100 protein-coding genes, 1 tRNA gene, 1 pseudogene and 1 other annotated feature (2 of these 103 cut by a window edge) are annotated in these 115,343 nt (G+C 58.6%); of the genes and pseudogenes, 39 read left to right on the top strand and 63 right to left on the bottom strand.

Going from position 1 to position 115,343, the window contains the following annotated elements; translation table 11 throughout:
* Positions 1–683 carry the 3' portion of an alpha-1,2-fucosyltransferase gene (locus HD598_RS00750; protein ID WP_183663028.1) on the top strand. Its footprint begins 139 nt before the window's first position, so only the last 683 of its 822 coding nucleotides appear in the window; its start codon lies off the left edge, out of view; the stop codon is at positions 681–683.
* A gap of 6 nt (positions 684–689) precedes the next feature.
* Here the strand turns inward: HD598_RS00750 and HD598_RS00745 are convergent, their stop codons facing one another.
* The 4 genes from HD598_RS00745 to HD598_RS00730 form a co-directional block, all read right to left on the bottom strand.
* Positions 690–1,754, bottom strand: coding sequence for a glycosyltransferase family 1 protein (locus HD598_RS00745; protein ID WP_183663024.1), 1,065 nt, complete (start codon positions 1,752–1,754; stop codon positions 690–692).
* A gap of 238 nt (positions 1,755–1,992) precedes the next feature.
* Positions 1,993–3,378, bottom strand: coding sequence for an MFS transporter (locus tag HD598_RS00740; RefSeq protein WP_183663021.1), 1,386 nt, complete (start codon positions 3,376–3,378; stop codon positions 1,993–1,995).
* 107 nt (positions 3,379–3,485) lie between these two features.
* The gene (locus tag HD598_RS00735; RefSeq protein ID WP_260170588.1) at positions 3,486–4,562 is read right to left on the bottom strand and encodes an acyltransferase family protein; all 1,077 of its coding nucleotides are present in this window, start codon (positions 4,560–4,562) and stop codon (positions 3,486–3,488) included.
* Positions 4,563–4,597: 35 nt separating this feature from the next.
* A complete protein-coding gene (locus tag HD598_RS00730; protein WP_183663015.1) occupies positions 4,598–6,028 on the bottom strand; it encodes an NAD(P)H-quinone dehydrogenase in 1,431 nt (476 codons plus the stop codon).
* An 88-nt stretch (positions 6,029–6,116) separates the two neighbouring features.
* Here HD598_RS00730 and HD598_RS00725 point away from each other — a divergent pair, with 88 nt between their 5' ends.
* From HD598_RS00725 to HD598_RS00690, 8 genes are all read left to right on the top strand, one after another.
* Positions 6,117–6,953 (top strand): purine-nucleoside phosphorylase, encoded by an 837-nt coding sequence (locus HD598_RS00725; protein ID WP_183663012.1) that lies wholly within the window; start codon positions 6,117–6,119, stop codon positions 6,951–6,953.
* Positions 6,954–6,989: 36 nt separating this feature from the next.
* Positions 6,990–8,723: a phospho-sugar mutase gene (locus HD598_RS00720; RefSeq protein ID WP_183663009.1), complete on the top strand. Its 1,734-nt coding sequence runs from the start codon at positions 6,990–6,992 to the stop codon at positions 8,721–8,723.
* A gap of 33 nt (positions 8,724–8,756) precedes the next feature.
* Positions 8,757–9,458: a deoxyribose-phosphate aldolase gene (gene deoC / locus HD598_RS00715; protein WP_183663006.1), complete on the top strand. Its 702-nt coding sequence runs from the start codon at positions 8,757–8,759 to the stop codon at positions 9,456–9,458.
* Between the two features lie 41 nt (positions 9,459–9,499).
* Positions 9,500–9,808 (top strand): hypothetical protein, encoded by a 309-nt coding sequence (locus HD598_RS00710; RefSeq protein ID WP_183663003.1) that lies wholly within the window; start codon positions 9,500–9,502, stop codon positions 9,806–9,808.
* An 81-nt stretch (positions 9,809–9,889) separates the two neighbouring features.
* Positions 9,890–10,249 carry a YtxH domain-containing protein gene (locus tag HD598_RS00705; RefSeq protein WP_183663000.1) on the top strand — a complete coding sequence of 120 codons (360 nt, stop codon included), beginning with the start codon at positions 9,890–9,892 and terminating at the stop codon, positions 10,247–10,249.
* A 115-nt stretch (positions 10,250–10,364) separates the two neighbouring features.
* Complete coding sequence (gene rfbA, locus HD598_RS00700; protein ID WP_183662997.1) at positions 10,365–11,249, top strand: glucose-1-phosphate thymidylyltransferase RfbA; 885 nt, start codon at positions 10,365–10,367, stop codon at positions 11,247–11,249.
* Positions 11,242–12,114: a nucleotidyltransferase family protein gene (locus tag HD598_RS00695; RefSeq protein ID WP_183662995.1), complete on the top strand. Its 873-nt coding sequence runs from the start codon at positions 11,242–11,244 to the stop codon at positions 12,112–12,114. The genes rfbA and HD598_RS00695 overlap by 8 nt, the downstream gene beginning before the upstream one ends.
* A 1-nt stretch (position 12,115) precedes the next feature.
* Positions 12,116–12,403: a PqqD family protein gene (locus tag HD598_RS00690; protein ID WP_183662993.1), complete on the top strand. Its 288-nt coding sequence runs from the start codon at positions 12,116–12,118 to the stop codon at positions 12,401–12,403.
* 3 nt (positions 12,404–12,406) lie between these two features.
* On the opposite strand, the gene HD598_RS13675 is transcribed toward HD598_RS00690, so the two are convergent.
* The 10 genes from HD598_RS13675 to HD598_RS00640 all read right to left on the bottom strand — a co-directional run bounded on the left by HD598_RS13675 (position 12,407) and on the right by HD598_RS00640 (position 23,808).
* Positions 12,407–13,543: a glycosyltransferase gene (locus tag HD598_RS13675; protein WP_311538902.1), complete on the bottom strand. Its 1,137-nt coding sequence runs from the start codon at positions 13,541–13,543 to the stop codon at positions 12,407–12,409.
* A gap of 16 nt (positions 13,544–13,559) precedes the next feature.
* Positions 13,560–14,483 carry a glycosyltransferase family 2 protein gene (locus HD598_RS00680; protein WP_311539044.1) on the bottom strand — a complete coding sequence of 308 codons (924 nt, stop codon included), beginning with the start codon at positions 14,481–14,483 and terminating at the stop codon, positions 13,560–13,562.
* A 24-nt stretch (positions 14,484–14,507) separates the two neighbouring features.
* Positions 14,508–15,560, bottom strand: a complete 1,053-nt coding sequence (locus HD598_RS13670) for a glycosyltransferase family 4 protein (RefSeq protein WP_183662981.1) — start codon at positions 15,558–15,560, stop codon at positions 14,508–14,510.
* Positions 15,557–16,504 carry an O-antigen ligase family protein gene (locus HD598_RS00670; protein ID WP_183662978.1) on the bottom strand — a complete coding sequence of 316 codons (948 nt, stop codon included), beginning with the start codon at positions 16,502–16,504 and terminating at the stop codon, positions 15,557–15,559. Before HD598_RS00670 ends, HD598_RS13670 begins: the two co-directional genes overlap by 4 nt.
* Positions 16,505–16,754: 250 nt before the next feature.
* Positions 16,755–17,822 (bottom strand): glycosyltransferase family 4 protein, encoded by a 1,068-nt coding sequence (locus tag HD598_RS00665; RefSeq protein WP_260170450.1) that lies wholly within the window; start codon positions 17,820–17,822, stop codon positions 16,755–16,757.
* Positions 17,819–20,062 (bottom strand): N-acetylneuraminate synthase family protein, encoded by a 2,244-nt coding sequence (locus HD598_RS00660; RefSeq protein ID WP_183662972.1) that lies wholly within the window; start codon positions 20,060–20,062, stop codon positions 17,819–17,821. Before HD598_RS00660 ends, HD598_RS00665 begins: the two co-directional genes overlap by 4 nt.
* Positions 20,063–20,068: 6 nt before the next feature.
* Positions 20,069–20,773, bottom strand: a complete 705-nt coding sequence (locus HD598_RS00655) for an acylneuraminate cytidylyltransferase family protein (RefSeq protein WP_183662969.1) — start codon at positions 20,771–20,773, stop codon at positions 20,069–20,071.
* Positions 20,770–21,825 carry an RNA-binding protein gene (locus HD598_RS00650; RefSeq protein WP_183662965.1) on the bottom strand — a complete coding sequence of 352 codons (1,056 nt, stop codon included), beginning with the start codon at positions 21,823–21,825 and terminating at the stop codon, positions 20,770–20,772. The genes HD598_RS00655 and HD598_RS00650 overlap by 4 nt, the downstream gene beginning before the upstream one ends.
* The gene (locus HD598_RS00645) at positions 21,822–22,853 is read right to left on the bottom strand and encodes a CgeB family protein (protein ID WP_183662962.1); all 1,032 of its coding nucleotides are present in this window, start codon (positions 22,851–22,853) and stop codon (positions 21,822–21,824) included. Before HD598_RS00645 ends, HD598_RS00650 begins: the two co-directional genes overlap by 4 nt.
* Positions 22,843–23,808, bottom strand: a complete 966-nt coding sequence (locus HD598_RS00640) for a glycosyltransferase family 2 protein (protein WP_183662959.1) — start codon at positions 23,806–23,808, stop codon at positions 22,843–22,845. Before HD598_RS00640 ends, HD598_RS00645 begins: the two co-directional genes overlap by 11 nt.
* A gap of 284 nt (positions 23,809–24,092) precedes the next feature.
* On the opposite strand from HD598_RS00640, the gene HD598_RS00635 reads away from it, so the two are divergent.
* Together HD598_RS00635 and HD598_RS00630 are read left to right on the top strand one after the other, a co-directional pair.
* The gene (locus tag HD598_RS00635) at positions 24,093–25,592 is read left to right on the top strand and encodes a tyrosine-protein kinase domain-containing protein (protein WP_183662956.1); all 1,500 of its coding nucleotides are present in this window, start codon (positions 24,093–24,095) and stop codon (positions 25,590–25,592) included.
* A gap of 235 nt (positions 25,593–25,827) precedes the next feature.
* Entirely contained in the window at positions 25,828–26,982 is a 1,155-nt protein-coding gene (locus HD598_RS00630) for a hypothetical protein (protein WP_183662952.1), read from the top strand.
* An 85-nt stretch (positions 26,983–27,067) separates the two neighbouring features.
* Here the strand turns inward: HD598_RS00630 and mfd are convergent, their stop codons facing one another.
* Positions 27,068–30,706: a transcription-repair coupling factor gene (gene mfd / locus HD598_RS00625; protein ID WP_183662950.1), complete on the bottom strand. Its 3,639-nt coding sequence runs from the start codon at positions 30,704–30,706 to the stop codon at positions 27,068–27,070.
* Positions 30,707–30,758: 52 nt separating this feature from the next.
* On the opposite strand from mfd, the gene HD598_RS00620 reads away from it, so the two are divergent.
* From HD598_RS00620 to HD598_RS00610, 3 genes are all read left to right on the top strand, one after another.
* A complete protein-coding gene (locus HD598_RS00620) occupies positions 30,759–31,253 on the top strand; it encodes a DUF2505 domain-containing protein (RefSeq protein ID WP_071893951.1) in 495 nt (164 codons plus the stop codon).
* A gap of 173 nt (positions 31,254–31,426) precedes the next feature.
* Positions 31,427–32,776 carry a Na+/H+ antiporter NhaA gene (nhaA, locus tag HD598_RS00615; protein ID WP_183662947.1) on the top strand — a complete coding sequence of 450 codons (1,350 nt, stop codon included), beginning with the start codon at positions 31,427–31,429 and terminating at the stop codon, positions 32,774–32,776.
* Between the two features lie 33 nt (positions 32,777–32,809).
* On the top strand, positions 32,810–34,048 hold the full coding sequence (locus HD598_RS00610) for a PqqD family protein (RefSeq protein WP_183662944.1): 1,239 nt from the start codon (positions 32,810–32,812) through the stop codon (positions 34,046–34,048).
* 3 nt (positions 34,049–34,051) lie between these two features.
* Here the strand turns inward: HD598_RS00610 and lepB are convergent, their stop codons facing one another.
* The 5 genes from lepB to HD598_RS00585 are packed head-to-tail and all read right to left on the bottom strand — an operon-like array spanning position 34,052 to position 37,858.
* The gene (gene lepB, locus HD598_RS00605) at positions 34,052–34,801 is read right to left on the bottom strand and encodes a signal peptidase I (protein WP_183662941.1); all 750 of its coding nucleotides are present in this window, start codon (positions 34,799–34,801) and stop codon (positions 34,052–34,054) included.
* Between the two features lie 34 nt (positions 34,802–34,835).
* Positions 34,836–35,288, bottom strand: coding sequence for a Fe-S cluster assembly sulfur transfer protein SufU (sufU, locus tag HD598_RS00600; RefSeq protein WP_183662938.1), 453 nt, complete (start codon positions 35,286–35,288; stop codon positions 34,836–34,838).
* Between the two features lie 27 nt (positions 35,289–35,315).
* Positions 35,316–36,605, bottom strand: a complete 1,290-nt coding sequence (locus HD598_RS00595) for an aminotransferase class V-fold PLP-dependent enzyme (RefSeq protein ID WP_311538901.1) — start codon at positions 36,603–36,605, stop codon at positions 35,316–35,318.
* A gap of 26 nt (positions 36,606–36,631) precedes the next feature.
* Positions 36,632–37,234 carry an aminoacyl-tRNA hydrolase gene (gene pth / locus HD598_RS00590; protein ID WP_183662935.1) on the bottom strand — a complete coding sequence of 201 codons (603 nt, stop codon included), beginning with the start codon at positions 37,232–37,234 and terminating at the stop codon, positions 36,632–36,634.
* Between the two features lie 15 nt (positions 37,235–37,249).
* Positions 37,250–37,858, bottom strand: a complete 609-nt coding sequence (locus HD598_RS00585; RefSeq protein ID WP_183662931.1) for a 50S ribosomal protein L25/general stress protein Ctc — start codon at positions 37,856–37,858, stop codon at positions 37,250–37,252.
* Between the two features lie 281 nt (positions 37,859–38,139).
* Between HD598_RS00585 and HD598_RS13665 the strand changes: the two genes are divergently transcribed.
* Entirely contained in the window at positions 38,140–39,807 is a 1,668-nt protein-coding gene (locus tag HD598_RS13665) for a tyrosine-protein kinase domain-containing protein (protein WP_183662928.1), read from the top strand.
* 73 nt (positions 39,808–39,880) lie between these two features.
* Here HD598_RS13665 and HD598_RS00575 read toward each other — a convergent pair whose 3' ends face one another.
* The 12 genes from HD598_RS00575 to HD598_RS00520 form a co-directional block, all read right to left on the bottom strand.
* Positions 39,881–40,513 (bottom strand): arsenate-mycothiol transferase ArsC, encoded by a 633-nt coding sequence (locus HD598_RS00575; protein WP_183662926.1) that lies wholly within the window; start codon positions 40,511–40,513, stop codon positions 39,881–39,883.
* The gene (locus tag HD598_RS00570) at positions 40,510–41,565 is read right to left on the bottom strand and encodes a MauE/DoxX family redox-associated membrane protein (protein WP_183662923.1); all 1,056 of its coding nucleotides are present in this window, start codon (positions 41,563–41,565) and stop codon (positions 40,510–40,512) included. The genes HD598_RS00575 and HD598_RS00570 overlap by 4 nt, the downstream gene beginning before the upstream one ends.
* Before the next feature lie 50 nt (positions 41,566–41,615).
* Positions 41,616–42,077 carry a VanZ family protein gene (locus HD598_RS00565; protein ID WP_183662922.1) on the bottom strand — a complete coding sequence of 154 codons (462 nt, stop codon included), beginning with the start codon at positions 42,075–42,077 and terminating at the stop codon, positions 41,616–41,618.
* A 29-nt stretch (positions 42,078–42,106) separates the two neighbouring features.
* Complete coding sequence (locus HD598_RS00560) at positions 42,107–43,087, bottom strand: ribose-phosphate diphosphokinase (RefSeq protein WP_183662920.1); 981 nt, start codon at positions 43,085–43,087, stop codon at positions 42,107–42,109.
* 3 nt (positions 43,088–43,090) lie between these two features.
* On the bottom strand, positions 43,091–44,563 hold the full coding sequence (gene glmU, locus HD598_RS00555) for a bifunctional UDP-N-acetylglucosamine diphosphorylase/glucosamine-1-phosphate N-acetyltransferase GlmU (protein WP_183662918.1): 1,473 nt from the start codon (positions 44,561–44,563) through the stop codon (positions 43,091–43,093).
* 76 nt (positions 44,564–44,639) lie between these two features.
* Positions 44,640–44,714: transfer RNA gene (locus HD598_RS00550), tRNA-Gln, on the bottom strand.
* A gap of 169 nt (positions 44,715–44,883) precedes the next feature.
* Complete coding sequence (locus tag HD598_RS00545) at positions 44,884–46,287, bottom strand: sugar transferase (RefSeq protein WP_183662916.1); 1,404 nt, start codon at positions 46,285–46,287, stop codon at positions 44,884–44,886.
* 208 nt (positions 46,288–46,495) lie between these two features.
* Positions 46,496–48,313: an ABC-F family ATP-binding cassette domain-containing protein gene (locus HD598_RS00540; protein ID WP_183662914.1), complete on the bottom strand. Its 1,818-nt coding sequence runs from the start codon at positions 48,311–48,313 to the stop codon at positions 46,496–46,498.
* Between the two features lie 27 nt (positions 48,314–48,340).
* Positions 48,341–49,354, bottom strand: coding sequence for a 4-(cytidine 5'-diphospho)-2-C-methyl-D-erythritol kinase (locus tag HD598_RS00535; protein WP_311538900.1), 1,014 nt, complete (start codon positions 49,352–49,354; stop codon positions 48,341–48,343).
* Positions 49,351–50,238: a 16S rRNA (adenine(1518)-N(6)/adenine(1519)-N(6))-dimethyltransferase RsmA gene (gene rsmA / locus HD598_RS00530; protein WP_311538899.1), complete on the bottom strand. Its 888-nt coding sequence runs from the start codon at positions 50,236–50,238 to the stop codon at positions 49,351–49,353. The genes HD598_RS00535 and rsmA overlap by 4 nt, the downstream gene beginning before the upstream one ends.
* A gap of 136 nt (positions 50,239–50,374) precedes the next feature.
* A complete protein-coding gene (locus tag HD598_RS13660; protein ID WP_183662909.1) occupies positions 50,375–51,436 on the bottom strand; it encodes a resuscitation-promoting factor in 1,062 nt (353 codons plus the stop codon).
* A gap of 252 nt (positions 51,437–51,688) precedes the next feature.
* A complete protein-coding gene (locus HD598_RS00520; RefSeq protein ID WP_183662906.1) occupies positions 51,689–52,690 on the bottom strand; it encodes a TatD family hydrolase in 1,002 nt (333 codons plus the stop codon).
* Positions 52,691–52,775: 85 nt separating this feature from the next.
* On the opposite strand from HD598_RS00520, the gene HD598_RS00515 reads away from it, so the two are divergent.
* From HD598_RS00515 to HD598_RS00500, 4 genes are read left to right on the top strand one after another with little or no spacing between them, the layout of a single operon-like run.
* Entirely contained in the window at positions 52,776–53,768 is a 993-nt protein-coding gene (locus HD598_RS00515) for an AAA family ATPase (protein WP_311538898.1), read from the top strand.
* A gap of 5 nt (positions 53,769–53,773) precedes the next feature.
* Positions 53,774–55,117, top strand: a complete 1,344-nt coding sequence (locus tag HD598_RS13655; RefSeq protein ID WP_183662900.1) for a DUF58 domain-containing protein — start codon at positions 53,774–53,776, stop codon at positions 55,115–55,117.
* Positions 55,114–57,651, top strand: coding sequence for a DUF3488 and transglutaminase-like domain-containing protein (locus tag HD598_RS00505; protein WP_183662897.1), 2,538 nt, complete (start codon positions 55,114–55,116; stop codon positions 57,649–57,651). The genes HD598_RS13655 and HD598_RS00505 overlap by 4 nt, the downstream gene beginning before the upstream one ends.
* A 52-nt stretch (positions 57,652–57,703) precedes the next feature.
* Positions 57,704–58,117 carry a VOC family protein gene (locus HD598_RS00500; protein ID WP_183662895.1) on the top strand — a complete coding sequence of 138 codons (414 nt, stop codon included), beginning with the start codon at positions 57,704–57,706 and terminating at the stop codon, positions 58,115–58,117.
* A gap of 332 nt (positions 58,118–58,449) precedes the next feature.
* On the opposite strand, the gene HD598_RS00495 is transcribed toward HD598_RS00500, so the two are convergent.
* The 3 genes from HD598_RS00495 to rsmI all read right to left on the bottom strand — a co-directional run bounded on the left by HD598_RS00495 (position 58,450) and on the right by rsmI (position 62,645).
* Positions 58,450–59,925 (bottom strand): HNH endonuclease signature motif containing protein, encoded by a 1,476-nt coding sequence (locus HD598_RS00495; protein WP_183662893.1) that lies wholly within the window; start codon positions 59,923–59,925, stop codon positions 58,450–58,452.
* Positions 59,926–60,171: 246 nt separating this feature from the next.
* Complete coding sequence (locus HD598_RS00490; protein WP_183662891.1) at positions 60,172–61,659, bottom strand: NAD-dependent succinate-semialdehyde dehydrogenase; 1,488 nt, start codon at positions 61,657–61,659, stop codon at positions 60,172–60,174.
* A gap of 122 nt (positions 61,660–61,781) precedes the next feature.
* Positions 61,782–62,645, bottom strand: a complete 864-nt coding sequence (rsmI, locus tag HD598_RS00485; RefSeq protein WP_183662890.1) for a 16S rRNA (cytidine(1402)-2'-O)-methyltransferase — start codon at positions 62,643–62,645, stop codon at positions 61,782–61,784.
* A 136-nt stretch (positions 62,646–62,781) separates the two neighbouring features.
* Between rsmI and HD598_RS00480 the strand changes: the two genes are divergently transcribed.
* The 3 genes from HD598_RS00480 to HD598_RS00470 all read left to right on the top strand — a co-directional run bounded on the left by HD598_RS00480 (position 62,782) and on the right by HD598_RS00470 (position 67,107).
* Positions 62,782–63,462, top strand: coding sequence for an HNH endonuclease family protein (locus HD598_RS00480; protein ID WP_183662888.1), 681 nt, complete (start codon positions 62,782–62,784; stop codon positions 63,460–63,462).
* Positions 63,463–63,559: 97 nt separating this feature from the next.
* Positions 63,560–65,191, top strand: a complete 1,632-nt coding sequence (locus HD598_RS00475) for a dolichyl-phosphate-mannose--protein mannosyltransferase (RefSeq protein ID WP_311538897.1) — start codon at positions 63,560–63,562, stop codon at positions 65,189–65,191.
* Positions 65,192–65,223: 32 nt separating this feature from the next.
* Entirely contained in the window at positions 65,224–67,107 is a 1,884-nt protein-coding gene (locus tag HD598_RS00470) for an AMP-dependent synthetase/ligase (protein ID WP_183662886.1), read from the top strand.
* On the opposite strand, the gene HD598_RS00465 is transcribed toward HD598_RS00470, so the two are convergent.
* The 4 genes from HD598_RS00465 to HD598_RS00450 form a co-directional block, all read right to left on the bottom strand.
* Positions 67,097–68,119, bottom strand: a complete 1,023-nt coding sequence (locus HD598_RS00465) for a TIGR01906 family membrane protein (RefSeq protein ID WP_183662883.1) — start codon at positions 68,117–68,119, stop codon at positions 67,097–67,099. The genes HD598_RS00470 and HD598_RS00465 overlap by 11 nt on opposite strands.
* Before the next feature lie 110 nt (positions 68,120–68,229).
* Positions 68,230–69,717, bottom strand: a complete 1,488-nt coding sequence (gene ahcY / locus HD598_RS00460) for an adenosylhomocysteinase (protein WP_183662880.1) — start codon at positions 69,715–69,717, stop codon at positions 68,230–68,232.
* Between the two features lie 4 nt (positions 69,718–69,721).
* Positions 69,722–69,919, bottom strand: a complete 198-nt coding sequence (locus tag HD598_RS00455; protein ID WP_071893977.1) for a hypothetical protein — start codon at positions 69,917–69,919, stop codon at positions 69,722–69,724.
* Positions 69,920–70,044: 125 nt separating this feature from the next.
* A complete protein-coding gene (locus HD598_RS00450) occupies positions 70,045–70,407 on the bottom strand; it encodes a DUF3499 domain-containing protein (protein ID WP_409366193.1) in 363 nt (120 codons plus the stop codon).
* A gap of 59 nt (positions 70,408–70,466) precedes the next feature.
* Here HD598_RS00450 and HD598_RS00445 point away from each other — a divergent pair, with 59 nt between their 5' ends.
* A complete protein-coding gene (locus HD598_RS00445) occupies positions 70,467–70,958 on the top strand; it encodes a metallopeptidase family protein (RefSeq protein WP_071893979.1) in 492 nt (163 codons plus the stop codon).
* Positions 70,959–70,981: 23 nt separating this feature from the next.
* On the opposite strand, the gene HD598_RS00440 is transcribed toward HD598_RS00445, so the two are convergent.
* The 3 genes from HD598_RS00440 to HD598_RS13345 are packed head-to-tail and all read right to left on the bottom strand — an operon-like array spanning position 70,982 to position 76,734.
* Positions 70,982–72,619, bottom strand: a complete 1,638-nt coding sequence (locus HD598_RS00440) for a DUF5719 family protein (RefSeq protein WP_183662878.1) — start codon at positions 72,617–72,619, stop codon at positions 70,982–70,984.
* Positions 72,620–72,658: 39 nt separating this feature from the next.
* Entirely contained in the window at positions 72,659–76,117 is a 3,459-nt protein-coding gene (locus tag HD598_RS00435) for a glycosyltransferase family 2 protein (RefSeq protein WP_311539043.1), read from the bottom strand.
* Positions 76,117–76,734, bottom strand: a complete 618-nt coding sequence (locus tag HD598_RS13345) for a WhiB family transcriptional regulator (RefSeq protein WP_260170449.1) — start codon at positions 76,732–76,734, stop codon at positions 76,117–76,119. Before HD598_RS13345 ends, HD598_RS00435 begins: the two co-directional genes overlap by 1 nt.
* 422 nt (positions 76,735–77,156) lie before the next feature.
* Here HD598_RS13345 and HD598_RS00425 point away from each other — a divergent pair, with 422 nt between their 5' ends.
* On the top strand, positions 77,157–77,915 hold the full coding sequence (locus HD598_RS00425; RefSeq protein ID WP_183662873.1) for a TIGR03089 family protein: 759 nt from the start codon (positions 77,157–77,159) through the stop codon (positions 77,913–77,915).
* Between the two features lie 168 nt (positions 77,916–78,083).
* Here the strand turns inward: HD598_RS00425 and HD598_RS00420 are convergent, their stop codons facing one another.
* Positions 78,084–78,659 (bottom strand): GtrA family protein, encoded by a 576-nt coding sequence (locus HD598_RS00420; protein WP_183666422.1) that lies wholly within the window; start codon positions 78,657–78,659, stop codon positions 78,084–78,086.
* Positions 78,660–78,786: 127 nt separating this feature from the next.
* Here HD598_RS00420 and HD598_RS00415 point away from each other — a divergent pair, with 127 nt between their 5' ends.
* From HD598_RS00415 to manA, 4 genes are all read left to right on the top strand, one after another.
* On the top strand, positions 78,787–79,935 hold the full coding sequence (locus HD598_RS00415; RefSeq protein WP_183662871.1) for a 5-(carboxyamino)imidazole ribonucleotide synthase: 1,149 nt from the start codon (positions 78,787–78,789) through the stop codon (positions 79,933–79,935).
* Between the two features lie 154 nt (positions 79,936–80,089).
* Positions 80,090–80,635, top strand: a complete 546-nt coding sequence (gene purE / locus HD598_RS00410; protein ID WP_183666420.1) for a 5-(carboxyamino)imidazole ribonucleotide mutase — start codon at positions 80,090–80,092, stop codon at positions 80,633–80,635.
* Positions 80,632–82,371, top strand: coding sequence for an LCP family protein (locus HD598_RS00405; RefSeq protein ID WP_311538896.1), 1,740 nt, complete (start codon positions 80,632–80,634; stop codon positions 82,369–82,371). Before purE ends, HD598_RS00405 begins: the two co-directional genes overlap by 4 nt.
* Positions 82,372–82,373: 2 nt before the next feature.
* Positions 82,374–83,702 carry a mannose-6-phosphate isomerase, class I gene (gene manA, locus HD598_RS00400; RefSeq protein WP_183662869.1) on the top strand — a complete coding sequence of 443 codons (1,329 nt, stop codon included), beginning with the start codon at positions 82,374–82,376 and terminating at the stop codon, positions 83,700–83,702.
* A gap of 158 nt (positions 83,703–83,860) precedes the next feature.
* Here the strand turns inward: manA and glpX are convergent, their stop codons facing one another.
* Complete coding sequence (glpX, locus tag HD598_RS00395) at positions 83,861–84,898, bottom strand: class II fructose-bisphosphatase (RefSeq protein ID WP_071893987.1); 1,038 nt, start codon at positions 84,896–84,898, stop codon at positions 83,861–83,863.
* Between the two features lie 225 nt (positions 84,899–85,123).
* On the opposite strand from glpX, the gene HD598_RS00390 reads away from it, so the two are divergent.
* From HD598_RS00390 to HD598_RS00380, 3 genes are all read left to right on the top strand, one after another.
* Positions 85,124–85,825, top strand: a complete 702-nt coding sequence (locus HD598_RS00390) for a DUF4245 domain-containing protein (protein ID WP_183662866.1) — start codon at positions 85,124–85,126, stop codon at positions 85,823–85,825.
* Entirely contained in the window at positions 85,822–86,445 is a 624-nt protein-coding gene (locus tag HD598_RS00385; protein ID WP_071893988.1) for a carbonic anhydrase, read from the top strand. The genes HD598_RS00390 and HD598_RS00385 overlap by 4 nt, the downstream gene beginning before the upstream one ends.
* A gap of 90 nt (positions 86,446–86,535) precedes the next feature.
* Positions 86,536–87,954, top strand: a complete 1,419-nt coding sequence (locus tag HD598_RS00380) for a class II fumarate hydratase (RefSeq protein WP_183662864.1) — start codon at positions 86,536–86,538, stop codon at positions 87,952–87,954.
* Between the two features lie 67 nt (positions 87,955–88,021).
* Here the strand turns inward: HD598_RS00380 and HD598_RS00375 are convergent, their stop codons facing one another.
* The 4 genes from HD598_RS00375 to HD598_RS00360 all read right to left on the bottom strand — a co-directional run bounded on the left by HD598_RS00375 (position 88,022) and on the right by HD598_RS00360 (position 91,637).
* Positions 88,022–88,501, bottom strand: coding sequence for an NUDIX hydrolase (locus tag HD598_RS00375; RefSeq protein WP_183662862.1), 480 nt, complete (start codon positions 88,499–88,501; stop codon positions 88,022–88,024).
* A 41-nt stretch (positions 88,502–88,542) separates the two neighbouring features.
* Positions 88,543–89,064, bottom strand: coding sequence for a prepilin peptidase (locus HD598_RS00370; protein WP_311538895.1), 522 nt, complete (start codon positions 89,062–89,064; stop codon positions 88,543–88,545).
* Positions 89,065–89,200: 136 nt separating this feature from the next.
* Entirely contained in the window at positions 89,201–90,574 is a 1,374-nt protein-coding gene (locus HD598_RS00365) for a PhoH family protein (protein ID WP_084637082.1), read from the bottom strand.
* A 301-nt stretch (positions 90,575–90,875) separates the two neighbouring features.
* Positions 90,876–91,637, bottom strand: a complete 762-nt coding sequence (locus HD598_RS00360) for an isoprenyl transferase (protein ID WP_183662856.1) — start codon at positions 91,635–91,637, stop codon at positions 90,876–90,878.
* A 155-nt stretch (positions 91,638–91,792) separates the two neighbouring features.
* Between HD598_RS00360 and trhA the strand changes: the two genes are divergently transcribed.
* Positions 91,793–92,497 (top strand): PAQR family membrane homeostasis protein TrhA, encoded by a 705-nt coding sequence (gene trhA, locus HD598_RS00355; protein ID WP_071893992.1) that lies wholly within the window; start codon positions 91,793–91,795, stop codon positions 92,495–92,497.
* Between the two features lie 6 nt (positions 92,498–92,503).
* Here the strand turns inward: trhA and HD598_RS00350 are convergent, their stop codons facing one another.
* The 4 genes from HD598_RS00350 to mca all read right to left on the bottom strand — a co-directional run bounded on the left by HD598_RS00350 (position 92,504) and on the right by mca (position 96,560).
* A complete protein-coding gene (locus HD598_RS00350) occupies positions 92,504–92,770 on the bottom strand; it encodes a hypothetical protein (RefSeq protein WP_183662853.1) in 267 nt (88 codons plus the stop codon).
* Complete coding sequence (locus HD598_RS00345) at positions 92,767–94,950, bottom strand: thioredoxin domain-containing protein (protein ID WP_183662850.1); 2,184 nt, start codon at positions 94,948–94,950, stop codon at positions 92,767–92,769. The genes HD598_RS00350 and HD598_RS00345 overlap by 4 nt, the downstream gene beginning before the upstream one ends.
* A 250-nt stretch (positions 94,951–95,200) precedes the next feature.
* Positions 95,201–95,587: a hypothetical protein gene (locus HD598_RS00340; protein WP_183662847.1), complete on the bottom strand. Its 387-nt coding sequence runs from the start codon at positions 95,585–95,587 to the stop codon at positions 95,201–95,203.
* A gap of 58 nt (positions 95,588–95,645) precedes the next feature.
* Positions 95,646–96,560, bottom strand: coding sequence for a mycothiol conjugate amidase Mca (gene mca, locus HD598_RS00335; RefSeq protein WP_311538894.1), 915 nt, complete (start codon positions 96,558–96,560; stop codon positions 95,646–95,648).
* 114 nt (positions 96,561–96,674) lie between these two features.
* On the opposite strand from mca, the gene HD598_RS00330 reads away from it, so the two are divergent.
* Both HD598_RS00330 and greA read left to right on the top strand, forming a co-directional pair.
* On the top strand, positions 96,675–97,094 hold the full coding sequence (locus HD598_RS00330; RefSeq protein ID WP_183662842.1) for a DUF4307 domain-containing protein: 420 nt from the start codon (positions 96,675–96,677) through the stop codon (positions 97,092–97,094).
* A 325-nt stretch (positions 97,095–97,419) separates the two neighbouring features.
* Positions 97,420–97,917, top strand: coding sequence for a transcription elongation factor GreA (greA, locus tag HD598_RS00325; RefSeq protein WP_183662840.1), 498 nt, complete (start codon positions 97,420–97,422; stop codon positions 97,915–97,917).
* Positions 97,918–98,033: 116 nt separating this feature from the next.
* On the opposite strand, the gene ilvA is transcribed toward greA, so the two are convergent.
* The 4 genes from ilvA to HD598_RS00305 form a co-directional block, all read right to left on the bottom strand.
* On the bottom strand, positions 98,034–99,368 hold the full coding sequence (gene ilvA, locus HD598_RS00320; protein ID WP_183662838.1) for a threonine ammonia-lyase: 1,335 nt from the start codon (positions 99,366–99,368) through the stop codon (positions 98,034–98,036).
* A gap of 54 nt (positions 99,369–99,422) precedes the next feature.
* Positions 99,423–100,343: an aldose 1-epimerase family protein gene (locus HD598_RS00315; protein WP_183662836.1), complete on the bottom strand. Its 921-nt coding sequence runs from the start codon at positions 100,341–100,343 to the stop codon at positions 99,423–99,425.
* 102 nt (positions 100,344–100,445) lie between these two features.
* On the bottom strand, positions 100,446–100,880 hold the full coding sequence (locus tag HD598_RS00310) for a hypothetical protein (protein ID WP_157103231.1): 435 nt from the start codon (positions 100,878–100,880) through the stop codon (positions 100,446–100,448).
* Positions 100,881–101,006: 126 nt separating this feature from the next.
* Positions 101,007–101,825 (bottom strand): Bax inhibitor-1/YccA family protein, encoded by an 819-nt coding sequence (locus HD598_RS00305; protein WP_071893999.1) that lies wholly within the window; start codon positions 101,823–101,825, stop codon positions 101,007–101,009.
* A 195-nt stretch (positions 101,826–102,020) separates the two neighbouring features.
* Here HD598_RS00305 and HD598_RS00300 point away from each other — a divergent pair, with 195 nt between their 5' ends.
* The gene (locus HD598_RS00300; protein WP_183662834.1) at positions 102,021–102,968 is read left to right on the top strand and encodes a cation diffusion facilitator family transporter; all 948 of its coding nucleotides are present in this window, start codon (positions 102,021–102,023) and stop codon (positions 102,966–102,968) included.
* Between the two features lie 26 nt (positions 102,969–102,994).
* On the opposite strand, the gene HD598_RS00295 is transcribed toward HD598_RS00300, so the two are convergent.
* Positions 102,995–103,492, bottom strand: a complete 498-nt coding sequence (locus tag HD598_RS00295; protein ID WP_183662831.1) for a glutathione peroxidase — start codon at positions 103,490–103,492, stop codon at positions 102,995–102,997.
* 86 nt (positions 103,493–103,578) lie between these two features.
* Complete coding sequence (locus HD598_RS13340; RefSeq protein ID WP_260170448.1) at positions 103,579–104,031, bottom strand: hypothetical protein; 453 nt, start codon at positions 104,029–104,031, stop codon at positions 103,579–103,581.
* 127 nt (positions 104,032–104,158) lie between these two features.
* Between HD598_RS13340 and HD598_RS00285 the strand changes: the two genes are divergently transcribed.
* The 4 genes and pseudogenes from HD598_RS00285 to HD598_RS00270 all read left to right on the top strand — a co-directional run.
* Complete coding sequence (locus HD598_RS00285) at positions 104,159–104,491, top strand: transposase (RefSeq protein ID WP_183662826.1); 333 nt, start codon at positions 104,159–104,161, stop codon at positions 104,489–104,491.
* Positions 104,446–104,577, top strand: a sequence feature (AL1L pseudoknot). (Overlaps the previous gene by 46 nt.)
* Positions 104,491–105,141: an IS3 family transposase gene (locus HD598_RS00280; protein ID WP_311539042.1), complete on the top strand. Its 651-nt coding sequence runs from the start codon at positions 104,491–104,493 to the stop codon at positions 105,139–105,141. It overlaps the preceding feature by 87 nt. The genes HD598_RS00285 and HD598_RS00280 overlap by 1 nt, the downstream gene beginning before the upstream one ends.
* A 26-nt stretch (positions 105,142–105,167) precedes the next feature.
* The gene (locus HD598_RS00275; RefSeq protein WP_183662820.1) at positions 105,168–106,565 is read left to right on the top strand and encodes an IS30 family transposase; all 1,398 of its coding nucleotides are present in this window, start codon (positions 105,168–105,170) and stop codon (positions 106,563–106,565) included.
* A gap of 4 nt (positions 106,566–106,569) precedes the next feature.
* Positions 106,570–106,881, top strand: a pseudogene (locus tag HD598_RS00270) (transposase); the annotation flags it as partial.
* A 353-nt stretch (positions 106,882–107,234) separates the two neighbouring features.
* On the opposite strand, the gene HD598_RS00265 reads toward HD598_RS00270, so the two are convergent.
* From HD598_RS00265 to HD598_RS00245, 5 genes are all read right to left on the bottom strand, one after another.
* A protein-coding gene (locus HD598_RS00265) for an IS3 family transposase (RefSeq protein WP_183662812.1) occupies positions 107,235–108,523 on the bottom strand; the annotation gives its coding sequence in 2 pieces (ribosomal slippage) (positions 107,235–108,250 and positions 108,250–108,523; 1,290 coding nt in all).
* Positions 108,524–109,035: 512 nt separating this feature from the next.
* Positions 109,036–113,445, bottom strand: coding sequence for a glycosyltransferase (locus tag HD598_RS00260; RefSeq protein WP_183662809.1), 4,410 nt, complete (start codon positions 113,443–113,445; stop codon positions 109,036–109,038).
* An 11-nt stretch (positions 113,446–113,456) separates the two neighbouring features.
* Entirely contained in the window at positions 113,457–113,930 is a 474-nt protein-coding gene (locus HD598_RS00255; RefSeq protein WP_183662806.1) for a hypothetical protein, read from the bottom strand.
* A 310-nt stretch (positions 113,931–114,240) separates the two neighbouring features.
* The gene (locus HD598_RS00250; RefSeq protein WP_260170577.1) at positions 114,241–115,068 is read right to left on the bottom strand and encodes an ABC transporter permease; all 828 of its coding nucleotides are present in this window, start codon (positions 115,066–115,068) and stop codon (positions 114,241–114,243) included.
* A 52-nt stretch (positions 115,069–115,120) separates the two neighbouring features.
* On the bottom strand, positions 115,121–115,343 hold the end of the coding sequence (locus HD598_RS00245; RefSeq protein WP_183662801.1) for a glycosyltransferase family 4 protein. 1,496 nt of this gene lie beyond the right edge of the window; 223 of the gene's 1,719 nt are visible here — the last part of the coding sequence; the start codon falls outside the window, past its right edge — the gene reads right to left on this strand; the stop codon is at positions 115,121–115,123.

Raw genomic sequence — 115,343 nt, 5'->3', positions numbered from 1 at the left:
ACGGTAAAAGAACACCATTTCTTTATCGCGAGAATATGGAAGATTGGCTCATAGAATTTCCAGCTTTGCGAGATCTTACAATCGCGCGCGATAAGGTCGCCTTCTGGATGCCGCGATTTAGTGAATGGCCCATCTCCTACGGGGAGGATTTCTCTGACGCCGATCTAGCAGCATTTCTTGAGAAACGTCTTCTAGCCTCCTCTGTATTCTCGAGACGAGTCGCCGAAGCAAGAAAAATTGTCGACTCCGGCGAGCTCATCATCAATGTTCGCCGAGGAGACTACTACTCTCCGGAATTTGAGGGTATCTACGGAATGGATATTCGCTCATACATCCGTGATGCGCTCCCCAAGTTCGAGAACTACACGAGTATCCGAGTGATTTCCGACGATTTGAACTGGTGCAAAGATAACCTTGACGTCATTCCAGAGAACATCCCCAAGCACTTTGGCGGCGTAGTCCCTGGTCCGTTCGGCGACTTAGCAACACTAGCGGTAGCTCGGAATCTGATACTTCCAAACTCTACTTTCTCTTATTGGGGAGGCTTCCTCAGCGATCACTTGAGCCAGAGAATGAATAGAGTGGTTGTACCCCAAATTCATGAACGCTATGACGACGGTGACAAAATCTGGCCATTACCTGACCGATGGGTGCGCGTAGCAACGGAGCGAAGCTCGCGATAGGTCAAACTAACGAATGTCTAAATTCTCGGAAATGCGCTCTAGTTCTAAGACCTCGTTCGCCAATCTGTCCGAATGAAGTCCGAAGTGTCTGTCGACTGCAGAAAGCCTGTGCCGCCAATCTAGATTTTCAATCGCAAACTTCCTAATTTCGATAGAAGTTTCCACCTGCCAATCCTGCACCCATTCACGGACAGAACGGAGCCCATTTCCACGATCCCGAGGGTCTAGCGGGATTCGGCCGATGGGTGGAACCAGAGACCGTGCAGTTTCTGTATTGGGGAGAACTCCTGCAACAGCCGCCCCGTGTGCCAGAGAGTCCATCCAGCGACCCGTTACGTATTCTTTTGTGGGATGCGTATACGTTGTCGTGTCGTAGATATTCGAAAAAGCCAACACAGATTTTGATTCGGATAACGCAGAGTGAAGATTTTGGTTCGATTCATCCTCGTTCGAGCCAAAACTGGGGCGGCCGGCAAACAAAACTCCCAGTTTAGAAGCATCGGCCTGTGTAAGCTCATCATCCTCGTATGCAATGGGCTGCCGCCCGATACGAAGAAGGTCGATGTTCTTGCTACACAGCGGATAGTCAGAAGTGATTGCTTTCGTATCTGCCCCCCACGGAAGAACCCCAACTCTGCTCCCGAAAAACTTCTGCCAGTCAGCGACGTCGTTAGAATCAGTAACCCAAATCCAATCGATTCGGCGAGTACCGCGGAGTACTTTTGGAATTCGCTCATTCCAAAAGCTGTCAATTACCCACACGGCAACATGGTCATATTTCCCCAACCAAAGTGGATTTTCCAGCAACGCATAGAGCTGGCCGGGTACCCCGACGATAAGAAGGGCGTTCTTGCCACGTTCTCGCGAAATACTCCTAGGCATACCTGATCTCACCCAAAAATGCCGAGGAAGGGATTGCCTACCCGGCACGACGGTCAGATCCGAAGAAAAAATGTCTGCGGCCAATTTCGCCAACTGGGTGATCGGTCCCCAACCCCTCATTCCATAACCCACTGAAATTACATCCAAGGTACTTTGCAAACCGACCTCCGAGTGAACAAGACGAGCCACAGTGGCCGAATCCAAATTCGGTGACCCCTCATGGCATCGCACGGGAAAATATGGATTAGAAGAATCCCCATGCACAATCTAATGCTGCAACAGTCACAGTTTCATATTCGCGTTGAAAGCGAAAACTGGAGCGTCAGGACACCGTCATCCCTTGACTGGACAAGACGCCAAATAGCCCAAAATAGCGGCGGCTCCGACATACTTCGGAGCCGCCGCTATTTGAAAAATCACTCAGTGTTTAAGCCAAGTTATCCTCAAACTCTTTGTCGCGCGTCTCGCGCGTCATGAGCAAAGCAATAAGCGTCGCGACACCCGCCGCGGCGAGGTAGACGCCCACCCATACCGTGTTTCCTCCGCCAGCTTGCCACAGCGCAATAGCCACGAATGAAGCCGGTGCGGCGCCAATAACCGAGGAAAGGTTGTAGGCGATCGCAGAACCCGTGTATCGGACGTTCGTCGGGAACAATTCCGGCAAGATCGCTGCCATGGGGCCAAAGGTGGATCCCATGAGAGACATACCGATGATCAGACCCACCATCGCTGGAGTCTTGCCTGGGCCGAACATCGTGGTCCAAGACAAACCAAAGACGATGATAAGAGCGGTAACAACTAGCAGGAACTTTCGGCGACCAAACTTCTCAGACAACGGTCCGGAGATCAACGTAAAGATTGCGAAGAAGACCACGCCGATGATCAGCATCGTCAGGAACTCTGGACGCGAGATACCTAGTCCAGGAACGAATCCTTCGGGGTTGAAGGCCTTTCCAGCCTTTGCGGCTGCCGCGGCAGCCTGCTCCGTCGTCGCCGGAGCAGTTCCGTAGGTCAGCGTGAAGGACGTCATCAGATAGAAGAGAACGTAGGTTGCGAACATAATGAAGGTTCCCGCGACCACAGCACGCCAATGGAAGCGGAAGGTGTCCTTGACTGGGGACTTAGAGACCTTGTCCTGGGCCAACACCTTCTGGAAGGAAGCGGACTCCACCAGACGAAGACGGACCCAGAGTCCGATAGCGACCATGACAATGGAGAACCAGAACGGCACGCGCCAGCCCCACGCCAAGAACTCCTCTGCCGTCAGGTTGTTCTGCAAGAGCACGAAGATCGTGTTAGCAATGATGAAGCCCAACGGGGCACCAAGCTGAGGGAACGTTCCGTAGATAGCGCGCTTGTTGGCTGGAGCATTCTCGGTAGCCACCAAAGCCGCTCCGGACCACTCGCCACCCAGCGCCAGGCCCTGTGCGAAGCGGAGAATCACAAGGAACAGCGGAGCCAAAATGACCCAGGATCCTTGAGCTGCAGGCAAGAAGCCGATGAGGAACGTTGCAAGGCCCATAGTCAATAGGGAAGCTACTAGGGTTCCTTTACGGCCCAGCTTGTCACCGTAGTGCCCGAAGAGAATGGAGCCGAGCGGACGAGCAATGAAGGCCACGCCGAAGATCGCGAATGCGCTCAGAATGGCATTGATGTTCGTTGCGTTCGGGAAGAAGAGCGTTGGGAAGACCAACACCGATGCCGTTGCATAGGCATAAAAATCATAAAACTCAATTGTGGTGCCGATCAGTGAAGCAAAAAGTACGCGACCTCGCGTATTCGTCTTCGCCGGCACAGCGTCCGTGACTGCCACTGTAGATACCTTTCTCACGCGCGAATATGCGCAAGCAGGAATACTACGCCCGAACACTCAGCCAGCGGCAGTCATCATTAGGGTTGTTCACTATTTGAGACACTGTCTCAAATAGACGAAGTCCGTCTATTGCGGTTCCTTAGCTTGTCCGGCAGGTCTTTGAATCTCAACGCAGGCCGTTCTACCAGAACCCAGGATAGCCACGCCATAGCTAACGTAATAAGCAGCGTCAACAGAATATTGGAGACCAGTCCTAAATTGGCTGAGCCTCCCAGAACCAGTAGTTGCTGAACCGGGAAGGCATAAATGTAAACCCCATAGGAAAGATCATTCTTAGTTGTGAGGTTCTTCCACGACAGCGACCCCGCTGCGAGCAATAAATACCCTAGGGGAATATGACCATAAAAACTGTTCCATCCAATCTGAAAGAGTGCAAGGTACATCAGCATCGCTGCAAGTATCCACGAGAAGCGGATGGGCAATACCTTGCGAAGCGCATAGAACGCCGCCCCTGCCAAAAAGTACGAACCCAGTCGAACGACAGCCAGGTAAGAATTCGTAGAAACCTCGAGTGGGCCTCGAAAGAGCGCCCAAACAACTACGGACAACACGAACATTAGCGGAAGGCCCCATGACGACTTTCGGCGAATCCAACCAACAGAAAGAACTATGCCTATCGCAAGGTAAGCGCGAAACTCATACCACAACGTCCAGAGCGAGCCGTTCCATGCATTTGGATACGGTACCGACTCCAGTGTCCCCTCGATCCCCCACTGTCTTATGTTCAAAAACCAGTTGCTGACAACGTAATTAACGGATGACTCCACATTCAAAGCCGTATTTCCCATCCAGGAGGCAAGTGGAGAGAAAACGAACCCAATTAGAAGCAGAACCATCCAGTAACCTGGCATTATTCGAATAATTCGCTTCCAAATGAAGGAAACGAATCCCGAATTCATTCGGCTCGCAACAATAAGATACCCAGAGATGATGAAGAAACCTTCAACTGCTATCACACCGAGGAATTCCAAACCGGGAGTAACCAAGGAACCGGTAAGGGGCCATGCATGCGCCACGATCACCGACGCGGCAAGAACTAGCCTGACCAAGTTCAATATGTTATTTCGATCAGAAAGCGCTTCGCCTAAGCTTTTCCGCAAATGAGGTTGCTTTGATGTGGACATAAAAGCCAAGGCGGGCTCCTCAAAGGATCGAAACACTAGAGGTGCACGTGCAGCCTCCGCGCAGCCTCGGATACAGATCCGGACAGCGATGGGTAAACGGTGAAGGTTTCGGCGAGGTCATCCACGTGCAGTCGCTTGTGAACGGCGAGGCTAATCGGGAAGATCAGCTCGGAGGCACGCGGGGCAACAACTACGCCACCAATGACGGTACCGGAACCCTTGCGGGAAAAGATCTTGACGAAGCCTTCTGTTACGTTCATCATCTTGGCGCGCGCGTTCGTCGCTAGATCCAGTCGCAGGACATCGGCCTGGTAAAGCCCCTCGGTCACTTGCTTTTCCGTGACGCCTACGGTCGCGATTTCAGGCGAGGTGAAGATGTTGGAAGAAACCTCGTTGAGCTTGAGAGGGCGCACGCCGTCGCCCAGCCAGTGCGCCATAGCGATGCGCCCCTGCATAGCTGCAACAGAAGCCAGTGCGAAGACACCGGTGCAGTCGCCGGACGCGTAAACATTGGTGGCGGTCGTTCGGGAAACGCCGTCTACCTGAATGTATCCACCGTCATTGATCTGGACGCCGGCCGCTTCAAGTCCCAGGCCTTCGGTGTTTGGGATACCGCCCACGGCGAGCAAGCAGTGGCTCGCTTCCAAGGTGCGCCCGTCTCCGAGCCTCACCAGCACGCCATTCTCGGTGCGCTCTACGGCCTCAGCGCGGGACTTGCTCACAACGTTGACTCCATTGCGGCGGAAGACTTCCTCCAGCACCGCGGCAGCGTCTGGGTCCTCCCCCGGCAAGACGCGGTCGCGCGAAGAAACCAGTGTGACCTTGGTCCCCAAAAGGTTGTACGCGGAAGCGAACTCGGCACCGGTAACACCGGAACCAACAACTACGAGGTGCTCGGGCACCTCTGTCATGTTGTAGACCTGAGTCCAGTTGAAGATTCGTTCGCCGTCCGGCTTGGCGGTGGGCAATTCTCGTGGATGAGCACCCACGGCCAACAAGATGGCGTCTGCGGCGAGGGTCTTGGTCGCACCATCGGCAAGAGTGACCTGAACTTCGGAAGAGCTAAGAAGCTTTCCGTGACCGTCATAGATCGTGACGCCATTGCGCTCGAGTGACGCCCGAATGTCTGCAGACTGAGACGCAGCCAAATCCAGCAAACGCGTATTTACAACGTCAAGATCCGCCCACGCCACGGCGTCATTTGTGCCGGTTTCAACGTTGCCAATCTGAACACCAAGGTCTTTAGCCCCATTCACGCGGCGCATTGCGTCTGCGGTGGCAATGAGCGTCTTGGAGGGAACCACGTCGGTGAGTACCGCTGCGCCGCCCATGCCGCGCGCTTCCACGAGGCTTACTTGAGCGCCGAGGTGAGCCGCTACGAGGGCTGCTTCATACCCGCCAGGGCCGCCACCAATGACGACGAGATGCTTTTTGCTGATGTCCAGTTGGTTCGTCACGCTCCCCATTGTTCACTAAAGATTCCCCATCTCGCTATTTGAACGCGGGCTGGCATGAAAACAAGCTCGGAGATTCTCGCGAGGCACGCTGGGCGGAATGCGCAAAGTCCGTTCTGCCTGTAGGTTTTTGTATGTGAATCAGGAACCTTTTGACCTTGCTCGAGACGCCGCCGTTTCGATCGCCAACATCACCGGCGTCAGCTCGCATGACATCTCGCTCACCCTCGGCTCCGGCTGGGGCGGTGCCGCCGATCTAATTGGCGAAACCACCCACGAGTTCGCCGCCGCCGAAATTCCGGGCTTCTTCGCCCCAGCTGTGCACGGCCACGGCGGAACCATTCGGTCCATCCTCACGGAGTCTGGCAAGCGAGTCCTGGTCATCGGCGCACGTACCCACTTCTACGAAGGTAAAGGCGTTCGCGCGGTAGCCCACGGCGTCCGCGTTGCAGCTGCAGCAGGATGCAAAGTAGCGGTACTCACCAATGGGTGCGGAGGCCTCAACCCTGTGTGGAACCCCGGCACCCCGGTGCTGATCAAGGATCACATTAACCTCACTGCCTCCTCGCCGCTAGAAGGCGCAACTTTCGTTGACCTGACCGATCTTTATTCCGCACGTATTCGCGATATCGCCAAGACCGTAGATCCATCTCTTGACGAGGGCATTTACGCCCAGTTCACGGGGCCTCACTATGAGACTCCTGCTGAGGTTCAATACGCAAAGGTGATCGGTGCGGACCTTGTGGGCATGTCCACCGCGCTGGAAGCCATTGCCGCTCGCCACGCTGGCATGGAGGTTTTCGGTGTGTCGCTCGTGACAAATCTTGCCGCCGGCATCAGCGACCAGCCGCTGAGCCACGAAGAAGTGCTTGAGGCTGGACAGGCTGCAGGCCCCCGCATTTCGAAGCTGCTTGCGCAGATCGTCGGACAGCTCTAAACCCGCTCGAACGCACAACAGGAAAGACGCCAGGAAATGAATTCCGGAAACTCCCGCGATGCGCTCCTTGAGCGAGCGCGGCACTGGGCTGCTGAAGATCCAGACCCGCAGACCCAGGATGAACTCACTACCCTCATCGAGAGCCTGAAGGACCCCGAGTCTTCCCTCGAGGAACTCGAAGACCGTTTCGGCGGGACGCTCGAATTCGGAACGGCCGGGCTTCGCGCCGCACTCGGCGCTGGTCCCATGCGGATGAACCGGGTCGTCGTCAGGCGCACCGCGGCAGGACTCGCTGAATTCCTCGCGACCAAAGCTGCCGGCGCGTATGTACCCCGCGTCGTCGTAGGCTACGACGCTCGCCACAATTCCTACGAATTCGCACTTGAATCTGCTTCGGTCTTCACCGCCCGCGGGTTCGAAGTGCTCCTGATGCCCTCCGCATTACCGACCCCCGTGCTGGCCTTCAGCGTCCGACACTTCGACGCTGACTGCGGCGTCATGGTAACCGCGTCCCACAATCCCGCACAGGACAACGGGTACAAGGTCTACCTCGGCGGCCGCGTTGTTGCGGATAGCGGCCAGGGCGCCCAAATCGTGACCCCGCTGGATCAGAAAATTGCCGCTGCGATTGACTATTCGGTACCGCTTTCCGAAATCCCGTTGGCCCAGTCCGGATGGACTGTGCGTCCGGACGCGGGAGAGGACGACGACGTCGCCGCGGCTTACGAAACCGCCGTTGCGGACGCTGTTGCTGAGCTCGTGACGGATGAGGCGACGGACAAGTCCTTGCCAATAGTTCTCACTCCCCTGCACGGAGTGGGTGGGCGCACCATGGAGAATGTGCTGCGCGCTGCGGGCTTTACAAACATTCACGTGGTTGCAGAACAGGCACAACCGGATCCCGACTTCCCCACCGTTTCTTTCCCCAACCCGGAAGAAGCCGGAGCCATCGACATGGCACTGGCACTCGCAGAGTCGGTGGACGCGGCCCTGGTCATCGCGAATGATCCGGACGCAGACCGTTGTGCCATTGCTATTAACGGCGTCCCAGGATGGCGAATGCTTCGTGGCGACGAACTAGGTTCAATTTTCGGCGAATACATTGCCCAAACAGCTGGCACAAAGTCCCAAGCGGTCTTTGCCAACTCGATTGTGTCCTCACGTCGCTTAGCCGCGATTGCTGCCGCGCACGAAATTGCCCACGAAGAAACCCTCACGGGATTCAAATGGATCTCTCGCGTACCCGATCTCACCTTCGGATATGAGGAAGCCTTGGGGTACTGCGTTGCACCGGACGTAGTCCGGGACAAGGATGGTATTTCCGCCGGTCTTCTGATCGCCGAAATCGCTGCGCAGCGTCACGCACTAGGGCAGAACCTCCAGCAGGATCTCGATGACCTTGATCTGAAGTATGGCTTGTGCTCCACAGATCAGTTGTCAGTTCGAGTAAGCTCCCTCGATTTGCTGGGCGCCATGATGGGGCGCTTGCGTAGCAACCCTCCCGAGTCCCTCGGAGGATCACCCGTAGAGTCGGTTATTGATTTATCGGCTGAAGGTGGCGCGCTACCATCCACCGACGGAATGAAGTATTCGACCGCAGACGGCACACGCGTCATCGTGCGGCCATCTGGAACTGAACCCAAGCTCAAGTGCTACCTCGAAGTTCACCTTGAAGCCGATGGTTCTGGAACCTTGGACGAGCAACGTCATACGGCGCTGGAGCGTCTCTCCGCCGTTCGCGAGGACGTCAGCGAATCACTCGGCCTTTAGCCCTCTTCCCCCATTCAAGTACAGGATTAGAACATGACAACTTCTCAAGCATCACAACTCTCAGCTTCTGAGCTTGCGCAAATGATCGACCACACTTTGCTCAAGCAAAACGCTTCTCGCGAAGATATCTTGATGGTCTGCGACGAAGCCCGCGAATACAAATTCAAGTCCGTGTGCGTGAATCCGCTCTGGGTGTCTACTGTTCGCGAAGCACTTGCAGGAACCGGGGTACTCACTTGCTCGGTCATCGGGTTCCCTTTCGGCGCGACTCCGACGGCCGTCAAGGTTTTTGAGACGAAGCAGGCTATCGCCGATGGCGCCAATGAAATTGACATGGTCATCGATATCGCCGCAGCCCTTCGCGGGGATCGCGAAGCACTTGTTGCCGATATTTCTGCCATCGCAAACGCAGCTCACGAAGGCGACGCCATCCTCAAGGTGATCTTTGAGACCGCCATGCTGACGGAAGAAGCCAAGGTCCTCGCGTGTGAAGCCTCGGTCGAAGCAGGCGCGGACTTCGTGAAGACCAGCACTGGTTTTGGTGGCGGTGGCGCAACTGTCGAAGACGTTGCGCTGATGCGCAAAACGGTTGGGCCGGACATGGGAGTGAAAGCTTCGGGTGGTGTTCGTTCGCTCGAAGATGCCCTCGCCATGATCGAAGCCGGCGCAACAAGGCTCGGTGCTAGTTCCGGAATTGCTATTGTTAGAGGAGAATTGGGCGAAAGCTCGTACTAGCCGTCTCTCGGCTTCATTTCGTCGTACCTTCAGGAGGAACAGTGTATTCACAGGGCAAAAACAAGGCCTACTCGGGCCAGGGCAACTTCGCGGGCAATTTCCTGACCCTGATTGTTTGCTTGGTGATCTTCGCAGCGGCTATCTTCATGACCTCATTCTGGAACCTGGCCACAGCTTGGTGGCCAACTTTCTTGGTTCTCGGATTGTCCGTGATTGCGTTTGCAGTCCCCCAGCACATTCTGGGCCGCTCCGATGCGCACCCCGACAAGACCGCGAACGAGAACGCCGCGCTTGCTTCCGTAGACGCCGAGTACCGCGATGCTATCGCTTCGGAGCAGGTCAAGCACTAATTAGCTCCACAGGCTAGCTCAACGTAGTATTTACACTGTAAGTTACGCAGTACACCACTGATTCGTACAACTGGAGGAAGCATGCGACTCTTTACGTTCATTGCAGGTGCAGTAGCTGGATACGTCTTTGGCACGCGGCAGGGCCGCGAGTCCTACGAGAGCATGAAGTCTAAGGCTAAGCAGATGTGGGAGGACCCGCAGACGCAGCAGAAGATTCACGAGCTCGGCGAGAAGGTCAAGGACAAGGCACCGGAAGTTAGCGCGGCCGTATCCTCGGCAGCTTCTAAGGTCACTGAGCAGGTCAAGAACAAGGTTGGCTCGCAGAGCTCGGAATCCAAGGACATTCCTGTCGAGGATGACGTCATCTCTGATCCAGCCAAGGATGACCAGATTGGTTCGGATTGGGCGTCTGAAGGCGGAACTCCTCGTCCAGTGCAGTAAGTACGTGAGTTTCTCTATGACTTTCTAAGTCATTAAAAGGACTGGCGGTCGTAACCATTAGGTGACGACCGCCAGTCCTTTTCGCGTTTAATTACACTCGAATTAGGATGAAGTCATGAAGGGCATTATTCTCGCTGGCGGTTCCGGCACTCGGTTGCATCCAATTACTCAGGGCATTTCGAAGCAGTTAGTCCCTGTGTATGACAAGCCCATGATCTACTACCCGCTCTCCACCTTGTTGTTGGCCGGGATTCGCGAGATTCTCATCATCACTACCCCTCACGACGCCGAGCAATTTCAGCGGCTTCTAGGTGACGGATCTCAGTTTGGCGTTTCCCTTTCCTATGTCCAGCAGCCCTCCCCCGACGGTCTGGCGCAAGCGTTCATCTTGGGTGCAGAATTCATCGGCGAGGACAAGGTAGCACTCGTCTTGGGCGACAACGTGTTCTACGGCCCAGGAATGGGTACCCAGCTCAAGCAAAACGTCCACATCGACGGCGCCGCGATCTTTGGCTATTGGGTCAAGAACCCGAAGGCGTACGGCGTTGTGGAGTTTGATGAGGCCGGCAAGGCTATCTCTCTCGAAGAGAAACCTGCCGAGCCGAAGAGCAACTACGCCGTTCCGGGACTCTATTTCTACGACAATGACGTCGTTGAGATTGCCAAATCCCTCAAGCCATCTCCCCGCGGAGAACTGGAAATTACCGACGTAAACCGTGCTTATCTAGAGCGCGGCAAACTGAACGTCACTGTGTTCCCGCGTGGCACAGCATGGCTGGACACTGGAACCATCGATGATCTCAACGACGCATCCAACTTCATCCGCACTATCGAGCACCGCCAAGGATTGAAGATTGGCGCACCCGAAGAGGTGGCTTGGCGCCAAGGATTCCTCGGTAACGAAGAACTCAAGGAACGAGCTCAAGCTCTAATTAAGAGCGGCTATGGCACCTACTTGTTGGAACTGCTCGAGAGCGAGAACAGCATTCACCTTGGCTGAGAGACAAAAAGACATCGTCCCGCTCCCCCTCGAAGTTCGAGTGCGGATGACTCACGCCCTCATCGCTGTCATCTGCCGCGAAAACGGAATCGACGTTTTGCACATCAAGGGCTACTCGGCTCCTGATGGTTTCTACCGCCCGAATAGAACCAGTTCAGATGCGGACATTCTCGTGCGTCCTACCCAGGCAAAATTGTTGGTCTCATTACTCACTGCAAATGGGTGGAAAACCGTCACGACTTTTGAGTCAGGTTCCATCTTTCAGCACGCGACGGCGCTGTGGCACACAGTCTGGGGATACGTTGATGTCCATCGTTCTTTCCCCGGGATAAACCTTGACCCAGAGCTAGCCTTCACTGATTTATGGAACCGCCGCTCCCTAAAGTTCATAAGTAACCAGAGCTGTAATGTGCCGGATCAAATCGATCACGCCCTCCTCATTGCCATTCATGCGGCTCGTGACCCGTCCCGAGGCACTTCGGATGTCGAGTATCTCAAGCGAAGGCTTGGCGATAATTGGCCACAGGTTGCCGAACGGGCAGTCCAGATGAGCGCTCAAACGCCCTTTGCTGTAGCCTCGCAAGACGAAATCCCAACGAGCATCGAATCCTCGAACGATTTTCGATTGTGGCAAGCATTATCAAAAGGCGAAGATCGACTTGCTCTACTTGAGGGGCGTATCTCCGCCGCCAACGGTCTGTTTCCCAAAGCGAAAATTCTCGCAAGCGCACTTGTCGCGAATCGGGACCATTTGAGAATGCGCCTCGAGAGACAGCCTCGCTGGACGGATTATGTGGTCGAGTTCAAGACTCGAGTGGTCGAGTCCTTTCACGCTTGGAACAAACATCGCAAGAATAGGTACTGAGATGAGCTACCTCAACTACAAGATTTCTGACGCTACTTGCTTTGATTGGTTTGTTAACGAGAATCACGAAGAAGCCGTGGTTTGCTCACAGCCTGGCAATTCGGAGGCCGTCCTCATCCAAACTAGCGCGAGCATTTGGGGAACACTTTCAGATTCATACCAAGCTCTGGACAGTATCGTTGCAGCTGTTGCGAGCAACTATGAGTTGTCAGCCACCGAAGTATTCAATGAGGTGAAGTCAACCCTCGAAACACTAGCGAGCCACGGCCTACTTGACGTGAGCCACTAGCTTCTAAGTGGCCGCTGCAAAGCCCGTAAATTTCTCTATTTGTTCCTTGATCTCACGGTGAAAACGGGCTTCTGAGAACTTGTCTGCATGATTCTGGATCAACTCCGCGTTCCATTCCATATCCCGCGCTCTTTGCACTGTTTTCGCAATTAGATCAGCCCGCGCGCTTTCGAAGAATAGCCCGGTTTTACCCTCAATTACCGTATCCAAGTATCCTCCCCCACGAAGAGCAAGGGTAGGAAGGCCCCAGGCCGCCGCTTCAAGTGGAGTGATACCGAAATCTTCATAGCTGGCCGCTATCAGGGCACCCGCTCCCGCATACGCGGCCCGTAGCTGGCCGTCCGACAAGCCGCTCACGATTCGAATTCTCTCACCTTCTAGCCTTTGCAACTCCGCCTTTTCCGGACCATCGCCCACCACAAGGAGTGGCAAATCTAGCTGCCTCGCCGCTAGCATCACTTGATCCACGTTTTTGTATTTCATCAGCCGTGCAACGACTAGTAAATATGGCTCGGTTGAGAGTTCGTCCAGTTCCGGGAATGATTCTCGGTCTCCAGAAATATCGAGGCTGTGAGGCGGGAAGACTATAGGCGCTTCCACTCCATAAACTCTACGAATTCTGTCTTGAACAACCGTCGAGTTCGCAATGTAGTTTTTTGCGCGGCGGGCGGCTTTCTGGTCCCATCGCTTAAGTGCAGGCGTCAGTAGACCAAGAGCTATTTGCTTTACCGATAGACCTCCCTTATTACCAAGGTAGTCATCGGTCAAGTACAACCAGCGCGCTGGAGTGTGGCAGTAAACAACTTGTGTGCCGCTTGTTTTGAATCCGTGAGCCCAGCCTGAGGAGGACGTAAGGACGATGTCGGCATCAATTTTCATGCCTGAGGCAACCGGTGCCAGGAATGGAAGTGCAGTTCTGTGGTCTTTGCGAAAATGCGACACTCGGTTCAACGGAGAGACAACAATTTCTGCACCACGAAAGTCTGGAAAAGTATCTTCGGGACTGTACAAGGTTGTATAGATCCGTGCTTCTGGGAACGCCCTATACATCGATAAGACTACCCTTTCAGCCCCTCCCCGTTGAGTGAGATAATCGTGTGCAATCGCAATTTTGAGTCTCTTATCCGACGTTGAATCCACTAAATATCTCCTACGCTCAGAATGTCGATGTAGCTCGATTTGGAGATCGAATGCCGGACAGCCCCGCACCTTCTACTAACAGGGCAACAAGCTTCCGTCCAATCTTTTTCGGCACAAGAGGAAGTAACCGATCAGTTAAACTAGCGGCTCCACCGATCACCTTTTCAGTACCGACTCGACCCACAATTTCGACGGCTGAATTCCATAGGCTTCTGCTTTGCCCTGATGCCAAGACGTGTTCACCGTGCCGTTTCAAGAAGATTTCACGTGCAGCGCCTGAATGCAGAGCACGGAGTGCGCGCGATCTCGTTGTAGTTGCGCCAGCGTGATGAATGGTTAGGAGAGTAGGAGCGATTAGTATTGGGAATCCAGCTTCATGAATTCGATAGCCGTAATCAACGTCTTCCCAACCATATTTTCTGTAGTTGAGGTCGTACGGTCCTACTATGTTCCATATTTCCCTCGGCATAGAAACGTTCGCCGCCCAATATCGCCAGGTAGAGGAAGAATCAGTCTTAAGCGCAGCTTCAATAAAATTGCGATCAGCATCCTCCCCATAAACTCGAGCAAAAGGCGTTTCTGGGTACACGTTCGTTGTGAGTCCGACGACACCACAAACATCTCCATTGTGTGCTTTGACGTGCTCATTAATGAAATTCAGGTTCGGTTCTAGATCGTCATCGCAGCGGATAAGAATAGTTCCGCTAGCTTCTCGATGCCCGGCGTTAAGGGCCGCCGATCTCCCCTGGTTCTCAGGAAATTCGATAACTTTGCCCGCAGGAAGAATATCCCTAACAGTAGAAGACCTCAGGTATTCGGCCGATCCATCAATATCACCGTCAATCACAAAAATGACTTCAAAGTCATCACGGTCTTGTCGAGAGAACGCGCGAACCAGTCGCGGCAATCGAGACCGACCTCCACGAGTTGGAACAATCACAGACGCTGCGATTCCCAAAGAAAATCACTTTCCTTCAATGGTGCGTAAAAGCTTCTTGACAGATTCCCGTCCAGCTTTTGGTGAGTACAGCAAGTCCCATCGTTCAAAGGCTGACTGAACAACAGCTACTTTTTTCGATTCAGGACAACGGATGACGTTCAATATGGTTTCTGCGAGAGATTCTGTGTCACCTGCTTCTGCGATCCATGGGTATTCGGAGCCAACGATTTCGGGCAACGCTCCCGCATCGCTAACCACCAGCGGCACTCGTGCGGACATTGCTTCAGTCGCTACTAAGCCAAATGGCTCTGCCCAGACTGAAGGAACTACCGCTATATCGATCTTGGCGAAGAATTGTTCTGGTCTAACCCAGCCTAAGAGATCCACGGGCACTTCAGAATCCTCAATCGCTTCGACGATTCGCCGTTGGTCATCAATGTCAACGAACTTTGGCCCTCCTGCCAAAACCAGACGCAAAGTCACGTCCGACTTTCGAGCGGCGAGGTTCAACGCATCAATCAATATTGGCAAACCCTTGTCCGAGGAAAACCGACCAATAAATCCGATGCGAACATCGTGTCCAGAAAAATCAGTTGCTTCGTCTAATACCCTAATCTCGTCGCTCCAGTTCGAAAACAGAACCGCATTCGAGATCTCCCTTTTCATATGCGCTGACGGCACAAGAACTACGGATGCAGAGCGTCTAGCAAAGGCCCAAGCAGCTTTCAATTTACCTGTCGGTAATTGGTGCAAATGAACAATTCGATGCTTCATCCCACCAGTAGCAGCTGCAGGGAGCAGCCCATTGCACCACAATAGCGACTGCGTTCCAGTTTTTTTACGCCACTTTCTCAGTCCAAACAAGTATCTCTGGCGAGATTTGGCAGGAATTTCGACTGTTTCAAAACCACGCTTACGAGCCTCAAGTAGCAAGGACTCAGGGGCAGACGGTGCCACAATAACAATGCTCTTACCTAAGGCACGCGCGGCCTCGGCGATTGCAAGCAACATGACTTCGCCCCCGCCAATATCACCATTGTTAGCAGCGATAAAAAGTCTCTCTTGGCTGACGCTCACCACTTTGGTTCCGTCTGAACTCTTGACCCCCGGGAACGCTCAAGAGTCTGAGCGGCAAACGCACATCCCAGAACGATGGCAGCAGGGACTGTGATGAAAACTTCTCCGAGACGAGTAGCGCACGTGAGGAGGACAATTATTGCTGCTTCAATCGCTACAACGTATTGAGGGGGGCGCGTTCCCCTCAACGGATTCAAGCCCACCCAGATAAATACCGCAAGGACCGCGGCCAGAAAAACCCAGCCGCCTTCGACGATTAGCCCCCAGTACGCGTTATGAAAGAAGAAGTATCGATCTTCCAGCTGGACTACAGCTGTGCCAAGTCCGTTACCGTACCAGGGGATCCCATTAACCATTTCGAGTGCGGCCTCATCGATTCGGGCTCGTAGCGAGTCTGTTCCGGTCCTGTCCTCAAAAATCCACGCCTGTGCATAGTTTGTCTCAAGGTAATTCAGAAGATTAATAAGCCCCAGCGCAAGAAGACCTCTCCAAACCAGACCAAGCTTGCGGGCGAAGAGAAGCCACAGCAGTGCACATGCAATAGCACCGAGCGACGTACGCGAACCAGTCAATAGTGTGGCACCGATCGCGAAAACAACAAGTAGCCGTCGCGGCCACGTACCTTTCACGAAGGCCAAGAGCAAAATGGGTATGAGCGCGTAAAAAAGCCCGGCAACGTTCTTATCGCCCAAGTATCCAGTCAAGAACCCTTCGTATAAGTCTGGCGCTATACCCAGGTAGTACAAAGGAATATTAACAACAAGCGCGATGAGGAGCCCGAAAAGCCCGCTTCTAACGTCAACTCTTCCCGTGCCCACTGTCCAGACGAATATGCCCAGCAATACGATACGAACTAGACGCCGGCTCCAGTCAACATCGTTCGCTTCGGATTCTATAAAGAGATATAGAACAAGCAGGGAAAGTCCAAGGAAATATCCCGTCATCCGAACGTTTTGTATTCGGGGAGCCCGAAACACAGAAAGCGCGATAAGTATGATCATGGCGACTTCTGGAGCAGGAATGTTTAGGGGGCTAGGAAGCGACACTGCCTCCGCCATAAAGAAGGCAAATAGCAAAGCATCAATAAACCAGCTACTTCGGCGCTTGCTGAAAATATCAACAGACCGGACTCGATGAATTCGGTCGCCGATAGAGCTCGCCACCTGATTTGAATGGATTACCCGCGGTTGTGAATTATAGGACGACACTGTAAACCTCCTCAATCTTTGCTGTCATGCTGGCCTTGCTGGGCCAAGACAAAGCAAGACGAGGTCGCTTCTCTAGGTGGATCGCCTGACCGGAAATGAGATCCGAGATTCGTTGCGGATCATCAGCTCCCGCAAGAAACTTTTTGTCAAGGATCTCCGGATTGCCGCCAACGGGAGTAGCTACAACGCCAAGACCGTTATTGACGGCGTCCAATAACGTATAAGAGCAGTTTTCCCAAGAAGAAAGCTGGACTAAAACCTCGTGCTCTTTCATTGCCATATCGGCGTCCACAAATCCTGGAAATTCAACAAACGAAGCGAGACCCTCACGATCCACGAGTCGCTGCAAATTATCTTTTTCAGGACCGGTACCAGCGATAGTTAGAGTGGCATCCGGACGCTCATCATGCAGTTGCTTAAAGGCCAGGATGAGCTGATCAATTCTCTTTTCAGGCGCCAATCGGGAGAGCGAAAGAACACGCAGGCTCTCTGTGCGGACGAGCGGTTCAAAATCCACTCGATCAACGCCGTTTGGAATCACGTGAATATCGTTAGAAACTTTCCACTTCTTGCGCATTTCGTTCTTGGTTGATTCCGAAACAGCAATAAGTGCGTCGTTCCGTCGCAGGCGCGCATGGTGAAGAGTCGCGCGAACACCAGCTTTAACCGTGTTAGAGTGATAAATTTCGTCGTCGCCTGCAATCCCATGCTCGGTGCTCACGAGACTCACTCGTGGATAGCGCATAACAACGGCCGCGGCGATGAAATCCGCATACGCGAGATGCGAGTGAACAATCGCCGGCTTCAGTGCTCGAATGGTCGCGTCGAGGCTTCTCAGTGACTTCACGTAGCCAAAGTCCGGACCGAAGTCCGCCGCAATAACCGCGCCGCCCATGGCACGCACCCGTTCTGCCAACAAACCTTCTGGGCAGAAGAGCACCAACCGGTAGTCCTTCATGCCTACATTGAACACGTCCAACACGTGTCGGGCTACTCCCCCTAGATCAGCAACCGGGATCACCCAGAGCGCGATGGGACGAGCGTCGGTACTCATAGCCATTTCTCCAGGCGGTCCAGAGCTGTCCAGAAGCCTTCACCGTTGTTGACGTGACCCTGCCAAATCTCAGGAATAAAGCTCACGTTAGGTGCGAGGCGATCAAGCTGTTCGACAAGTACTGGCCAGTCCACGTCGCCCTCCCCTACCTGAACGCCTTCACCATCAACGCCAGTGGCGTCAACCAAGTGCAAGTGAATGGTCTCAGGAGCTAACAACTCCACGGCTTCAGAGAACGGTACGTTTAAGAAGGTGGCGGCAAGCTTGGTGTGTGAGATATCCAGGCACAGCTTCGTGTCCGTTTGGACAGCGAACTCTGCGGTGTCCTTGGGGTCCAAGAACAGGTTGTGGTACTGCTGGCCGCCCATGAGCCACGGGAACGGCGGCAGGGTCTGGGCAGCAATGCGGACACCAGAGGTATCAAGCTTCTCGAGTGCCTCGGCGATACGTTCGTACTTTGGTAAACGCTCGGCCGGCGTGATGTGACGATCCGTGGTGAAACCACCCATGGTGACCACCATGATGGGGTCCTCATCCTTGGTGAACCAACGCTTCAGATCCCTCGTGATGTCAATGGTGCGTTGCACTTCGGCGATGGAACGCTCCCAGTGATCTCGATCCATAGACGCCAAGTCCACCAAGAAGTCACCTGCGAACAAGTCCGGCAAATGGGTGGTGAACCCCATCTCGAGTGGCTTCGTGAAGAAGCTATCCATGTCTACATCGAGGTCCTTGTAGGAGAAATGGAACTCGAGGAAGTCTGGGGTGCAGTCCTCAATGAGGGCGGCATGATCGTGGTAGCGAACGGGCAGTCCCCACGGGCGGTTGAATTCGAACTGACGTCCTTGCGGCACCGAGTCCGTCAGGTCTCCCTGGAAGAAGAAGTCACCTTCAGCCATGGCGCGGTGCACGGTCCGGCCAACAAGCCTTGGAAGCGCATTGGGCTGCAGTCCGCGGCCCGGGCTCTTCACGGCAACATCGGCTTCGGTGAGCACTTCGCCTACGGCGAGTTCGCGAGCGGCCACGAGGGACTTTGCTAGGTTCACCCGGTTCATCATTTCGCCCGTGGAGACAACGCGAGCGTTGCGCTGGCCGATGGCCTCTTCCACTTCACGAATGTTCTGCACCATTTGCTTGAACTCGTCCGGGAGCAAAGACACCTTGTGGTCGTTGCCTTCCATAGACTGGTCAATGGTGAAGTGCTTCTCCACGATCTTGGCTCCACGGGCCACGGCAGCCACGGGAACGTGGATGCCACGCTCGTGCCCTGAGTAGCCCACTACGCAATCGCCGATTTCTTCGAGGCGATCCATGTAGGCCAGGTTCACGTCTTTGAACGGCGCTGGGTACGTGGACTGGCAGTGCAACAAAGCGAACTGCGCGCCGAGGGATCGGACTAACTCGGCAGATTCTTTGATCTCGTCCTCTCGGGACATACCGGTACTCATGATGAGCGGCAGTCCACGGGAAGCGGCGTCGCGCAATAACTCGTGATTGGTCAGGTCAGCTGAGGCGATCTTGAGCCCGGGGATTCCGTAATCAGCTAGGTCGTTGACGGATTTCGAATCCCAGGGGGTGCACATGACGGTGATACCCCGCTCGCGGCAGTGATCGAACACCTCAAACAAGGACTCAGCTGGAAGAGAGAACTTGGACAGGAGATCCAAGGTGTATTGCGCACCCAAATCTTCGCCGGCCGTGCTTCCGCCGGATTGGCGGTAGAGCGAATCCATGTCGCGTAGCTGGAATTTCACGGCATCGGCGCCGGCGTCCACGGCAAGATCCACCAGCTGCTTGGCGAGCTCGACGGAACCGTTATGGTTGTTGCCGATTTCAGCGATGATGAACGCCGGGTTGCCTTCGCCGATCTCATGCTTGCCGATGCGCAGTACGTCAGACCGATTGATGGCGATGGCAACTAAGTGTCCGCGGTCGTCCACGAGTGGCAAGTGTGTAATGCCGGGACCCATGAGGGAGCCCAGTTCACTCGCTGGCGTTTCTATGGGCGCAGAGGTTGCGTTCTTATTTGCGACGCTGAGGCAGCTTGTCTCGAGGTCAGCCTCGGGGTTCTCCACGATCCAACGGCGGAAGTCGCCATCGCTCAGTGCGCCCTGAAGGATGCCGTGGGCGTCTACACAAAAGACGATCCGCTCTTTGTTAGCGCTGATCTTTCGAAGACCGTTCAGGATGGGATCTTCGGAAAACACTACGTAGGGGGCGATCTGCCGTTCAATGATCATGGGAGTTTAGAGTCCTTTCCCCAACGCAGCCAATTGCTGCTGTGCAAGTGCAAAATCAAGTTCTGTGTCAATGTCTACACCCTCGAGTTCGTCGAGGATAAACAAGCCAATCTTTCCGCCCAAACGGTTGTTATGTTCAAGATACAACTCTGGGCGTGACACATAGAGCGATCCGTTTTCGCGGTACGGAATCTGTTGCGGCGTGAGTTCTTGGCGTCGAGGCCGCCGTTCAAAGTCATACTCGGCCGAAACAGGCGTGCCCGCGGCGTCATCACCCAGCCGCCAGAGGAATGGCGGAGTGGGCACTACGCCAACCAGCGAATCCACGCCGGTGTCAAAAAATTGCTGAACAGCGCGGTCCAGAGTATCTGGGTGCCGCAGCGGTGAAGTGACCTGAAGGAGTACGACGGCGTCCGGCGTGCGTCCCTGAGCAATCCTGAAGTTGATGGCGTGGGCCACTACTGGTTCGGTAGCGGTCGTGTCCTCGGCCAGTTCCGCTGGGCGCATGAACGGGACGTCCGCCCCGTAGCTGCGAGCGACGTCGGCCATTTCTGGATCGTCAGTGGACACGACGACGTCCAGTCCGGCTTTCGCGGAAACTGCTTGTTCTACGGTCCAAGCCATGAGTGGTTTGCCGCCAAGATCGCGGACGTTTTTTCGTGGAATGCCCTTGGATCCTCCGCGTACGGGGATGACGCACAAGATGTTCACGATTGAGTCCTCACAATGTTCGCAATGGTTTGCGCTGGCTCCTGCACCGGCATGGCAGGCACCGGAGTAGGCGCCGAATCAATGCCCTTCCATCTGCTCAGGCCGTAGCGCTCCCAAAATTCTTCAAGCCAAACCGGCGGCTTGTAATACGTCACCCACGCGGGCAAACCGCGGACAGCCGCTTCTACAACACCGGTGGAAAACACAGAAGCTACTGGTCGATCCAAAGTGCTGAGCGGAGCGCCAAAACGATCGATCGGAATACCCTGACGCTCCCACAGCGCATGCTGAATCAGCGAAAGCTTGTCCTTCTCAGCCGGGTGTGGGCGGTACGTGGCTTTCGTTTCAAAACAGAATCGTGCCGCAGCAGAAGCAAAACCGGTCCGGGGTAACTCGGCACCGTGGAGCTGGCCCAGGAAAACAGGTCGCTTGGTGGCGGCCACTTCAGCATCAGCCGGTTGCTGCGCCGCTTGCCACAAGAGCTGGGACCCGACAACCTCGTAGGTGATGTCAGAGTGGGCGCCTTCGCTCCAAAAAGCGGCGTCGGCGTCGCTGAATGCTAGTAGGTGTGCACCTGCTGGTAGTGGCGGAGCTTGAGGCGCCAAAAGTCCGTGCTGGATCACCTTGAATCGAATACCGAAGCGTTCGGCAAGCTCTAGGGCTGTTCGACCTGCTGGAAGGTAATGCCCTACGGCCAGGATGTCCGTGAGTGATTCGCCGAGGCGAGCTGCGTCGTCGTCCTCAAAATTCCGTGAAACCCAACCCTCGCCCGGCAGCGTTCCGGGATCGCCCAGTGACAGCACCGCGAGGGATTCTCCTGAGAGGAACTCGAGCGGTCGAATGAGGGAGGCGATCTGCGTGGGCGTCGTGGCTTCGAGCGCCACCAGAACACTCGGGCCCTCTCCTCTGACGGAGAGGTTGAGCTGTGGTGACGAAGCGTCCGGCGTGCGCATGCCACGGAGGGATGAGATCAACCGGCGTGGAGCCGACTTTTGGGCGGCTTGCCAGCGCGTCCACTCGTCGATGTTTTGGGGATGGAAGAGGCCGCTCATTCCCACCTCCGGTCAAGATCTTCGATGCGGTGCACGAAAGTGTGCTCAGCGAGCGTGCGTTTGCGCCCGGCCGCACGAATGCCTTCGGCCCATTTCTGGTCCTTCAAAGCGCGGCGCGAGAGTTCCACGAGTTCTTCAGCGGATTGGAAGAGCAACACTTCTGTGCCGATGTCGTAGAAACGATCCACATCGGGCCGGTCTACCAGCTGAAGTCCGCCCATTCCGGGAACTTCAAAGGTGCGCATCGCTAGGCCGGCTTGTAAGCCGTGCACGTTGATGGCCGCTGCGGCGATGGCTTGTACTTGGTAGGCGTCCGCGAGCGGAATGTCTCGCTCGGCGGGAATCTGCGGCCTGCTCAGCTCCCAGGTGCGCAGCTTGTCGATCGCGAGGTGGGACCATTGCCGGCCGTAGGCACGGACTGGGACACCGGAGTCGCGGAGCGTTTCGAGGAGAAGCTGGCGATTGTCATAGCGGGCACCGACGAACACGATTTCTTGACGACGCTGCGTGGGCGGCTCGGCAAGATTCGGATCAAAGGCGTTGGGAAGGTAGGAAGCGTTGACGCCAAGCGCCGTGAGCTGGTTCGTCTCATCCTTGCTATAGCTGATGACCGGCCCAATGTTCTTGAGGAAGTCAATGCTGTAGGAGTGTCGCTTGAGGTCGTCGTACAGCCAGAGGATGCGTGGGAGCTGGCGCTTCTCCACTTCGGTCCAGAAGTCATCACCGAGCGCATCACCCTTGATGATTACAAGGAAATCGGGATTGACGTCTTTGAGAGCTTGAAGCGCTCGCCTGGTGGACCAGTCCTCAGCTTTGGACAAGTGGTCCATACCGACTTTGGCCGGAAGTTCGTGGAGCAACTTATTGCGAAGCTTCGCTTGCAACGAATCGAACGCGTCATAGCGATGTGAGACCACACTGTAGCCGCGCTGCTCTAGAGCGTTCGCGATGGACCGGTAGTAACCGTGAAACGTGGGAGTCACCAAGAGCAAAGTGCCCTTGTGCTCGGCGATTGCTCTAGTGGCCATTGACACCGCGCACGGACTTGTTCACTGTCTTCTGGTCCTTCAAGTAGCTCAATTCTTGGCGGAGTACCGCCTGAGAATCGATATCCCTACCCAGCTTCTTGCGAACGGCATTGACGGCAAAATTTGTGAAGGATGCGGCAGTCAGGGCGCCCTTGAGGACGTTGGGGTTGCCCCACTTCTGTGCGTAGCGGTGGCGGGACTCAACGAGCCAACGACGACGACGCTCTGGATCGCTGGAGCCACCACCCACGTGGGCCACGTTCACGGTACCCAGATAAATCGATGGCACGCCAATGTCACGCAAGCGACGTTGGAGGTCCACCTCTTCGGCGTTCATGAAGAAGCTCTCGTCGAAACCGCCTATGGTGCGGACTTCCTTGACGGGGAGGAGCATAGCTGCGCCGAAGACCCAATCCACGGGGATAACTTTTCCTTCCACTGCACGAGTGTCATGACCGACGGCCTCATGCAACAGCGTGTGCTGACGGAAGCGAGCCAACGGGCTCAGCCATTCAACGACCTGATGGGTCACCGTGGGGAAATGCCGAGCGGTCCATTGAGTGGATCCGTCAAGACCTGTAACTTCCGGGCTCATGACGGCCGGATGCCACGGTGCTGCAGCATCCTGGAGATCTTCGATGAAGTTCTGCGGCAGCATAAGATCGCTGTTCAGGATGATGGCGAGGTCGGTTTTGGTAGCTTCCAGACCGGTGTTGACCGCAGCGCCGAAGCCACCGTTTTGAGGCCGGCGAATGACCGTGAAAACGGCTGAGGACTGATGTGTTGGCTGCCAAGATTCCGGGAAGGGCGTCGGCGAAGAATCATCCACCACAATCACTTCGCGAAGACACCCCGCGGCATCACGAAGAAGCGTTCCTACAAGGTTTTGAACCTCGGATGGATCACCGTAGTGCGGCACAACGGCGCTGAGCGAAGCATGCGCGCAAGTCGCCAAAAGTTCATCCCCCTCAGACGGACCAGCTGGGCGTTAGAGATCCTTGAAGGAGACCAACAGAAGCCCCTAACGACTTTCCTCAGTGTATCGGACTAACCTGCGACTCCCAGTATTCTGAGTGGTCAAATAGCCGTATATTCGTCTACCCAAGTCATGTGCTCAATGGCGCCACAAATTTCACCTAGAATCTGAAGAGATTTAGCGTTGGGGAATGTGGAACTTCGGGCCTTGTTTCTCAGTGTGCATGAGATGAGTACGTAACAGACTGTTGGCGTGAGGGATAAATGGAATACACCGCGGAAAACCAACCCCAGGCATTGAACCATCAAGTTCGTCGCCTCGCGCGCGTTGTATTGAACAACTGGAAAGGTGCAATCGCCATCTTCTTGTTAGCTGTTCTGGCGAGCGTTGGCCTCTTCCTAATCTCTTCCAAAACGTACGCGGCTACCAATACGGTGATGGTAGTGGCTGGCGGCGGAAACAATTTGGGCAGCTACTTATCAGCAGAAACCCTGGCAAATACCAAGGCGGAAACGTACTTAGCTCTTGGTAACGCCCCGGAAGTATCTCAGCTGGTGAGCAAGCATTTTGCCGAAGAGGGACAAGCCGTCAGCTGGAAGGGCGTCACGTTCACCAAGGATCCGAGTAACTCGCAGATTCGCGTGACGGCTACTGCAGAGAATCCGGAGCATGCCCGCGCGTCGGCTGACGCTTTCGCTTCGGCATTGGCAGAGGAAGCCGCGCGCGTGGAGCGCGTGATGGCTACCGGAGGAACGGATTCCACCTCAAGCGTTCCGGTAGTTCAGATCATTCCAATTTCCAGCGCGCTTCTTCCAAGCGCACCGTCTGCACCTGTCCTGCGCACCAATCTCATGTACGGCGCTGTTGCCGGGCTGATCCTGGCAGCACTCTTTGTGTTCATCAAGCACCTCTTTGACGTTCGCATTCGCTCCACCGAACAGGTGGAAACCACCACCGGTCACCCGGTTCTTGGAACTGTCCCCCAGGACAAGCGCTTGGATCATCACCGTCAGGTCATCACCGTGGGCGAGCCCGGGGACAAGCAGGGTTGGGCCACATCAGAAGCACTTCGCGAGCTCCGCACCAACCTGACCTTCTCGCGAGTGGATAACCCTCCACGCATCATTGTGGTCACGAGCGCCCTCGCTGGTGAAGGTAAGTCCTCGATCGCAGCAAACCTCGCCGTCACCATTGCACAATCCGGCAGCAAGGTTGTCCTGATCGATGCAGACCTTCGCCGCTCCGTCCAGACGGACATCTTCCAGCTTCAGTCGGGCGCTGGCCTCACTGACTTGCTATCTGGTGCCGTGGATCTCGATGACGTCTTGCAAGAGTGGTCTGGCGATCCGCGCCTGCAGGTTCTCGGCGCCGGCCGTGTTCCACCCAATCCTTCCGAACTTTTGGGCTCTCGCGCCATGAAGCGTTTGCTCACAGATCTCGCTCAAGAATCCGTAGTGATCGTCGACTCTCCACCGCTTCTTCCGGTGACGGACGCATCGGTACTGTCCACCTCCGCTGACGGCGTGCTGGTGGTTGCCCGAGCAGGTAGCACCAGTATTGAGGCTCTCAAGAAGGCGACGGACCGCTTGGAGCGCGTCAACGGTCACGTACTTGGTGTAGTGCTGAATCAGGTTCCACGTAAGGGCTCGAGCGCCGGTCAGTACGGCTACTACTCGGATTCCTACTACTACACCTCGACCGATGGACAGCGCACCCGCCGTCAGTCAGGCAAGCGCCGGGCAGCATCTAGCTCGTCAAAGTAGATCAAAACACTTTTCTCATCCCAGCTCGCCTGTTCTTGAAACTAGGCCACTTTCATCGTTACGAGGCACTTTGACTTCCCCAAAAATAGTGCTCCAGGGACCACAGGGCCCCAGCGGGTTCCCTCAGGGGACTCGCAAAGTCACGTTGTGGCTCATCTCAATAGTGGGATTTCTGTGGTTGCTCACCCCGCGAATTTATGGATCGTTCACAAACCATCTTCATAAAGAAGACGGTTTGATCTTTCTAACCGATGCACTTCAGGACAATAATCTGCTCGCTACCTACACCGGGTACTTGCACGTCTATCCTCGAATAATTGCCGAACTCGGAACCCTCCTACCTCCTCAATACTTCTCGTTATATATCGCCGCAGCGGTTGCCCTCATCAGGGTTGCACTGTTCTTCTTGCTTCTGGGCGTTCTGGGCCCGTACGCCAAAACTTGGCGGTGGGGGATTGCAGCAGCCGCCACGGTTTTATTCATTGGTTCAGGTCAGCAAGAAGTACTAGGTAACATCACGAATTTGCGCTGGTTCTTGGACATTGGTGCCACGCTTGCCCTACTCGGAGTGTTTAGATCTTGGGGATGGAGACTACTTGGACTCTTCTTTCTCTGGGGCGGGGTTCTGAGTGACCCTCTGTCCCTTGCTCTGGCACCGATTGCGTTATGGCGCGTGATCACCTTACGAGGCAGTGAGAGGATCCTACCGACTCTCTACTTCCCCGCGTTCTTATTGCATGTTCTGATTATTGACACAGATGCTCGCGAGTCGGCATTGTCTAGCTTCCTTGCTGTTCCGGTGGAATTCTTCAGCTCCATTGTCGTTCGAGTATTGACTGTCCCGTTGCTTGGAGAAACGGGAGCAACAGTCGGCGTGATGACTACCGGCGCCTTGATAACGGCTGTGATGACACTGGTTTTGGTAGCACTCGTATTCTTGGTTTCTTGGAAACAATCTCCTCTCCAAACGCGACTAATGGCTTGCCTGCTCTTCGCGGCGGCCTTTTGTTTCTTTCTGGCAACCATCAATTTTGCAAACCTTGATGCCATCTCCGTATCTAGCGGGGTTGCGAAGGTTTCACGGTACTCACTCATGCCCGCCGTTCTCATACCGTCGGCGTTGCTCGTTTTACTTAGCTGGGCTCACGGAAGCTGGGTAACTAAAACAGTGAAGATAGCATTTTGTTCCCTGCTTATCATTGGAAGCGGCGTTGATTCTCGTGGTGACGAGTGGTCGACCCGAGGTCCGGAATGGAACCGAACAGTTTCGGAAGTCAGCGATATTTGCTCTACGGATACTCGTTTGACTTCGGTAACAGTGCAAATAACACCTGAAGGTACACCGAAGACGTGGACAGCCACACTCCCCTGTGATTGGGTTCGCAACTAACTTCTGATTGGCAAGAATTGAGGGTTGTAGCCACGAGATCAAACGTCTCACAGCCCCAACCCTCTTGTTTTGGAAACACTCTTCGCTAAGCAGTGGCGTTCTCCAGCACGAAGATATTCTTCACCAGCTCATTGGCCCACTGAATGATCTCCTGGTCCACCAGATCGCGACCACCCACACGGGCGGTCTTTGGCTTCGGGATCAGGGCTAGATCCATCGCCGGCTTCATCAGCGTTCCGGGGTACATGCGCTCAAAGCGGACCTGACGGGATTCCGGCAAGTTGCTGATCGGCGAAACTCTGACGAAATTGCCTTGAACGGCGATGTCTGTGAGTCCAGCACTCGTCGCCAACAGCCGCAGTCGGGCGATGTCAATGAGGTTGCTGACCACTTCCGGCAGCTCGCCGTAACGGTCGGTGAATTCCTCCACCACGTCCTGGATCTGGGTTTCGTCGTGCGCGGCGGCCAGCTTTCGATAGGCCTCGAGACGGAGTCGCTCGCTCGGCACGTAATCGTGCGGCAAGTGCGCGTTGACCGGCAGATCAATGCGCACATCAGCGGTGACTTGTTCCTTCTCACCGCGGTAATCGGCAACAGCCTCACCCACCAAGCGCAGATACAAGTCAAAGCCGACGCCGGCGATATGGCCGGACTGCTCGCCGCCCAAGAGGTTACCGGCGCCACGGATTTCAAGGTCCTTCATGGCCAGCTGGAAGCCAGATCCCAACTCGTTATGAGCCGCCACGGCCTTGAGACGTTCCAAAGCCACTTCACCCAGCGGCTTCTCCGAGTTCCACAAGAAGTACGCGTACGCACGCTCGCGTCCACGGCCCACACGGCCTCGGAGCTGGTGCAGCTGGGACAGACCATAGTTATCCGCACGGTCCACAATCAACGTGTTGGCGTTCTGAATATCTAGGCCGGTTTCGATAATGGTGGTGGACACCAGCACGTCGAACTTCTTTTCCCAGAAATCCACCATGATCTGCTCAAGGCGGGTCTCGGACATCTTGCCGTGGGCGATCTCGACTCGGGCCTCCGGAACGAGCTCGCGCAGTTGCGCGGCAACCTTGTCAATCGAGGAGACACGGTTGTGCACGAAGAAAACTTGACCTTCACGCATGAGCTCGCGGCGAATCGCCGCAGTCACCTGCTTATCCGTGTACGGCCCCACATAGGTCAACACGGGGTGACGCTCTTCTGGCGGAGTGGCCAGCGTCGAGGTCTCCCGAATGCCGGTCAAAGACATCTCAAGTGTTCGCGGAATCGGCGTCGCGGACATGGCAAGAACATCCACGTTGGTGCGCATCTTCTTGAGCGCTTCCTTATGCTCCACACCAAAGCGCTGTTCCTCGTCCACAATGACGAGTCCCAGATCCTTGTACTCGACTTCCTTGGACAGCAAGCGGTGCGTACCAATCACTACATCAACGGAACCCTCTTTGAGCCCAGCGATGATCTCCTTCGACTCCTTGGCGGTCTGGAATCGCGAGAGCGCCTTGACCCGCACGGGGAACCCGGCGAAACGCTCGGAGAACGTCTCATAGTGCTGGCGGGCCAACAGTGTGGTGGGCACCAAAATAGCAACTTGCTTGCCGTCCTGAACAGCCTTGAATGCCGCACGCACGGCGATCTCGGTCTTACCGAAGCCCACGTCGCCGGAGACGAGGCGATCCATCGGGATCTCCTTCTCCATGTCCGCCTTGACCTCGTTGATAGCGGTGAGCTGATCCGGGGTCTCCGCGAACGGGAACGCATCCTCGAGCTCGTGCTGCCACGGCGTATCCTGGGCAAACGCGTGCCCACGAGAGGCCATGCGCGCCGAGTACAGCTTGATGAGCTCGCCGGCGATCTCCTTGACGGCCTTGCGCGCCTTAGTCTTAGTCTGAGACCAGTCCGCTCCACCCATCTTGGAGAGCGTCGGCGTCTCGCCGCCCACGTAGCGTGTGAGCTGGTCCAACTGATCAGTGGGCACGAACAAACGGTCCCCGGGAGCTCCGCGCTTCGATGCTGCGTACTCGAGCACCAAATACTCGCGCATGCCGTCAGAACCGGCGATCTTACGCTGAATCAGTTCCACGAACCTACCGATACCGTGCTGCTCGTGCACCACGAAATCGCCCTCGGTCAGTTGCAGCGGATCCACGGCATTACGACGGCGCGCGGCCAGTTTCTTGCCACTCTTTACGGCATATGCCGATGAGCGGCCCAGCAGATCCGCTTCCGTCAAGAGCGCGAGCTTCAGCTCGGGGAAGATAAATCCGTGTCCGGCTTGGGCCGTGGTGATCTCCACCAAGTGCGTGGTGGGTTCTTCCTTGAGGTATTCCACGCGGTGTGCGGGAATGTTTGCATCATGCAAGAGTTCGGCGATGCGCTGAGCTGGACCAACACCATCGGTGACCACTACAACGCGCCAGTCATCGTTGACCTGGGCGCTCAAGAAGTTGAGCATTTCCTGCACGTTGCCCGCGAAGCCGTGTGGTTCGTGCGCTTGAATTCGGAGCGTTCCTGCATCCGGCAATAGCTCGGTATCCGCACCGAGGCTGGTCATAGACCACCAAGAGACATGGGACTTCACCGCTGCGTCACGGGTCTCGCCAAGCGAGGCGAAGTTTCCGGAGGACAGCACGCTCGCCACCGAGTTCAGCGACGCGTCAACGGCGGAGATGTCCACGGGCGCAGCGCCACCGTGAGCGGCAGTGTTCCAGGCAGCGGCCAAGAACTCTTCGTTGGTGGCGGCAAGATCATGAGAACGGGCCCGCACACGCTCGGGCTCCATGAGGACCGCGATGGACCCCTCGGGTAGCTCGCTCATGAACGGCACCATGGCGTCCACCAGAACCGGTGCCAAGGACTCCATGCCCTCAACGGCGATGCCGCCCGCGATCTTCTCCAGCATTTCGGCAGCGCCGGGGAGCTGTTCTTGCAAGCGCGCGGCGCGGGACATCACGGCGGGGGTGATCAAGAGTTCGCGGCACGGCGGAGCGATGATTTCGCGCGGCCCCTCCCCCGGGATCGACCGCTGATCGGCGACTGAGAAGTAACGCATTTGATCCACTTCATCACCGAAGAAATCAATGCGAATCGCATGGTCCATGGTCGGAGGGAAAACGTCGATCATGCCACCGCGCACCGCAAACTCACCACGGTGCGTCACCAAATCAACGCGAGCATACGCAGCATCCGCGAGCGCCTTCACCAACGCGGTGAACTCATACTCTTCCCCCACAGCGACCCGCACAGGACGCAGTTCGCTCAAGCCCTTCACGAGCGGCTGAACCACAGCGCGAATCGGCGCCACGATCACCTTAAGGCGAGCTGCGTCGTCGTTCTTCCCGTCATGCAAGCGACGCAACACGGAAAGCCGCCGGCCCACCGTGTCCGAGCGCGGTGACAGGCGTTCGTGGGGCAGCGTCTCCCAGGATGGGAATTCAGCCACGGTATCCGCTGGCAAGTACGCGGCGAGCGCCGCGGTGAGATCTTCGGCTTCGCGGCCGGTTGCGGTGATGGCCAGAACGACGCCGCCGCTAGGGTTCACCGCGTCCGCCACCTCAGCGCACACAATAGGACGCAAACCGGTGGGAGCGGCGATCTCAAGATCTTGCGTCCGCTCGCCAAAGGAACGGCCCGCAACGGTGCGCAAGACGGGAAGGATGGAATCGGCGGACAACGCTTGACGGAGGCCATCAAGAGCAAGGACTGGATGCGTGGCTGTAGTCGTCATGATCGTTCGTTAGTTTACTCGCCTACACGGCCTCGCCCTTTAGGATGTGGATATGGCTCTCAATGCAAGCACTTCGTTGCCCTTTACTCCTCAGCAGATCCTCGAGACGTTCACCAACCGCGAGTTCGTTGAGCACGTTTCCACGCGCGTTGGCGGCTCCCTCAAGGGTTTCACCGTGACCGGTGACCCAGCTGGCGCTTTCTCCACCGAGATTGTGCGTGAAGTTCCTACCGCACGCCTCCCCGAGATCGCCCGCAAGGTAGTGGGACAGACCATCACCATTACCCAGAAGGAAGACTGGGCTGCCCCAGCGGCTGACGGTTCCCGCTCCTCGACGGTTCGCGTGGACGTTGCAGGCGCGCCTGTCTCCGTGAATGCGACGCAGAACATCGTGGCCGCAGGCGAAGGATCCCGCGTGGATCTTGCCGGTGAGGTTAAGTCCTCCATTCCGTTCATGGGCGGAAAAATCGCAGCAGCAGCTGAGCCGTTCGTGTCTAAGGCACTGAACTTGCAGGCTAAAGAAGCGAAGGCGTGGCTCGAGCGCTAAGAGCGTTCTCGGGTAAATACCACACTCGAATTTCAGATTTATTTTCAACGTAAATTTCTGGTTGGGCCGCGGCGAAAACGCTGTGGCCCAACTTTTTTGCCTGTAACGTAGACCACGGTGTGCCGGGAAGTCTGGTCGGCGATGTCCTTTATAGCGCCTACCGAGAGGTTCTCATGAGTAATAATTCCTCACCCACACCAGCAGGTTTTGACGGCAAGCCCAGCGGCGCCGTCCTAGGCCGCGGCTCGTGGGAAGAAACTAATCGAATCGGAGACATCCTCCGTAAAGAGACCGTGGGTGGCATGGTCTTAATCGCCGCGGCACTGGTGGCGATTGTATGGGCGAACTCGCCCTGGGCTCCCACCTACTTCGCGATTCGCGACTTTCACATCGCCATCCCGTGGGCCAACATGGACCTGTCCATTGGGCACTGGGCCGCAGATGCGCTCTTGGCAGTCTTCTTCTTCCTGACCGGACTGGAACTGAAGAAGGAGTTCGTCGCTGGCGATCTCGCCGATTTCTCCAAAGCGATTGTCCCCGTGACCGCAGCCTTCGGTGGCGTGCTGGTTCCAGCGCTCATCTTCGTTGCCTTCAATATGGCAACCGCCGGTGAGACCCTGCGTGGCTGGGCGATTCCCACCGCAACGGATATCGCGTTCGCGGTAGCCGTGCTCGCAGTGGTCGGCTCCAACCTGCCGTCACCGTTGCGCATCTTCTTGCTCACGCTAGCTGTGGTGGATGACCTCATTGCCATTGTGATCATCGCGTTCGTGTACACCTCTGACCTGGTGCCGCTCTATGCGCTGCTGGCAGTGGTCCCGATCGCCGCGTACTTCATCATTGCTCACAAGGCTCGCGATTTCTGCGCTAAGAACGCTTGGGCCTCCTGGCTCATCCTGCTTCCGCTGGGCATTCTCGCGTGGTGGTGCGTGTTCCAGTCCGGCATCCACGCCACCATTGCCGGCGTGATCTTGGGCTTCTGCGTTCCCGTATTCCGCTCCGACGGAAAGTCGGAAAACGGCCTCGCTGAGGTCTTTGAGCACCGCTTCCGCCCACTCTCCACCGGAATCTGCGTCCCCATCTTCGCGTTCTTCTCCGCCGGCGTCACCGTGGTGGGCGGCGAAGGCGGCTTCTCCGCAATTGTGTCCGACCCCGTGGTGTGGGGCATCGTAATCGGCCTGGTGGTCGGTAAGCCGATCGGCATTATGGGCGCCACCTACCTCGTCACCAAGACCCGCCACGCAAACCTCTCACCCGAGGTGAAGTGGGGCGACCTCTTCGGCGTCACGCTGCTGGCCGGAATCGGCTTTACTGTGTCCTTGCTGGTCTCCGAGCTCAGCTTCGGTTTGGAATCCGCTCACAACGACCATGCAAAGATTGCGATTCTGAGCGGCTCGTTTATCGCCGCGATTCTTGGAATTTTAGTTCTCAAACCGCGTGACAAACGTTACCGACTTATCGCGGAACGTGAGAAGGTTGATAAAGACAACGACGGTATTCCGGACGTGTATCAGCAAGACTAACGTTGATCATTTGTGCGCGGAGAGGATCTAACAGTGCCACATGAGGTGACACCGGACCCGACGACCCTTTCCGTTGCGAATTCTTCGCCCACGAATGACGACGACGCAGCTCACCTCGTGCGCTTAACGACATTACGTGGGGCTATAGATATTGCGGGGCTATCCCCTTCCGAGACCACGCTGATTTTCGAGGCGTGGTCTCGGTGCACTCCGCGCTTGATCAGCGCTGCAGAGGCCAACTCCGAACCAGCAAGTGACACTCTGGCCCGTAACGACAATGAAGACTGGAACGTCTTCCACGAACGAGTGGTCTACCGTGCCACCGCCGCAGCCATTGCTTCCGGACAGGGCTCGTTGCTGATGTTCCACGGAGCCGCGCTCAAAGATCCGGAATCGCCCAAGACTTTCGTGTTGGTGGCCGAATCTGGCGGCGGTAAAACCACGGCTACCCGAACCCTGGGGCGTTCGTTTGAGTACCTCACGGACGAAACCGTGGGCATTGACGCCGACTACTCGGTGTTCCAGTTCCCGAAACCGCTCTCCATTTTGGAGGGCGATCTGGTGCGTCCGAAGATCCAGCACGGCCCTGATGAGCTCGAGCTCTTAGCGCCTTCGGGTCCCGCCCACCTTTCTCTGGTGTGCCTGCTCCACCGTGACAAAGACGGCCAGGTGGCGGCACCCTTTGCGGAGCACGTCAACATTGTTGAAGCGATTTCTTTGATCGCTCCCCAGACTTCTTCGCTCTCCCGAATGGATCGCGGTCTAGTGCGCTTGTGCCAGGCCATTGACCGCACCGGCGGGGTACGTCGCTTGCACTACTCAGAAGCGAGCGACCTCACCCGACTCATGGCCGATCTTTTACACGCGCGGCCTCATGCAACTGCTGTGACCGCTGGGCTCAATGGGACTCGTCCGGAGGGACACGCAACGTCAGGTGCCGCTCGCGAGCGGTGGGTTCCGGCGGAGAATTTGCGTCCTTTGGATACTCCCGAAGCTCGACCAGTGGGCCTCGAATATATGCGACTCAACGTTGATGACGCCGTCTACTTTGATGATGGAACGTTGTGCGTGCTGATGGGCGAAAAGTTCACGATGCTCAACGGCGTGGGACCGTTGGTGTGGGAATTGCTGGAATCACCCATGACTCTTGAGGACATCGTGGAGGAAGCCCGCGATATTGAGAACTCCCCAGCGGATGTGGATCGAATCCTGAGCGATGCCCTCGAATCCTTGCTCGCCAACGGGATCATTACCCGCGGCGATCGCTACTGATCTTTAGAAGCCGCGCCAGTCGGTGACCGGCCAGAGCTTGAAGAAGACCCGGCCAATGACGTCTTCCTTCTTCACGAAGCGGGCGCAGGAGTCATCCGCGGCAACGCCTTCGTACCGGCAGTTGATCACGGAGTCACTCGAGGCCGAGCGGTGATCACCCATCACAAGAACCTGCCCTTCGGGCACCGTGATGGGGCCGAAGCACCGGTAGGACTGGGGATCGGTGGAACAATCCAGACTGCCCGGTACAAAGGGCAGATCCTCGTAAATATAGTCCTCGTTGATGGCTTCACCGTTGACCGTCAGGGCGCCTTCGGAGGTGCAGCACTCCACGGTGTCTCCGCCTTGCGCGATCACGCGCTTGACCAGGTACTTCTCATTGGACGGGCCGATTCCGGTGATGTCACCGAATCCCTTGGCGAGTGAGCCCAGAAAGCTCGTGGAGCCTTCGGGAAGTTCGTCTGACCAGTTCTCATCGGCGCGGAACACAATGATGTCCCCGCTCGGTGGTTCGGCGCCGTTGTAGGCGGTCCGATTCACCACAATCCGGTCCCCCACGTTGAGGGTGGTTTCCATGGATCCCGAGGGAACCTGGTAAACCTTGACGAAGAACGCCTGAACCAAGGCAACGACCGCGATGGCGATGATCAGGTTCAGGGCGGTGGACAAGAGCACCGATGTCCACGAATCCTTCTTCTTTTCCGTCTCCGGAGTTTTTACTGTGGAGGATTCGTGAGGAGTCTCGTCAGCCATAAGGTTCATCCTATGTGGTGAGTCTGGAAGTCTCTCACACGTTTGAAGCTTGGTTCACGGCATCTTCAGCCGCGACCCAGGCCAGCATGGCGCACTTGACGCGCGCCGGGAACTTGGAGACGCCAGCGAAGGCGGAGGCATCCCCCAAGAGCTCCTCATCTGGGGTTTCAGTGCCACGCGAGCGCATCACGGAACGGAACGCTTCGATCTGTTGCGTGAATTCTTCGTGCTCTTCGCCCACGGCGAGCTCGGTGAGTACGGAGGCGGACGCCATGGAGATGGAGCAGCCCTGCCCCTCCCATTCGAGTCCGGTCACGCGGCCATCGGCGACGGTGGCGCGCACGCGAATCTCGTCACCGCACGTGGGGTTGTACTGGTGCGATTCCCCGTGAGGATCGGTCTCGGCGATGTTCTTGAAGCCGTCGCCGATGCGACGCTTCGAGTGGTCCAAAATGACTTGCTGATACAGCTGTTCAAGCCCGTTCATGAGAATCCTTAGACTTCGTAATGATCTTTAAGATAGACCGAAGAACGGTCGCACTTCTGCCACGCGGCGCACCAGCTCATCGACTTCGCTCGGCAGCGAATACAGGTAGGTGGAGGCGCGGCTGGTAGCGGCAAGCCCTAGCTTGCGGTGCAGCGGTTGAGCGCAGTGGTGACCCACACGAATCGCGATGCCTACGGAGTCCAAGTACTGGCCAACATCGTGCGGGTGGACGCCTTCAACATCAAAAGCGGCTACGCCGATGCGCGGCACATCTGTTGGTCCCAGCACGCGAACACCAGGGATCTTGGAAAGACCGTCAACAAGCTGCTGGCCCAGCTGGTGCTCCCACGCGGCGATGCGATCCAAGCCGACTTCGTCGAGGTAGTTCACTGCCGCGGTCAACGCGATGGTCTGGGAGATGCGCTGGGTGCCGGCCTCGAATCGCGTGGGAGCCGGCAAATACTCGGCGCCTTCCATAGTCACCTTCGTGATCATGGAACCGCCCACCAAGAACGGTGGCATAGCGTCCAAGAGCTCGGCGCGGCCGTAAAGCCCGCCGATACCGGTGGGGCCCAGCATCTTGTGTCCCGAGAACGCGGCAAAGTCCACGTCCAAGGCTTTAACGTCCAACTTCTTGTGCGGGGTGGACTGGCAGGCATCCAACACCGTGAACGCGCCAACGCCCTTAGCCAACGCAACCAAGCGGGCAACGTCGGTCACGACGCCCAGCACGTTGGACACATGAGTGAAGGCAAAAATTTTGGTGCGCGGCCCTACTAGGTGAGCTGCGGCGTCGTAATCAATGGAACCATCCGCCAGCACGGGGACGTAACGGAAAGTGGCACCCGTGCGGGCCGCAAGTTCTTGCCACGGCAGCAGATTAGCGTGGTGCTCAATCTCCGTGGTGAGGATTTCATCGCCCGGACCCAAACGGAACGGCTTCGCGGCATCCCCACCACGGCCCAAGGACGCGTTGGAGAAGGAGTACGCAATCAGGTTCAGCGCTTCGGTGGCGTTCGAGGTCCACACGAGCTCGCGCTCGGACGCGCCAATGAAGCGTGCAACAGTGGCTCGCGCTTCTTCGTACAGGTCAGTGGCCTCAACAGCGAGGCTATGAGCGCCGCGGTGCACGGCAGCATTGAAGGATTCGTAAAACTGCTGCTCAGCATCCCACACACACTGTGGGGTCTGGGAAGTGGCACCGGAATCGAGGTAGATGAGCGGCTGACCGTTCATCTCGCGCGAGAGAATCGGAAAATCGGCTCGCAACCGTCTGACTTCTTCAATGGTCAACGGTGCGGCAAGCTCTTCAGCCACAAGACTCCTCTGTAGTGGCCCGAAAATCAGGCCTTTGATGCTTGATCAGCTTTACCGTGGAACTTTTGCTGCGCGGCCACAAGGCCCTCGCGAATCAGCTGTTCGGTGGCGTCGGCGGCGTCGTCAATCAAAAAAGGAAGATCTTTCGCTTCCGCCTTGCTGAAATTCTGGAGCACCCAATCCGCGGTATCCATGCGGCCAGGAGGACGTCCCACGCCCACCCGAACCCGCAGGTAATCGCGCGTGCCCAGTACTTGGGAGACGGACTTCAGGCCGTTATGCCCGCCTTCGGAACCGCCCCGTTTGAGCTTAATACTCGAAAACGGAATATCGATTTCATCATGAACCACAATGACGTGCTCTTCGGTTTCCCCAAAGAACTTCGTCACGGCGCCAACGGGTGCGCCAGAGACATTCATGTACGTAGTGGGTTTCACCAACACCACGCGAGGTCCGCCGATGCCCATCCGCCCGGCAAGCACATTGGCTTTACGGGAGGCATCGAGCGTAAAGCTACCGCCAACGCGGGCCGCAAGTTCATCAAGAACCATGTGGCCCGCGTTGTGACGGTTTCCGGCGTACTGGGACCCGGGATTCCCGAGCCCCACCACAATCCAGGTTTCAGCCATGAGTTGCCAGCAGAATTACTCTGCGGATTCCTCGGAAGGAGCCTCAGCGGAAGCTTCGCCTTCTTCGGACCCGCCAAGGTCAGCCTCAACTGGAGCTGCAACGGTTGCGATAACCGTGTCAGCCTCAAGAAGCAAGGTTGCGCCTTCTGGGAGCTGGATGTCGGAAGCCAAGACGTTGTCGCCAGCTTCGCGGCCATCGATGTTCACCGTGACGGACTCAGGCAAGTTCAAAGCCTCAGCCTCAAGGGAAACGGTTGGGTACTCAAGGTTGAAGACAGCGCCCGGAGCAACTTCGCCTTCAACGTGAACGTTCACGTCAACGGTGACCTTCTCGCCACGGCGAACCGTGAGGAGATCAAGGTGATCAACGGTCATCTTGAGCGCGTGGCGCTGGATGTCCTTCACGAGGGCAACGTGGTCTTCGCCGTCAACAACGATGGTCAACAAAGCGTTCGACTGACGCACAGCAAGCGTGGTTGCCTGTGCTGGAAGAAGAACGTGGATTGGCTCTGCGCCGTGACCGTAGATCACTGCAGGGATCTTGCCGGCGCGGCGTGCCTGACGAGCAGCACCCTTACCGAAATCGTCGCGAAGTTCGCCGTTAAGCTTGGTGTTATCAGACATAAGTCCTCCAATAAAGAATTTTTCTCTTATTGCCAGGAGGTGGGGGCTCTTACCGGAATCGGGAGCCAGATAAATTACGACGGCGCCTGCTTGCGTCTGAGCGCAGCTGACGGAAGTTTTTCGTCCGGCCTTGTCGATCACGGTGAATTACGCGAACTCACCCTCGCCTTGGCACTTGAAGACAATATTACCACTTCAACTAGACTCGCCTGAACCGCAGTTCCCCGGCCTGAACTAGACTAGGGAATTGTCTAACGTGATTACCATCTCTGGGGGATGCTGTGCCGATCGATGAAGACCAACGTCAAGGCGAGGGCCTGCGCATACTGATGGCCGTGGTCAGGCGTTTCTGGCCTGTGCTGCTCATCGCCACGATTGTCGGCGCGCTATGTGGGTTTGGATGGGCTGCGCTTCAGCCCAAGATGTACCAATCCACGTCCTCGGGGTTGATCGTCACCCCCAAGTCCTCCACGATCGGTGAAGCCATCGCGGGCAACTCGCTGGCTCAGGACCGAGCCGGTTCCTACGCCGTCATGGCGTCTTCGCAGCGAACTGGCGAGCGTGCCGTCGAGAAGCTCACGGAACTGGGCGTCGCCGATGTTCCACCCGCTGGCGCACTCATTGGCTCGATCACCGCGGCTGTAGTCGATGGCACCACCGAACTGCGTGTTACTGCACGTGCATCAGATCCAGCGTTTGCCCAGCAGCTCGCGAACGTGTGGATTCAAGCTCTGGCTGAGGAAGCGCACAATATCGAGTCCACTGGTGTTAACGGTGTTGACGAGGATTTTCAGCCGGCCGTTGAGCTGATGCCTATGACCGAAGGAACCCTACCCACCTCTCCTTACGCCCCGAACGTGAACCAGGCCGTCCTCATGGGGGCCGTCGTTGGGCTGGTGCTGGGTCTGATCTGGGCTGCTATCAAGCATCTGCTGGATCGTCGCGTGCGCTCGGTTGAGGCCATCCAAAAAGTGGGAATGTCCGCCGTCGGCACTTTGCCTTCGGACCCCCGTCTTTCTCGTGGACGTCAGGTCCTTCCCGTGGTCTACTCGGCCGAGACCCGCACGGATCGCAACTACCATGCCTATTCCGAGGCCTTGCGAGAGTTGCGTACTAACTTGGCCTACATGGACGTAGACAATCCACCGCGCGTCATCGTAGTGACGTCTTCCGTCCCCGGCGAGGGCAAGTCCTCGTTGTCCGCAAACCTGGCCGTTACCATCGCCCAGACCGGCCAGAAGGTCATTGTGGTGGACGGCGACTTGCGCCGCCCCGTGATCTCAGAGATGTTCTCCCTCCCTGGCGATGCTGGCCTCACAGACGTACTCGCGGGTCAGGCGGAACTCGACGACGTCCTTCAGGACTTCGAACCCGTTCCAAATTTGCAAGTCCTTGCGGCCGGACGTATTCCGCCGAACCCTTCGGAGCTTCTTGCCTCTAAGACCATGCGCAAGCTTCTCGAGGATCTCTCCGAGCGCGCCTTCGTCATCATCGACGCACCACCGCTTCTGCCTGTCACCGATGGCGCCGTGCTCGCGAAGGTTTCAGACGGTGCGCTCATTGTGGTCAAAGCTGGAAAGCCGACCATCGACGAGCTTGCGAAGGCTACCGAGAATCTGGATCGCGTGGGCGCTAACAAGCTGGGCGTGATCCTGAACCAGGTTCCAACGCGCGGAGCCGAGGCTTCACGCTACGGGTACTACGGAAAGTACTACTCGAAGAAGGAAACCAAGGCGAAGACTACCGCGGAGGTTCCAGGGGCGAGCGTGACCGACAACCCTCCGACCGAGCAGATTCAGACCCCGGCAACCTCGGCGTCCCACTCACGCCACACCGAGGTAACTCAGGGCACGTCGAGCCAGTCCATGACGGCCACGAAGCCTTCCTCGGATAATTTCGACGAGATCGTCTTCCGTGGCACGCGAGCGAAACGCTCCGACGAGTCCTAGAGAGCCGACACGAATCCTCGACAGAGAACATCCCTGGCAAACAGGGACTCTTTGAACCATTGAAGGGCCAGCGCTAGAACTTTCTGGCGCTGGCCTGTTCTTCTGCGGCAAGAATTCGGTAAATCGCCGGTTTGAGCGCGGCTTCCATCTGGTCGTACGCGTCGTTGTCCTTCCGGTACGGATCCGGGACGTCGTAATCGTTGAACCCTTGGACTGCGAGGCTTGAGCGTGCACGTGCTGCCAGCACTCCTAAACCAGCCCACCGATCCAAGACACCCTCAGGCTCGCACCCACGCACCAGCTCGGAGCTGGGATCTGCCACGAGCTGCTCATAAAGATCCGCAAACATCATGATGGTGTACGCGCGCTTGAGCATCCGAGGCGACTGCTTGACGATTTCCACGCGGTGCTCTTCAGACATCGCAAACACCAGGTCATACTTCACGTTCATCACGTTGCGCAGCATCCGTGGGACGTGGCCCTCCCCCGAGCCTCCGGCTGCTTCAAGCCGCTCGAGCGATCGCTGATCCATGCCTTGATTCGTCATCGCCATGGTGCCAGCGGAGATTACCGAAAAGAGTCCGGGGTGAAGCTCGTCCATGCCCGCTTGCAAGAGCCGCTCCGCGTACGGAGATCTGCAGATATTTCCGGTACACACGGTCAGCAGCTTCACTTGCGCCGGCTGATCTCGAGTTGAGGGGCTCATGACTGGACGTCTTCGGTCTCGACAGCTGCTTCTTGCTCTGCTGCGGCTTCTTGCATTTGAGCCTCGATCTCATCGACGATCTCAAAGATCGCACCGGATCCGGCCACGGGGCCAGCGGCCAGGAGCTTGTCCGCGCCGAGCACCACCGCCCACGGGGTACCGTACTGCTCAAATATGTTGCTGAGGTCGTTGTTCTCGTCGATGAGAGGCTGCGGAATGAACGCGGGATCGTGACCGTTCAACGCGGCCGGAATGGTGTTGGGATCCGCCACGACCGCTTGAAGTTTGATGGGGTGGAGTCGCTTCGCGAGGGACTCCCACTGGTTCATCACCATGACGCAGGAGCCGCAACCCGGGCTCAGCTTCACCATGAACACGGCGTTGGAGCGAACCAGCTGGCGCAGCGTGACCTTCGTACCGTCAAGCTTTTTCAGAGAATGGTACGGAATTGGTTCGCGAAGGTAATCCAGCACTTCTTCATCGTCGCTTCGTGGCTGCGAACTCTCCCCCGCACCCGCGGAGGATGAGGCACCCGAGCCGAGCGGCGTCGTCGTACTGGAAGAATCGCTGCGCAAAGAATCCCACAAAATGGCCGCGACCACGGCTGCCGGAATGAGCAAGCCCAGAACGTACAGCCAACCGGAGCCGCCTAGCTGCTGGATCCACGAAAAATGGGTGGCAGCAGCGGTAAAGGAGCCCACGAACGCCATGAGGGCGGCGGCGACCAGGACATAGTTGCGGATCAACGTGGAACCGGAGACCGGCGCTTGAGACCATTCGCCGAAGCAATTGCAGCTTGCGCCGTCGTTGCGCTGAAGCGCCTTCGCCACCAGCACCAGATACGCCACAAAAAGCGCCAACGTCGCGAGCGTGACCAGCGTGTGGACCCAACCCCACGTGATGAGCAAGGCGAGTCCCAGCGCGATCTCGGCCCACGGCAAACCGCGGCGGAAGACGGGGGCGGAAAGCCCTTTTGGCACCTGCAGAGAAGCGAACGCCTCATCCGTTGAGGTCGGCGATTTCAGCTTCGCGAAACCACTGACCAGCAACACCACAACAAGTGTTGGAATGGCTGAAAACCACAGAATGCCCACAAAATCCCCTAGTCAACGGCTGAACGGTCCTCCGGGTCAGAAGGAACCCGTGAGCCCATAAAACGGAGGATGATCACCCCCACGAATCCTCCCAGCATGGCGCCCGCAGTGTTCGCCAGAAAATCCGTTAGATCCAGTTTACGGTGCGGAAGTACAAAGCCTTGAGTAACCTCAATCCCCGCGCTTGCGAGGGCTGCCAACAGGACCCAGACCCACGGTTTCACGCGCACAAAAATGAGGCATAACGCCAGCACGGGCAAGAACATCACAATCGCGTTAGCGAGGATCTCCGCCTGGTCCGGCCCGTACCCTGGTGGCGCGCCGAACAGCCGCCGCGTTTGCCACCAGAAGTCCAGATTCATCCGGTGAATGCGCGATCCGCTGGGCCAGAAAAACAGGACAGCGGCTCCAGCGAGGTAGGCGCATAAAAGAAGTGACCCCACGCGCCGGGCAAGCCGAGGTGGGGTCACTTCTCTAGTCACTAAATCCTCAATAAGGGTTAGGCGTTTCCGTCGAACAACGAGGTCACGGAGCCATCTTCGAAGACTTCCTTGATAGCGCGCGCGATGAGCGGTGCGATCGAAAGAACCGTGAGGTTCTGGAAACGCTTCGAGGTAGGGATCGGCAAGGTGTTGGTGACAACAACCTCGAGGGCGCCACATTCGGAGAGGCGCTGCGCTGCTGGATCAGAGAACACCGCGTGCGTTGCCGCGATGATGACGTCCTTGGCTCCGGCATCCTTCAGTACGCGAACGGCGCCAGCGATGGTTCCACCGGTGTCGATCATGTCATCGATCAACACGCAGGTGCGGCCTTCGATGTTACCCACCACGGTCTTGGAAACAGCCTGGTTGGGAACCGTCAGATCGCGCGACTTGTGAACGAACGCAAGCGGCACGCCACCCAAACGATCAGCCCACTGCTCAGCAACGCGCACGCGGCCGGTGTCCGGGGACACCACGGTCACTGGGGAGTTGCCAACGCGGCTACGGATGTAATCGGCCAGGAGCGGGATCGCGAAGAGATGATCAACTGGACCGTCGAAGAATCCCTGGATCTGAGCGGTGTGAAGGTCTACGGACATGATGCGGGACGCGCCAGCGGTCTTGTAGAGATCAGCAATCAGACGAGCGGAGATCGGTTCGCGACCGCGGCCCTTCTTGTCCTGACGGGCGTACGGGTAGAACGGGGACACCACGGTGATGCGGCGGGCCGAAGCGCGCTTCATGGAGTCCACCATGATGAGCTGCTCCATGAGCCAGTTGTTCAGCGGTGCCGGGTGCGACTGGATGATGAAGACATCCTTACCGCGAACGGATTCGCCCGAGCGCACGTAGATCTCGCCGTTGGCGAAGTCGTAAGCGCTCATGGGAAGGAGCTCGGTGCCGAGGGCCTCCGCGATTTCTTCAGCCAACTCGGGGTGCGCGCGGCCGGAAGCCAGCACCAATTTCTTGTCGACGTTATGGCTGATTTCACTCATGCGTTAAGCTCCTGGGCGATCTGTTGTTGAGGGGGTTTGTGCCCGCTGGGCGGCTTCCGCTGCTGGAGTGCCGGGACGCTTGTCTTGCGTCCAGCCTTCCATGTTCTTCTGCTGAGCGTACGTTATTGCCAACGCTCCTGCAGGCACATCCTTGCGTACGACGGCGCCCGCCCCGGTATACGCGCCATCCCCTACTGACACGGGGGCCACAAAGACGGAGTTCGAGCTGGTGCGGACATGGCTGCCGATCTGCGTACGGTGCTTGTTGACGCCGTCGTAATTAGCAGTGATGTTTCCGCAACCAATGTTGGTGTATTCACCAATCTCAGCGTCTCCCATGTAACCCAAGTGTGAAAGCTTCGAGCCCTTGCCCACGGTGACGTTCTTCGTTTCGTAGAACGCGCCGATCTTGGCATCCTCGCCCAGCTTGGTGCCTGGGCGAATGTAGGCGAACGGACCCACGCTGGAGTGGTCCGCGAATTCTGCATCCGTGGCCACCGAGCGCATGACGGTGGTGCCCTGGCCGACGCGCACGTTGGTGAGCGTGGTGTCTGGGCCGATCACGGCGTCCGTGCCCACGATGGTCTGGCCGTGGAGCTGGGTGCCCGGCTTGATGGTGACGTCGTTGGACAGGATTACGTCAACGTCAATCCACGTGGAGTCAGGGTCGATAATGCCCACGCCGAGCTTCATCCACTTTTCGAGGACGCGGCGGTTCATTTCCTTGCCAAGGGTGGCGAGCTGGACGCGATCGTTGGCGCCCTCAACCTGCCAGCGGTCCTGCGTGGCAACGGCGGCGACGCGGCCGCCTGCTTCGCGGGCCAGTCCAAGAACGTCCGTCAGGTACTTTTCCTGCTGGGCGTTGTCCGTGGAGACCTTCGGAAGGGCGTCGCGCAAGATGGCGGCGTCGAAAGCGTAAATGCCGGAGTTGACCTCGTTGATGGCACGTTCTTCGTCGGTGGCGTCCTTGTGCTCGCGGATGCCGGAGACGGAGCCGTCTGCTTCGCGGATGATGCGGCCGTAGCCGGTGGGGTCATCCAGCACGGCGGTGAGGACGGTGACGGCGTTGCCTTGCTCGTTGTGCTCGGCGACGAGCTGTTGGAGCAGTTCGGAGGTCAAGAGTGGGACGTCGCCGTAGGTGACCACCACGGTGCCTTGGACGGGTCCTCCGTGGGCGGTGTCAACGGCTTCGAGGCCCTGCTCGACGGCGCGGCCGGTGCCTGGGATTTCGTCCTGATCGGCAATGATGATGTCCGGGACAATGCTGGTGATGTGCTCGGCGACGCGGTCGCGTTCAAAGCGCACCACGGCGGTGAGGTAGTCAGGTTCAAGGCCCTGCGCTGCTGCGAGAGCGTGTCCCACCATCGAGCGACCACACATCTCATGCATGATCTTAGGCTTGGCGGATTTCATACGTGTTCCGGCGCCTGCGGCCAACACGATGACAGCGGCGGGCGAGTGGTTGTCCACGGTCAAGTTATAACTCCCGAGTACGGTTCTCTTTCGCCTCAATAGTTCGTCTTCGAGAACTACTGGGGCCAGTCATCGTGACTGGTTCCGCCCCTAGGACTCGAACCTAGACTCCACAGCTCCAAAGGCTGGGGTGCTGCCATTACACCAGGGCGGAATGTGCCAGAACCAGTCAAGCACAGTGAACTATTCTGCCATATTTCAAACACTGCTGTGCGCACCGTGACGTGGGTCGCGTGTGCGGACTCGCTCACATAAGGACGCTAGTACGACGACGCTGGGCCCGGAACGCGGTAACCCTGCAGTGCTCGTTAGTACGGGGCCCGCTAGTATGCGCCGTCCGAGGTCAGCACGGCGCGAACCGTTTTGAACAGGATTACCATGTCCTGAATGAGCGACCAGTTTTCTACGTAATAGAGGTCTAGACGCACGCTTTCTTCCCAGCTCAAACCGGAACGTCCGGAGACCTGCCAGAGACCCGTGATTCCAGGCTGCACCATGAAGCGGCGGTGCACGTGCTTCTCGTAGGCCTGCACTTCTTCCGGCACGGGCGGGCGTGGTCCCACGATGCTCATCTCCCCCACCAGCACGTTCCAAAGCTGTGGCAGCTCATCGATGCTGAAGCGGCGAATGAAGGCGCCTACCTTGGTAATGCGGGGGTCTTTCTTCATTTTGAACAGCGCGCCATCGGATTCGTTCTGATCCATGAGTTCGGCCTTCTTGGCTTCAGCGTCAGGATTCATGGAACGGAATTTGTGCATGTAGAAGATCTCGCCGTTTTTACCGACGCGCTTTTGGTGGAAGAAGATGGGACCTTTGGAATCCAGCCGAACGCTGAGGGCAGTAATCAGGAAAATTGGCGAGAGGAAGATCAGTCCTAGCGCGGCACCGAGGACGTCAAAGCCTCGCTTGGCGAAGCCCTTGATGCCTTCGAGCTTCGGCGTGGAGACGTGGATGAGCGGCAAGCCGTTGACCGGCTGGGTGTGAATTCGCGGTCCGGCCACGTCAGTGAGGGCGGGAGCCATGATCATGGAGACGCCGCGATCTTGCAGTTCCCACCCCAAGCTACGCATCACGCGCGGGCTCAGCATGGAACCGGAGGAAATCGCCAAGGCATCCACCTTGTACTGCTCGACGGCTGCGAGGATTCCCTCGACGTCTCGAGAGACGCCCGCCACCGGAATAGGCAATTCTTCGCCATCGGGTGCGTGCACGGCAAAACCGGGCAAATACGCGGTCACGGGTTCGTAACCGGCTTCCGGGGCAGAGGTGAGGTTCGTGTACAAGTGCAGCACCGTGGACGGTCCACCCACGATCATCAGCCGGCGCTGGAACATGCCGGCGTGCCGTTGCCTTGAGAGGTGACGGCGGTAAAGCCAGCGGCCAGAGATCAGTAGGAACAACCCGGCGGGAAGCGCCAAGCCTACGTAACCGCGCGCTGTCTGAATGCCGAAGGCGTAGGAGACAATCGCGATGGCTCCGAAGAGATACAGGGAAGACACGGCAATCCGTTTGTACTCTTCGGTGCCCATGCCGATGATCTTGATATCCCGGGTTCCCCACATATCCAAAAGGATCAGCCAAACAATCGCTATGGAGATCGAGAGAACCGTGTAATCGGCTTCGATAATTCCTTGAAGCTCATTTCCGGCGAACCCGCCGAAGCGGTACAGCTGGGCGATGAACATTGCCAAAATAATGGCCACTGCATCGATGATCGCAAGGAGCATGGGAATGCCTTGCCACCACGGTTTCCCCAGGACATTCAACGAATATCAGCACCTTCATCGAGTTCACGCAACACAAGAAGTTTGGAGCGGAAGAAGGGTGCGTGAGAGTACTGGAACGATCACCCCAACAATCCATTCCCTTGCTAAATCCTAGACCTGAATAGATTGTTATCCCAATGATTGAGTAATTCGTTACTGAAACTACTGCTTAGCCCACCAGCTCAGACAATTCCAGCCATCGTTCTTCGAGGGATGCGACCTCATCCTCGTACCCACGCAGCTCCTCGTTCAGCGCGCGAAGTCCATCGAAATCGCTCTGATCGTGGTCGGCCATTTTGGCGTGAACCTTCTCGATGCTCTGCGTCAGCTTCTGCAAGCGCCGTTCGATCGTGGAAATTTCTTTCTGCGCCGCACGACGTTCGGCCCCGGAAACCGCAGCCGAATCTGAGGAGGCGGGCTGCGTCGTCGTACTGGAAGCGGAGGACGACGACGCAGCCCCGGCGCGTGCCTCCTCTTCCGTTCGGAGGCGCAAATATTCGTCAACGCCACCGGGCAAGTGCCGCAGCTTGCCGCCGAAGAGGGCGTACTGCTGGTCCGTGACGCGCTCGAGGAAGTAGCGGTCGTGGGAAACCACAATCAGGGTGCCCGGCCAGGTGTCCAGCAGGTCCTCCATCGCGGCGAGCATGTCCGTGTCGAGGTCGTTGGTGGGCTCATCAAGGATGAGGATGTTCGGCTGCTCCAGCAGGATCATGAGCAGCTGCAAGCGGCGCTTCTGGCCACCCGAAAGGTCCTTGATAGGCGTGGAGAGGTGGTGGTTGGAGAAGCCGAGGCGCTCCAACAGCTGGCCCGGGGTGAGCTCTTGAGCCTTGGAGCCGGCGCCCACCGTGTAAGAGGTGCGCAACTGGCTGATGACCACGCGCACGGGATCATTCAAGAACTCGGTGAGCTCATCGAGCTTCTGGGACAGCGTGACCACCTTGACGGTCTTGCCGCGCTTGACCCGACCCTCGGTGGGTTCCACGGTGCCATCGATCAAGCCCAACAGTGTGGACTTGCCGGCGCCGTTCACACCCAAGATGCCCGTGCGCTCGCCTGGAGCCAAGCGCCACTCGATCTTCTTGAGCACGTCCTTGCCCGGGTAGGACACGGAGGCGTCGAGGATATCGACGACGTCCTTGCCGAGGCGCGTCACCGCGAGGGAAGCAAGCTCCACCTTGTTGCGCACTTCGGGAACATCCGCGATGAGCTCGTTCGCCGCATCGATGCGGAACTTCGGCTTCGAGGTACGCGCAGGAGCGCCGCGGCGCAACCACGCAAGTTCCTTCTTCGCCAGGTTCTGGCGCTTGGACTCAATGGAAGCGTTCTGACGATCGCGCTCCACGCGCTGCAAGATGTACGCCGCATAGCCGCCTTCGAAAGGCTCCACCATGCCGTCGTGAACCTCCCACGTCCGCGTGGAGACTTCGTCCAGGAACCAGCGATCGTGGGTGACCACCAGCAGGCCGCCCTGATTCGGGCGCCAGCGGTTCTTCAGGTGGTTAGCGAGCCAGTGCACGCCTTCCACGTCCAAGTGGTTGGTGGGTTCATCGAGCATGATCACGTCATGATCACCGATCAGCAACTTGGCCAAGGCCACGCGGCGCTTCTGGCCACCGGAGAGGTCCGCGATCTTCGCGTGCCAGTCCACTTCCTTGACGAGGCCGTCCATGATGTCGCGGGCGGTGCGGTTGGAGGCCCACTCGTGTTCGTCGGCGTCCCCTACGATGGCTTCGCCCACGGACATGTCGCCGTCCAGCACGTCCTGCTGATCCAGGTAGCCCACGTTGAGTCCGCCCACCCACGTCACGCGGCCGTTGTCACCCTCGCCGCGCTTGGCGAGCAAACGCATGAGCGTGGACTTGCCATCGCCGTTGCGGCCCACCATACCCACGCGGTCGCCCTCGTTGAGGCCAAGGCTGACGCTGTCCAAAATGACACGACCGTTGAAAGCGATCGAGAGGTTTTCTGCACCCAACAAGTGAGCCATGTACGTCCTTCGTTTTTGCTGTAGCGGCTAGTTGCCGCGGAACGCCGAATGGTGGTGGACCACGGCTGCGCCGTTTGCCGGTCCATGCACTACCAGTGCGTCCACATCGAGTTCCTCGTTAATAAGTGTTCGGAGCTGTTCCGCGTGGTCTTTGTCCTCGGCCAAGAAGGCGATCGTGGGACCGGAACCGGAAACGATGCCCCGGGCTGCGCCCAGCTTTTCGCCGGTGGCAATGACGGTGGCGATCTCCGGGGCCAAGTGGATGGCCGCTTGCTCCATGTCATTGCGCACGTTCAGTGCAAGGGATTCAACGTTTGCGGCTACCAGTGCGTGCACGGTGTCAACGTCCACATTCGTGGGCGCTTCCACGTCCTGTTCGGCGCGCAGCTTGTCCAACGTTCCATAGACCTCGGGGGTGCTGAGCCCGTAGCTGGCCGGCACCAAGACCCAGTGAGTCGCGTTCCGCAGCAACAAGGGTGAGAGCTGATCCCCCACGCCGAGTCCCACCGCAGCGCCGCCGTAGAGAGCGAACGGGACGTCCGCGCCCAGTCGAGCACCCACAATCGCGAGCTCTTCGCGGTTCAGTCCAGTCTCCCACAGGGCGTTGCACGCCACGAGGGCCGCCGCCGCATCCGCGGAGCCGCCACCCATGCCGCCGGCGATGGGAACGCGTTTGGTGACTTCGAGGTCAGCCCCGGCCTTCACGCCCGTGTAGGCGCGAAGCTCTGCGGCAGCCCGGATCACCAGGTTCTCCGGTCCAATGGGGAAAGTCTCCGGGTCCGCGAACGGCGCCGAGTCTGGGCTCAGCGAAATCGTGAACTCGGTGTCCATGCGTTCGCTCGCGCGAATGTCTTCGAATAAATTCACCGCAAGATAGATGGTGGCCACGGAGTGGTACCCGTCCTCGCGGGGTGGTCCCACTTCGAGGGAGACATTAATTTTGCCCGGCGCGCGAGCCACGACGGAGCGCAGGCCGATCATGTCGCGGTCATGGTCAGTGAGTGCGGTGTGCCGGTTGACGATCAGCGGCGGGCGTTTCACGCGGCACCGCCGGCATCGAGGTTCTGAGCGCTGCGAGCGATCTGCGCGAATTCAAGAATGCTCAAGGTTTCGCCGCGAGCCTGGGGGCTGATTCCGGCGGCGACCAAAATCTCTTCGGCACGGGCGGCGCTTCCGGCCCATCCGGCGAGGGCCGCGCGCAGCGTTTTGCGCCGTTGCGCGAAGGCAGCGTCAATGACGGCGAAGACGTCCTCGCGGCGGACATCGTCCACCACGGGTGTTTCGCGGCGCTCGAAAGAGACGAGTCCCGAGTGGATCTTCGGTGCCGGCCAGAAGACGTTCATCCCGATGACGCCGGCCTTTTTCACGTCCGCGTACCAGGCGGCTTTAGCGGAGGGGACGCCGTAGGTTTTGGATCCCGGGCCGGCGGCCAAGCGGTCCGCGACCTCGTCCTGCACCATGACTAGGCCATGCTGGAGGGTCGGGAAGTGTTCAAAGAAGTGCAAGAGCACTGGCACTGCCACGTTGTAGGGCAGGTTTGCCACGAGCGCGGTGGGTTGCGGATCCGGCAGGCTGGTCACGTCCATGGCGTCACTGAGGATCACGGTGAAGTCATCCACGCGCTCTGGGCGGAACTCTGCGATGGTCTGCGGGAGTCGCTTCGCCAGCGGCGGGTCAATCTCGACGGCAACCACGGAGCGGGCGGCATCGATCAGTCCCAGCGTGAGGCTTCCCAGCCCTGGTCCGACCTCCACGACCGTCTCATCCGGCTTCACTTTGGCAGCACTGACGATGCGACGGATGGTATTGCCGTCGATCACAAAGTTTTGCCCGAGGGTCTTGGTGGGGTGCACGCCCACCTCCTCCGCGAGTCGCCGAATATCGGTGGCTCCAAGGAGCGGGGTGGAGTTCGGGGCGTCAGTCACGCAGTCCATCCTAGTAAAAATCCACACATAGGCAGGGCCAGAGTAGTTTTGCACCACTCTGGCCCTGCCTGATATGACCCGCAGCTTGCGCGGGCATCATGAGTATTGACGGCTGCTCAACGCAGTCCGACGCTTTTTAGAGCAAGCCCAACTTGGCTGCACATGCTGGCCAGTGGCCCCAGCCGCCGGAAGCGCGAAGCTTCTCAGCTGCGGCTACCTGCTGTGCTGCGGTGGCGAGGTGCGGGTACGCAGCGTACTGCGTTCCGCCGACTGCCTGCCAGCTAGAGAGCGAGAACTGGAGTCCACCGTAGTAGCCGTTGCCGGTGTTGATGGACCAGTTTCCGCCGGATTCGCACTGTGCGAGAGCGGCCCACGTGGAGGACACGCTACCGGTAGAGGTTGCAGAGGACGACGACGCAACTTGCGTCGTCTGTGCGGCTGCGGTGCTTGCGGCTTGGGTAGTTGCAGCGGCCTTCTGAGCTGCAGCCTGCTGAGCTGCAACCTTCTGGGCAGCTGCCTTCTTTGCGGCGGCGGCTTGAGCTGCTTCTTCAGCGGCTTCTTCGGCTGCTGCCTGCTTAGCGGCTGCAACCTTTGCGGCAGCTGCTTCTGCTGCTGCGACGCGGGCGGCTTCAACCTTGGCGGCTGCTGCTGCCTTCTGTTCAGCAATCTTCTGAGCGGCGGCAGCCTTTGCAGCTGCTGCCTTCTTGGCTGCCGCAGCCTTTTTAGCAGCGGCTTCCTTCTTGGCTTCAGCGATAGCGTCAGCGGTCTTGATGGTCAGCGTGGAGTTCAGACCCGTCAGGAGGGTGTCTGCATCCAAAGAGACAGCAGAGCCGTCTTCAATGCCGAGCTGGTTCATGAGGTCTTCAACGGTCAAACCGGTGGTGTTGACCACGCGATCGGCGCCATCGATGGAAACCTTCACACCTTTTTCGGTGAGAACTTCAATGGTTTGTCCCTCGGAGATGGGCGCATCCAGAGCAGGAGATACCTGGTCTTCTTGGCTGAGGGTGAGGTTTGCTGCGGCGAGAGCGTCAGCAACGGTTGCTCCGAAGACGGAGACAGTGCGCTCTTGGCCATCTACGGACAAGGCGACTGATTTTTGGAACGAGGCGGCGTAAAAAACGCCACCGATGATTGCTAGAACAATGAGGGCCTGAGCTGAGAGCTTGACCCAGCGGCTTTTTGCGGCATGAAGCACGAGATTCCAAACGACGGTGATCCCGGGCACGGGGTGAGGTATGTACGCCGCTCGCACTACGGCACCTGTTCAAGGTGGCAGGACGAGGAATGCCACCGAAAAATCGGTGGCACGCAGAGCTTCCGGGATCCGGGCGCTTGGCGCTAAGCACGCGTTGTTGGACACGCAAACGGGGTGTCCACGCGGTGGGTGCTTATACCCGGAAACTTCCCCGATCCCGGCTATTGACGTTCAATTGTAATCGAATCGTTATCAACTATCGAATTTGCCGTAGACCGTCTCAGTGTTGGACTCGAGCTGCTTGCAGAGTTCTTCCACGTCAACCCCACGATGTTCGGCCATGAAGCGGACCGTGTAGGGAACCATGTAGACAGCGTTCGGACGACCCCGGAAGGGGTGCGGAGTGAGGAATGGAGCGTCTGTTTCCACCAAAATGAGCTCTGGACGCGCAATTGCAAGCGCAGCCTGCTGATTTTTGGAGTTTTTGAAGGAAACCGTGCCCGCAAATGACATGTACCAGCCGTACTCATTGCAGATTTCGGCGAGAGCTTCATCACCTGAATAGCAGTGGAAGACCACGCTTTCCGGGAGCTTGCTCACACTTTTGAGGACATCTACCACGTCATCATGCGCGTCACGATCGTGAATTTGGAGCGCTTTTCCGGCCCTGACTGCGATGTCTATATGCCGTTCGAAGGAGTAACGCTGCACTCCCCTGCCGTCTTCGCCGGTTCGGAAGTAATCGAGACCGGTTTCGCCAATCGCTCGGACTCGCGGGTGCTGAGCGAGTCGCTCGATTTCTGCGAGCGCGTCCTCGAGCGCGTTCGTTTCAGCGAGACGTGGAGCGTCATTGGGGTGAATGGCGACGGCAGCCAACACTCGTGGATCTTCTTCGGCGGCAGCCACTGCCCATTGCGAGCTCTCCACATCGCAACCCACCTGGATGGCGCCGCGCACACCAACGGCTCCTGCCGTGTCCATGGCGTCCTTGACGGAAACGGTCACCCAGCCGTCACGAAAGTCCATATGCGTGTGGTTGTCGATGACCGGATACGGCAGCGGCTCGGGTGCCGGTGGGTAATTCCGGTCCCTACGTTTCCCGTTCTCTGCAACCGCGCTCCGGGCCCCGTTAACAAGGGGAACGCCGTTACTGTGGTGAGCTGCGTCGTCGTTCTCCTCGTGCTGCCGCAAGACGCGAAGGTCCTCCGGAACGTAAGCGGCTGGGGTCTCTGCGTGGGTTTGCTGATCTTGCACCCCACTAGACTAGCCACATTGAGCCATTGACACCTTGATCCTATGAGTGGTTACGCTTCAAAAAGCAACCGCTCGAGAGGAAACCGTGACACTTCAACAGCAAGACCTGACGTTGGGCCCTGACTTCCATGACGCGTGCCAGCGGATTCTCACTGCCATCGGCGGGGTGCTGGACGGAAAGCAGGATGTGGCGCAAACGGCGCTGACGGTTCTTCTGGCGCAAGGTCACTTGCTGCTCGAAGATGTGCCGGGCGTCGGTAAGACCCTCTTGGCGAAAGCGCTCGCGCGCACGATTGACGGCGATATTAAGCGCATCCAGTTCACGCCGGACCTGCTGCCCTCCGATGTCACGGGTGTCTCCATCTACAACCAGGACACGCACCAGTTCGATTTCCGGACCGGCCCGGTCTTCGCGAACATTGTGATTGGTGATGAGATCAATCGTGCGTCCGCGAAAACCCAGTCGGCGCTGCTCGAGTGTATGGAAGAGCGCCAAGTCACAGTGGATTCGGTGACCTACGCGCTGCCGGATCCGTTCATGGTGATCGCGACGCAAAACCCCATTGAGCTCGAAGGCACGTTCCCGTTGCCGGAAGCTCAGCGGGACCGCTTCATGGCGCGCGTCTCCGTGGGCTACCCGGACGCTCAAGCGGAAATGGACATGCTGGAATCCCACCAGTCCACCAACCCGCTGAACCGCGTTGAGCCCGTCCTCACCACTAACGAGTTGCGCTCTCTCATTGACGCCGTGAAGACCGTTCATGTTTCTGACCCGGTCAAGCAGTACATCGTCTCTCTGGGCCGTGCCACGCGCGAGCACCCGGATGTGCAGTTGGGTGCATCGCCGCGCTCGCTGCTTCAACTGTTGCGCGCTGCGAAAGCTCGCGCCGCCGTCTCTGCACGCAACTACGTCCTCCCCGATGACGTGCTGGCCATGGCGCACGATGTCCTGGTGCACCGCATTGTCCTGGAGCGCAAAGCCACGTTCTCCGGAACGAAGGTTGCCGAGCTCGTTGACGGCATCGTGGCCGGGCTACCGGTGAACGCTGGCGCGCGCGAAGCGGCGCCGAGAGGATAGCGGCCGTGCATCCGGCCGACGATGAACGGAACACACAACTCTCGCGTCAGCGCGAGGAGAGGGCCGAGCGTCGTGCCCGGCGTCAATCGTTTTTCGCGAACCAGCCCTTTACATGGCGGGGACTCGGCGTACTGTCCGCGGGCGTGATCGCTCTGTTGCTGGCTGCGTTTCTCGGGCGACGCGAGCTCTTGGCGATCGCCCTGTTCCTCATTGTTGTCCCGCTGGTTTCCGCCATCACCGTGCGTTGGGGTCGCGGCCAGCTCAAACTTGAGCGCACTTTTGCACCGCACCCCGTGACCGCGGGTGAGACCACTCGCGTGAGCAGCCAAGTGCGCTTCCCAGGACCCCGTGGGGCAGCGGTGGTGGTTGAAGATCATTTGCCCGACTCGTTCGGTGCGAACCCTCGCTTTCTCGCTTCGCCCCAGGACGCCTCGGGCTTCAGTTACCGGGTGCGCCCCTCCCAGCGCGGCACTCACACGGTGGGTCCCGCGACGGCTCTCACCGTTGACGTCTTGGGCCTGGCACGCCGGCGCGTGAAGTTCGGCGAGGTTTCGGCACTGTGCGTGCTCCCGCGAACGAATCTCTTTGACGCTGAGTCCTCTTCCGGCGCGCACTTCAGCAGCGGCCTAGCGCCCACCGCCCGTCAATCCTCGCCGGACATGGACGATGTCATGACGCGCGAATACCGCGAGGGCGATCCTTTGCGACGCATTCACTGGCCTGCGAGCGCTCGCCACGGCGAACTCATGGTCCGCCAAGAAGTCTTCTCCGTCCGGCACTACGTGGCGATCGTGGTGGACGCCGCCGCGTCCTCCTACGGGTTGGGCACGGATCAGGGTGAAGCTTCCTCGGAGGCCACATCGCTGAAAACCGCTCCAGCGCGCGCGTTGAGCGTCCCGCGGTTCGGCGCAGAACCGGGCGTGACCTCAGAACTTTTCGATCGCACCGTAGAACTTGCCGCCACCTTGGTGACGGACCTGCACCAGCAAGGCGTCACGGTGGACGTCTTCGAGCACACCGGGCGCACCCTCAACGAAGGCTCGCACTCGGCTCGCGGCTACATTTCCCGCATGGGACCAGACAGCGTCCAGTGGTGTCTCTCAGAGCTCGGGGTCACCTCTACCGAGGTGGGTCACACTGCTCCGGAGCTGCCGGTACCGGATAGCCAGAGCCTCGTGGTGATTTCCGGAAACCCCACTCGAGAGCACGCGGAGCGGCTGACCACGTGGCTGAGTCATTACCGCACCGTAAACATCGTGCTCCCCCGCCGAGGAGCCTCCGCTGCTGTCTTTGAGAACGCCGGATGGACCATCCACGAGCTGAACTCCGCGGAGGCCCGCCGCTCATGACCACCACTACCCCGCAACGACCGGCACCGACCCAACCTGCGTCGTCGTCCTGGATTCCGACCTTGCTCGCCCACAACCTCGCCGTCTTCGCAACCACCGCGCTCATCACGCTTGCCGCCGCGCTCAGCTTCAACGGTATGTATCAGGGGTGGGATTGGATGTGGGAAGTCACGTGGGTGGTGCTGTGCGTGGCCGGCGCAATCGGCGTCGCGCGCGTGATCGGCTCCTTGATCTCTGGTGCCTTGTGGCTTGATCAAGAACCCAAGAAGGCGAATGCCAATGTGTGGATTCGCGCGTTCGTGCCCGTCCTCGCCGGGCTCGCGGGGCTGTCTGCGATCCTGATTGCGCGTTTCTTTCCAGAAACCGCGATCGCGTGGATTTTCCCCGGCCCGGAGACTCCTCGCGCCATCCAAGAGACGGTGACGTTTGCTGGCGAAGAAGTGATGTCCCAAGTCACGCCCGTGATTGCGAGTCCCGCACTGGTTGCGCTGACGTGTTTCGGCGTGGGGCTCTTGGTGATCTTGCTGGATCTGCTTGCATTCGGGGTTGGCTTCCCGGCGATCGCGGGCCTGATCCCCGCGTCCTTGCTGATTGTGGCGGCGCTGGTCAAGACCAACGGAGCCGGAATCGTGGCTCTTGCGGCGACCGCTGCGGCGTATCTGCTGCTGCTCGCGGTGGCGCAATCGGTCTCCAGCTCGCGGGTTCCCGGCGGACGGTTGCCGAGTCTCCTCGCGATTGTGGCGGCCGGTCTCGCCGCGATCCTGCTAGTGCCCGCGGCCATTCCGGGCTTCACCTCCGGGGTACTGCCGGAAGGCAAGCGGCTCTACCTGTTTGGGGAGCCGACGGGCGTGAATCCGGTGCTGAACTTGGGCGCCAACCTGAGCCAGCCCCTCGCGATCGACACCATCCACTACTACACGGATTCCGAGGACCCGCTGTACTTGCGCACCGCGGTGGTGTCAGATCTTGCGGAGTCCCGATGGGCGCCCAGTGACATCGAGGACTCGCGGTTAGCGCTGGACCCTTCCGGAAGCATGCTCACGCCGCTTGATGGTGTTGGGACGGCGGACGGATACCCTTCGGTCTCTAACGGTGTTCGGATTCGCACGGAGAACTACAACAGCCCCTGGCTCCCCCTGCCCAACTACTCAGAAACCGTCACCGGAATCTCCAGCGCGTGGGGCTGGAACGCGGCAACCTCCACCATTTTCTCCGGCACGGGAGCGGCCTCCAACGCCCTCGACTACACCGTTTCCATCAATCGTCCCGGGTGGGACGCCCAGGAGATGGCGAGCATCGCTCAGGCGGAGCGCCTTGAAAACTTCGTGCTGGCTCAGCGGTACCCAGAGGAAACACAGCTCAGCGGCTCCACGGAGGTCAGTGACACATATCAAGCGGTGCTCGAGGACGCCGCGCTTTCGGCGAACAGCACGGACAAGTTCTCGATCGCCGTGGCTATCCAGAACTACCTGCGCTCCACACGCTTCACCTACTCGGAGCAGACGCCACTCGAGCAAGGCTATGACGGTAACGGCGTGAACGTGGTGGATGAATTCTTGCGCGTCAAAGCCGGGTATTGCATCCACTTTTCCTCGGCCATGGCGCTCATGGCCCGCGAGGCAGGCATCCCCTCCCGCATTGTGGTGGGCTACGCGCCCGGGCGAGCCACCGGCAGCACCGAGGGTGAGCTAACCGAATTCGCGGTCTCCTCACGCAACGCTCACGCGTGGCCCGAACTCTATTTTGAGGGGTTGGGATGGGTACCTTTCGAGCCGACGCCCGGCCGCGGTACCACTCCTTCCTACGCTCCGGAGGCCACAGCTCAGGCCGCGTCCAGCAGCGCGAGCGAGGAGGCTCCGTCCCAGAGCGCATCCTCGAGTGCCGCGGCGACGGAGTCTGCGACGCCGAGCGAGACCCCCGAGGTTGCCATTAGCGCATCGTCGGGCGACACGAACAACGGCGAGCTGGTTCGCACCGTGCTGACCGTGATCGGGGTGCTTGCCCTGACGGCGCTGTTGCTGCTGATCCCGGCAATCATTCGCCAGCTGCGGCGGCGCGGCGCCCTCGCAACCATTCGCGATCCCGAATCCGCCCCGGCCGCTCGCGCGATTGCTGCGTGGCGCGAACTCACGGACACCGCGCGCGACTACGGTGTCCGGCAACGCCCGCAGGAGACCGCCGCGGCGTTCGCTAACCGGCTTGCGGGCGTCTTGCGAAGCTCTCCTGCTCCTGATTCAGAGGCGGGTGCAGCAGTTACTGAAGCACCCAATTTCCAGTACGACGACGCAGGCTCACTTTCGCGATTGCGCTCAGCTTTTGAGGTGGCCCGGTACGCTGCGGCTGACTCCGGTGTCGGTCCAAGAGCGGGAGCCGACGCCGGTGTGGATTCTGGCAAGAGTTCCGGCAGCGATTCCGGCTCTGATCTGGCTCAAGACCTCGCCACGGTGACCCGCGCCCTGCAGCGCCGAGCAGATGCTCGCGAGCGTTTCCGCGCGCGTTTCTGGCCCGCCTCCGTCATGAACCGGGGATCCTAGCCCTAAGTGGAGGGGGTAGCCGGGGAGGGCTCTACGCTGTAGATTGACGCGCATGACTGGACCCGTTCCGTACATCCTGTTCCCCGGAACCGCGCGCACCGCGCTCGAGTTCTACCACGCTGTCTTTGGCGGAAGCATTGAAATGTATTCCCTCAAAGACCTGAGCCGCACCGACGGACCACAAGAGAACATCGGCCACGGCCAACTCACCGGCGAGGTAAACCTGTTCGCTGCCGATGCCTCAGACACAGACACCACCGTCAAAACCGAGGGCCTCATGATGGCCCTCTTGGGCACGACGACACCGGCAACGCTACGCGAGTGGTTCGCCAAGCTGTCCGAGGGCGGCACAGTGATCGATCCGCTCACCGCCAAACCGTGGGGCGATACCGATGGCCAGGTCGTGGATTGCTATGGACTCCACTGGCTCATCGGTTACCAAGGTACCGACAGCGCAATGTCCTAAGAACGCTTTGCCACTCCGACGACAGTCGGCTGCCGGCTGCCGCCTGCCGGCTGCTGACTGCAGTCTGCTGTCTGCTGTCTGCTGTCTGCTGTCGAACATCCGGCCCAACGCTGTTGCTGAGCGTTGGGCCCCTCTATTCAGTTTTCAAGACAACATGAACTTCGCACGGCCAATGGTTGTGGCCTGCTGGTTGTTGACGCGGGCAGGATGGGCCCCGTTCGGCGGCCCTCTTCGTGCGCACGCTCATGCCGGTGTTGCCTGATCTATTTGCAGGTCATCGGCTAGTGCGCGGGATACGACTCCTCGGTATCGATGGTTTTCCGGACAAAGCTCTAGCCGGTGGCTTCTTCGGCGCTGCCGAACCCAAGAATCTCGGGATGAAAGTGGTAGTTCCGTCGTGGTTTCTGATCTGGATCGACCGCTTTCGGCGGCACCCAATAAGGCACGGCTCTGCTCATGTCGATCTTCCATGGAGTGTCATGCACGAGCTTGTGGTGAAAATGGCAAACCAGCGCCCCGTTCTCGATGGTGGTCGGTCCGCCCTTGCTCCATTCCTGAACGTGGTGCGCTTCGCAACCATCCGCAGGAACCGTGCATCCCGGTGCGGAACACCCGAGATCTCTCGCGTACAAGATCTTCCGTTGCTCTGTAGTGAAAAGTCTCTGCGGTGCCCCAACGTCAAGGACTCGTCCTTCACCGTTCAATACGACTGGCAGGATGTCAGCATTGCAGGCGATTCGTCGAATCAAGCCTGGGTCGATCGGTCCGACCTGCGCCGAGTGCGATTGGAAGGTCTTCGCCGAAGCAATCCGACCTTGCAACGTCTCCTCATCGATCGTCACCATGACCTGAGGACGCAAACCGCCGTTCCATGGGAGCTTGTTCGTGGACAGCCCGGCTTGAATCGAGCGCATCAGTCCGTCAGCGAGCTTCTGTGGACGTGTTCGAATGTCTTTCAGCTCGCCCGCCACGGCATCATCATCTGATGGGCACGAAACGGCGTCATCTAAAAGGGTGTCCGATGAACCGTTTGCACCGTTTGCACCGTTTGTGGTCTTGATGCGTGGATTCGCTTCAAACGAGGAGCCCGCGAGAAGGGTCGCCCATTGCTCATCATCCAAATAGAATTCGCCATGGTTCAACCCGTACTTGCGGCCGATCAGGTGCAAGCCTTGAAATTGTTTCGCCAGCTCCGGGGTCGGCTGAATGTTCTTCGTGTTCAAACGGTTCAACCAGTTCTTACCGACCGTCGTCACCAACGGTGCTCCACCTTGATGCTGGGCGTGAACAAGGGCGGCTTCCATCTCACGCCGCACCCGAGCAGTATCCAGTTCGGGCGTGGCATTTGAGAGGACTGTGGCTTTGTCGAGCTCACGAATCATCGTCGAAGCCACGGACAGGCTAGTCCCACCCTGATTGAACAGCTCGGCCACTGCCGGGTACTTCGGAGCTATCGGTTGACCGTATTCATCGGTGTTTTCCTGCAAGGAGTCGGCGAGAGCCACGCGCCGACGGATCTCAGACTTCGTCACGCCTAGTCGTTCAGCCAAACGCTCCTCAGGAGTTTTCGTGCGCAATCGCGTGCCCACTCCAGCAGCCTGAGCGTCCTGCGCCGCACGAACAAACGCGGCAGCGGCATGCACCTGAAACCGCGTGAGAAACCGGGACATGGCTTCGACTGCGTCAGCATACTCCGCCCATTGGTCATCGCTGAGTCGGGTCAGCTGGGTGTCGGATAGGGAATCGAACTCAGCCCGCAAAGAGTCTGAGTAAGTGAGCATTCGTTGGAGTAGTGGCGTGGTGGTCATGCGATCAGCCCCCGTAGCCTCGGGATCGAATTGATAAATCAACCCTATCGAACATACAAGCGAATAACCACTAAATCGGCTAATTTGTGGATAAGTATTTTTCATTTACCCACAGTTATAGATTATATGTTCGGATATCCACAACGCGTCGAAGAACAGTTCATCGCCGTCGTACTCAGTGCTTAAATACAAAGCGCGCCGCCTCCCCGAAAGGAAGCGACGCGCTATTGCGATTGAAGCTAAGAACTACTTAGCGTCAGCGAAAGGATCAGCAATGCCGATGTACTGCACGGTGGTGTATTCGTCGATACCCTCGGCACCGCCTTCACGGCCCAGACCGGACTGCTTCACGCCACCGAAAGGTGCCGCAGCGTTGGAGATGACGCCGGCATTGAAGCCCACCATGCCGAATTCGATCTGCTCAGCCACGCGCAAGAGCTTGGAGAAGTCCTTCGTGAAGACGTAGGACGCCAAGCCGTACTCGGAAGCGTTAGCCAGCTTGATGGCGTCAGCTTCGGTAGCGAACGTGGTGACAGGAGCAACCGGTCCGAAGATTTCCTGGCGGAGGATCTCGGCGTCGTTAGGCACGTTGTTCAAGACGGTTGGCTGGTAGAAGAAGCCATCGCCTTCTACCTTCTGGCCGCCGGTAACCACGGAAGCGCCGGCAGAAACAGCAGCCGTCACGAGCTCGTGGATGTCATCGCGAGCGCCCGAGTCGATGATGGGGCCAACCTGCGAATCTTCTTCGGTACCGCGGCCCAGCTTCAAAGCAGACAAAGCGGCAGCGAACTTCTTGGTGAACTCATCGGCAACCGTGTCCTGAACCAAGAAACGGTTAGCGGCGGTGCAAGCCTCGCCCATGTTGCGCATCTTGGCAGCCATGGCGCCTTCAACAGCCTTGTCCAGGTCAGCGTCTTCGAAGACGATGAACGGAGCGTTGCCGCCAAGTTCCATCGAGGTGCGCAGCACGTTGTCGGCGGCGTCCTTGAGCAACTGGCGTCCCACTGGGGTGGAGCCGGTGAAGGAGATCTTGCGGAGGCGGTGATCCTTCATGAGCGGACCGGAGATGCCGGATGCGGACTTGGAGGACACGATGTTCACGACACCTGCTGGGACGCCGGCCTCGATAAGGACCTGGCCAAACAGCTGGGAGGTGAGCGGGGTGAGCTTTGCTGGCTTCAAGATGGCCGTGCAACCTGCTGCGAGCGCTGGGCCGACCTTGCGGGTGGCCATGGCGAGCGGGAAGTTCCAGGGGGTCACTAGCAGGGCTGGGCCGACTGGCTTGCGCTGCACGAGGATCTTGTTCTTGCCTTCTGGGGTGGTGACGTAGCGGCCGTAGTCGCGCACTGCTTCTTCGGAGAACCAGCGCAAGAACTCGTTGCCGTAGGTGACCTCGCCGAGGGCTTCCTTGAAAGGCTTGCCCATTTCGAGGGTCATGATGAGGGCGAAGTCCTCGGCACGCTCAGCGATGATGTCGAAGGCGCGGCGAAGGATGATCGAGCGCTCGCGAGGAGCGGTCAGTGCCCACTTGGCCTGTGCTGCATCGGCAGCGTCGAGGGCTGCAATCGCGTCCTCGGAGGTAGCGGAGGCGAGGGTCGCGAGGACCTTGCCGGTGGCTGGGTCGTGGACGTCGTACGTGCCGCCGTCGGAAGCGTCGCGCCATTCGCCATTGATGAGCAGACCCTTGGGGGTCGAGGCCAGTAGTTCGGCTTCGCGTTCAGGAGTGATAGTCATAGTGATCTCCGCACTAGTAGACGGGAAGAATTGGTTCCACGGTAGTCCACCGCTAAATCAACTCCAATTTGAGTACGCACAATTACTTAGCCAGTTCTTTGTCCGCGCGCACAACGGATTGGTTACTTCTTTCTGGACTCCACCACAGCGGCGTAGAGGTCCCGCTGTGGCACGCGTTCGCGCTGCGCTACCGCTTGGACGGCTTCTTTGAGTCGGAGCCCGGATTCGATGAGTTCGTTCACGCTTCCCACCAGGTCCGTGGCTTGCGCTTTTTCTTGCGCGGGGGCTCCCTCGAGCACCACCACAATCTCGCCGCGCACCTCGTTGTCTTTCGCCCAGGCGTGGACGTCTTCGAGCGGGCCGCGGATGATTTCTTCGTGGAGCTTTGTCAGTTCGCGGCACACCGCGACACGGCGAGAAGCACCAAAAGCGTCGATCATGGCGCCCAACAGCGCTTCCACCCGGTGCGGAGCCTCGAAGAACACCATGGTGCGCCGTTCCGTTGAGAGCTCGGAGAGCCGCTCCGCCCGGTCCCCCGCCTTGCGAGGGATGAACCCTTCGAAGGTGAAACGGTCCGTGGGCAAGCCGGAGACGGCGAGCGCAGTCAGCACGGCGCTCGGGCCAGGAATCGCCGTGACGTTCACGCCCGCTTCCATGGCGGCGTGCACGGCGCGGAACCCGGGGTCGGAGACGGTGGGCATGCCGGCATCGGACACAATCACTACGGTTTTCCCGGACGACGCCGCAGCTAGCAGTTCCGCTGCCCGCTCCGCTTCGTTGTGCTCGTGATAGCTCACGACGCTCCCTGAGAGCGTGATACCGAGGGCGTTGACCAAGTGGTGGAGTCGGCGCGTATCCTCCGCGGCCACAATGTCCGCGGTGCGGAGCGCGTGCTCAAGCCGCGGCGTCGTATCCCCCAAATTTCCAATGGGGGTCCCGGCCAACACGATTTCACCCGGGCGCAACGGGGAGACTGAACGTTCCATCCCTCTAGCCTACGCACCGCGCCACAACCGGGGAACTTGTCACAGTTCGAGTCTCTGCGCTGACTAGTAGATATGCTGAATCTCTTGTGTTTTGGGAGATCCTCGAAACTCATCAGCATCACTGGAGTCACACACCTTGGCATCGCCTCTCTCTTCTCTTCGCACTTTCGTCGCTACCGCGGCCTCCACCCTTGCGATCGCACTGATCGCCGTCAGTGGCGCAGCTCCTGCCGACGCCGGCACCACGTACAGCGCACCGTTGCGCACCGCGGTGAAGTCTTTGGTAGTCGCAGCAGAATCTAACTCTGGCTATGACCGCGACCGTTACTTCGGTCAGTGGATCGACGCCAACAAGGACTGCCAAAACTCGCGCCACGAAGTCCTCTTGCAGGAAACCCGCGTCACGGCCACCTACACCTCTTCGCGCCGCTGTAGCGTGAAGTACGGCAAATGGGTGACCACGTGGGACAACAAAATCCACACGAGCGCCACCACCGTTCAGATCGACCACACCGTTCCCGTCCACGAAGCCTGGGGATCCGGCGCGAAGAAGTGGACGCAAGCCAAGCGCGTGGCGTTCTACAACGACATCTCTGACAAGCGCACCCTGAACGCTCAGACCAGCGCATTGAACTCCTCCAAGGGAGCGCGCGGCCCCGAGCAGTGGTTGCCACCGAAGAACCGTTGCGCGTACGTCACCAGCTGGGTTGCCGTGAAGAAGCGTTGGGGCCTCACCGTGGACGCCACGGAGAAGGCGGCACTGACTCGCTTGGCAGCCGGTTGCCCGAACGTCACCGTGACGGTCGCCCGCCGCTAGTAGCGCTGGCGCATCCTTTCTCAACAACTGCCATGAATTCCATGGACGCTCGAGGAGTTGCCCAGTTTGGGAAGTGTTAGCCGGTAAAGTTCACAGGGTGAGCCTTGTGAAACCGGACGCCGCGCGTCGCGTCGTCGATCCGAAACAGGCTTTCACCGAAGAATCCCTGCTGGCGCGGCTCCTCGAGCTCCCCCGCGGAATGCGCCGCTGGTCCGCCGGCCGGCTGGGCTGGATTGTCCCGCTGCTGATCACCGTTCTTGCGGGCATCATGCGGTTCATCAATCTAGATCACCCGCACGCCCTGATCTTTGATGAGACCTACTACGTCAAAGACGCGTACACCATGCTTCAGGCCGGGTACGAGCTGCAGTGGCCAGAAGACCCCAACGAAGGTTTCCTCGCCGGCGCACCCGTCCTAGCCGGTGGCCCCGAATATGTGGTTCACCCGCCTCTGGGCAAGTGGATGATCGCGCTTGGCATGCTGGTCTTCGGGTGGGAAAACGGCATGGGCTGGCGCTCCGGCCCGGCGTTCTTTGGCACGCTCGCCGTGCTCTTCACCGCGCTGATTGCCCAACGCATGTTCCGGTCCGTAGCGCTCGGCGCGCTCGCCGGATTGTTGGTGGCCGTGGACGGACACCAACTAGTGCTCTCCCGCACGGGACTGCTGGATATTTTCCTCATGTTCTTCGTGGTGGCAGCCCTGTACTTCCTGTTGGTTGACCGCGATGACGGGCGCCGCAAACTCGCTGCCCGAGTTGCTGCCCAGGCCGCCGCAAACGGCGGAATCCCCACCCCCAAACAACTTTTGTACGGCCCCTGGATTCTGTGGCGGCCATGGCGGCTAGTCGCCGCCGCGATGCTCGCCGGTGCCGTCTCCGTCAAGTGGTCCGCGCTCGCGTTCATCGCCGTGTTCTGTTTGCTGGCCGTGTGGTGGGACGCACAGGCTCGACGTCAGGCCGGCATCAAGCACTGGCTCACCGCGGCTGTCCTGCGTGATGGTGCCTTCGCGTTCGTCACCATGATGCCCGTCATCGCCGTCTTGTATGTGAGCACGTGGACCGGCTGGATCCTCTCCACCGACGGCTACAACCGCCAATGGGCCGCCGAAAACCCCGGCGAAGGCCTTACCTTCTTGCCGAATTGGCTCAATTCTCTTGCGGACTATCACCGCAGCGCCTATGCGTTCCACCAACAGTTGAGCTCTGATCATGACTGGGAATCCGGCCCCTTCTCTTGGCTCGCCGCGGGTCGCCCGGTTTTGTTCTTCTTTGAACAAATCAGCACCGGAAGCGATGGATGCACCGCGGTGGAGCAGTGCCGTCAGGCCATCACCGATCTGCCAAACCCGCTGTTGTGGTGGGTGGGCTCCGTGGCCATGGTGGTGCTGTTGATCATGTGGGTCGGCAGCCGCGACTGGCGGGCCGGTGCGATCCTTGCTGGCATCGCCGCCGGGTACCTTCCATGGTTCATGTATCCGGAACGCACCATGTTCTTCTTTTACACGATTGGCTACGAGCCCTTCTTGGTCCTCGCGATCGTGTATTTGGCCGGCAGAATCACCAGCCGCCACTATCAGGATCCCGTCCGTCACACGATCGGCCTTGTGGGCGTAGGGTTGTTCATTGGTGCCGTGCTCTTGGTGTCAGCATTCTTTTGGCCAGTGTGGACTGGTGAAACCATCCCGTACGATCAATACCGATTGAGAATTTGGATGCCAAGTTGGAGCTAAATCCGTTCTCTCAGGCAAGTCAAGGAGTACCCGTGCGTGAATCATCCTCCGCGTTGGCAATGGACCTTCCGGATAACTACTCGGTCAGTCAATTGTTGATGGATCGTCTCAAGCGTGGGGGCCAAGCACCCTACGCAGTGCGAAATCCGGACGACCCATCCGAATGGTTGGACGTCTCCACGAGCGAATACCTCGCGTTGGTCCGGTCGGGCGCCAAGCGGCTCATCGACGCTGGCCTGTCCGCCGGTGATTCCGTGGCGATTATGTCCAAGACTCGCTTCGAGTGGACGCTTGCGGAGATGGCCGTATGGTTCGCTGGCGGCATCACGGTCCCCATCTATGAGACTAGCTCCCCGTATCAGGTGGAGTGGATCCTGAAGGACGCGGACGTGAAGTTCGTCTTCGCGGAGACCCCTCAGCGGGCGGATGTGGTGTCTCAGGCCGCGGCAAATGGTGGCCGCTCGGTGCAGATCTTTACTTTTGAGGACGACGACGCTGCCACGATCGCGCCGGCCGGTGAGACGGGTGTTCCACTGGGCGCTGGCATGGCGGCGTTCGTGAACGAGGGCGCCGCTGCCCGTGTGTCCGATGCCGAAGTTGAAGCGCGCCGCTCCTTGGCCGGACTGCAAGATACCGCCACGATCGTGTACACCTCCGGCACCACGGGCCGCCCCAAGGGCTGCGAAATGACGCACGCCAACTTCTGCTTGATCGCCGTGAACCTCAAGATCACCATGAGCGAAGTTGTACCACCGGATTCCCGCACCCTGATGTTCTTGCCGCTAGCTCACGTGCTCGCCCGCGCCGTGCAGTTGGTGTGCCTCTACACGGGAACCCTGGTGGCGCACGCGTCCCCGGCAACTCTGCTTCCCGATGTTTCGAGCTTCAAGCCCACCTTCGTGCTCGCGGTTCCGCGCATCTTCGAGAAGATCCGCTCGGGTGCCACCGCGAAGGCTGAAGCTGGCGGCTCCGGAAAGATTTTCCACCTCGCCGAAACTGCGGCGATCGACTCCTCGATCACCAAGGACGCGAAGTCTCGCGGCGCAAAGCGCCCCTTCTCGGTGCTCAAGAGCGCTGGACTGGTAGCCCAGAGCGCTCTCTTTGAGCGTTTGGTCTTCAAGAAGATTCGCGCTGTGCTGGGCGGCGAAGTGAAGTTCGCCGTGTCCGGCGCTTCCGAGCTGAACGCTTCCGTTGCTCACTTCTTCCGTGGCGCGGGTATCCCGGTGCTTGAGGGCTACGGCCTGACAGAGACCACCGCTCCGGCTGCCGTGAATATGCCGGCTGCAACGCGTGTTGGAACGGTGGGCCTGCCGATTGCAGGAACCACCATCCGGATCGCTGACAACGGCGAAGTGCTCATCAAGGGTATTGGCGTGTTTGCCCGCTATCACAACAACCCTGAAGCCACCGCGGCCGCTTTCGACGAGGATGGCTTCTTCAAGACCGGCGACCTCGGAAAGCTCGACGATGACGGCTTCTTGACCATCACCGGACGCACGAAGGACTTGATTGTCACCGCCGGCGGAAAGAACGTCTCCCCGAATCAGTTGGAAGAGACCGTCCGTGCCAGCCGCATCGTGTCCCAAGTGGTGGTGATTGGCGAGAATCGTCCGTTCGTGGGTGCCCTCATCACGTTGGACGCTGACGAGCTCGCCTCGTGGTCCAAGGCTCGCGGCCTGGGTGAACTCAGCCCCAAGGACGCCGCTAACAATCCACAGGTCCAGGAAGAGATTCAGTCCTTCATTGACCAAGCGAACGCAACGGTCTCGAAGGCCGAATCCATCCGCAAGTACCTGATCTTGGAAGAGGACTTCACGGAGGAATCCGGCCACCTGACCCCATCGCTGAAGCTCAAGCGCCACAGCGTGATGGAGTCACACGCCGATGTGATCGAGGACTTCTACTCTAAGAAGTAGTCTCGAGCTTGAGTTGGGCCACGCGCTTGTCATGTTCGCGACGACGGCGCGTGGGCCACGTGGCGATCAGGGTGATGAGGCAGGTCAAGAGCACAATCGCTCCTACGCCGATGCCAGCGTCCACCCAGAACTGTGGCGGGTACAAGCGAATGAGCGTGTCCGAATAGTTGAACGTCCACGTGCCGTCCTTGAAGAACAGCTGGTGAACGCCAGTGAAGAACGCGCTCCAGTTCACGAGGGCTGCCGTCGCTAATCCAGCGATGAGCACGAGCGTGATGAGTGAGCCCGCAAACAGGCCTCGCCGCACGCCGCCCGGGGCCACGGAGCGGATCGCGAACATGATCAACACAGCCAAAATGAACAGTCCCAGTCCCCCGAAGAACACCGGCAAGAGCACGTTCTTCACATCCACCATGTGGGAGACCTCGGTGTTCAAGAACAGCGGATTTCCGCTCGCATCAACGAGCCCTCCCAAGTACTCTTGTCCAGCCGAATTGCTGAGGTAATCCACGCCGTAATTGCCGTAAGTCAGACGCTCTTCATTCGTGAAACCAAACTGGTCCGCCGGGAAGCCTGGACGGTTGTAGATCGCCCACGCGAACCACGGGGTGGCCACCAGACGAACGGCGCCGATCAGCACCAGCAACGGGAACATCACCGCAAGCACCACCTGCAGGAACCGTGCACCCACGCTGCGCGAAGGATCGCGATCGCGTTCTACAGCGGCACCCGAGGTGAGGGTATGAGCGGAAGCCGAGGCTGCGTCGTCGTACTCCTCGGAATGATCCCGCTGCGAGCCCCCGCGCTCTTGCTCCTCAGAGCCGTAGCTCTTGGCAGCCTCCACTGGGTTCCAGCGGGTGGCGCCGAAGGAATCGTGCTCCTCAGCCGAAGAACCAGCCGCTACTGGGGCGGGCGTCGTTGGGGAGGAATCGAACTTCTCGCTCAAGAATTTGGGCACCTCGTGGGTGGGGATGCGCGCAGTCTGGTTGGGGTTAAACAGGTTTTCCGACATCAACGAACTCCAAAAATCCTATGGCGATCAGTGGCCACGAACTGCGAAACAGTCCTGTGGGTGAAATGAAGACGTCGGGCCCCTCGAATAAGGGACCCGACGCTCAGTGCTTAGTAGCGGTACATGTCCGACTTGTACGGGCCGGCAACGTCAACGCCCAAGTAATCAGCCTGGTCCTTGGTGAGCTCGGTGAGCTTCACGCCCAAAGCGTTCAAGTGCAAGCGAGCGACCTTCTCATCGAGGATCTTCGGAAGCACGTACACGCGCTTCTCATACTCGAGACCGTTGCCATCAGCGGCAGGCTGACCGGCCTTCGTGAAGAGCTCGATCTGCGCGATGGTCTGGTTTGCAAACGAGTTAGACATCACGAAGCTCGGGTGTCCCGTGGCGTTGCCCAAGTTCAGCAAACGGCCCTCAGAGAGCACGATGATGGAGCGCTCAGAATCCTTGCCGGCGTCCATGACCCACTCGTGAACCTGTGGCTTGATCTCGATCTTCTGAACGCCTTCGATCTTGGCGAGGCCCGCCATGTCGATCTCGTTGTCGAAGTGGCCGACGTTTCCGACGATCGCCTTGTTCTTCATCTTGACCATGTCTTCGGCCATGATGATGTCCTTGCCACCGGTGGTGGTGATGAAGATATCGCCGATGCCGACGACGTCATCGAGCGTGGTGACCTGGTAGCCGTCCATGGCTGCCTGGAGTGCGCAGATGGGGTCGATCTCAGTCACGACGACGCGAGCGCCCTGGCCGCGAAGAGCTTCCGCTGCGCCCTTTCCAACGTCACCGTAACCGCAGACCACGGCCACCTTGCCGCCGATCAGCACGTCCGTGGCGCGCATGATGCCGTCTGGCAGGGAGTGGCGGATGCCGTACTTGTTATCAAACTTGGACTTCGTCACGGAGTCGTTGACGTTGATGGCCGGGAAGAGCAAACGGCCCTGTTCAGCGAGCTGGTACAAACGCAGCACGCCGGTGGTGGTTTCCTCGGTGACGCCCAGGATGCGCTCTGAAAGGCGCGTCCACTTCTGCGGGTCCTTCGCGAGGGATTCGCGCAAGCGCTCCAAGATGATGGAGTACTCGTGGGGATCATCCTCGGTGGCGGACGGCACGGCGCCAGCTGCTTCAAATTCCACACCCTTGTGGACCAGAAGCGTGGCGTCTCCGCCGTCGTCAAGAATCATGTTGGGGCCGTGCTCCGGGTTCTCAGCGGCGCCTGGCCACGTGAGGATCTGCTCTGCGGTCCACCAGTATTCTTCGAGGGTTTCGTTCTTCCACGCGAATACGGAGACACCCTGCGGGTCCTCCGGTGTTCCTTTGCCGACGACGACGGCTGCCGCGGCTTCGTCCTGAGTGGAGAAGATGTTGCACGATGCCCAGCGAACCTCTGCACCCAAAGCGACGAGGGTCTCGATGAGCACGGCGGTCTGCACGGTCATATGCAAGGAACCGGCGATGCGGGCGCCCTTGAGCGGCTGGGAAGCGCCGAATTCTTCGCGCAAGGACATGAGTCCTGGCATTTCGTGCTCGGCGAGGCGGATCTGGTGGCGACCAGCCTCGTGAAGGTTGATCTCCTTGATCTTGTAATCGAAGCTCATAGGTTTAGGCGTCCTCTCCGGAAGTCTGGTCTGAGTTGGAGGCGGCGACAAGCCGCGGAATCGAGTTGATAACCGGGTAGCGCGGGAAGGAGCCATCCGCGGCTGGGGCTGTGGCCACCAGTTCTTCGCCATCAAGCTTGAGGGCGGATTTCGTCACGGGGCAACGCAACACTGACAGGAGTTCTTGAGAGGGTAAAGCCATACACCCATTCTATGTGCCGTACCGGGTTCGGTTTACGGCGTCCAGTCTCGCTATGACACGGAAACGGAATGTGTTCTGAGGCGAATGCTCTGGAACAAGAGCTCTGGGCGATACGACAGGAGGTGTTAGCCCTGCGGCGGCAGTATGCGCAAGTGGCCACGGCGGGGGCCGTCGGCAGAAGGCGGAGTGAGCGGCTCGCGTGGCTCTTCTGGCTTCAGCTCTGGCTTTTCCTTGGCTTCTTTCACCGCGGAGGCTAGAGCGTAGAGGTCATTAGGGTCCAGCGGCACGTCGGTGGCGGACCGATCAATGTGCAGGACGCTCCATCCACGCGGCACGCTCATGCGGTTCGCGTGGTCTTCGCACAAGTCATAGCAGTGCGGCTCAGCGTGTTGGGCCAAAGGCCCCAGGACCGCCGTCGAATCAGCATAGACGTACGTTAGTGTCGCCACTGCTGGCGATTTGCACCCTTGTCGCGAACACTGTCTCACCGATCTCACGAAAAACTACCTTACCTCTCTTCCCTATTCTGAAAGAGTAAGCTTTAGGTATGTCCGCTCGTTTCGTGTTTCCTGATGAAGAATCGGGTCCGGCCGCACAGGGACGAAGTTTCCTGAATCGCCGCCGGAATCGTCACGGCCGTGGACTGCGCGGAGCCCTCTTGGTGCAGACTCTTCCAGGCTCCCGTACCCGCGAAGAACGCTTTCAAGACTTAGTGTTCGAATCCGTGGAAGAAGCCCAATCGCGTTTTGAGAGAGAACTCTCAGAGCTCGAGGTCAACATTGAACTCATCCCGCCCACAGCCGGGCTCCTGCATGGTGCGGCTTTGGGTCGCGGGGTTCCTGTTGGTCAGGCGTTCGCGCGAACTCCCCGCAACCCGCCCATCATCACGATCTTCCGACGCCCGGTTGAAGACATGTCAGATGACGCCGCAGAGCTTCCGGACATCGTCAATGACGTGGTCGCCGAGCTGGTGGGCGAGCTCTTGGCCGTCTCCCCCGAGGACGTTGATCCTCGCTACGGCCGCCCGCGCCGCCGCTAAAGAAGCCGCCGCTAAAGAAAGCGCTACGGCAGGATGACCGGGATTCCCTGCGTCGCGCTCGAGCTCGGTTGGATCGTGAAGGCGGTGACGCCCGTCTTTCCACTCACGCTCAAGCCGCCTCCATAGACCGCTCCGCCGCTGGTATCCAGGACAAAGGACCGCGACGATTCAAAAAGCTTCGTGTCCACCATGAGGGTGGAGTTTGCGGCAATCTTGTGCGTTATCGCCTGACCCAAGGTCCCATCTGAGCCGAGGGATCGGAGGGAAACGGAAGCTGCGGCGTCGTCCGTCGACAACAAAACGTACGGATTCCCGCCTTCCGGAAGTGTCACCAACTGGCGCTGACTCAGCCGCTCCCCCGCCGCAATGAACGCCGAATCGTGCGCACGGGTGACCGAATCGCCGCGCACCGTGCGGGCGCCAGCAACGATCGAGCGGTTAGCGCTGACGCGGATCGAATAGGAACCCGCCGGCAAAGAGTCCAACGACACCGCGCTGGTACGTCCGCCCGGGAGCGCATTCGGGATCTCAATGGTGTGCTTGGTTCCGGACGCGTCCGTGGCAACGGCTTTAACCGTCGCGGCTGCAGCTCCCGGCACACTGACCAGCAGCTCAGTTCCCGCGCGTCCTTCTGCGCCGGAGGTCAAGCTCTTAGTGGCGGCTGCAGATTGCACCCACACGAATGGCACCACGGTGTCCGTGCTGGCGCCGACGCCGCTGGAAATCGTGTCGATACCGGCCGGAACCAGACCCCGTAGCGCGCTCTGTTGGATGCTCGCGCTCACGGCCCCGCCCTGAGACTGCACCCGGAGGGAGACGGCTGGGTCATTCGGCACAATGCCGCCCACGAGCATCGAATACTGCGCGCCGGGGGCAATGACGAGTCGGTCCAGCGTTCCCACTTGCGGCTCTTCGTCCGTGGAGCCGTAGACGCTCACGCTGACGGTCGCTGGGGAATCGGACGGGTTGGCAATGGTGAGGATCGAGGTGTTTTCGGTTGCGGTGGACGCTCCCACGAGCCACTGATCGTAGCTCGGGGCCATGCACGGTGCCGATGAGAATCCGGCGAGATCGCCGTCCTTGCTCAGCGTGGTCCGCATTCCCGAGATCATCGTGGGCTGGTTTCCCAGCGATTGCGCGGCGAGCTTCGCAAAGCTCTCACGGCTGTCCGAAAGGTTCTTTCCCACCACGTTGGTGGTGCCGTCCTCGCCGCTGGAGAGTAGCTGGGTGGCCTGCTTTTCTGGAATGCGCTGGGTGAGGTGCTTTGCTGTGGCTGTGGCGGAGCTTTCTCCGGAACCGTCGAGCGCGCTTTGCTCGGCGAGGGACGTGATGCTTACGCCGGGGATGCGAGAGCCCGCGTCAGAGAGCACGCCGACGCTCACGCCCGTAGTTTGCTCGGTAGTGTCTGCGGTGAATTGCGAATCCGTGGTGGCATCCGTGTTCACGAGGGCTGGGGTGGCGGCGCACGAAAGCAACGTGTCCGCCGAAGGAACATCAGCCACAGGTGCCTCAAACGTTGCGGTCTCTGTGGTGATGCTTTTGAGCGCTGGTTCAGCGACGATCACACCTGCGGCGAGGCCCACCAACAGGACGCCACCGATGCTCGATTTCCACGGGAACGGTTTGCGCTGCTTCGCTGGGCTCTCGTTTTCGGCAGTCATCTCAGCTTCTTCAGACGTTTTCGCATGTTTTGACACCGGTTACGCCTCCTTGCTCGCGGGAGCGTCGGCTTGTTCCTCCGGTGCGTTTTCCGGACGGTACCGGTGATCTTCGCTCAAGCGTGCCAGCTGCCGCTTCGGCAACGGAATCGCCAGCAAGAGGACCATCAACAGCACTAGTCCGCCGCCGATAAAGACCGGGATTCGCCACGGAGAGGCGTAGGTGATCTCCAGCGTTCCGCCGTCTTCAGGCAGTGTGAATGCTTGCGCCCACGCCGGAACTCCGGGGACGTTGACGGCTCGCTCAAGGTTCTGCCCGTTCACCGTGGCTTGCCAGGCGGCGTCACGCTCTTGCGCCATGACCACCACGCGGTTGGCCTCGCCGGCAGGGACGGTGAATCCGCTGACCGATGCGTAGGTGGACGGCACGAACTGGGCGACGCTTCCGTCCCGGTTCAGCACGCGTACGTTCGCGGTGGATGCGGCCGGTTGGCCCGTCGCTTCAACGGCACCATCCAGCGGAGCCACGCGCCAGAGCCATCCGGCGGCGGTATCCCCCACTTCGGTCAGCCCTGGAACTGCGCGGACGCGGGACAACAGCGGATCCGTGACATCCACAATCCCGTCGATTGCCACGAAGGAAACGCCCAAGCCAGCGAGAGTTTCGCGGACATCGCTCGAGTTGCCGGTCATGATGGAGGCCACCACGTTGCGGACTTCGGTTTCGGCCGTGCTCGCGTCGGAGGGTTTGGCCGCGATCAGCGAACCGTCCAGCGCGGAGGCAAAGTGAGCCGCCGAGATCGAGTCGAGCGTGTCGCCGCCACGGTTCATCAGACGTGCGGAAACGGCAGGCGTCGTCGTCTGGGAATCATCTGCCGCAGCCGTCTCAATGACGAGGGTCCGCTCTTCAAATTCGCCGCGGCCACGGTCCGCCGCGGTCGCTGGCAACAGGGCTTCGCGTCCACCGATGACGGCTTGGGATGCACCGAGTGCAGTGAGGTCTCCGGCCGCCACGTCTGCGCTTGGCGAGTTGGCCGGGTCTGCAATTCGAGGCGCTAGGAAGACAGTTCCCGCTGCCAGAACGCTCACGGCCACAAGGGCGGCGGAAACACGGCGCACGGCCGGCGCGGATTCGTGGTTCAACAGCGTTGCCGCTGCGGTGACGAGCGCGAGAGTCAGCACGGACACGAGGGGCCCGTTAAACGGTACGACGACGCTGCCCCGGTCCAGCGCGACCGTCACCAAAGCACCCGTTGCGGAGCATGCGAGGGCCAGCAGTCCCACGAGGACGCTATAGCGGGCGATATTGCCGCCAAGCTTCGGGACGAACAGCGCTGCCACGGCGGTGAGCAGCAGCGGAGCGCCGATAACGAGGGCGATCACAAGAACTGGGACGCCCAAAAGCGTTGCTTGCTGCGACAGTTCCAGCGGGAACCCAAGGACCTGTTGCCAGAGCGGCGCGGGATCAAAGGCCTGCGGTGCGCCGGGATCGAGGAGGAGTTCACGAATCGCTTGGGACCAGGCAAAGTCCTCGTGGGCGGCACGCTGGGTGAACCACTGGACTACGAGTGGCGCGAACACCACGAGAGTCGGCAGCGGTGTCCACCAGAGTGCACGAACCCTCTTGAGAACGCTGGGCTCATGGTTTCGCGCGTTGGTGGCCTCGCCGTTGCGCTTCTTGCTGAAACTTCCCGCGCTTCCCGCGCCGAAGGCGATTGAGACCACGGCAATCACTGCAGCAACGAGCACGACTGCGACCACGAACACCGCGGTGACGGGCGAACCCACCGCTACGAGGGCCATCGCAAGAGCCGCTCCAGCGCGGCTCGCAACGCGAGCACCCTTGTGGCGCTCCACTTTCTGACTGTCCTTGATACCGAGAGCCTGAAAGAGCAGCCCCGCGAGCACCGGCAACGTGATGTGCGCAAGAACGGCACCTGGTCGACCTTGCGACAGCGCAACAATGAGCACCGGATGCACAGCCCACAACAGAGCAACCAAGAAGCGAGCGAAAATCCGCGAAGTCACAGCGCGGGTGAACCACAGGGCTGTCCAGCCGGCCAGCATCATGGCGCCAAGATAGAGGGTCACGGCCGCGATGTTCGCGTGATCTCCGCTGATCGCAGCCATGGTAAGCAGAAGAGCGTCAAAGGGGTCACCCGCCGCCGGAACTCCGAGGGAATCTGGCTGCCACCAGCTGGCGACGTTGTTCCAGAGATCTTGGATGTTCGTGGAGATCGGAAGTAGCGAGCCTCCCACGAGCGAGGACGCTCCCAGGACGTGGCGCAATCCCACGAGCGAAAGGACCAGTGTCAGGATGCTGAGGATGGCGGCCGCCGGAACTAACGACGGTTTCGCTGGGGCGTCGAGAGCTTCGAAGTCGTCGTTGCCGCCGGTGGCGTTCGCGAGTTCAGCGGCGCCAGGGGTCAACCCCGCGCCGTTCGCGAGCTCGCTCTCCGTGGGGACCGCTTCGGCTGCGGCCCGGGCGGCGTACAGATCCCTATTACGACGGCGGATGTGCGCTACATCGGACGGGTCGGCGAAGGCTCGGCTGATCACAGAGCGCGGTACCTTGCGAGTTTTCTTCGCAAGACGCCTGGCTTGAGCAAGTTTGATGGGGTGCCACAAGGGAGCCCACGAGGCTCCGAACTGTCCGAACCCGTAGGCGGGATCTTTCGCAAAAATCCCGGAGATGAGTCGGCCGAAACCGCCAAGCACCACGGCGATAGCCACGAAGGGCACCGTCCAAGTGGGAGCGTGTTTGAGCCGCAAATAGGAGGCCGCGCGACGTTGCGCCGTCCGGTCCGTACGAATCTTCACGCCGAGCGGTTCGTGGATCATGCGCGCTTGCGGCACCACGATCACACGGTGGCCGGCCGCTCTGGCTCGCCACGCTAAATCAACATCGTCACCAGTGAACGGCAAGGATGGATCGAAACCTTGGAGCTCTCGCCACACATCGAGGCGCACCAAGAGACCGGCGGAGTTGACGGCAAAAACATCCGAAGTGCCGTCATGCTGACCCTGATCCTGTTCATCAAGTTCCAGCATGGTCATGCGCTCGGCATGACGCGTCACCGATAGCCCAACGTCAAGGAGAGCGCGCTCCCGACCAGCCTCGAGCTGTTTACAACCGGCAATGACTACAGCCGGGGATCTCTCAACTGCCTCGAGCAAAACCGCAAGGGCATTCGGGACCGGGGCTGCGTCGTCGTGCTGGAGCCAAAGCCAATCCTGAATGTCCGGATCCGGCGCGGGCAAATGATCCGCAGCTGCCGTCAACGCGAGTCCGAAGCCGCCCGCAGGCGCCTCAAGGAACACCGCTGATTCCGGCAAATGGGTACGGAAAATCGACGCGGTGTCATCAGTGGACCCCGCGTCGATGGCTACGAATTGGTCCGGAACACGACTTTGGCCGCGCAAGGCGGCCAAAGTTTCCGGCAAATACGATGCCCCGTTGTGAGAAGCAAGGACAGCAGTAACGCGAACCCGGCTGTGAATTAGACTGCTCGCTTTCGCAAACGGCGGCGTTCACGCTCGCTCATACCGCCCCAAATGCCAAAACGCTCATCATTCTTGAGCGCGTAATCAAGGCATTCCTGACGTACGGTGCACTGCACGCAAACCTTCTTAGCGTCGCGAGTGGAGCCGCCCTTTTCTGGGAAGAACGCTTCTGGGTCCGTCTGAGCGCAAAGCGACTCAGACTGCCAGGCCAACTCGCCTTCATCAGCGACACCAAACAGGGATGGCAAGCCAACCCACGTTTTACCAGCCGTGTTCTTCTTCTCGCGGCGCGCCTCACGGTCACGCTGCGGGTCAACTTTTAGCGGTACAACAGTTTCCGGCGCATCCCCCGAGCGCTCTGGAAGCAAATTCACTACTTCGCCGATTCCTCCGTGGAGGGAGGAAGGCGTTCCCGATTCGTCAAGGTCATACTCTGCCAAGAAAGCAGTAGCCTGATCCTCTAACGTTTGTGCTTGCGTTGCCTCATACCGCTTGGCTGCATCCGGATCTGCCGGATCTACAAACCAATCGGATGGAACAGCGCGTGTCCCCGTGCGCCATGGTGACGCGGTTGTTTCTTCAGTTTCTCTATACAGGCGATCTGCTTGGCCCATTGCTGCACCTTTCCCCTAGCTCGCTTGTGGAAGCTGTTCATAATTACACCGGTGTAAGTCGTACGCCGTCAAGCTCGGAGGAGGCCCTCCGATGCGCAAAATTGGGCGTGTTGGCGCAACACGCCGAAACCAGCTGCGAAACTCCGGCGCGCCGCGCGCGGACTTTCAGCAACTTCTCAGGTATGTCTCAACGCTAGGTTAAAGGTTATTACTTGAATCCTTTTCTAAAAGGATGTTTCAAAGTGGCGATTGAGCCGTGGTTCCGGGTTTGCGCGCTTCTTGCTTCCTTGTAATTTCCTTGATTGAGGCATGCGTCTTCCGTGTTTCAGGGATGCGCATTCCGCGCTTCAGCCTCGCGTCTCAAGGGAACGCTTCTGGTGAACTAAATTGCTGGATCCTGTATCAAGCACCAAGCTAGAAACATGACCGCAACACCTGATACGTACGCCGAACACATCTTCAGCCGTCTCCGCCAGCAGAACCACCCCGCACTCGTGTGGTACTCCGCCGACGGCGAGCGCATTGAGCTCTCCGGCCGCGTGTTCGATAACTGGGTCGCCAAGTCCGCGAACTTCCTGCGCGAACAATTCGATGTTGAAGCGGGCCAGACCGTGGGACTCCACGTCAAGACGCACTGGAAGTCCTTGGCCTTCGCGTTTGCGGTCCTCCAAACCGGTGCGACCATCGCCGCCCCGGACCGAACCTCAGTTGATCTGCTCTTCACGGATGATCCTGAGCTGGCTGACGAACTCAACCATTCGGGCGAAACACTCGTCGTGACGCTGCCTTCCCTGGCCTTCGCGTACCCTGGGGACCTTGCACCCCACCTCACCGATTACTCTGCCGAAGTCCGTGCCTTCGCCGACTACTTCGCTCCCGAACCAGTTGCGGCCGATGCTTTAGCGCTCGATTCCCTGTCCGGCCCGCTGACGTATATCGAGTTCATGGACGCCGTGACCACTCGCATGGGCGCACTGCACAGCAACCCGAACGCTTCACCCGATGCGCCACTCGTAGCGTTGATGCGTACCGAGACTTTTGGGCCACGCCCTGATTACCGAGCCGCCATGGTGGACGCCGCCGCAGTCTGGGTACTCGGCGGAACCGTGATCTTGGTGGATCTGGACAAGGAAGTCACGGACCGCATGCGTTCCGACGAGCGAATCGCGCTTGAGCTCTAAGACCAGCTCCTGATTCGGCCTTCGCTTCCCCATGTGAGGCTGAGGTCCACTGGGACGGAGATACGGGATACGAGAGACGCGGGGAGATGTGAAAAGGCCCCACATCAAAGCGATGCGGGGCCTTTCACTAAGACTTCACTCAGGACTCACTAGCGAATCACCAGAGATTCAGTGTCTGTCCGAGGTGTCGTCGTATCGGAGTGCGTCGTCCTCACCAGCTCGGTTCTTCGAATCGGCGACGGCCGGGATGGAACCAGTGAAGATCACTTCGCGGTCATGAGCGAACTCTGGCTCGGCGTCGAGCTCTTCGGTGAACACCCAGAACCGGTAAGCGAAGAATCGGAAGATCGTTCCCAAGATCAAGCCCACCACGGAGCCTGCGATGAAGAGGCTGGTCTTGTCCGTGAGCCCAATCCAGTACTTGGTCACCCACACACACGCGGCGGCGATGCCCAGTCCAATGGCGTTCATGAGCAAGAACATGAGCGCTTCGCGAACCAGGTTTGCTTGGCGGCGGTGACGGAAGGTCCACCAACGGTTGGCCATCCAGGAGAAGGCCGTGGCGACGATACCGGCCACCACTTTGGCTTTGACTTCGGAGTCATGCATGGGGCCGGCGAGAAGCCAGATGAAAATACTCGAGTCGATCACGAAAGCGATCGCACCCACCACGCCAAATTTCATCACTTCGCGCCACAGCATGGAAACGAGTCCGTTGACACGGACGAATAGATCTTTCAGCATGACCTCCCGATGCTGTTGATGGGCCAATCGCCTATTCTAGGCTTCGCTGCTGAAAGTTCACCAACAATGTCAGCTCAGCGATTCGCCCAACACGTCACCTCGCGCTTACTCCTTGTACTCTGGACGGGTGACTTTTCCCCTGATTGGCGTTATTGGCGGTGGCCAACTCGCACGCATGATGTTGCCCGAGGCGAACCATCTTGGTTACCGCATTTCCGTTCTCGCAGAAGGCCCGGACGTTTCGACTGCCCTCGCGGCGCCCGAGTCCCCGGTGGGCGACTACAAGGATCTCGAGACGCTTCGCGCGTTCGCGGCGGGCAAGGACGTTGTCACTTTTGACCACGAGCACGTGCCGACCGAGCACTTGCGCATGCTGGCCGCGGAGGGCGTGAATGTTCAGCCTGGTCCGGAGGCGTTGATTTACGCGCAGGACAAGTTGGAGATGCGCAAGAAAGTCGAGGATCTGGGCCTTCCGAACCCGCGCTGGCGCGAGGTTCATTCGGTCGCTGACTTGCAGTCTTTCGGCGCGGAGATCGGTTACCCGGTCATCTTGAAGACCCCTCGCGGAGGTTATGACGGTAAGGGTGTTGCTTTCGTTAATAATGACGACGACGCAGCCTCGCTTTCCGATTGGTTCACCGGTTCCGCGTTGCTTGCGGAAGAGAAGGTGAACTTCACTCGCGAACTTTCGGCTTTGGTTGCGCGCCGCCCCTCAGGCGACGCGAAGGCCTGGCCAGTGGTTCACACCATTCAGGTCAACGGCGTGTGCGATGAAGTGATTGCACCTGCTCCTGAACTCAGCGATGAGACGGCCGCAGCGGCTCAGGACGCGGCGTTGAGCATCGCTCACGCGCTCGGAGTCACCGGCGTGATGGCCGCAGAGCTCTTTGAAACCCCTGGCGTCGGCCCAGGTTTCATGATCAACGAGCTTGCCATGCGCCCCCACAACACGGGCCACTGGACGCAGAACGGCGCGGTCACCAGCCAGTTTGAGCAGCATTTGCGCGCTGTTTTGGATCTGCCGTTGGGCTCTACCGACGCGCTGGCCGGGGTGAGCGTTATGAAAAATATTCTTGGCGGCTCGAATCCTGATCTCCACGCAGCGCTGCCTGCCGCGATGGATATCGATTCGGGAGCAAAAGTGCATCTCTACGGTAAGGGTGTAAAGCCCGGGCGTAAGATCGGTCATATCAATGTGCTGGGTGAGGACGGCGAAGCGATCGACGCTGTTCGCGCGCGCGCGACGGCCGTGGCAGTTGCTTTGCGGGACGCCTAGCCGAGCGTTTCTGTCCGGAGGGCGATAGATTGTTTGAGGCTCAACACACACTGAATCTAGAACGCTCAAGCCCATAAGTCACCAGGCTCTATAGGCACCAAGTCTCATTAGTTACCGAGTACCGAGGAACTTCACTGTGAACGAAAACGCACCTATGGCGAACACCGGCATCAACTCCCCTGTTGCAGAGGACGGAGCGCCTCTCGTTGGCATCGTCATGGGTTCGGATTCGGACTGGCCAGTAATGAAGCTGGCTGCGGAAGCGCTTGAAGAGTTCGGGATTCCTTACGAGGCGCGGGTGGTTTCGGCCCACCGCATGCCCGAGGACATGATTGCTTACGGCCGCGAAGCTCACGCTCGTGGTCTCAAAGCCATCATCGCCGGTGCCGGCGGTGCTGCGCACTTGCCAGGCATGTTGGCCTCGGTGACGCCGCTGCCTGTGATTGGCGTTCCGGTTCCTTTGAAGTACTTGGACGGCATGGACTCGTTGCTGTCGATCGTTCAGATGCCAGCCGGCGTCCCGGTGGCCACTGTGTCGATCGGCGGAGCACGAAACGCGGGTCTCTTGGCCGTCCGCATGCTCGCCACCGGCGAGGGCGAATTGGCGGCTAGCCTTCGCGCGCAACTGCTTGACTTTGCCAAGGACTTGCGGGAGACCGCCATTCGTAAGGGTGAAGCTCTGCAGGAGGCGCGAGCGTGACCTATAACGGCCCAGACGATCAGCTCCCACAAGACCTTCAGGGCGAGGAAAACTCGCCACAGCAAGAAACGCGCCGTTCGCGCCGCCAATCGCGGCTCCGAGATTCGCACGAGTCGCTGACCACGGCCAGCCCGCTGCGCAACCCCGAGGACGCCAACGCTCGCACGCGCAGCGGTCGAGCCATCATGCTGTTGCTCTTGACCATCTTCATTCCCGGCGGCGCCCAAGTGGTGGCGGGTAATCGTCGTATTGGTCGTTTCGCTTTGACGGTGACGCTGATCTGTTGGGCCGCTTTGCTAGTTGGCCTAGCAATCTTCTTGATCAACCGCGGAGTTCTCATTGAACTCTTCGCCAACACCTCCGTCCAGTTTGTTCTGGCCATTGTTTTGGCCGCCCTTGCGGTGGGTTGGCTCTTGCTCTTCGCCAACACCTTGTTCCTGATCAAGCCCAAGCTGTTGGCTCCGGGAATGTTGGCCATCGTCTCGGCCATCGCAATCGTCGCCGTTCTGGCGACCTCCGGCCTGCTGGGCTATGGCTCCTACGTGGTCAACACTGGCCGCGACACCATCAGCGAGGTCTTTGACGACGGCCCTGCTTTTGAGCCCGTCGACGGTCGTTACAACCTGTTGGTCCTCGGCGGTGACGCTGGCGAGAACCGCGTGAGTCTTCGCCCAGACTCCGCCTCCGTGTGGAGCGTCGACGCGAAAACCGGCCAGATCGCCATCTTCTCGATCCCCCGAAACTTCCAGAACACCCCGTTCCCAGAGTCGTCGCCATTGAATGACGTCTACCCAGACGGCTTCAATTGCGGCGACGAATGCATCTTCAATGCCATCTATTCCAAGGTGGAAGAGGAGTACACCAGCTTGTACCCGGGCGTTGAAAACCCCGGCGCTCAAGCCACCATGGAAGGTGTAGAAGGCATTACGGGGCTCAAGATTCAGGGCTACGTAGTGATCGACATGGCCGGCTTCGCCGAGTTCATCGATGCCATGGGCGGCGTGGACGTGGACAGCGGTGGCTGGGTGCCATGGCGTGGTCCTGAGCGCACCGAAACCGCGGTTCGCACTCGCTGGTTTACCCCGGGAGTTCACCACTTCAACGGCGACCAGGCTCTCTGGTACGCCCGCTCCCGCTACTTCACCACGGACTACCACCGCATTCGCCGTCAACAATGCTTGCAGGATGCCATGGTCAGGCAGTTCAACCCGCAGACCGTCCTCACGCGCTTCGGTCAGATCATGACTGCCGGAAAGCAGCTCGTGGAGACCAACATCCCGCAGTCTCAGCTGGGTAGCTTCGTCAATCTCGCGGATAAGTCTCAGGACTACGATGTGGTCCGGTTGACGCTCGGCGCTCCTGACTTCGGTACCGCCGCTGAGCGCTTCTCCACGTTCCCTGACTTCGATCTCATCAAGCAGCGCATTCCGGAAGTACTTGCGGAAGCCTCTGGCGGAAAGAAGGCAGAGACTACGAGTGCTGCCCCCACGACCGCAGCTGCGTCGTCGTCTGCTACGAATTCGGCGTCCCCCTCCGCCTCTGAATCCGCAGCCGCATCCACCAGCGCAAGCGCGAGCTCGGGTAACGAAGTCATCCAAGAAACCGAAGAGGTTCCCACTACACAACCTGATGGATCGCCCATCACGGAGGAATACTTGATTCAGCTCGAGGAACAAGGCCAAACCGCTTTGCTGGAACTGATCGCCAGCACCAACTCAAAGTGCTCGGCGGCATAAGTATGTACCGACTCAAGAACACGGTGCGCGAATACGCCTGGGGCTCGGAAACCGCTCTGTCCGAACTGTTGAAGCGGCCCGCTTCTGGCCGACCGGAGGCGGAGCTGTGGATTGGTGCGCACCCGGACGCGCCCAGCGTGGTGTTGCGCGAGGATTCGCGCGGCCCGGAAGCGCTGGATTCGGTAATTGAGGACGACGCCGAAGGCATGCTCGGTTCGGCCAGCGACCAGTTCGGGACGCTGCCGTTCCTCATGAAGATCTTGTGCGCCGCACAGCCGCTCTCGATTCAAGTGCATCCCACTCGTGAGCAAGCGCAAGCGGGCTTCGAGCGTGAAAACGAGGCCGGGGTCCCCCAAGACGCGGCCAACCGCAACTACAAAGACGCTAATCACAAGCCGGAAATGATCTTCGCGCTCACCCGGTTTGAAGCGTTGTGCGGGTTCGCGCCGCGACGCGAAACGGCGCACTTGCTCGAAGCGTGGGCAAAGTTCCTGGAGACCCAGCAAGAGCTCAGCATGGACACCACCACGTTGCCGGTCATCAGCGCCACGAGCACCGTTCCGGAGCCCGTCAACGGGGACCGTGCCGTGGATCAGGCCCGAGCCCTTGCCGGATTGCTGTTGGATTCTGAGTCCGAGGAAGACGCGCTCCGCGATACGTTCACGCTCATCTTGAAGGGCGGTTCGGGCGTTCGTTCGCTCGCCGTCACCGCCCCGCTGCTGGCTAGCGCGGGAGATCATGTGCCGGATCGCTTGCGCGAGCTCACCGAGATCGCCAAGATTCACCCGGGCGACCCCGGCCTGGTGGTCTCGCTCATGCTCAACCGCATCACGCTCATGCCCGGCGAAACCATCTACCTGCCGGCCGGAAACGTCCACGCGTACCTTCGTGGCACTGGCGTGGAAGTCATGGCGTCCTCGGATAACGTGTTGCGCGGTGGATTGACCGCTAAGCACATTGACTTGCGGGAACTCGTGTCCACGGTGACGTTCCAAGAGTCCCAGGTGCCGCACGTTGAAGCGCACCTGACCGATCTCGGCCAAGAGCTCTACCAGCCGCCGTTCGAGGAGTTCCAGCTCCAGCGGATCGAGCTCTCCCCTACGGAGACGCCGTCCGGTGGCGACGTGGTCCTCGCTCAGTCAGGTCCAGCCGTGGTTCTTGTGACGCGTGGTTCGTTGCGGCTCGAGTCGCCGACCTCCACGCTGGAGCTCCACGTGGGCGATTCCGCGTTCATTCCGGCGTCCGAGTCCCCCGTAGTGGTTCGTTCGGCTGGCCCCGCCGGCGGAACGGCCTTCGCGACCACGGTCTCCGAAGCGGCAACGGGTCTCTAGACGCCCCGAGCTGTCGCGTTTTGGCCTCGGAGGGACGCGCGGTTGTCGTGAACGGGCCTCACACGGTGGGTGGCGGAAAGTTCTGGCCGCTTAACGACAGCGCCCGCCGACGTAAGGTGTGAAACCAAACGTCAGCGGGCGTCGTCGTACTGGAAAATTTAGCGCGTGTATTGTTCCCACTTGTCGGCGCGGTGCTCGGCCTCAACCATGCGGACCGTGCCGGACTTGGAGCGCATCACGAGGGACTGCGTCTTGATGCGATCGCTCCCGTAGCGAACGCCGCGCAAGAGGTCGCCGTCGGTGATGCCGGTCGCCGCGAAGTACGCGTTGTCCGTCTTGACGAGGTCGCTCGTGGTGAGCACTGCGGACAAATCGTGTCCGGCGTCGATCGCCTTCTGCTTTTCGTCGTCATCGGTTGGCCAGAGTCGACCCTGAATTACGCCACCGAGTGCCTTGATAGCGCACGCTGCGACGATGCCTTCTGGCGTGCCCCCGATGCCCATGAGCACGTCAACGCCGGTGTTTTCGCGGGTCGCGGCGATAGCGCCAGCAACGTCGCCATCCAGGATGTACTTCACGCGAGCGCCAGCTTCACGGATTTCGGCCACGAGGCTTTCGTGACGCGGACGGTCCAAGACACACACGGTGACCTGGGAAATCTTCTTGCCCTTGGCCTTCGCGATCAGGTGCAGGTTCTGCTTGACCGGCAAGCGCAGGTCAACGAGTTCAGCGGCTTCGGGGCCGGTCACGAGCTTTTCCATGTAGAACACGGCGCTCGGATCAAACATGGAGCCCTTCTCAGCCACGGCCAAAACGGACAGCGCGTTGTTGTAGCCCATGGCGGTCAAGCGCGTGCCGTCGATTGGGTCAACAGCAACGTCGACCTCTGGGCCTTCGCCCGTGCCCACGCGCTCACCGTTGAACAACATAGGGGCTTCGTCTTTTTCGCCTTCGCCGATGACCACAACGCCGTTGAAGTTCACGGAGGAAAGCATCGCGCGCATGGCGTCTACGGCTGCGCCGTCGGCAGTGTTCTTGTCACCGAATCCAACCCACGGGCTGGCGGCGATGGCCGCAGCTTCCGTGACGCGCACCAGCTCAAGCGCCAGGTTGCGATCTGGCTCCGCGTCAGAGACGGAAAGTCGTGGGGAAAGGTGGGAAAAATCGTTCGCTTCAGTCACTGTCTTCCTCGACATATCGCTGGGCGTCCACTCGGGACGTCTTACATTTCGATCATAGTCGTCTGCTTTACATTCACTAATCACGACGACGCAGCTTGGCTTCCCATGACGTTCTTACGGTGCGTGGGGGTTGGGTTGCGTGGTGACGCGAATTGGCTGATGTGTGGCTTCGGGGTGCGGGAGGACGTGGCGCGCCCCGCATTTTTGGGTGGTGGCGCCAGTGTGCGAGAGAATGGGGGAATGCCCCAGCAACAAGACGTGGACGGCGCTGTGCCCGGTACTGACGCCGTGTCACAGACTCCGTCGACTGATGTCTCATCGAAAGACACTCCATCCTCCACGGAACCGGTCTCAGCTTCTTCTGCCCCGGTGACCTCCGGTGATTCGCAAAAGATGGTGGTGACGGCGGCTCAAGCCAAGCGTCTGAACCAGTCCGTAAAGGGCATGATCATTTCGGTGGCAGCCACTATTGCTGTGGTGATTCCGGTGTTGTTGTTGAATCCGCCAAGTAACGAGAACACGTACCAGAACCGCGTGGACGTGCCGATGACGGCGCAGCAAGTGGTGGAGGATCTGGATTTCAAGGCGGCTTCGCCGACTCTTCCGGAGGGTTGGTACCCCAACTTCGCGCGCTGGAATGCTGGCGGAACCGCCGGTGTCCCGCACTGGGAAGTGGGCTACGTGACGCCGAATGATGGTTTCATTTGGATGCGGCAGACCGCCAAGGCTAACCCGACATGGATCGCTCAGGTCACCGAGAACGCTCAGGTCTCCGGTCAGCGGACCGTAGATGGTCAGGTCTGGGAGATGCGGGAAACCGAAAAGGAGACCACGTATGTGGCTGAGGGACTGAACGGCTACACCGTGACGTTGTCCGGCCCGGCCTCCCTTGAGGACTTAGACACGCTGGCTCGCGCCGTGCAGGATAGTCTTTCCTCATGACCGTAGAAGCCAAAATTACTCCTGCCGAAGCGTGGAATCGTCTGCGCGAAGGCAACGTCCGCTTTGTTGGCGGCACCAGCGCGCACCCCAATCAGGACGCGAATCGTCGCGCTTCCCTGGTGCAGGATCAGCACCCGTGGGCCGTGATCTTTGGATGCTCGGACTCCAGACTTGCCGCTGAAATCATTTTCGATGTGGGCTTGGGCGACGTCTTCGTGGTCCGCACCGCCGGGCACGTCATTGACGACGCTGTTCTGGGCACCCTCGAGTACTCCATCTCCATGCTGAACGTGCCGCTTATTTTGGTGCTGGGCCACGACTCCTGTGGCGCCGTAACCGCGAGCGTTGAGTCCTTCAACTCCGGCGAGATGCCGAACGGCTTCGTTCGTGACCTCGTGGAGCGCATTCTTCCGTCCGTGATTACCGCTCACCGCGACGGCACTACTGACGTCAACGGAAACGTCGTTGAACACGTCAAACAGACCACCGAACGCATGGTGGATTCTTCAAAGATCATCGCGGACGCTGTTGATGAAGGTCGAACCGCCGTTATCGGCGTGACGTACCGACTTGCAGAGGGCCGCGCCGAGCTTGTTTCCGGGTTCGGAAACGTCGAATAACACGCACTCCCACAACACGTCGCAGTGCTAAAGACTTAGTGCTGACGATCAAAGTAGTACTGACGAACACCGATCAGAAGGTAAGGAAATATGGCTGATTCAACCGAGTACCGCATTGAACATGACACCATGGGCGAGGTTCGCGTGCCCATCGATGCTCTCTACCAGGCACAGACGCAGCGCGCCGTGGAGAACTTCCCTATTTCGGGAAAGACTCTTGAGCGCAAGCACATCGAGGCTCTTGCCCAGGTGAAGAAGGCTGCCGCTAAGGCTAACGCCGAGTTGGGTGTGCTCGATGCTGAGCTCGCCGAAGCTATTGCAGGCGCCGCAGATCAGGTAGCCACGGGCGAATTTGATAAGCACTTCCCGATTGACGTGTTCCAGACCGGTTCCGGAACGTCCTCGAACATGAACACCAACGAGGTTGTTGCCAACCTTGCTAACCGTGCTCTTGAGGCTCGCGGTAGCGAAAAGCGCGTTCACCCGAACGACCACGTCAACGCTTCCCAGTCCTCCAACGACGTCTTCCCGACGTCCGTTCACGTTGCAGTGACCTCTGCGCTCATCAACGACCTCATCCCAGCACTTCAGTACTTGGATGCTTCGTTCACCCGCAAGTCCGAAGAATTCAAGAACATTGTGAAGTCCGGCCGCACCCACTTGATGGATGCCACCCCCATCACCCTGGGCCAGGAATTTTCCGGCTACGCAGCACAGGTTCGTTACGGTGTAGAGCGCGTCGAGGCTTCGTTGCCACGCGTTGCTGAAGTTCCGCTCGGCGGCACCGCCGTGGGAACCGGCATCAACACCCCTGATGGCTTCCCACAGCGCGTCATTGCGATTCTTTCGGAGAACACCGGCCTGCCGCTGACCGAGGCTCGTAACCACTTCGAAGCTCAGGCAAACCGCGATGGTTTGGTGGAAGCTTCCGGCCAGTTGCGCAACATTGCGTACTCGCTCATGAAGATCAACAACGACCTCCGCTGGATGGGCTCCGGTCCAAACACCGGTCTTGGCGAAATCGCGATCCCTGACTTGCAGCCAGGCTCTTCGATCATGCCGGGCAAGGTCAACCCAGTGATCTGTGAAGCAGCCATCATGGTCTGCGCGCAGGTGATCGGCAACGACACCACGGTTGCTCTCTCCTCCACCAACGGTGCTTTCGAGCTCAACGTGGGCATCCCAGTCATGGCTGCCAACTTGCTCGAGTCCATCCGCTTGCTCGCCAACACCTCCCGCGTGATGGCGGACAAGATGGTTGACGGCATCACCGCCAACGAGGAGCGTGCACGCTTCTTGGCTGAGGCTTCCCCGTCTATCGTGACCCCTTTGAACAAGTTCATTGGTTACGAGAACGCTGCAAAGATCGCCAAGAAGGCGGTTGCTGAGGGCCTCACGGTTCGCGAAGCTACCGTCGCTTTGGGCTTTGTTGGCGAGGGTGAAGGCAAGGTCTCCGAGGCCGACCTCGACAAAGCTCTTGACGTCACCACCATGACGGGCAAGTACTAAAAATTCAACGTTCGTCGGGGAACGGATCCTTTGCGGAACTAGTTCCCCGACGTAACGGGTGTGGCTGCTAGGTCACGAACTTGGGCGCTGGGCTATTGTCCAGCGCCCATTCAATTGCCCGGCGATGTTTGGGCGGGCAGTCCGCCGGCAAATCATCCACCTTGCTCCATTGCACGGCGAGGTTTTCATCATCGGCCACATGCGCGATGCCTGAGACGTACTCGAGCGCGAAAATGATGTCTAGGTACTGCGCCTGATCCCCGTTCGGGTACACCATCAGGTCCGTGGTGGCGATGCCGGCAAGCTTTGTCACCCGCGCCTCGATGCCCGTTTCTTCCAAAACTTCCCGCACGCATCCCACCGCGGGTTCTTCCCCGGGCTCCAAGATTCCGGCCGGCAGCGTCCACTTTCCGTTGTCCGCCCGCTGTACGAGCAACACCTCGGTACCCTGATTTTCACGAGTCACCACGGCTTTGACGCCCGGTAGCCACAGCGGATCCGTCCCGATCTTCCGGCGAATCTCCACAATAAAATCTGGGATGGGCATACAAATCCTTCAGCGATTTAGACGATGCGTAACTAGTAGTTTCAACGACCAATTGTGAGCGCCACTAGTGCGCCCACAATCATGAACGGTCCAAAGGGAATGGCCGATTTCCTCCCCATTTTCCCGGCGATCATGCCGCCGAGCGCAAAGAGCGAACCCAGCACAAACGCCAGCAAGGTCCCCCACAGTACGTGCCACCATGACACGAACCCCAGATACAGACCCAGTACGAACGCGAGCTTCACATCCCCCATCCCCATACCGTTGCGCTGCACCAGATGGAGGAGTAGATACCCTCCGAAGAGGACGACGCCGCCTGCTAGCGCCCCGAAGACGCGGTCCGGTGCGCCGTGGGCAAGCCCGGCGACGACCAACAACGAGGCCGCCCACTTCGCCCACGGAAACATGAGCCGATTGGGCAACAAGTGCGTCCGGGCGTCGATCCACGCGAGGCGAAGCCCGAAATACAAGTACGCCAGTACGCTGGCGATCAACGCCGCCAGACCCACAACATCCCACCCCGATTTAGCTGCGGTGGTCCACTCCCCCAGTATTGCCAACACGCTCATCACGCTACCGCGAAGCTTTCAACGTTTTGAAAATGAGCGTCGTTCTGTGGAGAAAGTGAGCCCCGTGTCCGGGAAGTGAAGAACTGTGGGTGAGGCAGCGTCGTCGTAATTTATGCGTAAAAGCGAGCCCCTAAATCTGGCCGTCCTCCAACATATCCGTCACGAGAGCAGCGATCGCGGAACGCTCAGAGCGGGTGAGAGTGACGTGCCCGAAGAGCGGGTTGCCCTTGAGCGTCTCCACTACGGCGGCGATACCGTCATGGCGACCGACTCGGAGGTTATCGCGCTGGGCGACATCGTGAGTGAGCACGATCTTCGAGTTTTGGCCGATGCGGCTCATGACCGTGAGCAGCACGTTCTTCTCGAGGCTCTGGGCCTCATCCACGATCACGAACGAATCGTGAAGTGAACGGCCGCGGATGTGAGTGAGCGGTAGAACCTCGAGCATGCCGCGGTCCATGATCTCGTCCATGACGTTGTTGGATACCAAAGCGCCCAGTGTGTCATAGATGGCCTGGCCCCAGGGGTTCATCTTCTCTTGCTCGCTGCCGGGCAGGTAGCCGAGCTCCTGACCGCCCACGGCGAAGAGCGGCCGGAAGACCACGACCTTCTTGTGTTCGCGGCGCTCCATGACAGCCTCGAGGCCGGCGCACAATGCGAGCGCAGACTTACCGGTACCGGCGCGGCCACCCAAGGACACGATGCCCACGCTCGGATCCGCAAGAAGATCGATCGCGAGGCGCTGCTCAGCCGAACGGCCGTGGAGTCCGAAGACCTCACGGTCACCGCGGACTAGGCGCGTCTGGCCGTCCTTACCTACGCGTCCCAAAGCGGAACCGCGCGGCGAAGAAATCACGAGGCCGGTGTTAGTAGGCATGTCTTTGGCTTCGTCGAGCAGTACGGCTTCCCCGTCGTACAGCGCAACTACGTCCTCCTCACTCGCCGAAACCTCGGCAACACCCGTCCAGCCAGAATCCCGCACTAGTTCGTTGCGGTACTCATCAGCCTGCAGACCCATCGCCGACGCCTTCACGCGCATCGGCAGGTCCTTGGAGACCACCGTGACGTCACGGCCTTCATCCGCGAAGTTCTTCGCAACGGCCAGAATGCGCGAATCGTTGTCATGCCCGCGGAAACCCACTGGCAGAACGTCGATAGAGATGTGGTTGAGCTCGATGCGCAGCGAGCCGCCCTCAGTTCCGATCGGCAGTGGCTTGTTCAGGCCATCGTGTTGCACACGCAGATCGTCCAGCAAGCGCAACGCGTTACGGGCAAAGTAGCCCACTTCAGGATCGTGACGCTTCTTCTCAAGCTCAGAGATGACCACGATCGGGATGATGACTTCATGCTCGGCAAAACGAAGAATGGCACGCGGATCCGCAATGAGAACCGAGGTGTCCAGGACGTAGGACTTTTCGCCTACGCTTTGCCGCTCATGAGGAGAATTCGTAGCGTTCGTCAGCGAACCAGGTTCTTCGCGAAATACAGCTTCCGCTGGCCCCATCAGCTCGGCTTCTGTTGCTAGAGACACGATTGCTCCCCTCCAGGGCGTAGCCCTGTTCCTATCGATTAGGTAGGCGGAACGGCCACAAAGGAGCCGAATCCGGCCCCCTTTTCCGATGAGAGAAGTCTCAACTGGTGGCCTTTCCGGACAGCAGGCTCGAATGCCCGCCGATGAGACCTACGCTACGTCTCACCGATAGCTTTCGACAGCATTGTGAAGCGTGTCTCGTGGCGGTTTCTCAATGTTCACCTGTTCGTAATGAATCAGTCACGGAACACTCAGGAAGAGAGGAAATACCTAGTCAGGAGCCGAAACGGCGCTGGCGATCCGCGTAATCACGCAGGGCGCGCAAGAAGTCCACGCGGCGGAAATCCGGCCACAGAGCTTCGCAGAAATAGAACTCCGAATAGGCGCTCTGCCAGGTCAAAAACCCAGACAAACGCTGCTCTCCAGAGGTCCGAATCAGCAGGTCAGGATCGGGTTGACCCTTCGTGTAGAGATGCCTCGAAATGGCGTCAACATCTATCTCGCTGGCGGCTACGTCGAGGCTCTTTCCGGCCGCGGAAGCTTCCAGCATGAAATCACGTACGGCGTCCACAATTTCGCGGCGCCCACCGTAGCCGATAGCCACATTCACGTGGACACCGTCGCATGAACGCGTTTCTTCGGCCAGTTGAGCGAGCTTTTCACTCAGCTCCGCGGGCAAGAGATCTTTCGCGCCCACCGGTTGAATCCGGACGCGCTTGGACTCACCCAAACGGTCAACGGTGTTTCCAATGATGCCCATAAGCTGCTCGAGCTCAGAAGAAGAACGGTTCAAGTTATCTGTGGAGAGCATGTACAGCGTGACAACTTTGATGCCCAGCTCTTCGCACCACGTAATGAACTCGACGATTTTGTCCGCGCCAGCCTGATGGCCGTGCGCCGTAGGCGCTCCTGCAAGCTTGGCCCAGCGACGGTTCCCGTCCACCAAAACACCTACGTGATGAGGAAGCTTGTCCCCACTCAGCCCGCGCGCCAGCGAATTCTCATAGAAGCGATAGAGAACATCAGGTACGCGCATGCCGAGCTTTCACAGTGACTAAGGGTGTTACATAGTGTGGTTTCGAGATTACCGGAATACCGCGATCTTCGTTCACTTCGCCCCGCTTGCCGGTTCAATCCTCCCAGCTCCCACACAGGTTATTGATACTCCCGGTACCGAGTACACTGAGGACTATGCACAGCACGGATGCCAATGGCACTGACGGCACCCAAAGCACCCTCGAACGCGAGCTTGAAGAACTCAAGCCAAAGCTTCGCGGGTGGATCCACTTGGGCATGGCCCCATTAGCCCTGGTAGCGGGCATCATCCTAGTGATTCTTGCTCCCGCTGGCATGGGCAAATTCGTCACCGCCGTCTACGGGGTCACGGGCCTCTTGTTGTTCTCGGTCTCCGCGATCTACCACCGCGGTACGTGGTCACCGGAAGTCAAGAGGCTGCTCAAACGCCTTGACCACACCAACATCATGTTGGTCATCGCGGGCTCCTACACGCCGCTGGCGTGGGCACTTCTGGAGCCCTCGAAGGCTGGCTGGCTTCTGGGAGCCATCTGGGTCGGCGCGATTCTGGGCGTCGCGTTCCGCGTCTTCTGGACCGATGCCCCACGCTGGCTCTACGTCCCGATCTACATTCTCTTGGGTCTGGCCGCACTGATCTTTATTGGCGATTTCTTCGCCGCGAACGTTCCCGCCGCCATCCTCTTGTGTGTCGGCGGCGCGCTCTACATTATCGGCGCTGTCATCTACGCGCTCAAACGCCCTAACCCGTCACCGCGCTGGTTCGGCTTCCACGAGATCTTCCACGTCTTCACCGTGGGCGGGTTCGTGTGCCACTTCATCGCGATCGCCTTCGCGATCCTGGGCAACAACATCCACGGCTAGCGCAACTTACTCCTCATCTGGGCCGCGCACTATCTCGTTGTTGACGAGCCTGCCCTCGGCAATCTGCCGCGCAATCTCTTCGTCAGCCTTGCGTAGATCCTCGTCCGAAAGTACAAACGGCGGAAACACCAACTCGTTCGGATCCCTCTCACAGATTTCCTCATAGGTCAGGCCGTAGAGCCGCCCTTCAGCGTCCACCCATCCCAGACTTTTCAGATGTTCGTAGCTGTTCTTCATTCGGCCCCACGTAGCGCTCGAAGAAAAAGTCGTCATCGATCCCTCAATTTTTGTAGTTGCGTGGTGAGCTCCTGCACCGTTATCAGAGGTGCCATGCACGAATAGTTTTGGCAAATGTATATTCTCACGTCTCCCGCCGGGCCCGCCGCATACTCGCCTCGGGTAACGTCGGTGGACGGCGTCGGGGTAATAACTGCCCCGGACAGGAGCGCGACACGACGCGCAGCACGGCGTTCCCCTTCGGAACCGCCCGCAATATGAATTTCCCGCACCGTTCCGCCGCGGGTTTTCCAGCGCGCGGCGAGAGCCATTCCGGCCGATCCCGGCGCGCGAGCCGCCACGAAGTCCGTGTGATTGAGTAGGTGCACCAATGTCGCTTCATCTGCAGGGCGCGCCCGCTGTGCGAGGGCAAGGGCCAACAGGGCCGTTCCGGACGGTGTTGCATCCTCCAGAACGACGACGCCGCTGCTCCCGTTCCGCGCATTGAGAACGGCCTGGTCTGCGGTTGCGTGAGGATCCTGAGTGGAATCCCGCACGAGCGTTGTGCCCTGATGGGTGGACACGAACTTTTCGAGACTTGCGTCCAGGATTTCGTTCGCCTTTTCCGTCCACGAGTGGTCATGCGTGACTGCAGCCACGGCTTGGAAACCGAGCGCGAGTCCCGCGTAATCCTCGAGTAGTCCCTCACGAGCGTTATCCGTGGCGCCGTTGTAGGAGACTCTCAAGACTATGAGTTCTTGGTAGTTCGTGTCCTTCGCGATGTGGGTGTTCCAGAGGAAGGTGGCCGCGTTGATCGCGAGTGTTCGCGCGAGCTCGGCATGCTCTGTGTTTTCGCCGTCGAGGAGGTCCGCGGTCTCGGCGAGGGACCGAACCATCAGTCCATTCCAGCTCGCCACGACTTTGTCATCCTTGGCCGGTTGTGGCCGCTTGGCGCGGTTTTGCTCAAAAACTGGGCGGGCTTGATCCCACGCCGACCACTCTTGATCCTCCGGTACTCGGGAGAAGGCGAGGGTGAGTTCCTCGTTGCCCGCGGTGTCCGCGAACGTCATGCTTCCGCGTTGCGGCGCGTGAACGCTGCCGCCCACGAGGAGCGTCTTGAGGGCGCCGTTGAAATCCGTCAGGTGCTCCAGCTCAGCGCGCGTCCACACATACGTGGCGCCTTCATGGTGCTCTCCGTTCTCGAGGACGGAGTCCGCATCCAGCGACGAAGCAAAGGCACCCTCAGGAGTCAGCAGCTCATCGGCGAGCCAACTGACCATCAACTGCGCGGTGCGTTTGAAGAGTTCGCGGTCTGCAGGGTCCGATGCGAGATGGCTCGCGTGGGCGTAGTGGCGAAGGAGCTGGGCGTTGTCATAGAGCATCTTCTCGAAGTGCGGAACCAGCCACTGCTCGTCCACGCAATAGCGCGCGAAGCCGCCTGCCACATGGTCGTGGAGGCCGGAGAGCGCCATGACGCGCAGGGTCCGGTCGAGTAGGGTCCGGTCGAGTAGGGTCCGGTCGAGTAGGGTCCGGTCGAGTAGCGTGCGATCTCCCTCGACCGTCGAGCCCAGCGCCGTCAAGAATTCCAAGGCTGAGTGCGGTGGGAACTTTGGAGCTTGGCCAAAGCCGCCTGTTCTTGCTTCCTGACGAGTCAGCACATTCAGGGCCAAATGCATGGTCTTGTCAGCGTCAGTCGAGTCTTCGGTTACGCGGTTGCTCAGTTGGGCCTCGGCGTCATTGACTTGTTCAAGTCGCTGCGCGAGCTGCCCCGCGAACTGTTCCACGCCCTCTCGATTCGTGACCCAGGTGTCGTGAACACCTTGGATGAGCTGGCGGAACGAGGGCAAACCTTGGCGCGGTTCGGGTGGGAAATACGTTCCTGCATGGAACGCGCGGCCATCGGGCATCAAGAACACGCTCATGGGCCAGCCGCCTTGGCCAGTCAACAGTTGGGTAGCGGCCATGTACACGGAGTCCACGTCAGGTCGTTCTTCGCGATCCACCTTGATGGACACGAAGTTCTGGTTCAAAAACCCGGCAATGACAGGGTCGTCGAAGGTTTCATGCGCCATGACGTGGCACCAATGGCATGCCGCATAGCCCACGGACAAGAAGACGGGCACGTCCCGGCGCTCGGCCTCCTCGAAGGCATCATCACCAAAAACCTGCCAATGAACGGGCTGATGCGCATGCTGCCGGAGGTAAGAACTCGCGGCACCGCCAAGCTGATTGGACATCTAATACTCCTCACACCGGCTTTCTGTACTCCTCACGCCGGCTTTCAGCCTACTTCGCCCCACAGAGCCCTCCATGTGAGAACACTTCACTACAAGAAAATCGAAAAAAGTTGTAGAGAGATGACCTCACATAGGGAGGGTTGTAGAGAAATGACCTCACTTCTAGGGTGTCAGAGTCAAGAGAGACGAGAATGGCCCCGCACCGAGAGGTGCGAGGTCATCATTCAGGGCTTGCAAGCCACGAGAGGCGTTAGCCCCAGAGGTTGTTGTTCTTGCTGTCCGTGCCCTCAGGGCCTTCGGCAGAATCGTCCGCGCCATCAGCCACAGGGTCCGCAGTGCCGGGACGCGCCTGACCGGAGCCGGCAGCGGGACGCGAATCAACACCGTCGTACAAGCCGGATTCGGCGCGCTCACGCTCGCCGCGCTCCACCAACTCGCGCTGACGCGTGGTGGCTTCGGCTTCGTACCGCACGCGACGGATGCGGCGGGTCATGTCCTTGATCAAGAAGATCACGCACACCACCAAGAAGGCGGTGAAGATGAAGCCCAGGAAGCCGGGGCCGATCTCACGCGCGGCGTCCTCGGACGGGGCCGATGGGTAGGCGGAGCTTGCGTACAAGTTGACGAGGAAGTTCACAGTTCAGCTTTCTAGAGTTGACCCGCTCGCGGGCAGGAACCTTAAGTCTATCGAAGGCCTAGCGAAGACCCGCGAAAAGGTCGGTCTCGGGAAGTTCGGTTTCTATCGTGGATTCGATCAGCGTGAAGTCCTCGTACGGGTAGATCTCTTTTTCGAGATCGCGCGGGATCGCGAAGAAGAAGCCTTGCGGATCGATCTGGGTGTGGTGGGACAGCAAGGCCTCGTCGCGGGCGCCGAAGTAGTGGCTGGTGTGCAGGCGCGTGGTGTTCTTGTGCCGCTGAGCACGAACAATCCAGCTGTCCTCTTCGCCTTCGGCCTGCTCGAGGCGCCACGTGTAAGGAGACTCGAGACCGCGCTCCACCATCGCCTCGTGCAGCGTTGTGAACTTCTCCAGGTTCATGGAGTTGTCGTAGTAGAACTTCGGCACTTGCCAGACTTCGCCGAGTTCCGGGTGGTACTCGGGGTCCGCGGCGGCTTTGAGCGCAAACACGGAGATGACGTGGGTGTGAATGTGGTCCGGGTGTGGGTAACCGCCGAACTCGTTGTACGTGGTGATGACGTGTGGGCGGAATTCGCGGATGATGCGCACCAACGGCACGGCGGCGATCTCCACGGGAATGGTGGCGAAAGCGCCAAACGGCAGTGGCGGGAGCGGGTCACCTTCGGGCAGTCCGGAATCCACGTAACCCAACCAGGTCTGTTTGATGCCAATTTTGGAAGCGGCGGTTGCCATTTCTTGGTGGCGCAGGCCGGCAAGATCGCGGTGCGCGTGAGCGAGTTCGTCGGCGTCCTTGTTGAGGATGTCGCCGCGTTCTCCACCCGTGCAGGTGACAACCAGAACCTCGGCGCCGGCCTCGACGTAGGCGGCGCTCGTTGCGGCACCCTTCGACGATTCGTCATCCGGGTGCGCGTGTACTGCCATCAGCCGGAAACCGGTTGAATCAGGTAATGCAGTCACAGCTGATTGATCCACGAAGTGCTCTCCTTGAGTAGAGTAGTAGGGATGAATCCCCAGACCCACACTCCAGACGCGCATGGGGCACAAGACTCTAGCCTAACCAATCGTTATGGTACGCCGAAGCAGCCGATGTCACGGCGCCTCAAGTCCACGTTGGTCGTTGCCGGATTGTTGCTTGCCGTTCTTGCGACGCTGTGGATGACGATTGCCGGCACTGAGCGTTTTACGTCAAAAGACGTGGCGTTCGATATCCAGTCCCCCCAGCTCGTGACGGTCACTTTCGATGTGACCCGCAATGTGGAGGACACCGTGGAGTGTGCGGCTCAGGTTCTGAGCGAAGGAAAGGCCGTGGCGGGCTGGAAATTGGTCACTTTCGGTCCCGGGGAGTCCAGTTCTTCTAGTACGACGACGCCGCAGCCCGGCGCCGATGCGATCGTCCCAGGTGCACGTAACGGTGATCAGGTCACGGAACGTGCGATTTCCCAGGTGCGCACCAACTACCAAGGTGTCTCCGGCGGCGTCTCCCGATGCTGGGTTCTCGAGAAATAACCTGTTCTCTACGAGCGTTATTTTTCGCCCTGTTAAGGGCGCCATGAAGCCACCTGTACAGGGCATCATTTGCGCCACGATATTGACGAATATCACTTCCTAACTATGTATCTGAAGCAACTTTCGCTAGAATTGTGTGATTACGTGAGTTGCGCCCCGTCTAAGCGCGGCTTTGAACCGGCCATCTTTTGAGCCCGGAACAAGGTCTAGCTGACGGGGTCTTTGCTTGCATCATCGGGAATATGCAGTACCTCAAAACTTGAAGCACCGATGGTGCTCACATGCCGGGCGTTTCTCCGCTCGGACCAACCCCAAGGAGAACCAGTTGTCCACTACGCAGAATGAACCAGTCGTCTGGCTGACGCAAGAGGCTTTTGACCGGCTGTCCGCTGAGCTCGAGCAATTGCAGGGCCCGGTACGCCAGGAGATCGTGGACCGTATTGAACAGGCTCGTTCCGAGGGTGACCTCAAGGAAAACGGTGGCTACCACGCTGCCCGCGAAGAGCAGGGCAAGAACGAGGGCCGCATCATCCAGTTGAAGCAGCTTCTTGAGAACGCCCACGTTGGCGAAGCTCCAGCTGATGACGGAGTGGTTGAGCCAGGCATGTTGGTTGTTGCCAAGATTGCCGGCCGCGAGACTACGTTCCTCTTCGGCAGCCGCGAGATCGTCAGCGAAGGCTCTGATCTTGAGGTCTTCTCTGAGAAGTCCCCTATCGGCTCCGCTGTCCACGGCAAGAAGGTCGGCGATTCGCTGTCCTACACCGCGCCGAACGGCAAGGACATCGCCGTGGAGATCATCTCCGCAAAGCCTTACCAGGGCTAATAGCAATTCTTAGCTGATTCCCGGTACGTCAAAGTACTGAGAAACAGTAAAGGCCGGGTTCCCACACCATCGTGTGAAGGGAACCCGGCCTTTTGCTTTACAAGTTCAAGGGAACCTTATTGCCGCACTTGCGGCTGGAAGCCCTCGGCGCGCAGCGCTTGCAGGACGAGCTCGGAGTGTTCGCGACCCTTGGTTTCCATGTCGATCGTGATGGCAACATCGCCCATAGCCAAGGAACCGCCCACGCGAGTGTGGTCCACACGCGTGACGTTGGCGTCGTTTTCGGAGATGATGCGGGAGATCGTAGCGAGCTCGCCCGGTCGGTCCTCGAGCATGATGTGCACCGTCAAGAATCGGCCGGCTGCCTGCAAACCGTGCTGGATGACCTTGAGCATCAAGAGTGGATCCACGTTTCCGCCGGAGAGCACCACAGCCACGTTCTTGGGGTTCAGGCCCATTTCGGCGAGCAGGCCTTCCTGCACGGCAGCCACACCTACGGCGCCGGCTGGCTCCACCACGAGCTTGGAGCGCTCCAGCAAGAACACCAAGGCGCGAGCCAACGCGTCCTCAGACACTGTCACCACATCATCGACGAGTTCGCGGATGATCTGGAACGGCAGCTGTCCAGGACGTCCCACCGCGATGCCGTCGGCGATCGTCGAGACCTTCTCCAAGGGCACCAGCGCATCGGCGGCCAGTGATGGAGGGTAGGCCGCGGCGTTTTCTGCTTGCACACCAATCACGCGAATATCGCGGCCGAGCTGAGCCGCTTTGGACTTGATGGCCACGGCCACGCCAGCCAGGAGTCCGCCGCCGCCCACACCCATGAGCACGGTGTCCACTTCCGGGTACTGCTCCAGCAGTTCAAGACCAATGGTGCCCTGACCCGCGATGATGTCTTCGTGGTCGAACGGGTGCACAAAAACGGCGCCCGTTGCATCGGCAAAGCGCTGAGCCTCGGCCAGGGATTCATCCACGTTGTTTCCGTGCAGAACCACTTCGGCGCCGTGATCGCGCGTTGCGGAAAGCTTCGGCAGCGCAACGCCAAGAGGCATGTAGATGCGGGCCTTGATGCCGAGTCGGCTGGCAGCCTGCGCCACGCCCTGTGCGTGGTTACCGGCAGATGCCGCCACCACGCCACGCTTCTTTTCTTCTTCGCTCAACCGCGCCATGCGCACGTACGCGCCGCGCACCTTGAACGATCCCGCGCGCTGCAGGTTCTCACACTTGAATTCCACCTCGGCGCCAATCTGGCGAGAGAGCGCACGCGAGTGCTCCAGAGGGGTGGTCACAATGACACCCTTGAGCAGTTCGGCCGCAGCCTCAATATCGGCAAGTTTCACCGGCAGCCCGTCCAAAATTTCCTGAAGGCTCCGGGTCTGGGAGCTTTCAGAGGACGACGACGTAGCTTGCGCAGGTGCCGACGTTGCTGGGGTGGTGGATTGCGTCATGGGGTTGATCCTTTAGAAACAGAACACGTGATCGTTAGTGATGGACAAAAAGGTTTAGAGCGAGGAACGAATTCCCCACGTGCCAGTGAGGGACTCACCGGGTTCGAGCCAATGAAGGTTGGTTCCCGAATTGAAAGCATCGGCGGGGGCGGTCATCGGTTCCACCGCCACGGCGAGCGGACGGTCCCGATAGTGCTCGGTGACAAAGACGTGCGCGATCGGGAAGATCGGTTCTTGCCACAGCTCCACGCTTCGACCGTCCGGAGCGCTCAGCACGTGGTGGAAGTTGCCATCTTCGGCTGCATCGAGGGAGGTCAACGCAACATCCACGCGAACATCCGCCAGAAGCGATCCCCCACGGAAATCTGTATCCCCGCGCACCAGCTCAAGCCCTACTGGAATGAGGCTCTCATCCGCAATAAATGCTTGGCGAGCGGAGACGGTTAAGGTGAGCTGCGCCGTCGTAATGTCTCCCAGACGAAGATACGGGTGGGCACCCAGCGCGGCTGGTGCACTCTCGGAAGACAAGTTCGTCAGTTGCTGGGTGACGCTCAAGTGCCCATCCGCATCCAACGTATAAGTAGCAGCGTGCCGCATGCGGAACGGGAAGCCGTGCTGTGGATAAATCTCCGCCGCCAGCGTCACCGAAGTTTCTGTGTGTGAAATCGGGGCGTAGCCGTTGTTGCGCAGCAATCCATGGGAGGCGTTGCCACGGGAAGGCTCGGTGATGTCGAGCTGCTGTTCTTTGCCGTTGAGCACCCATTTTCCGGCACGCACGCGGTTGCCCCACGGGGCCATGAGGATGCCGGAGCCTGAGGGCGGAAGTTCGTCGGCGCTGAAGGGTTCTACGAGGTCGATGCCGTCGCGCTGGTAGATGCGCAGGGCGGCTGCGAGCGCGCTGATGGTCGCGGTGGCGCCACCGTTTTCAATGGTGAACTGTTCGCCCATAACGGGGCTTGCCGTAAAGCTGCTCATCCCAACCCTTCTCTCCCTATCAACGGTATGCCTTGAGGGGTTCAGGTGTACGCACAGCAAGACGCCCGTCTCACTTACTGAGAAGCGTGGATGGCGCCGTTTTTACTCGAATGACGACGACGCAGCCGCGGCTTCCGTAGGACGCGTGAGTACCAGCGCGGTTGCGACGGCGACGATCAGCAGCAGAACGCTGAGGATCGAGACCCAATGCGATGCCGTGACTAGAACGTGGAGGCCGGTCATGGTCACCAGGGCCGCCATCACGAAGGCAACCTTCGGGAGCGTGAGAGGGCCCTTGCGAAAGCTCAGGTAGGTCAGCGCGCCTGCCACTAACGGCACTGCGGCGGCCAGATAGATTCCGGTCAGCGGATCAAGCTCCACCGAGCCCAGCGCTCCACTGGCGAGCCAGTACTGACCATCAAGAACGGCCACCACCACGCCGCCGATCAAAAGGCCAACGATCGCCAGGCCCAACGGCGCCCAGCGGGACAATGACGTCTCGGGCTCGAGGTCCTTCAGGGATTTCACTGTGCTCATGGTGTTCACCTTTCAACGGCCCCCATAGCTGGCGGTAACCAAATGTTTGTGTGCCTATGCAGAAGGGCTCGTCCCGCATCCTGAGATACAAGACGAGCCCCTCTTAGCTCTAGGCAGTAACGACTGCTAGTCGTCGCCGCGCAAGATCGCGAGGATGCGCAGGATTTCGACGTACAGCCACACCATGGTGACCGTCAGGCCGAAGGCGCAACGCCAAGCGAACTTTTCAGGAGCGCCGTGCTCAACTGCTTCCTGGACCTGCGTGAAGTCCAAGACCAGCGAGTAGGTGGCCAAGAGAACGGCCAAAGCACCAACGGCCAAGCCGATCCAACCGGAGCGCAGACCGAACATGCCATCAACAGCGCCGGTCAGCATGAGCACGAAGTTCAAGAGGCTGAAGACCAAGTAGCCAAGCATGGCGATCATGAACATCTTGTTCATGCGTGGGGTGGCGCGGTACTTACCGGAGCGGTAGAGCACCAAGGTCACTGCGAACACAGAGAACGTTGCAAGTACTGCCTGCACCACGATGCCCGGGTACATGGTCTCGAACATTCCGGAGATGCCGCCCAAGAAGACGCCTTCAGCGATCGCGTAGAGAACTACGAGCACTGGGGAGACTTCACGCTTGAACGAGTTGACAAGGCCAAGCACCAAACCGATGATCGCTGCTGGCAACATCAGGCCAGGCAACTGCCAACCAACGGCTGCGCCGACGATGACCAGTGCGAAGCAGATGATGGTCTTAGCGACAACATCGTTGACGGTCATGCGACCGGTCTGCAGCGGTCCTGCCGACGGCTGGTTGTACATATCCTGAAGCTGCTGTGCAGAGTACTGGTTCTGCTGAACAGTCTGCTGTGCTGCGGCCGAACCGAATCCGACCGTGCCCTTAGCGTCACTCTGGAAAGTCTTCGAGTTGAATAGTGGGTTTCCGCCCGCCATGGTGAGCCCTTTCATAGGTGTCCTCCCTAGAGTTTATCGACCTTGGCGAGCAATTGGCATGCTTCTTGAGGATGATTCGCCATCAGAGTATTTCCTCCCGTCCGCAGCAGTCCCAAGCAATCTCCCCCGGATTCCCCAGTCACGAACGCGAACGACTCTCAGCCGCAACAGAGCTTGTTGTGTTAGATTCGATGCATGGGCGCGGGACATTCACATGGCGGTAGCGGAAATTCTTCCGGTGGGCACAACCACGGCGTTGCCGCGGGTCACGCGGGAGGTAAGTACCGCCGTCGTCTTGCCGTGAGCTTTGGGCTGATCGCAGTCTTCTTTGTGGTGGAGCTGATTTTCGGGCTCCTCTCCGGATCCCTGTCTCTACTTTCTGACGCCGGCCATATGGCCGCGGACGTCGTGGCATTAGGCGCCGCGCTTGCCGCAACCAAGATTGCCGCCCGTTCCGATCGTTCGGGTCACCGCACTTTCGGCTCCTACCGGGCCGAGATTTTCTCGAGTGGCCTCGCGGTACTGCTTATGTTGGGCGTCTCGATCTACATCATGGTGGAGGCGATCGGGCGTATCGGCGAAGATCCGCACATCGAGACTGGCCCCATGATCATCGTGGGTGCAATCGGCTTGGTCATCAATGTGATTGTGATGTTCTTACTGCGCAGCGGCGCGAGTGAAAGCATCAACGTCAAGGGCGCCTACCTTGAGGTGGTGGCCGATACGGCCGGTTCTGTGGGCGTGATCGCCGCCGGCTTGCTCATCATGTGGACCGGTAGCCCGTGGTGGGACACCATTGTGGCCGTTGCTATTGGGCTCTTCGTGATGGTTCGGGCCGTCATGCTGGGCCGCCAAGTGCTATCGATCCTGAGTCAGCACGCTCCCCCGGGTCTTGACGTGGATCGCGTCTACGCGGATCTGCGCACGGTTCCCGGCGTCGCCGACGTCCACGATCTCCACGTCTGGGTACTGACGTCCGGCATGAACGTTGCCACCGCACACATCGTGGCCCACAACGCCCAGGACCATCCGGCGATCCTCACCGCGGCTCGCACGCTGCTGCGCGACGAGTTCGGGATTGAGCACGCCACGCTTCAGGTGGAGCAAGAGGCTTCCCACGAGTGCCAAGAGGCAACGTGGTGAGAGCTTAGTTATTAATTACGACGGCGTTAGCCCTCTTTTCGCTCAGCGATCCATTCCTCGATAGTCCCAACAATCGCCGGATCATCTGGAACGGTTTTCGGGGAGAACCGCTTGATGCGACCATCTGGGTTCACGAGGAACTTCTCAAAGTTCCAGGTAATCCGACCGTCGTGACCGTTCTGGTCCGGAGTCTTCTTGAGCACCTTGTAGATGGGGTGCGCGTTGCCGCCGTTGAGTTTGACCTTCTCCGTCATCGGGAAGGTCACTCCCCACGTAGCCGAGCAGTAGTCCGCGATGGCTTCCTCTTTCGAAAGCTCTTGCAAGAACTGGTTGCTGGGAAAGCCCAGCACGGTGAAGCCTTGGTCTCCGTACGTCTTCTGAAGTTCTTCCAGCGCCGCGTATTGCGGAGTGAGTCCACATCGGGAGGCAACATTCACCACCAGTGCGATCTTGCCGTCTGACAAGTCCCCGAAGGTTGTTTCTTCGCCGGTGATGGTGGTGATCTCGAGATCGTTGAGTTCCATATGGTTAGTCTTCCCGTTCACCAACCACGGAGATAGCTTGTCCGCTAAAAGCGTCGGAGCAATGCCTATTCACACACGCAATCTTGTTAGAGCCCGTTTTGCACAGCCCAGCCGTTGAGGTTCGTCCACGAACTAGGCTTGAAATTGTGAGTCAAACGACCTGGACGAGTAGCCAGCTGAAGAAGCTCGGAAACTGCATTCGCAACGACGAAATACCAGGGCCCGAGCTGCCTGATTACGACACGGTAATGCTTCACTACAACGACCTTGCCACGGAAACTCAGACAAAAATTGAGAACATGGACTGGACGTCGCTCCTGGGCTCCCGAAAGTTTGAGGTCACTTCCAGGGCAAAGACCTTTGACACGTTGCGTCAGAAGCTGCAGCGGGACAAAACGCTTCAGCTTCCGAATGTTCAAGACATTGCTGGGGTCCGGTTTGAAGCCGAAATGAACTTGAGGGAACAAGACGATGTCGCGGATCGAATCGCAGACCAGTTCAGTCATGACAAAACGACTTGCATCAAAGACCTGAGGCACGACCCACATAGTGGGTACCGTGCAGTTCACTTACGTTTGATTCTGCGCGAGGGTGTCCACGTTCGTGGACGCGTTGAACCGGCCTGGGTTTGCGGGAGAGCATGATCTAACACGGAGAATAGGAATCATGCCAGCACCACGCAAATACGACGCCGAGTCCCAGGCCCGAGCGGTCCGCCTCTACCAAGAACGCCTGGAGCAGGGAAACATCGCACAGACCCGGGCGCGCCAAGAGATCGGTGAGTTGCTGGGTATTAATCCCGGCACCTTGCGCAACTGGATCCGTCGAGAGCAAGGCGAGGGCCTCACCCCTGCGGCGTCAGCCAGTCAAGAGCCGGCCAACGAAGAAGTGGCGCGCTTGCGGCGCGAGAACGCTCAACTGCGGCGGGCGAACGAGATCCTGAAGACCGCGTCAGCTTTTTTCGCGGCAGCGGAGCTCGACCGCAAACTCGGACAGTAATCGCCTACATTCGCGAGTACCAGCACCGGTTCGGGGTCGAGCCGATCTGTGATGCCCTGCGCGAGCAGGGCATCACGATTGCCCCGTCCACTTTCTATGCCCATCAGGCCCGCGGATTCGGTCCCAGCGACCACGACCTGACCGACGCGTACCTGGCCAACAGCATCTACGACCTCTGGGCGGCTAACCGCCGTCTGTATGGGCGCAGGAAGCTGTGGAAAGCAGCGCTGCGTGCCGGTATCGAGGCAGGCCGGGATCAGGTCGAACGGCTGATGAAGCTGCTGGGCATCACCGGGATCCGGCGTGGGAAACGCACCACGGTCACGACCCGCCAGGATCCGCAGGGCCTGCGGCATCCGGACCACGTCCAACGCCGATGGAACTGGCCCACGCGACCGGATCAATGGTGGGTGGCGGACTTCACCTATGTGTGGACACCCCAGGGTTTTTGCTATGTCAGCTTTATTACCGATGTCTTCTCGCGTCGGATTCTCGGGTGGCCGGTGATGAGAACCAAGACCAGCCTTTTGGTGCAATCGGCCTTGGAACAATCGTTATTCATCCGGCGTAGGACCAACAGCGAGTTCACCACGCAGGGGCTTTTGCATCACAGTGACGCCGGCAGCCAGCCCGGATTCAACTGGTCGTAGCAACACCTTGATCGTGGAGGTATGCAATGGGAAGACCATCAGCATGGGTGCGGCAGTTCACAGGCCGTTCAGCGATGAAGTCGCCGGGGGCTCCGTCTCATCGTCAGGAGGTCGAACGAGAGTTCTGGAAGCACATCGCCACCGGGATCACCTCTGAGAAGGCAGCAGAGGCCACTGGTGTGTCTCAAGCCGTTGGTGCTCGATGGTTCCGCAATCGTGGTGGTATGCCGCTGTTTATGTCCTCGAAGGTCTCTTCCCGGTACCTTTCCTTCCAAGAGCGTGAGGAGATCGCTCTGCTGCGAGCCCAAGAAATCGGTGTTCGCGAAATAGCTCGTCGTCTAGGACGGAGTCCTTCTACGATTTCACGAGAGTTACGGCGTAACGCGGCCACCCGAGGCGGGAAGTTGGACTATCGAGCCTCAGTTGCTCAATGGAAGTCGGAGGTCTTCGCTCAGCGGCCCAAGACTGCAAAGCTGGTGAGTAATCCCAGGTTGCGGGACTACGTTCAGGACCGACTGGCGGGAAAAGTCACCGCTGCTGACGGACAGGTGATTGATGGGCCTGATGAGGCTGTGTGGAAGGGCAGAAATAAGCCTCATCGCGGGGATCGCCGATGGGTGAAAGGCTGGAGTCCTGAGCAGATCTCCCATCGGCTGAAGGTTGACTTCCCTGAGGATGAGTCCATGCGGATCTCGCACGAAGCTATCTACCAGGCTCTCTACATTCAGGGCCGTGGTGCTCTGAAGCGTGAATTGGTGACCTGCTTGCGCACCGGCCGCGCCCTTCGGGTCCCGCGTGCCCGAGCGCAGGCGAAATCATGGGCCCATGTCGATGAGAAGGTCATTATCAGCCAACGGCCCGCCGAGGTCGAAGACCGAGCCGTGCCAGGCCATTGGGAAGGTGACCTGATCATTGGACTCAATCGCTCGGCAGTCGGCACGCTGGTCGAGCGCACCACACGGTTCACCATGCTTGTCCATCTGCCTCGCGAACAAGGCTACGGCACCCTCCCGCGGAAGAAGAACGGTCCTCCTTTAGCCGGGTACGGGGCAGTGAGCATGAAAAACGCGTTGTCGAAGACTGTTGCGGAACTGCCCGAGCATCTGCGAAAGTCACTCACCTGGGATCGAGGCAAAGAGCTCTCAGCTCATTCTCAGTTCACCGTCGAATCTGGAGTACCAGTCTATTTCGCAGACCCACGTAGCCCCTGGCAACGCGGCACGAACGAGAACACCAATGGGCTGCTACGGCAATACTTCCCCAAAGGCACCGATCTCTCACGATGGGGCGCTGAAGAAGTCGCAGCCATCGCTCACACCCTCAACACCAGGCCGCGAAAGACCCTGGGATGGAGAACCCCAGCTGAAGCGTTCGAAGATTATCTAGAATCAGTACAACAACCGAGTGTTGCTACCACCGATTGAATTCACCCAGTACACAGCTCTGGCATTCACCGAGCAACTGGCCGCGGCGGGCATCACCGGTTCGATCGGCACGATCGGTGATGCGCTGGATAACGCGTTGATGGAGTCCACGATCGGACTGTTCAAAGCCGAGGTGATTTGGCACGAACAAAAGCTCTGGGAGTCCTGGCAGCAGGTCGAGCAGGCCACCGCTGCGTGGGTGAGCTGGTTCAACACTCAGAGACTGCATTCGAGTATCGGGGACCTGCCGCCGGTGGAGTACGAAGCGTTGTATTACGATGAACCACGGGACAGCAGCGAGCCCGCTGCTGCGTAACACGGCTCTCTACGAAACCCAGGCCGGTTCAGCTGCCATGTCCGTCACGTCCATGCAAGCCGTATGGAGCACCTATGAGTGCTGGGAGCGAAAAGAACCAGTACGAGCGAAGCGAGTGCCTTTAGCGCGAAGCGCCCCTCCCACCGCACCACGCTGGAACTAAACATCCCCGCTGCCTACCCACACACCCTCCAACCCCTACGTAAGCACCAGCAGGCAACCACAAGACCACCAAGCCTACGAACCAACAACGAGTACGAACCTCACCACAGAACAACCACCCCACACTGCTCAAAACCTCCGACAACAACCTCGCTCATCAAAGATGCAAGAGGTGTGAACCGTCCCGGGAATCATGCCGCTTGTTTGTTGGCGGCGTCGTCGGGTAACGAGCTGGTTTGTAGATCATAATATGTCTGCTCGTATTCCTCTGGCGTTTGGTGGTCCAGGGCGGAATGCAGGCGTTCGTTGTTGTACCAGTGGACCCACTCGAAGACGATTTCCATGACGTCGGTTTCGGTCTTCAACGCCCCGCTGCGGAACGGTGAATCCTTCGCAACGGCCTCGTTCTTGAACAACCCCATCACGGTCTCGGCTGCTGCGTTGTCATAGGCGTCACCAACGCTGCCAATGGACGGTTGTAGGCCCTCCAAGGCCAGGGTGTCGGTGTACCGGATCGAGGTGTACTGGCTTCCGGCATCGCTGTGGTGAATTAGTCCCGTCGGTGCCGGGCGGCCGGTGTGTTCGCGCCGCCACAAGGCCATCCGCAGGCAGTGTTCGACAAACGCGGTGTCCTTGACGGTTGAAGTTTCCCAGCCGAGGATCGCCCGGGAATACAGGTCGATGACCAGGGCAACGTAGACGAATCCGGAGTAGACCGGGACGTACGTAAAATCAGTGACCCAGATCTGGTTCGGAGCCGCGGCGGTGAAGTCCCGGTTCACCAGGTCCCCGGCACGGCGGCCGTCCTTGCCGGGGATGGTGGTGCGGGTCTTGCGGCCTCTGACGAGCCCGTTCATGCCTTCTTCGCGCATGAGCCGGTCCACGGTGTGTTTGGAGGCTTCCGGGAAGCCGTTACGGCGCAGCCACTGTGTCATTTTCCGCCGTCCGTAGATGATCTCGGGACGGGGGCGTCCCTTCGCGTCGGGGACTTTCACAGCACGAAGTGCATCGGTGAGGCGGGCGTCTTCGATGGTGCGCAGGGCTGGAAGGCGTTTCTTCCACGCCCGGTAGGTTCGTGCGGCGACCCGCACGCCCTGCTCCCGCAGGACGGCACAGATCGACTCGACCGCGTAACCTTCAGCGCGCATTTCGTCGATGAATCGACAGATCAACGGCGGCGAGGGTCGAGCTCCCTCGCGAAGAAAATCGAGGCCTGTTTCAGGATCTCGTTAGACTCTTTCAAGTCCCGCACCTCAGCCCGGAGCCGCTTGATTTCCTCCAACTCATCAGTGCTTGGTCCGGTCTTCTCACCGGCATCGATCTGAGCCTGGACAACCCAGCGCCGGAGCGATTCAGGGCCCACCCCGAGCTTCGGGGCCAGTGCCTTGCAGGCAGCATAGACAGACGGGTATTCGGACAACCGATCCATGGTCATGCGCACTGCACGGTCACGAACTTCGGGCGGGAACTGCTTGGGCATAGTCACTATCTTTCTCACAGAAGATAGCGGCATCAAACCCGGGACGGTTCAGGCTGTGGAAAAGAATACAGATATATAGCTATTGGAAAAGGAAACCTATACGCCACGCGGCTAAGTTTTTCCTCTTCCACATAGATCTCTGCTCCTCCTTGACGTGTTGAGGGTCTAGCTGCCCTAGTCAGGAGCAGGGCACCAGTAATGCGGCTTCAGCCAACATTTTTGCGCTTGAGCGCATGTCGTGAACCGCGAAGCGAGTCGTGAGTCTTACCCGATCCCCAAAGAATTGCATGCTCAAGTTCCTGCCCCAGAAGACGATCCAATGTGCGCAGTGAGAGTGCGGCAAAACCTAGGTAGCGAGATAGATCATTCAACACTTGGAGTGGTTGGTCCTGACACGTCCACGGAACTTTAAGGGACCCCTGATCTCCAGGAGTATTACCATTTGGCAGCAGCAACTGGGCTATTGTGCAATATTCGAAGCTGGCATTATTGAACTACAACCCCAAACTCACTTAGTGAGCTATAAGGGCTAGATATGTGTCCACGATTGATTTGGTCGCAAAATTTCCGAGAGCGAACATTTGAGCTCCTCTAGCGGTCTCCTCAAAATTGAGCTCGTCGGCCGTCACTTCCAAAAGATGGTTGGCAATGTCCCTCTTTTCGTCGTGAATCCACGTGACTGGATAGATCAGTTCGGCTCCTGGCCAAGACAATGAGAGCGGTACGGCTCCGCTCGCGGCACCATCCGCGAGAGTCATATGAAACGATTCGAAATCACTCAGAGAAAGGACAACACCAATTTGGCTGTACCACTCAGACATATCGTCTCCATGCGGATCAAAATGTACTGAACCTGTCAGTAACGGATTCTGCTCAATCCGCGCATACTGTTCTTGATAGAACGCAAGTTCATCGGGCCGATCAAGCATCCACGAGTATTCCTCAGGTCTCCTCCCCTTAACATGTAGCTCGAATCGCGTATCTTGCTTGCGTACCATTTCAAGAATATCTAGGGCTCGATCGAGATGCTTTTGACGAGGAACCGACCCAACAAATCCAATACGGAATCTATTGTCAGAATCCACTTTGCGTAGCCCTGGTTCAACCCCTAGGGCATTCGGGATGACTACGGTTCGTTCATATGGAATCCCAAACTGTCGCATAGCGCGTTGCCTAACAAATTCGCCAACAAATACAAACTTGTCAACAGTTTCTGGGTGAATTCGCTCCATGTAAGGCCAGAACAACTCTTGAGAGTGGAACCTTGTTATGAGTTTTTGACCGGGTCGTCGCCTACTGGAATACCATTCAAGATTGCCTAACGCCCACTCACAGAAAACCACATTCGACCAAAGGCTTAGTTCTTCACTCAGCAGTTCGTCATGAGTCGCATGACCCGTCCATTGATCGATTCTTACGTCATGTCCTGCATTCCGAAGACCTTGAACAATGGTTGAGGCGAACTTGAGATCATGGCCCGCTAATACAATTCGTTTAGGCTCGAAGGAAACCTCAACTTTAGGCGACACTTGAGGTTCCGCCGACAATTCTTCGCGCGGTCGAACTAATGCGAGGACCGCAGTCTGATCACCCTCGGTTACGGCGCTTGCAGGGCTTCCTACTCCCCTGTTGAGTGCCGGCGAGGATTTATCAAACTTGTCGAACTCCCAGAGGCTATGCCGATTGCGGAACTTGGCAGGCGAGGTAATTTGAATTCGTCCAGGCCAGTAAAATGATGTCCGCACAAGATCCTCAGCCGCTTCAGAGTCGTCTAAGAAGTTTCCCAAATAGACATCGAGCAGTTCATCATCATTCGCGTTGTTCTCGAAATCTACAGAGACACTTTCGGAATTCAATCTCTCAACCAAGGCCTTGTCTAGAACTTGGTCTTTCCCGACAACAACTTCATTCGGAAGGAGCGACTGTCGGAGTGTTGATGCTGTGGACTCCGCAGTAAGAGCGTCAAGACGCAGCCGGTACCTTGGCAATTCCTCCATCTGAAGCTTGATTCCAGCCGTGCGCAACATGTACGCGAGCCTGTGTTGGGCCAGGTGGGCTCTATAAACGTGACGGTGAAGATTCCACCCGTCCAGAATCCGATCTCGCTCGTTATTCATCCAAAGATTACTAATCTTACCGACAAGGTCGCCGGACTCGGTGGTGGGTACTAGGTCTCCAAAAAGATAATCAACCCCAGCGCCCGGCCCCGAAATGATCGGCGTTCCACAGGCCGCTAACTCCACGACCCTGCGCGAGAACATTGTCGGAGAATTTACAACCGAGTTCACATTTAGGTGTAGGGGATGTTGTTTATAGGCGTCCAGCATTTCTGAATACTTGAGACCCCCTTGAACAAATCGAACCAGTTTTTGCGGATACCGATATGGAGATTCAGGATGATTGGCTTGACGGTCATAGATTGTAAGACCGTGTTCAGCAACAGAATTAAGCAGAATCTGGAGGCTATGAGACCTCTCCGGATAGCGTTCGCCATAGAAGGAGCCTCCGTAGGCAACGGTATCTTTCCGACTCCCCCGCGGGGGGAATGGATTATGGATACTCGGCTGTGCCCAGAACGGTAAAGCAGAGTAAGTCTTGTTCTCCGATCCTCGAGAGCTAAAGTACTTCGGAATCATATTGGAGTCCGTTGTGAACACATGATCAACGAGCGAAGCAGTTTTTCGGAATCGCTCAAAATGTACTGGGTCTTCCTTATTCCAGAAGAGCGTCGGAATACCGAATTTCCGGCACCAATCCGTCAGCTCAACGATTGTTGAGAACGAATCGTCGTCATAATAGCCGACCTTGCGATGCCAGCTACCGTTGTTCCCTTCCCACGCCGATTCAATCAGAAGGGCATCAATCGAATCTGGGGAAAGCACTTCTTTCCATGAATCTGGGTGAATCTGAATTACTTCACACTCAGATTTCACAGAATGATAGGTGAACTCGTCCGATATAAGTGCCAAACGTAGGTCTGATATGGATCGCGGTTCAGACTCATTTATAAGACTCGTTGATGCTCGCTTGCTCTCTTCAAAGACAGCGGCGTAAGCGTGCCTCACAATTCGCGCCATTTCTGACCAATCACGCGTTTGGCGAGTCCAGCTCCTCGCTTTCCGACCCAGCTCGGTTCTAGTCTCTGAATCTTCTATTAGGGTCCGAATCTTTCGAGATAGATCTTCTGGTTCACCGGCCTCAAAAATCAGTCCCCGGTCTTGGTCTTGACCTACGAGCTCCACCAGCGGTCCGACGTTCGAAACGATTACGGCCTTGCCTGCTGCAAAAGCCTCTAGGGGCTTTATCGGCGAAACCATTTCGGTCACCGTATTAGAGCGACGCGGACAAACTACAACATCCATCAAGTTAACATGCTTTGGAACCTGCTGTGACGGAATTCGGCCTGTAAAAATGACCCGGTCTTCAAGGTTGTTCGCCTTGACTATTTCACGAACCCTGCCAAGATCCTTCCCATCTCCGACGATTAGCAATTTGAGACGGGCCGAGTGAATACTCGCCTTGGAAAATCCTTCTACCAAGGTATCCAATCCCTCGTACGCCACTATTGAACCCGCATATCCGATCACAACATCATTCTCGGAAATTCCTCGAGACCGAAGTAGTCCACGATCCTTTGGCACGGGGGCAAATTCGACAGTGTCAGCAGCGTTCGGTAAAAGCTCAATCCGATCTTCACGTACACCACGTCGAATAAGCTCCTCTTTGACCTGGGATGTGATCGCTAGCACCCTGTCGGCTTCAATAGCTACCTGAGTTTCCAATCGAACCGCCGATTGAAATCTTTCAGAAGAGGCCCATTTCTCATTATTTGAAGCTTCGGTTAGCTCCCACAGACCGCGTACCTCGTAGACAAAGGGAATTCCCAAACGCCTCGCCGCAATGAGAGCCGGAAGGGCAGTCAAATGATTAGAAGCGGAATGAATTAGTTCCGCACGCTGAATTGTTGCTTCACGGGCCAAAATATCAGCGGATCGATGGATATACAGATCAACAGGATCGCGACGAAGAGACGGTCCATTGTTAAATACGTGAGTAACGTCGCCGATTATCTGTGTATATCTATCCTTGTTTTCCGCTGGAACTCTTGTGGATGAATCCCACGGGTAGCCTGGGCGGGCCACCACAACAATGTCCGATATCTTCCCCAATGCCGAGGTCAGACCCGCAGTTCTTGTTGAGTACCCATTCGAGTTATAGTGACCCGTACTGTGCGCACAATAAATAACACGGCCTCGCTTCGGGACATAGCCAGCGGAGAACTGCCTAGGCGGAATGTCGAACAGATTCTCCAAAAGACGTTTAACGCCTCGCATTTGCTCCAATAAGACGCGCTCATTATCGTGCAAATGCTCTTCAAAAGATTCAAGCACCTCGAGCGGAGCAACAACTTCCCCGTCCTTCACATAACGCCGCTTAGCCTCGTCGATTTCACGCCGAGTCGAAGTTACTAAGTTCTTCGTTGGGGAAACGGCTAGGGAAACCGAGTCCGACGTACGATCCACGCCCGAATTGTTACCCGAAAGTTGGATAGTAGATTTCCCGACAAGCTTTCGGAGACGACGGGTTGGTGCCGCTAATAATCGCCCAATCTTGAAATCAGGCGATTGTTTCATGGACTCGTAGGCCGATTTGAACTTAGTAGCTCTTGCTAATTGCTTCTCATAATTAGTACGGAGATCTTCCAACTGATTCTTGAATTGTGAAGCGCGAGCCTGGGCTAGACGTAGCTGCTCAGATTGGTTGATCTCAGCTTCCCGTAGCTGGTCATATCTAAACTGAAGGTCTACGAGCCGCCTACTCATATTTTCTATGTTCAGGTCAGACAGTTCGATTTCCTGCTTCAATGCAAATTGACGCGCCCGCTCAGCGAGTGACAGGCGTTGATCATTTTCGGGAGGCATCCGGCTAGCTTTCAGTATGTAGTGATTTTGGGCTGTACGAGTTCCAGTGCGTAGCGTCTGAGTAACTGCGCTTGCTGCATCCTGTCATCTTTAGCAGCTTCGAATCGTACGAATTCTCGATGTACTTCAATTGCCGGTCGGTCCATAATCACCCGTCCCTCGTACAGCCAAATAATGCGGGAACATGCTCGAACTAAAGTGCGGGTATTCGAGGCAAACATAAGACACGATCCACGACGCGACAAGTAACGCTCGTACCAGGCTTTGCCTGGATCAGTGAGGAGCACATTTCCGCTCGCGATACTTGAGACTGCAATCAGCAACGAAGGTGACGTATTTAGGGCAGCCGAAAGGCGAGCAAGTTCAACAATGGCCGGCTCGAGATCCGAAACCCTCGTGAAGAGATGGTCATCCTCGAGTCCAATCTGGCGGACTGTGCGAGCCACCGCCTTCTTCAAAGCCCGACCATTAACTTCTTGAGTCATAGCTAAACGTTGAATCACTTCCTCAAGGCTCAACTTGAGTTCAGATGTAGTTGGTGCGCCTAGAATGCAGGAGCCCGGACGAATGAAAACTGCACCAGTGTCTGGAGCCAAGTTCCCACTGACTAAGTCAGTAAGCAACGTTGATCCGTCCGTGGTCGACGCGAGGATACCTACGGACTCCCCTTCGACCATATACATCGAGACATCCTCAAGTTTCGGAAGATCCGAACGTCGTTGTCCTGAGGAACCGGCGTCATGGTGTTGGACGGACACGTTCTGAAGCACCAATGTCGGTCTCTCCGATGGCGTGCTAAAGGTCGCTGAGATCATACTTTCCCTCTCGTCGCCAAAGTAGAAACAGTCCCAGCATGAGTGCGGCGACCGTCCACCCTAGGACCACTAGCCACGAATCCAATCCTGGCAATGTGTCATAGATGAGGATCCCCCGAGCAATTTCGAGCACATGGTGAAGAGGATTCCAATAAACCATATCTCCCAAAGTCGGATGAATATTTGAAATATCATCAATGGGAAACATAACACCTGAAGCAAACATCCAGCCGCGAATCAAGACGGTCAAGATATTGCTTAAGTCGTGCACTCTCGCAACAAGATAGGCAGCTATGTAGGACATTCCCAAAGACATAGCGAATTGCAAGAGCACTAAAGGAATAATCATTAGTGCTTTCCAGGTGAGGGTCTCTGCCGGAGGAATAATGATGAGCATTACGATCATCACTAAGTAGGACGGAAGCCCGTCGAGCCAGCGCCTGATCGTTGTAATCGTTGGAGCCAAGGCAACAGGTAGAGAGAGTCCTGACAGAACTTTGCGCAATGAGAAAATGGAGTCTGAACTCTGGTTGATCGTTCCCGAAGTCATCTGAAACATGAACACACCGATGAGCAAGAACCCAAGGTAGTTTTCGACTCGAGAACCGACTTGAAGAACGAGCCCGAATACTGCGAAATAAACTAGTCCATTCAGCAGCGGATTGAGAATCAGCCACACTCCACCCAAGTAACTTCTTTGATTCTTTAGAAGCACTCCCGCCCTGGCCTCACTAAAAGCCAACGAGCGTGCCCGCCAAAGTTGGCCTAGATAGTCGAGTAACCTGGGACGTCGGTAGAGACGCCGCATTCCTGAGACGTCTATGTGAATTGGATTAGAACCCGGAGAATGAGCCATTGGTTCAGTCATTGACGACAGATGCACTTCCTTGGGCAAACTTTTGGTAAAGGTCTAGGCTTGCGCTGACGCTTCCCTTCCACGTTCGGTTCAAGAGAACAGTTTCCCTACCGGCTTTTCCCATGCGGCAGCGCAATTCCGCGTCGTCAACCAATTCCTCAATTGCCCTTGCCAGCGATTCAGAATCGGCGGGAGGTACGAGAACTCCAGTGATCCCGTCCACCACG

This window comes from Neomicrococcus aestuarii (assembly GCF_014201135.1).
GTDB lineage: Bacteria > Actinomycetota > Actinomycetes > Actinomycetales > Micrococcaceae > Neomicrococcus > Neomicrococcus aestuarii.
This window is presented reverse-complemented; position numbering and strand designations above follow the sequence as displayed.

Excerpts from the sequence above, each read along its gene's own strand:
- manA (WP_183662869.1), top strand. The coding sequence starts at position 82,374 with ATGTACCGACTCAAGAACACGGTGCGCGAATACGCCTGGGGCTCGGAA.
- HD598_RS00360 (WP_183662856.1), bottom strand. The coding sequence starts at position 91,637 with ATGCGCGTACCTGATGTTCTCTATCGCTTCTATGAGAATTCGCTGGCG.
- HD598_RS00735 (WP_260170588.1), bottom strand. The coding sequence starts at position 4,562 with ATGTCCACATCAAAGCAACCTCATTTGCGGAAAAGCTTAGGCGAAGCG.
- HD598_RS00250 (WP_260170577.1), bottom strand. The coding sequence starts at position 115,068 with ATGCGGCGTCTCTACCGACGTCCCAGGTTACTCGACTATCTAGGCCAA.
- pth (WP_183662935.1), bottom strand. The coding sequence starts at position 37,234 with ATGGCTGAAACCTGGATTGTGGTGGGGCTCGGGAATCCCGGGTCCCAG.
- rsmI (WP_183662890.1), bottom strand. The coding sequence starts at position 62,645 with ATGGAACGTTCAGTCTCCCCGTTGCGCCCGGGTGAAATCGTGTTGGCC.
- HD598_RS00305 (WP_071893999.1), bottom strand. The coding sequence starts at position 101,825 with ATGGCGGGCGGAAACCCACTATTCAACTCGAAGACTTTCCAGAGTGAC.
- HD598_RS00315 (WP_183662836.1), bottom strand. The coding sequence starts at position 100,343 with ATGAGCAGCTTTACGGCAAGCCCCGTTATGGGCGAACAGTTCACCATT.
- mfd (WP_183662950.1), bottom strand. The coding sequence starts at position 30,706 with ATGACGACTACAGCCACGCATCCAGTCCTTGCTCTTGATGGCCTCCGT.
- HD598_RS00500 (WP_183662895.1), top strand. The coding sequence starts at position 57,704 with ATGACTGGACCCGTTCCGTACATCCTGTTCCCCGGAACCGCGCGCACC.
- HD598_RS00720 (WP_183663009.1), top strand. The coding sequence starts at position 6,990 with ATGAATTCCGGAAACTCCCGCGATGCGCTCCTTGAGCGAGCGCGGCAC.
- ilvA (WP_183662838.1), bottom strand. The coding sequence starts at position 99,368 with ATGACGCAATCCACCACCCCAGCAACGTCGGCACCTGCGCAAGCTACG.
- HD598_RS00375 (WP_183662862.1), bottom strand. The coding sequence starts at position 88,501 with ATGCCCATCCCAGATTTTATTGTGGAGATTCGCCGGAAGATCGGGACG.
- HD598_RS00560 (WP_183662920.1), bottom strand. The coding sequence starts at position 43,087 with ATGAGTGAAATCAGCCATAACGTCGACAAGAAATTGGTGCTGGCTTCC.
- HD598_RS00255 (WP_183662806.1), bottom strand. The coding sequence starts at position 113,930 with ATGACTCAAGAAGTTAATGGTCGGGCTTTGAAGAAGGCGGTGGCTCGC.
- sufU (WP_183662938.1), bottom strand. The coding sequence starts at position 35,288 with ATGAACGGGCTTGAACAGCTGTATCAGCAAGTCATTTTGGACCACTCG.
- HD598_RS00385 (WP_071893988.1), top strand. The coding sequence starts at position 85,822 with ATGACCGTAGAAGCCAAAATTACTCCTGCCGAAGCGTGGAATCGTCTG.
- HD598_RS00380 (WP_183662864.1), top strand. The coding sequence starts at position 86,536 with ATGGCTGATTCAACCGAGTACCGCATTGAACATGACACCATGGGCGAG.
- ahcY (WP_183662880.1), bottom strand. The coding sequence starts at position 69,717 with ATGAGCTTCGATTACAAGATCAAGGAGATCAACCTTCACGAGGCTGGT.
- HD598_RS00670 (WP_183662978.1), bottom strand. The coding sequence starts at position 16,504 with ATGACGGGATATTTCCTTGGACTTTCCCTGCTTGTTCTATATCTCTTT.
- HD598_RS00490 (WP_183662891.1), bottom strand. The coding sequence starts at position 61,659 with ATGACTATCACTCCTGAACGCGAAGCCGAACTACTGGCCTCGACCCCC.
- HD598_RS00295 (WP_183662831.1), bottom strand. The coding sequence starts at position 103,492 with ATGGAACTCAACGATCTCGAGATCACCACCATCACCGGCGAAGAAACA.
- HD598_RS00420 (WP_183666422.1), bottom strand. The coding sequence starts at position 78,659 with ATGCTGAAAGATCTATTCGTCCGTGTCAACGGACTCGTTTCCATGCTG.
- HD598_RS00365 (WP_084637082.1), bottom strand. The coding sequence starts at position 90,574 with ATGGGGCCAGCGGAAGCTGTATTTCGCGAAGAACCTGGTTCGCTGACG.
- HD598_RS00390 (WP_183662866.1), top strand. The coding sequence starts at position 85,124 with ATGCCCCAGCAACAAGACGTGGACGGCGCTGTGCCCGGTACTGACGCC.
- HD598_RS00310 (WP_157103231.1), bottom strand. The coding sequence starts at position 100,880 with ATGAGCACAGTGAAATCCCTGAAGGACCTCGAGCCCGAGACGTCATTG.
- HD598_RS00495 (WP_183662893.1), bottom strand. The coding sequence starts at position 59,925 with ATGACCACCACGCCACTACTCCAACGAATGCTCACTTACTCAGACTCT.
- HD598_RS00440 (WP_183662878.1), bottom strand. The coding sequence starts at position 72,619 with ATGACTGCCGAAAACGAGAGCCCAGCGAAGCAGCGCAAACCGTTCCCG.
- HD598_RS00465 (WP_183662883.1), bottom strand. The coding sequence starts at position 68,119 with ATGTCGGAAAACCTGTTTAACCCCAACCAGACTGCGCGCATCCCCACC.
- glpX (WP_071893987.1), bottom strand. The coding sequence starts at position 84,898 with ATGTCGAGGAAGACAGTGACTGAAGCGAACGATTTTTCCCACCTTTCC.
- HD598_RS00300 (WP_183662834.1), top strand. The coding sequence starts at position 102,021 with ATGGGCGCGGGACATTCACATGGCGGTAGCGGAAATTCTTCCGGTGGG.
- HD598_RS00445 (WP_071893979.1), top strand. The coding sequence starts at position 70,467 with ATGTCCGCTCGTTTCGTGTTTCCTGATGAAGAATCGGGTCCGGCCGCA.
- HD598_RS00725 (WP_183663012.1), top strand. The coding sequence starts at position 6,117 with ATGCGCAAAGTCCGTTCTGCCTGTAGGTTTTTGTATGTGAATCAGGAA.
- HD598_RS00650 (WP_183662965.1), bottom strand. The coding sequence starts at position 21,825 with ATGAGCGGCCTCTTCCATCCCCAAAACATCGACGAGTGGACGCGCTGG.
- HD598_RS00285 (WP_183662826.1), top strand. The coding sequence starts at position 104,159 with ATGCCAGCACCACGCAAATACGACGCCGAGTCCCAGGCCCGAGCGGTC.
- HD598_RS00730 (WP_183663015.1), bottom strand. The coding sequence starts at position 6,028 with ATGGGGAGCGTGACGAACCAACTGGACATCAGCAAAAAGCATCTCGTC.
- HD598_RS00350 (WP_183662853.1), bottom strand. The coding sequence starts at position 92,770 with ATGACGACTTTTTCTTCGAGCGCTACGTGGGGCCGAATGAAGAACAGC.
- HD598_RS00620 (WP_071893951.1), top strand. The coding sequence starts at position 30,759 with ATGGCTCTCAATGCAAGCACTTCGTTGCCCTTTACTCCTCAGCAGATC.
- nhaA (WP_183662947.1), top strand. The coding sequence starts at position 31,427 with ATGAGTAATAATTCCTCACCCACACCAGCAGGTTTTGACGGCAAGCCC.
- HD598_RS00665 (WP_260170450.1), bottom strand. The coding sequence starts at position 17,822 with ATGAGTACCGACGCTCGTCCCATCGCGCTCTGGGTGATCCCGGTTGCT.
- HD598_RS00705 (WP_183663000.1), top strand. The coding sequence starts at position 9,890 with ATGCGACTCTTTACGTTCATTGCAGGTGCAGTAGCTGGATACGTCTTT.
- HD598_RS00275 (WP_183662820.1), top strand. The coding sequence starts at position 105,168 with ATGGGAAGACCATCAGCATGGGTGCGGCAGTTCACAGGCCGTTCAGCG.
- HD598_RS00545 (WP_183662916.1), bottom strand. The coding sequence starts at position 46,287 with ATGCTCCTTGCGATCATCGATGCAGTGGCCATTATTTTGGCAATGTTC.
- HD598_RS00540 (WP_183662914.1), bottom strand. The coding sequence starts at position 48,313 with ATGGCTCACTTGTTGGGTGCAGAAAACCTCTCGATCGCTTTCAACGGT.
- HD598_RS00575 (WP_183662926.1), bottom strand. The coding sequence starts at position 40,513 with ATGAGCCCCTCAACTCGAGATCAGCCGGCGCAAGTGAAGCTGCTGACC.
- HD598_RS13345 (WP_260170449.1), bottom strand. The coding sequence starts at position 76,734 with ATGGGCCAAGCAGATCGCCTGTATAGAGAAACTGAAGAAACAACCGCG.
- HD598_RS00455 (WP_071893977.1), bottom strand. The coding sequence starts at position 69,919 with ATGGCTTTACCCTCTCAAGAACTCCTGTCAGTGTTGCGTTGCCCCGTG.
- rfbA (WP_183662997.1), top strand. The coding sequence starts at position 10,365 with ATGAAGGGCATTATTCTCGCTGGCGGTTCCGGCACTCGGTTGCATCCA.
- HD598_RS00330 (WP_183662842.1), top strand. The coding sequence starts at position 96,675 with ATGTCACGGCGCCTCAAGTCCACGTTGGTCGTTGCCGGATTGTTGCTT.
- HD598_RS00260 (WP_183662809.1), bottom strand. The coding sequence starts at position 113,445 with ATGCCTCCCGAAAATGATCAACGCCTGTCACTCGCTGAGCGGGCGCGT.
- HD598_RS00505 (WP_183662897.1), top strand. The coding sequence starts at position 55,114 with ATGACCACCACTACCCCGCAACGACCGGCACCGACCCAACCTGCGTCG.
- deoC (WP_183663006.1), top strand. The coding sequence starts at position 8,757 with ATGACAACTTCTCAAGCATCACAACTCTCAGCTTCTGAGCTTGCGCAA.
- trhA (WP_071893992.1), top strand. The coding sequence starts at position 91,793 with ATGCACAGCACGGATGCCAATGGCACTGACGGCACCCAAAGCACCCTC.
- HD598_RS00345 (WP_183662850.1), bottom strand. The coding sequence starts at position 94,950 with ATGTCCAATCAGCTTGGCGGTGCCGCGAGTTCTTACCTCCGGCAGCAT.
- purE (WP_183666420.1), top strand. The coding sequence starts at position 80,090 with ATGGCGAACACCGGCATCAACTCCCCTGTTGCAGAGGACGGAGCGCCT.
- HD598_RS00425 (WP_183662873.1), top strand. The coding sequence starts at position 77,157 with ATGACCGCAACACCTGATACGTACGCCGAACACATCTTCAGCCGTCTC.
- HD598_RS00635 (WP_183662956.1), top strand. The coding sequence starts at position 24,093 with ATGGAATACACCGCGGAAAACCAACCCCAGGCATTGAACCATCAAGTT.
- HD598_RS00645 (WP_183662962.1), bottom strand. The coding sequence starts at position 22,853 with ATGGCCACTAGAGCAATCGCCGAGCACAAGGGCACTTTGCTCTTGGTG.
- HD598_RS00690 (WP_183662993.1), top strand. The coding sequence starts at position 12,116 with ATGAGCTACCTCAACTACAAGATTTCTGACGCTACTTGCTTTGATTGG.
- HD598_RS00660 (WP_183662972.1), bottom strand. The coding sequence starts at position 20,062 with ATGATCATTGAACGGCAGATCGCCCCCTACGTAGTGTTTTCCGAAGAT.
- lepB (WP_183662941.1), bottom strand. The coding sequence starts at position 34,801 with ATGGCTGACGAGACTCCTCACGAATCCTCCACAGTAAAAACTCCGGAG.
- HD598_RS00585 (WP_183662931.1), bottom strand. The coding sequence starts at position 37,858 with ATGTCTGATAACACCAAGCTTAACGGCGAACTTCGCGACGATTTCGGT.